Below are 115,343 nucleotides of genomic sequence, written 5' to 3'. Positions count from 1 at the left end.
CTGGTGCAGACCGGGCAGGCGCTCGCCTATCTGGTGTCGTCGGTGCTGTTCGGCGCCGCGTGGCAGCTGTGGGGCCCGGACGCCGCGATCCGCTCCGCGGCGGCCCTGGCGGTGGTCGCGGTGATCGCCACGGTCTTTCTCCTCCGCGTACGGAAGGAGGCTCGGTGAAAGCGCGAGTGGGCATCGCCGTGGCGTCGGCGGTCGTGCTCGCCTCGGTGGCGGTCGGTTATGCCGCGTTGGCGAGGGATGACAGCGAGCTGACGGCGTACCAGGGAAGGTTTTCTCTCACGCCGGGGCCGAGCCTGCTCACCGTGACCGACCGGCACCTGGCCCTGGTCGACGCCGCCGACCCCGGCGGGCCACGCGGCGTGTCCCCCGTCGAATGCCTGCGCGCCTTCGCGGCCGCCGGCACCGGGGTCTGCCTGCGCCCCACCGACCCGTGGTCCAACGAGCTCGTCGTGCTCGACGCGGACCTGAAACCGGAGCGCGCCTTCGCGATCCCGGGCCAGCCGAACCGCGCGCGGGTCTCACCGTCGGGGCGAATGGTCGCGTGGACCACGTTCGTCGGCGGCGACTCGTACGCGACAGGCGGATTCTCCACGCGCACCGGCATCCTGGACACCACCACCGGCGCGACGGTGATGTCGCTGGAGAGCTTCGCGATCACGCGGGACGGCAAGCCTTATCGCAACGTGGACGTGAACTACTGGGGTGTCACGTTCGCGCGCGACGACAACACGTTCTACGCGACGCTGGGCACGGCCGGGGAGCGCTACCTGGTGCGCGGCGACTGGACGGCGCGGCGGGTGGTGACGCTGAAGGCGAACGTGGAGTGCCCGTCGCTGTCCCCGGACGGGACGCGGGTGGCCTTCAAGGAGGCGGTCGCCGGCGACCCGGCGCGCGGGTGGCGGCTGTCGGTGCTGGACCTGGCGACGATGCGGGTGACCGCGACCGCCGAGACCGCGAGCGTGGACGACCAGGCGGCGTGGCTGGACGACCGGACCCTGGCGTACACGTTGCGACAGGACGACGGCCGGCCGGACGTCCACGCCGTGCCCGCGAACGGGACCGGCGCCCCGCACCTGCTGGTGCCGGGCGCCGAATCACCGTCATCGTTGCGTTAGGTCCTGTCCCGCAGGCCCGGCACGTCGATCGTGATGATCTCGGTGTCGTCGGGCCTGCCCGGGATGCGGCCGTCGTTGCCGGGGAAGTTGTTGTCGTTGGCCACCAGGACCTTCTCGCCCCGCAACGGCAGCACGGTCTCCACCGACTGCAGCGGGAACGAGAAGAGCGGGCCGACGCCGTACTCCCCCGGCCGGGCCGGAAGGGACAGGCCCCTGGGGTCGGCGACGCGCATCAGGTCGACGACCTGTTCGCGCGGCAGGTAGCCGTCCGTGCCCACCTTGTCGAGGTCGGTCTCGATCAGGCGCTTGACGCGTGCCGCCGGGCCCATGCCGCCGTCCCGCTCGATCAGCAGGATGCGCCGGCCGTCGAGCACCGCGGCGTCGCCCACCGCCAGCGAGGCGTTCTCGTTGGCGAAGCTCCACGTACGCCCGGTGTACCGGCCGGCGCGGACGTCGAACTCGTAGACCACCCGGCGGCGCTGGTCAGGGTCGGCGACGCGGGCGCCTTCCAGGATCGGGTAGAGCGTCCAGCCGTTGCGGCTCACCGCCATCGCCTCGAAGCCCTTGCTGGCGGGCAGGGTCGCCGCCTCCCCCGGTGCCAGGAACGGCGACTGCGGCGACTTGGTGCCGTCGGGCAGCGGGATCGGCGCCTGCAGCACCTTGCCGGTGGCGTCGGTGCGCAGCAGGAACGGCCCGAACTCCTCGCCGAACCACAGGTCTCCGCGCGCGTCCCGCTGCAGCGACTCGAGGTCGAAGTCGGCGCCGGTCAGCAGCCGGTCGGCGGTGTTCTGGTTGACGATCGGGAACGGGACCTTCCGGTCCGGGTCGCGGAGGCTGAGGTAGCCGTTCACCGCGATCGTGTGCCTGCGGTGGTCGGGCGTGATGTCGTACGCCCGGAGCAGGAAGTCCGCCGAGTTGTCCTTGGTACCGAAACCGTTGTCCGGCATGGCGAGCAGCCGCTTGCCGGAGTGGTCGTCAGCGGTCCGCGGGATGATCGCCGAGAAGCCGGGGATGGGCTGGCCCGGGAACGGCGGGGTGATGCCGTTGACCGTGGCCGGCGGCAGCAGTGTGCCGGAGACCGGTCCGGGCTGCCACGCCGTGGCCGACAGGATCGCGCGGCCCGTCAGAGAGACTTCAGGCTTGATGTGTACGGCGAACGTGTAGAGCCGGGTGATCTGGGTGGCGCTGCCGTTGTCGTCGGAGATCAGGTGCACGATCCGGCGGCCGTCGGGCAGCGTCCGTCCCAGCGCGGCGCCCTCGATGTTGTCCAGCAGCGGGTTGGGCTGGGGCTGCTTTGCGGTGGCGCCGGCCGACGGGCAGTTCACGATGTCGGCGAGCAGCTGCTTGCCCAGCCAGGCCCGCGGGTCGGTGAGCGTGCTCAACGAGGCGACGTCCGTGACATCCGCCGCGCCGAGCGTGGAGATCTGGTAGAGCCGGACGGTGTTGCCCACCCCGGCGGTGAACCCGCGCTCGATCGCGATGAGCGTGTCACCGCCGAGGGACAGCAGCTCGACCAGGCCCAGGCCCGGATCGGTCTGATAGGCGTACTGAGCGACCGGGCGAGGGAAGGATCCCTCGTACCGGATGATCCGATTCCCTGAAACGTCGCCGGAGAGCGCGCCCTCCATGCCGGCGTACAGGACCTTGTGGTCGGGGCTGGCCGCGAACGCCTCGAAGGTCTGGTTGACCTGGGCTTCCCCGGCCGGGGTGACCTGGAAGCGGGCCGGCACCGGCAGCGAGCCGATCTCCCGGCCGTCGGACAACCGGAAGCGCCGGATCGACGGCTCCCGCTCCGAGGTGGAAAGAACGTTCTTCCCCCCGCGCTCGACGACCAGGCCCTCGCCGTCGAAGTCCGCCCCCGTGTACGGGGTGCCGTCCGGCCTGGTCAGCAGGGTCACGCCGGTCACCGACGGGCGCTTGAGCGTGAGGTCGTAGACCCGGGCCGGGGTGGTGCCGATGTTGTCCACCAGCGCCAGGGCCCGGTCGTTGCCGGTCGGCGCGATGGCGGACAGGCCGGCGACCGGCGTCCCCTCGAACATGGCCTTGTCGAGCGCGTCCGAGAAGCCGCGCAACGACACGTCCGGTGAGCAGCTGAGGTCGACGGCCGCCGCCTGGAACGGTACGACCGGCACCAGCAGCATCGCCGGCGCGAGCAGTTTGCCTAGCAACGGATCTCCTTATCGGTTACGGAAAATCAGGGCGTCGCCGACGGCCCGCCCGGCGCCGCCGCTCGGCATGGTGACCAAGGCGCCGCGTACGGCCGTCGCGGTGGAGCCGCCGTCGTCGAGGTTGATCGCGTCCGGCAGGCTCAGCGCGGCGGTGACGGACGCGGTGAGCGTACGAATCATGATCGTCAGCTTTGGCTATCCATATGGACACACGGTTACGGCCGGGGTGACCGGAGGGTGGACAGCGGGCGCGACGAGCCGCCATTATGCCGGGCGTGGCAAAGGACACTTTGGATAAATTGACCTGGCCGCCGTCGAAACCGGACGGTGTGTCCCTGATCGAGCTGGTCACGGCGCTGCAGTTCCTGGCGACCGACGAGGACCGGGCGAAGGGCGTCGCCGAGACCAAGTGGGACGCCGACACCCCCGGGTCACTGCAGGTGATCAAGTCCGGCGTGACCAGCATGACCAAGTGGTGGCTCAAGCGGGCCGGCGCGGCCGGCGGCGCGGCGGGCCTGCTCGCGGCGGTCGGCGGCGTGATCATCGGGTCGGTCAAGCCGTTCCGCGACTCGCTCGGCGAACCCATGGCGGTCGCCCTGGTCGCGGCCGGCGCGGTGATCATCTCGGCGACGGTGCTGGCACTGGCACACTTCGTCACCGGCGACCTGCGGGCCCGCTCGTACGCGACGGCCGCCCGCACCGCGGCCCGCGCCGAGGTGGCCAGGGCCTATCTCACCGGGCCGACCACGCCGGCGGAGACACCGGCCGGGTTGCAGGCGGAGCTGATCGCCGCGTTCGGCGCCTTCGACGAGGTCTACGTCAAGGTCAAAGGTGAGCAGGGCTGGCTGGAGGCCATCGGTGTGCGGCGCGGGGCCGAAGGCTTCCAGCTGCGCCTGAAGGACGGCGACTGGAAGCCTCTGGGTGAGGTGGAGCAGTACACGACCACCAGGGTCTGAGCGCTGACCTAAGGTTTGCGGGCGACGGCCGCGTACATGGAGACCTCGGCGGCCGGCGGGGGTGTTTCCTCGGCATGCCACTCGGCCAGCGGAACCACCCCGGGCTCGGCCAGCTCGAGGCCGTCGAAGAACCGGGCGAACTCGGCCCGGCTGCGCAGCCGCCCGGCGCCGTGCTTGCCGGAGGCGAACATGGCGACCGTCTCCGGCGGCAGCCAGTCGCCGGTGGCGTGGGACATGACCAGCCAGCTGCCCGCCGGCAGGGCGGCGACCAGGCGGCCGACCACGCCGTAGGGGTCCTCGTCGTCCTCCACGAAGTGCAGAACCGCGAGCAGCATCAGCGCGACGGGCCGGGTGAGGTCCAGGGTGTCGGCGAGCTCGTCGCTGCGCAGGATGCGCTCGGGGTCACGGACGTCGGCGTCGAGGTAGGTCGTCCGGCCTTCGTCCGAGCTGGTCAGCAACGCCCGGGCGTGGGCGAGCACCAGCGGGTCGTTGTCCACATAGACGATCCGCGACTCCGGTGCGAGGGCCTGCGCGACCTCGTGCGTGTTGTTGGCGGTGGGCAGGCCGGTGCCGATGTCCAGGAACTGCCGGACGCCGAGGCCGGCGAGGTGGGTGACGGTGCGCTGCAGCAGGCGGCGATTCTGCACCACGGCGGTACGGATGCCGGGGAACCGCGCCGCGATCTCGTCACCGGACTGCCGATCGGCGGCAAAGTTGTCCTTGCCGCCCAGCCAGTAGTCGTAGCGCCGAGCCGGATGCGGCACGGACGTGTCGATCTTGGACCAGTCCGCGGAGTCCGTCTGCATCGCGCCATCGTAGACGCCGGATCATGCCGAAAGAAGAGCCAGGATCAAGGGAGCTGCAGGGTGCCGTTGGTGCTGTCCCGGGACAGCTCACGGGACAACGCGACTGCCGCCGTATGGACGCGGGCGATCCCCGCGGCCGGCACGATCCGGGTGCCGGAGGAGGCGGGTCGCGACCGTGGGGCATCCGGGCATCAGCCGCAGGACGCCTCAATGATGACGCGAGAACCCCATATTCTGCCGTTTGGTTCTCATACTCAGTTGGCGCTTCGTACTCTGATGGTCGAACCGTTTGCGTTAGGAGCGACGATGGATGAAGAACGCTTGATAGAGGGACGCCTGGTAAAGATTACAAGGCAGAAGCGGCAAGTGGTTCGGATCCGCGCGGCGAAAGACGCAGGGAAGTTGTGGGAGTACATATTCGAGTTCGCGACCCGGGACGAACATATATCGCGGTCCGACATCAGGCAGCATGCAACCGTTGCTGAACTTGTAGATTGGCTAAGATCTCGCGGCGCCAACCAGATTGAAGATCTGACGGATGTTCAGCTACTGTCCACCCCACCCGACACCAAGTGGTTGAACAAAGCAACAGAAACGGTTGACGGCGCCATAGACGAACTTATCCAATCATTCCTTACGAACCCGCACCTACATCGAGTTGAACACTCGCTTCACCTGCATCTATACGAGCTGCTTGCCCGAGAAGAGGTTTTTCAGGGGCTTCATCCCATTGGCGGCACGGGCCATAAAACGCAACTGATACACAAGGAGTGGCCGGAAACCCGGCCTCGCCCAGACAAGGGCGGTCGCGGGAACTTCGACTTCGCGATCTTGGCGCCCGAACAGCTTGCCGAAGCAAGGTTGGACCAATTTACGGGCGGCCATATTGAAGCCGCGATAGTAATCGAAATTGGCCTGAACTACAACTATAACCACCTCGCGGGGGATCACGTGAAGCTGTCCGAGAGCGCCACGAAAGCCGGCTATCTGGTTGATCTTCGCCGGATTGGGCGGCGGGACAAAATGAGCGAGGATTTGATCTGCAGCCTATCGGACGGAATAAAGGGCGCATTTGCGTACGTTCCTAACGGTGGAACCGCGGTCATCAAACGCGTCGCAGAATCTAAAGTGACCCCCTATTAGCTTCGAAAAGCACTCCCGGCCCCTGAGGTCGCTGGCCTTACAGAAGTACTGGCGAAGCAGGGCGCTGGTAGTCCCGTTGGTCCGCAGCCAAGGGATCGACTGACCCTGTGCCATCCGGGAACGGCCTGAGCCGGCGCGGCTAGCGGCGGCGGCAGAAGAGGGCGTCGGGGGTGCGGGACGAGCCGAGACGGCCGGTGTACGCGATCCCGGCCGCGTACTCGTCGTCGGCGCACTGGCCCTTGTACCGGCCGTACGCGTAATCGCCGCCCGGACCACCGACCGGCCGGTTGTCGCCGCGGTCGAACCAGACCGTGCGGCCCGCACCCGCGAGGGCGCCGGAGGCGCACAGCGCGCTGGACATCGCCGCCCCGCGCACCGCGTAGCCCACCAGGAACGCCCCGGCCGGGCACTGCAGCTTGGTGTAACCGGACGCCCAGTCGTCCGTCACGTATCGCTCGTCGGTCACCACGGTGGACGACGACCAGGGAGGGCCGGCGGAGGTGCAGAGGCCCCGGTTGCCGGTGTGGCTGAGGCCGATCAGGAGCTGGTCGTCGGGGCAGGCCGCCTTGCGCGCGCCCGGATCCCAGTCCCCGGTGTGCCGGGAGGCGATGAAGTCGCCGTGGTCGGGGCTCAGCATCGACCAGCGGGTGACCGGGTCGATGTGTCCGGTGCGGCCGGGCGTTTCCACCAGGCGCCGCCAGTCGGCCGCCCGCCAGTCGTCGGCGACCGAGGTGCGCGCGCCGGCGCTGTCCCAGAAGAGCAGGCCCCAGCCGTTGTTGCCGGTCCAGCTGACCGCCGGCCAGTACGCGAAGTCGGCGTCCGCCTGGATGAGGAAGTCGGCGAAGTTGCCGAACCAGGCCCGCTCCTTCGAACCCGCCGGGGCGTTGCGGTCGATGCCGAACTCGCTGATCCACACCGGCGCGGTGAAGTGCCGGCCAGGCGTCGAGGAGACGTAGAAGGCGTCCCGCTGCAGAACGTCGGAGAGCTCCGTACGCGTGAGGTCTCGGTAGCGCGGGTCGCTGGTCTCTCCCGTGCCGGTCGCGCCGCTGTGGTTGGGGCCGGTGTAGTCGTAGAAGTGGGCGGAGTAGACCAGCTTGCCGGACGTCGTGAGCGTGTGGGAGAGCGTGCGCACCGGCCTGAGGGTGGGGCGCTCGTGCGGGAACCCGTCCACCGGGATGCCGGTCCAGTTGATGCCCTCGACGATGATGAGCAGGTCGGGGTTCGCTTCGCGGAGGATGCGGTCGCCGAGGCGCTGGGATGCGGCGAACCAGTCGTGGTCGTCGCCGAGGCCCCAGTTCGGGTCGTCCCAGACGGTTCGGCGTACCTCGTTGTAGAGGTCCGCGCCGACCACCCGCGGGTTGTCCCGGTACCGCCGGGCCATGGTGAGCCAGGTCTCCTCCCACGCGGCCGTGGTCTGGGAGGTGTTCCACCGCTCGTTGCCGTCGACGCCGCAGCACCAGCGGGTGGTGTTGGTGTGGTTGTTCAGGATCACGGCGAGCCCGGCGCCGGTCAGCGCGGTGACCACCCGGTCGTAGACGGCGAGCGGGGTCAGGCCGCGCATCGACGGGTTGGCCGCCACCGCCGTGTCGGTGACCGGCTGCTGGTCGTGCACCATCTCGCTGGAGAACGGCAGCCGCACACTGTTCGCGGCGAGCTCTCCGATGCCGGCGACGATCTCCTCCAGGGGCGCCCGGTCCAGGCCGAGCGGGATGCGCCCGGAGTCCTCCCCGGCGTGGTGCCCGGTCCCTGTCGAGGTGCCGCTCGCACCGTGCCAGTTGACCGACCTCAGCTTGAACCGCTCTCCGTCCGCGTCGACGATGTAGCGCCCGCGCGTGCTGAGCGGAGCGGTCCAGTCGGACATGGGCGCCGCGGGCGCGGGCAGCAGCGTCAGAAGCACGGGGAGGAGCATGTGGACAGTCAATTCTTGGACACTTCCTCCGCCGTGATTGATCTATGGTCTTGAATCGATCAGATGGATAGGGTGCGAGCACTTCTATCGATCGTCATCATTCTTCTACTCGTCGGCGGCTGTTCGGGCAAGCCCGGCGAAACTGGTCCCGAGCTGCGCAAGATCGTCTATCTGACCGCCTTCGGCGCCGCCGGGCGCGACGCCTTCGCCTGGATCGCCCAGGAGAAGGGCTACTTCCGCGAGGCCGGCCTGGACGTTGAGATCCAGCTCGGCGCGGCGACCGGGGAAAACCTGAAGACACTCGCCGCGGGCCGCGTCCAGTTCGCCGACAACGATCTGATCGGCGGCACCATCCTGGCCGGCAAGGGCACGTTCACCGGCTTCCGGGCGATCGCCGCGATCCATCAGGAGACCCTGGTGTCGATCGTCGCTCCCCAGGACGGCCCGGTGCGCAAGCCCGGCGATCTCTCCGGCAGGACGCTCGGCGCGGCCACCGGGTCGGTCAATCAACTTCTCTTTCCCGCGTACGCCAGGAAGGCCGGCTTCGATGCCGCAACGGTCAAGTGGGTGAACGCCTCGCCGCAACAGGTGCCCGCGCTCCTGGCGGCCGGGCGGGTCGACGCCCTGAGCACGTTCCTGATCGGGCGGCCGGGCATCGAGAAGGCGGCCGGCAAGCCGATGACCGTGCTGCCCTACAGCGACGTCCTGCCCGAGCTCTTCGGCAACGCGATCATCACCAGCACCGCGACGATCGCCGAGGATCCGGACCTGGTCCGCCGCTTCCGGGATGCCGCCCTCGAGGGTCTGCAGTACACCCTGGAGCATCCGGACGAGGCCGCCGCGCTGCTGCACCGGAAGAACCCGGCGAGCGCCGCCGCCGCCGCGAAGGGCGAGATCACGCTGATGACCCCGTACACGAAACCGGCCGCCGGCAAACCGCTCGGCGCGATCGACCGCGCGCGGGTGACCACCGCGATCGCCGTGCTCGTCGAGACCGGGTTGATCCCGCCGGGCCTGACCGCCGACAAGGTGGTCGAGTTCCCGCTGACGCCGCAATGACGTACGCCTTCGGGAACGCCGACGCCGAGGCGGCGAACCGGCATCGCCACCTGGCGGCGATGTTCGACGACTTCTCCACCGCCCGGATCGCGGGGCTCGGCGGCGTCACGAACAAGCGGTGTCTCGAGCTCGGCGCCGGCGGCGGCAGCATGGCCGCGCGGCTGGCGGCACTGGGCGGCGAGGTGCTCGCCACCGACCTCGACGTGCGGCACCTGCCACGGGACGGCGGGTTCGGCGTCCTCGAGCACGACCTGCAACGCGAGCCGCTCCCGCCCGGGCCGTGGGATCTCATCCACGCCCGCCTGCTGCTGCTCCACCTGCCCGACCGCGAGGCGGTGCTGAAACGGCTGGCCGCGGCCCTGGCGCCGGGCGGGGTGCTGCTCATCGAGGACTTCTACTCGACCATCCGCATGGGTGTGCTGCGCGCGCCGACCCCGGCCGACGCCGCCGTCTACAACGCCTACCACGACACCCTGGTCGACCGGGTGCTGCCGGCCCGCGGCAACGACGGGACCTGGGCCGGCCGGGCGCACGCCGCGATGCTCGACGCCGGCCTCACCGGCGTCACCACCGAGGTGCACGCGCGGTCCTGGCCGGGCGGCTCCCCCGGCGCCCTGTTGCAGGCCGCCAACATCGTGCAGCAGCGGCCCGCCTTCCGCGACGCCGGCATGTCCGACGCCGACATCGATCGCGTGCTGGCGCTGATGAACGACCCGGAAATGGTCATCCGCGCGCACCTGCTCTATTCGACGGCTGGGTTTGCGTGAGCCGCACCGGATTTCTCGCCCCCGTGGTGACAGCGACCGGGGCGATCGCGTTGTGGTGGTGGCTGACCGACGCCCTCGACATCCGGCCGTTCTTCCTGCCGTCGCCCCCGGACATCGTGACGGCGTTCCGGCAACAGCCCCGCTACCTGGTGGCCGAGCTGGGCCACACGGTCGCGTCGACGCTGCTCGGGTTCGGGCTGGCGGCCGCGGCCGGGGTGCTGATCGCGATCGGGCTGACCTCGTCCGGCCTGATCCAGCGGGCGACCCTGCCGCTGCTGGTCGCGGTCAACGCCGTACCCAAGGTCGCCATCGCTCCCCTGCTGGTCGTCTGGCTCGGTTTCGGCCTCCAGCCAAAGATCGTGCTGGTCGTGCTCATCTCGTTCTTCCCGATCGTGCTCTCCGCGTCGGCCGGCCTGACCTCGCTGCCGATCGAGCTCACCGAGCTGTCCCGGTCGATGGCCGCTTCCCGGTGGCAGGCGTACGCCCGGTTCCGGCTCCCGTGGGCACTGCCGCAAATCTTCGTCGGGCTGAAGGTCGGCGCCACGCTGGCCGTGATCGGCGCGGTGGTGGCCGAGATCAGCAGTCCGCAGAACGGCCTGGGCGCGGTGATCGCCCTGTCCAGCGCCAACGCGGACACTCCCCTGGCCTTCGCCGCGGTCCTGCTGCTCGCCCTGCTCAGCATCACGCTCTTCTACACCGTGGTGGCGGTCGAACGCCTCGCCCTGCCCTGGGCCCGAGCCGTCACGGGCTGATTCTTTGAAGCACGCCCGGGCCCCTGCGCCGATCAGAAGACCCGGGCGGCCGTTCAGGTCACCCTCGGCCTCGCCTCAGCCGATGGCGAAGCTCGGGTGCGGCGGCTGGTTGTACGCCGTGTTCTGCCAGGCGACCGCCTCGCGGTACATCCGGTCCTGCATCAGCGACGGCCGGGAGATGCTGGTCGAGTCGGTCGTCGAGTAGATGCGCAGCTTCGTGTTGTCGCTGGTCGGCCAGATGGCCTCCTCGCGCCAGTCGCCGAGGATGTCCGCCTGAAGCGACGGCGTCGCCTTGGTGCCGTTGTTGGAGTGCACGCCACTCGCGGTCAGCAGCCGGGTGTCGCCGCCGGTCCCGTACTTGTCGATGTGTGTGCCGTCGAGCAGCTCCCGCTGGCCGTCGCCGTCCCACCAGATGACGAAGTTCGCCGAGCCCGGCTTGCGCCCGATGTTCCCGCCGCCGGTGTTGAACAGCCCGCTGACCGCCGACGACCACGACTCGGCGCCCGGGCTGCCCGCGTAGATGTCGGCCGACACGCCGCGCCCGTTGTCACAGCCGCAGGACGCGTTCGACCAGATGATCGATCCGGTACGCGCGTCCGCCATCCACGCCGCCAGCTTCGTCGTCGACTCGTCGACCTTGAAGACCTCCAGCCCCGCGCGGCCGGGGATGAGGTCACCGACGTGGTAGGCGTCGCCGTGCCCCTGCCCGTTCACCCACAGCCCGTTGCCGTTGTCGTCGACGGCCATGGCGCCGTACAGGATCTCGTCCCGCCCGTCGGCGTCCACGTCGGCGATCGAGAGCTGGTGGTTGCCTTGTCCCGTCCACGCCGAGCCGTTCGTCGACGAGCTGCTGTCGAAGGTCCAGCGCCGGGTCAGCGCCCCGTTCCGGAAGTCCCACGCCGCGATGACGCTGCGCGTGTAGTACCCGCGGGCCATGATGATGCTCGGGTACGAGCCGGTGACGTACGCGGTGCCGGCCAGGAACCGGTCGACCCGGTTGCCGTAGCTGTCCCCCCACGACGACACGGTTCCGCGGGCCGGCACGTAGTTCTCGGTGTCCAGCGCCCGGCCGGTCTGCCCGCTGAACACGGTGAGGAACTCCGGCCCGGTCAGGATGTAGCCGGACGAGTTCCGGTAGTCCGCCGACGACGACCCGATCACGGTCCCACCGCCGTCCTTCGTACCGTCGGCGGTCTTCATCGCCACCTCGGACTTGCCGTCCCCGTCGTAGTCGTACACCTGGAACTGGGTGTAGTGGGCGCCGGCCCGGATGTTCCGGCCCAGGTCGATGCGCCACAGCCGGGTGCCGTTCAGCTCATACGCGTCGATGAAGACGTTGCCGGTGTAGCCGGACTGCGAGTTGTCCTTGGCGTTGGACGGATCCCACTTGAGGACGATCTCCCACTGCCCGTCGCCGTCCAGGTCACCGACGCTCGCGTCGTTGGCCGAGTAGGTGTACGCGACGCCGTCCGGGGTGGTGCCGCCCGCCGGGATCTGGATCGGCACGTCCTGGCTGGTGGCGAACGTTTGCACGGGGTCACCGGCGGCCAGCGTCCCGACACCGCTGCCGACGGTGTAGGTGGCGCCGGCCGGGGCGCCCACGTCGGTGAAGTTGGTGACGCCGCTCGTGGCGATCCTGGCGCCGTCCCGGTAGACGGCGTAGGTGGCCGCGTCGCCGGTGAGCTGACGCCAGGACAGGAAGTTGCCCTTCGGCGTCCGCATGGCGATCAGGCCGCGGTCGAGCTTCTCGGTGACGCCGGGGTTCGCGACGGGTACGGAGGACTGTTCGGCGGCGTGCGCCTGTGCGGCGACCGCGCCGCCGGCGACCACGAGGAGGACGCTCGCAGCCGCCAGGGTCTTGGCTCGGTTCATCGGTACCGTCCACGGGAGTCGGGAAAGCGCTTACCTTGGCGGACACGCTAAGCAGCGCATCAACCGAAGTCAATGGGAGCGCTCCCAATTTCTCCTCTGGACGCGGTTTTCAGCCGCCCGCCGACGAAGCCTCCTCGATCGCCCGGCGCAGGGCCGGTCCGATCGGTCCACTGAGCGCGGTGAGCTCCCGGAGCCGGCGCTTGTTGGCCCGGCGGCGCTGCCGATCGAGCACGATCTTGAGGTCTCCCGCGGCGACGATGGCCACCAGCGCCGCATCGGCCGGGTCGACCCGGTCGATCGGCTTCTTCAGGGCGCCGGTGACGCGGCCGATCAGCTCCTTGCGGACGCGCGGGTCGCGGACGGTCACCCGTGTCGCCGGGAAGAGCCCCAGGATCTTGTAGGGCTCGAGGCGGACCCAGCCGCCGTCACCGAGCTGCCGGCGCGTCTCCCTGATGAGGTGACGCTGCCGGCGGCCGACCCAGACCTGCCACTTGCGCGGGCGCGAGGCGGCGATCTCCTCGAGCAAGGGCAGCAGAACCGGATCGTGGCACGGGTGCCGGGTCACGACGGCGCGACCGCGCTCGTCGGCGAGATGGCCGGTGACATAGAGGTCGGCGAGGGCGGCGGCGCGGAGCAGGGCGCCGAGGTGGGAGCCGATGGCAACCCTGCCCTTGTCGGGGTTGTAGGCCAGCAGGAACATGCGCTGCGCGAGACGGGCGGGCACTTCCATGTCACTGTCCTTCCGAGTCGTTCGAGTCGTTCGAGTCGTTCGAGTCTTCCGGGTCGTCCGAGTCGCCCGGGTCGTTCGAGCCTTCCGGGACGTCCGAGGTGGCGGGGGGCCTCCCGGGACCTCGGATCCGGCCGACCCCGCCGGGGAGCCGGCCGGCGTCGGCGAGGGCCCTGCGCAGCAGGTACTCGATGTGGGCGTTGGTGCTGCGAAGCTCATCCCCGGCCCAGCGTGCGAGCGCGTCGTGCACGGCCGGATCGAGCCGGAGAAGGAGCTTCTTCCGTTCGGTAGCCATGTGCCTAGGAGTAGAGGGTGCCCGCGTTGACCACGGGCTGGGCGTCCCGGTCGCCGCAGAGGACCACCAGCAGGTTGCTGACCATCGCGGCCTTGCGCTCCTCGTCCAGGTCGACGACGTGGTTCTCGGCGAGGCGGAGCAGCGCCATCTCCACCATGCCCACCGCACCCTCGACGATGCGGGCCCGGGCCGCCACGATCGCGTTCGCCTGCTGCCGGCGGAGCATGGCATGAGCGATCTCGGGCGAGTAGGCGAGGCGGGTCAGCCGGGACTCGATGATCTTCACTCCGGCGGCGGCGACGCGTACGCCGATCTCCTCGGACAACCGGGCGGTGATCTCGTCGGCGTTGTCGCGCAGGGACATCAGGGTGGTGTCGTGGGAGTCGTAGGAGTAGCTGTTGGCGATGTGCCGGACGGCGGTCTCGGTCTGGATGGCGACGAACTCGATGAAGTCGTCGACCTCGAAGACGGCACGGGCGGTGTCCTCGACCTGCCAGACGACCACGGCGGCGATCTCGATGGGGTTGCCGTCGGCGTCGTTGACCTTGAGCACATCGGTCTCGTGGTTGCGGATCCGGGTGGAGACACGGCGCCTGGCGGTGAGCGGGTTGACCCAGCGCAGCCCGTCGGTGCGGACGGTGCCGATGTAGCGGCCGAGGAGCTGAAGGACTCGGGCCTCGCCGGGCGCGACGGGGGTGAGACCGGCCAGGGCGAGCAGGCCGGCCAGCCCGAGCAGGACGCTGAACCCGACGAGGCTGAGGATGACCGCGTCGTCCTGCTGCTGCACGCCGGCGATGAACGTCGCGATGCCGACGATGATCACCAGGACGGCCGCAGCGAGGACCGGCCAGCCCGAAGCGCCTCGGGCGATGCGCTCGCGCACCTGCGGGGCGGGCAGATCGAGGTGTTCCGTCATGGAGGACTCCTTCACCGTGATGATGTCATCAGACTATCAAAGTGATATCACTTTTCCAAGCGGCGATCGGCGACGGGGAGCAGGGTCGTGGAGCAGGGGACCTAGGTCAGTGGTGCCACTGGATCATCGCGGCGGTGGCGTCGTCACGGAGCTCGCCCGCCTCGTACGAGATGATCGCATGGACCAGGCGGCGCATCAGCTCGGCGGCGGAGTACCCCCGCTCCATCGCGTCGAGGACGAACTCGGACAGCCGCTCGGGCCCGAAGAGGGCGCCGCTCGCGTCCCGCGCCTCGGTGATGCCGTCCGTGTAGAGCACCAGGGTGTCCCCCGGCTCGAGCTGCTGCTCGACGACCTGCGGCGGGCGGTTGATCATCGCGCCGAGACCGAGCGGGAGGGCGTTGGGAGCGGGCAGCGCGGGCGAGCGACGGCCACCGCGCAGCAGCAGCTCGGCCGGATGCCCGGCGCTGATCCGCTGGTAACGGCCGGTCGCGGTGTCCAGCTCGGCGAGGAGCGCGGTGACGAACTTGCCGGGGTGCCGGGCGCGGATCCACTTGTCGATCGAGCGGTAGGTGTCGGCGAGGCCCAGCCCGGAGCGGCGGGCGTTGCGGTAGGTGTTGAGGCTCAGCGTGGTGAGCGAGCTGGCGTCGATGCCGTGGCCGACCGTGTCGAAGAGGCCGACGTGCAGGATGTCGCCGTTGGCCGCGTAGTCGAAGGCGTCGCCGCCGACGTCGTAGCAGGGCTCCAGGACCGCGGTCACCACGGTGCCGTCGACCGCGCAGGTGAGCGGCGGCAACTGGTTCCAGATGATCTCGGCGGCCAGCTGCATCGGCAGCCGGCGGCGGGTGCGTTCGACCGCGTCGCCGTAGAAGCGGCGGCTGGCGATCAGCTCGGCCACCAGCGCGGCGATCGTCTCCAGGTCGTGCCGGGCCTCGTCCGACGGGTACGCCTTGACGCCCAGCTCGAGCACGCCCAGCCGTTCGGCGCCGTGCAGCAGCGGCAGCCAGAGCCGCCCGCCCTCGGGGTCGTCGAGCCACGACTCGGTCGCGGTGGTGAAGCAGTGGCCGGCCGGGGTGTCCAGCACCGGTCTCGGCTCGGCGGCCTCCGGCGTGGTGCCCTGCAGCGGGCAGAGGTCGAGCTGGCCGTAGTCGATCAGCAGGACGCCCGCGGTCTCGGCGCCCAGCAGCGGCGCGGCATGCATCAGCACCGCGGGGAGGTCTTCGGCGCGGCCGCGGTGCCGTAGATCCAAAAGCCGGCGTACGGCCTCCATCGGAGCATGCATCCACCCCATCATCGACCACTCGAGGCCCGGGAGCCATCCGGCGCGCGAATCAGTGCAGCTCGGACGTATGCAAATAATCTGCAAACGTCAATGGGTTCACAACAATGTCGGGCTGTGCTTTTCTGTGCGTGGGAGCGTTCCCACTATCAGAGAGCACGCAGCGGATCCGCCTTCGACCGCAGGTCGCGGGCCACCGCAACGCGCAGCATCGCATTCCACCGTGCCCTGCGCGAAATTGCGTTCCTCTCCCCAATTGAAGGAGTGGTGAGTCATGTCCGGCCGCATTCCACGGCTTCTGAAGTATGTCTCCGTCCTGGCGGTGCCCGTCCTCATCGCCGGTGGTGCGGCCGGTGCCGCACACGGCCAGGGGACCACCGGCGCGCAGCCCTTCGGCGTCCTCGACCAGGTCGGCTGGAGCACCCAGAACGGCGGCACCACCGGCGGCGGCAGCGCCTCGGCCACCACCGTCACCAGCGCCTCCGCCCTGACCAGCGCGCTCGGCTCGACGAGTGCCGCGGTCATCCGCGTCTCCGGCACCATCTCCTGCTCCGGCATGCTGCGGGTGCGGTCGAACAAGACCATCGTCGGCAACTCCGGGGCGACGATCGCGGGCTGCGGCCTCAACGTCAACGGCGACCGTAACGTCATCATCCGGAACCTGAACTTCCGGAACTGGAACGACGACGCGATCAACGTGCAGGAGTCGGCCACCAACATCTGGATCGACCACAACTCGTTCAGCAACGGCTACGACGGCGCCGTGGACGTCAAGCGCGGCTCCGACTTCGTCACGGTGTCGTGGAACCGGGTCTTCAGCCACGACAAGTCGATGCTGCTGGGCCACAGTGACGACAACGGCAGCCAGGACCGTGGCCACCTGCGCGTCACGTACCACCACAACTATTTCGACGGCTCCACCCAGCGCCACCCCCGCGTGCGCTTCGGCAACCCGGTGCACGTCTACAACAACTACTACCGCAGCAACAGCGGCTACGGCGTCGCCTCCACCGAAGGCGCCGGCGTCCTCGTCGAGGCCAACTCCTTCGAAGGTGTCAGCGACCCGTTCCACCTCGGCGAGGGCGACTCCGGCCCGGGCACGCTGGTCGCCCGCAACAACCTGCTGGTCAACTCCGGCAGCGGCCAGACCGGCGGCAGCGTCGCCTCGATCCCCTACTCCTACACCCCGGACGCGGCGTCGAACGTGAAGTCGCTGGTCACCGCGAACGCGGGCGCGGGCAAGATTTCGATCTGACGCCCGTACCCGAGAAGAGCCCGTACCCGAGAAGAACAGCCGCCGCCCGGGATTCCCACACCGGGCGGCGGCCTCCTGCCCGGCCGGCGTCGGCTGTTCCCGTCCAGCTCCCGAAAGGGACCACGAACCTGAGAGATCTCTGAGAACATCGTCGCCATGTTCCGCCTCTACTCGCTGTTCGTGCTCCTCGACATCGTGCTGCTCGTGGTCGCCCTGATCGACTGCCTCTCGGCCGACGAGCACGCCATCCGCGCCCTGCCCCGCGTGGTTTGGGTGTTCCTGATCCTGCTGTTCTCGCCGATCGGCGCGATCGCCTGGTTCGTGGCCGGGCGGCCGCCCCGCGCCGTCCGGATGAGCAACGGCGAGAGGTGGCGGCCTGGCTCCGGCTTCCCGGAGGACGAGCGGCCGAGGCGCGGGCAGTCGCTCGCCCCCGACGACGACCCGGAGTTCCTGCGCAACCTGGCCGGGTCGCTCAAGGACGACGAGGCGATGATGAAGAAGTGGGAGGCCGACCTCAAGCGCCGCGAGGACGAGCTGCGGAAGCGCCAGGCGTCGGACGACTGACAGCTACCGCTGGAGGGACTTGTCGACGCCGGCGAGGATCGCCTCCAGCGTCTCGGGCGTGGTGGCGAAGTTGATCCGGGCGTAGGTGCTCTCGGCGCCGAAGTCGAGGCCCGGGCTGAGCTGGACGCGGCCGGTGCGCAGGATGTGCCCGGCCGGGTCGCCGGCGATCGGGGTGCCGGCGAAATCGATCCAGCTCAGGTAGGTCGCCTCCGGGACGTGGTGGGTCAGCCCGCGGGTGGTCGCCCAGGCGGCGACCCGGTCCCGGTTGGCGCGCAGCAGCGTCATCAGGTCGTCGTGCCAGCCGCCCGCCTCGGTCCACGCCGCCGCGGTGGCCACGCGACCGAGGATGTCCGGCGTACCGAAGAAGTCGAGTGGCGCCGCGGCCAGACGCTCCGCGACCGCGTCCGAACCGAGGTGGGCGATCGCGCAGCGGAGCCCGGCGATGTTGAAGGCCTTCGTGGCCGAGGTGGCGGTCACGGTCCGGCCCGCCATGCCCGGCAGCGAGGCGAACGGGATGTGCCGGTGCGGCGCGTACACCAGGTCGGCGTGGATCTCGTCGGCCAGCACCGTCAGGTCGTGCCCGGCGGCCAGGGCGGCCAGTGCCTCGAGCTCGGCGGCGCGGAAGACGCGGCCGGTCGGATTCTGCGGGTTCACCACGACCAGCAGCTTCGCGGCGGCCGCTTCTGCCGCGTCGAAGGTCCAGCCGGACGGGCCCGAACGCATCCGGATCGGCACGACCACCCGCCCGGCGCGCCGGATCGACGCGAGGAACGGCGGATAGGCCGGCACATGCAGCGCCACGCCGTCGCCTGGTTCCGTGGTCAGCTCGATCATGATCTGCAGGATCTGGAGAAGATCACTCAGGACACGGGTACGCCCGGGGCGCGGCGCCCAGCCGTACCGGTCGCGCATCCGCCCCTCGAACGCCTCGACCACCGCGTCGTCCGGCCGGAGCGGATAGCCGAGGTCCTGCCGGGCGAGAACAGCGCCGACGCGGTCGAGGATCGGCGGCGCCACCCCGAGATCCATGTCCGCGACCCAGGCGGGCAGCACGTCCGGCTCGACGTCGCGCCACTTGGCCCCGAGCCCGTCCCGCAGCCGCTCGGGCGGACCGGGCGTGCCGGCCACGATCAGGTCGCGCAGCACCTCCATCTGGCCGTGGTGCTGGGCCAGTTCCTCGTAGACGTGCAGCAGCGCGGCGCCCTGGTCGAGCTCGCGGTCCGGCCCGTCGAAGCCGGCCGGCGGGCGCGCGGCCAGCGGCGCCCGCGGACGGGCGGCGTGCACGTCGGCGTGGAAGGCGGCCCGGACCTTCGCGCAACGCTCGAGCAGCGGCGCGACCGGCCCGGACGCGGTGAACTCGGCCGCCCTGTCGCGCTCGACCGGACGCCCGGCGACCAGGCCGCCGGCCCACGCCTCGACCACACCCAGGCAGTGGGTGAGCAGGGCGTAGGGCGAGTTGCCGCCGGACCGCGCGTTGGCACGCTCGTCCCCGAGGGTGGCAACGATGCCGATCATGCCGTCGAGCGCGCGCCCGGCGAAGTAGAGGTAGTCGTCCCGGTCGAGCATGGTGACCTCCGGTTACCGGTTTGACTGGTAACCGCAGTGTGCCGGGCAATCGAGTTACCGGTCAAGGGGGTAACATCGGGGCATGTTCGTGAGCGGCAACCTCGCCCTGGATCTCGCCGGCACCCTGAAGTGGCGGCGGGACACCCCCGAGGAGACGCTGGATTCGCCGGACGATCTCGACGACTGGCTGGTCCGGGCCGGGGTGCTGGACACGCCGCCCGGGGCGGACCCGGCCGATCTGACCTCCGCCCGGCGGCTGCGCGAGGCGGCGTACGCGCTGGTGCTGGCCCACACCGGCGGCCGGCCGCTCCCGCCGGACGCACTCGCCACGGTCAACGAGTACGCCGCCGTGGCCCCCGTCCGCCTCGCCCTGACCGCGGACGGCCTGCGCCGCACCGGCCCGGTCGGCGCCGCGCTCTCCGACGTCGCCCGTTCCCTGCTGACCCTGCTGAGCGAGACCGGCACGACGGTCAAGGAGTGCGCCAAGCCGGCGTGCACGCGGCTCTATGTGGACCGTTCCCGAGGCGCCCGCCGCACCTGGTGCGGCATGCAGGAGTGCGGCAGCCAGGCCAAGATGGCGGCGTACCGGGCCCGCCGCCGCGCCTGACCGGTATTGCCGGGGTGTTTCAGAGCCGGCCGCGGCGGACGGCCTCCATGCCCATCCGGAAGCACGAACCGTCTGCCGACACGAACGGCCGCTCGACGAGATCCCCTACAGTCATCGCCTGCCGTCTGCCCTGCGCGAACGGCCGCCCGGAGCGGCGCCGCGGCATCTAGCGTGGAGCGATGACCGTAGGGGATCTCGTCGAGCGGCTGGCCGGGTGGATCGAACGGCTGATGCCGGCCGGGGAGCGGCGGGACCGGCTCGCCGTCGAGGTGCGGGAGCGGTTCGGCGGGAGCCCGGACGCGGTGACCGCGGGCGTGTGCCGCGAGATCGAACAGGTCGCGTGGGAGCACAGCCGGCACCTGCTGCTGGTCTTCGAGCCGGACGGGACCGAGCCCGCCGACGAGGAGAGCAAAGGCTGGCCGCCGACCGACCCGGACGAGGTGCGGGCGCGGGCCGCCGGCGTCGGTGAGGCGCGGCGGCTGGACGGCGGCGCCTGCCTGATCCGGGTCGACGGACTCGACGCGATCGGGCCGGCCCGGCCGTTCCTGGAAGCCGCGTTCACGCTGGCCGACGGGGCCGAGCGCATCCTGCTCGACCTGCGCGGCAACGGCGGCGGGGATCCGGCCACGGTCGCCCTGATCGCCGGGCGGCTGCTCGGGGACGAGGCCGAGCAGCTGTCCGACGTGGTCTACCGGGATCGGCGGCGGCAGTGGTGGACCCCCGACCTGGCACCCGGGACCGCCCTCACCCAGCCCGTCGCTGTTCTCGTGGGCGAGGGGACGTTCTCCTCGGGGAAGCGCTCGCCTACCACCTGCAGGCGCGCGGGAGGGTCACCGTCGTCGGTGAACGGACTCCGGGCGCGGCCGACCACATCACGCCGGTCCGGCTCGGGCCGTCGGTGCTCGGGCTGCTGCCGGAGGCGTACGTGGTGGACTCACGCACCGGGACCAACTGGGAAGGCCGCGGTGTCGTCCCGGACGTCTCCTGTCCGGCCGGCGAAGCCGTGGCCGCCGCGCTCGAACTCCGGCTCCGCCGCCGACCCGCGGGACCGCGCCGGTGATGCCGGAAGCGGCGGCGCTGGTCGCCGAGCCGGGGCCGGTCTTCCCCCTGCTGTCCGTGATCGGGACGCAGCGGAGGGACTGTCCAAAGTCATCCACAGGTCTGGCGGCCGGGCGAGTCCCCTGAGAAACTGCCATCGATCCGACGGGGGCGTCATGGGGGGTCGATGGCAACCGAGGCCGTGCTGTGGGTGCGCCGCATCGTCGTGCCGGTGGTCGCGGTCCTCGCGGCCACGAGCAGCGTCGCGATCCGGTTCACCGGTGACGATTCTCGCGCGCGATCGGCCGTCGCCCCCGTACCGTCCCGGTCTGTGACGCCGGCGCCGCCTCTGCCGTCCTTCTCGCCACCACAGTCGCCGCCGGCCTCGTCACCCGTTCCCCTCACGCCCGTCGCCACCCCGGAAACCGCATCAGCATCCACCTCGAAGCGTCCCGACGCCGGCGGACTCCCTCCCGGCGCCCGGACGCGGGAGAGCGCGTCGATGGACGAGATGCTCCGCCGGGACCAGCCACCGCCCGAGGGGGTCGCGGAGCAGCTCGAGTTCTTCGTCGGCGGCGGGCCGGAATGCGCGCCGAACCAGGGACCCGGCGAGCTCGTGGTGGCCGCGCCCGAGGTCGTGACCATCCCGAGCGCGCCGCTGTTCTGCCTGTTCGGATTCCACGGTGACTTCGCGGTGACCCTGGAGTTCACGACGCCGGCCGGGGCCGTCATCACCAAGATTCTGCCGCCCGGGTGGGACGCCACGACCGAGCCGGTCTTCCCGTTCCCGCCCGGCGGTCCCGAGGGCCGCTACGCCGTCGAGGCCAGCCAGGGGAAGGATCACGCCCGCAGCACGTTCGTCACCCGGCGCACCGACCACCCCACGATGGCGATCGCTCCCCTGCGCGCCGCCGCCGGGTCGACCATCGACGTCTTCTTCGGCGGCCTTCCCCCCGGCACGACCACCGACGTGCACCTGTACGCCTGCGCCGGTTCGGCAGGCCGCCGGGGCAACCACTTCTACCAGGCCACCCACACGGTCACGGCGAACGCAGCCGGCGAGGCGCGGCTCGCCCTGCAAACGAGCCGGTCCACTCCGGCCACCTGCTACGTCCTGGGCAGCCTGGAGATCTTCGACCCGAAGAGCCTCCCGGGCGGCGGCCAGCCGACGTACCTGCCGTTCGCCATCTACGAGACCAAGCCATGATGGCCTCCTCCCGGCGCCGGCTCGTCATGCGCGTGATCGTGATCCTCATCGCCGCGGCCGGCGTGACCGGCTTCGCCGGAGACAACGCGCGGCAGCAGCGACCGGCAAGACCCGGTTCAGCGGCGCTAAACGGCGACCCCGGTCGGCTGACACTGGCGCAGACCGCGGTTACGCTGCCAGTTCATCGATGAAAGCAGGGGTCATGAACGACATCGATGCCGCCGAGGAGTGGCTCGACTCTTGGGTGTCGCAGGTGAACGCGCAGGCCGAGAGGAGCGTCGAGCTCTCCCGTCGAGTGGCTTCCCTGACCGGCACGGCGGAGAGTCGTGACGGCACGATCCGGATCACGGTCGGCGCGGCGGGCCAGATGGAAAAGCTCGACCTGGCTGATGGCGTCAAAGACCTGTCCGGCAGACAGTTGTCCCGGGAGATTCTTTCCGTGATGAGAGCCGCTCAAGCCGATTTGTCGGGCAGAGCCGCCGAGGAGGTACGAGCCACCGTCGGCGAGGACTCTGAGACCGGGCGGGCCGTCATCAACTCCTTCGACACCAGGTTCCCTTCACCGGACGAGAGGGAGGATCTGCGATGAGTCAGGGCTTTCAGATCTCCGCGAGCGACCTTCTCCGGCAAAGCGCCGCGGTCGGCGAAGCCTCGGACCAGATGCGGCGGGCGCGGTCGGCGGTCCGTGAGGTCTCCATCGATACCCAGGCGTACGGGCAGCTCTGCCAGTTCCTGCCCGGCCTTCTCAGTCCTCTCTTCGTCAGTGCGTCGGACGCGATGAACGACGCTACCGAGGCGCTGGAGGAGACGGCGCTGAAGTTGCGCGGCGTCGCAGCAGCAATGGAGCAGAGTGATGCTCAAGCCGCCGGCGAAGTGAACCGCGCCGCAGGCCCCGGCCTCAGCCTGCCGTTGTGACCGACAATCCACTGGTCGCCGATGCGCACAGTTCGACGACCTGGTACACCGGCTTGGGCCTGGTGGAGGACGCCGCACAGATCAGCAGTGGCATCAATGACAACAGCTGGGTGGACACCTCGCTCGGCGGCGTCGGCGGCGCGCTGGACGTTTTGGGCCTGGTGATCGACCCGTTGGGCTCACTGGTGGCGTGGGGCGTCGGCTGGCTGATGGAACACGTCAAGCCCCTGAAGGACGCCCTCGACTGGCTCGCGGGCAATCCGGATGAAGTCGCCGCCCATTCGGCGACATGGCGAAATGTCTCCGCGGCTGTCACCGAGAGCCAGCAACAGTACCTTTCATCGGTTCGCAGCCAGACCGCGGCGTGGCTGGGCGACTCCGGCGAGGCTTACCGGAATCATGCCGGCGCGCAGGCGGACGCCATCGGCGGCATCGCCACGGCGGCCGGAGCGATCTCACACGCGGTCGAGGGCGCCGGCCTCCTCGTCGGACTCGTCCGCGGCATCGTCCGTGACCTGATCGCCCAGTTCGTCGCAACGCTTGCTGCCCGGTTGCCCCAGTGGCTGGCTGAGGCCGGCCTCACGCTGGGTATAGCGACGCCGGTGGTGATCGGACAGGTAGCCACCCTCGTGGCCAAGTGGGTCGACAAGATCCAGCACTTCATCCGCGGCCTCCTGAACAGTCTCCGTCGGCTCAATGGCAAGCTCGACGAGCTCACCGGTGCGCTCGACGCCATCAAGCAGGCCCTCCGCCGGATGAGCCGGTCCCACCCGATGTCCGGCGCGCCCGAAACGCCGGCTGCTCCGGTCTTCTTCAGCAAGAGTCCGGTGCGCAGCAACCAAGATGTCCTGGACAACGGCCCGGGCACTCCGATGACGCTGGACAACGTCCGTGACATCGCCGGTCGGATGGATGTCGATCTCAATGATGTCGACGTCGTGATCATCAGTGATCCCGAGGAGATCCGGTACCTCGATCACATGGACGCCGGCGCGTACACGCCGTCCGAGATGAGCGGAGCACAGATCCGCCTCGGCCCGGCAAGCTTCGCCGATGACGAGACGCTGGCCGCTACGATCGCTCACGAACACACCCATGTGCAGCAACAACGTGCGGGTGAACACCTGCATCGGCCGCTGAAGGAACTCGAGGATCGGGCCTACGACAGTGAGGTGCCTGCCCTCGAACGGTATAGAAACGGTCGTGATGACAGCAGCTAAGCAGTTTCGGGTCAATGAGGTGTTCGACATCGCCGCCCGGGGCGGGCTTGTCGCGGTCGGAATGGTCGTCGGAGGCGAGCTCGCCGGGCTGCCGCACCTGCGGGACGAGGCCACCGGGCGACCGGTCCGAGTACTGGGCGTCGATCACCCCACGCCCCGGACACAGCGCACCGGCGAGACCATCCTGGTGGTCGACCGGGCCGACGCCGAGGTCGTGGCCGTCGGCCGGGTCTGGGTCGTCTCACCCGCCGATTGACGACGGAAGGGCGGGGCCCCCACGAAGGAGACCCCGCCCGGCGTACCGAGAGAACTAACCCACCACGTACGCCTTGACCACCGTGATCGACGCGGTGTTGCCCGCGCCGTCGATGGTGTGGACGCGCAAGGACACGGCGCCGGAGGCCGGGTTGGTGACCTTGATGACGCGGTCGTCGCCGGCGCCGGTCACCCGGGCCGGCTGCCAGCTGCGGCCATCGTCGGTGGAGAACTCGGCCGTGAACTGGCGGTTCGGCTTGGCCGTCGAACCCTTGGGCCGCTCCACCGTCGCCGGCACGTTGAACGCGCCCGCCGGTGCCGAGTTGGTCTCGTCCAGCTTGGGGCTGAACCTGACCGTGGACAGCGGCAGGCGGTACTCCTCGCCGGTGTCCGAGGTGAAGGTCCACGAGGCGCTGACCGCGGTGGACAGGCGGTGCGGAGTGCCGCGCGAGGCGGACATCTCCAGGCGGTACGGCGCCGCGCCGGCCGGGACCTCGAATTCGCCGTAGTCGCCGGCGTTCTCGCCGATCAGCGTGTTGCCCGAGTAGAGCGCGGTCCGGGCCTCGTCGTACTGCGACCAGCCCAGGTGACCGGAACCCTCGCTGAACAGCGGCACCCCGGCGACGATGACGTCGCCGTACCGGACCGCGGTGTCCACGTCACCGTTCACCGACGGCGCGAACACCGCACGGTTCCAGTCCTGCTTGTAGACCTGACCGGCCTTGAGCTTGGCGTCCGGCGCGGACGAGCCGCTGAGGAACTCGGGGAACTCACCCGGGTCCGGCTGGTAGTCCTGCTCGAAGTCGGCCGACCAGCTCGTCGGGCCGTCCGTGTTCAGCCACTCGGTGCGCTGGAACGGCGTGCGGAACGGCAGGCCCGCGGCCCAGCCGCCGATGTCGCCCAGGTTCGGCCAGTTGATCTTGACGCCGATCACGCCCTCGCCGGCTGCCTCCTGGTTGTAGTTGGTCTTGACCTGCGCCAGCGTGCTCGGATCGATGGTCTTGACGTACCCGTTGTAGAACGAGCCCTTGCGCAGCCACGAGGCCTCGTACGTGTACGGGCTGTTCAGGAAGCCGCCCTCGGCGTCCGCCTTGGCGAAGACCGAGTTGATCGACGCGGTGAACTGGTCCACCTTGCCACTGCCGCCGATCTGCGCGGTGAACGTGTCACCGGGCGTACCGGACAGCGCCGACGCGCCGGAGCTGAAGTTCTCGCCGGACCAGTCCGCGTTGACGCCGACCAGCGCCTGGGACGCGTCCCTGCGCGGCGGCGTGACGACCACCGGCTTGCCGCGCCGGGCGTCCAGCTTGATCGTGTCCGGGCCGTCGACCACGAGCTTCGGCTGGACCAGGAAGCTCAGGTCCTCCGGGCCCCAGATCCAGCTGAACAGGCCGTACTCACCCTTGGGCAGGCGGATCTTGGCGTCGGCGTCGCCGCCGAACATGTCGTACGCCCTGCCGTCGGCGAGCGAGGTGAGCACCGTCAGGTAGTCGGTCGCGCCCTCGCCGTCCCGGCCGATGTGCGAGAACGTGACGTCGTAGCTCTCCACCTCGCGGTTGACCGCGACCGGCGTCTCCACCTTGACGTCGCCGCCGGTGGCGACCACGCGTCCGGTGAGGAAGCCGTCCGATCCGTCGCCCCGGGTGTCCGCGGTGACGGTGGTCGCGGCGGTCCCGCCGGCCGGCACGGTCACGCTGGTCGCGCCGAGCTCGAAGGTCCCGGTGTCGCCCTGGAGGGTGAGCGCCAGGGTGACCGGCGCCGTGCCGCCGTTGCGGTACGTGATGGTCTTGGTGATCGGGGCGTCGTCGTCGTGCGGCCACTGCTGGAGGCCGAAGCTGACGCTGCCCTCGTCCACCGACACCGCCTGGTGCACGACCCGGGCCACGTCGACCCGACCGGCGCCCTGCTCGAAGACACTCGCGCCCTCGGTCGGCTTGGCCGCACCCATCAGCAGGGTCTTGCGCTGCTTCGGGGACCAGCCGGGGTGCTGCTGGGTGACGATCGCGGCCGCGCCCGCCACGTGCGGGGTGGCCATCGAGGTGCCGCTGAGGGCGACGTAGCCGTCGGCGGCCGGGGTGCCGATGAAGCCGTTCGCGGCCTGGGCGGCCACGATCTCCACGCCGGGCGCGGTGATGTCCGGCTTGATCGCGTCGTCGCCGACCCGCGGGCCGCGGCTGGAGAAGTCCGCGATCTTGTCCTCGCGGTCGACGGCGCCGACGGTGAGCGCCGAGTCCGCGCTGCCCGGGGAGCCGACCGTGTGGTCGCCGAAGTAGCCGTCGTTACCGGCCGCGATCACGAACAGCGAGCCGTGCGCCGCGGTCAGGTCCTCGACGGCCTGCTCCAGCGGGTCGATGCCCGGGGCGTCGCCGCCACCGAGGCTCATGTTGACGATCGGTGCGGCCTGCGCTCCCCACTCCATGCCGGCCAGGATCGCCGACTCCTCGCACCACTCGACCTCGCACACCTTGCCGATGGCGAGCTTCGCGCCCGGGGCGACACCCTTGTACTTGCCGCCCGACTTGGCGCCGCTGCCGGCGATGATCGAGGCGACGTGGGTGCCGTGGCCGACGTTGTCGTCCGCGGTCGGCAGGCTGGTGAAGTTCTCCTGCGCCACGATCTTCCCGGCGAAGTCCGGGTGGGTGGCGTCGATGCCGGTGTCCAGGATGGCGACGGTGACGCCGGTGCCGTCCAGGCCCTCGGCCCAGGCGGCCGGCGCGCCGATCTGGGGCACGCTGACGTCGAGGTTGATCTTGCGCTTGCCGTCCAGGTAGATCCGCTCGACGTTCTTGTCCTGGCGCATCGAGACCCACGAGTCGCCACGGTCCGCCAGCGGCACGTCCACGGCCAGCGCGCCCACCTCGGTGAGGTCACGGGTGACGCGGGCGGTGGTCGCGGTGGCCGGCTTTCTCTTGCTGTTCTTCGGGTACGCGAGCAGCAGCGGAAGGACGGCGTCGCCGGTGTAGCCGAAGTCCTCGAGCGCGGTCAGGTCGAACAGCCGCTGGTCGATCTTCTTGGCCTCGAGCAGGGGCAGCGCATCGGTCGGGATCACGTACCGGTGACCCTCGGAGACGCGGCCGACGAATCTGATCTTCTCGCGGCCGGGCGCGCGCTGCACGCTGACCCCGCCCCTGTCGCTGAAGGTGACGCGGTCGCCGGTGATCAGCGTGACGCTGGTCGCCGTCCCGTCCGCGACCTTCCGCGCTGCCGCCTGGGCCGCCGTGGGAGCGACCGCGCTGAGCGCAGCGAACGTCCCCACGGCTACCAGTGCGGCGGAAAGTCTTCTCAGGCGCATACCTCTGTGCCTCCCCGTCGGCCGGGTCCCCTTCACCTGGCACATAGATGCCGGTAACTCTCCCACAGGAGGTCAACACTCCCCTGTAGACGACGGAGTTCGTGCACATGCGGGAAAGTGGCGGAACTACTGCAACGAAACGGCCAAGTGCCCGTTCAGGACCTTCCCGAGCGTGTCCTCGATGCTGTCGATCCGCCGCGTCGCCTGCGCCGGGGTGGCGCCGTGCAGCTCGATCTCGATCGCGTGGATGATGCCGCCGGCACTGACCACGATGTCCGGTGCGAAGAGGATCCCGCGGTCCCGCAGCAGGCCGGCGGTCGACGGGCCGTCGAGCTGGTTGTTGGCCGGTCCGGCGATCGCAGCGCAGCGCAGGACGGGGACGGTGGCCGGGGTGAGCAGCCCGCCGAGCGCGGCCGGGACGAGCACGTCGACCTCGGCGGTCAGGCACTCGTCCGGGCTGGTCCAGGTGGCGCCGTGCGCTTCGGCGACCGTACGCAGAGCCGGGTTGATGTCGCTGACCAGGAGCTTGGCATGCAGCTCGGCGAGCATGCGGACCAGGTGGGCGCCGACGTGGCCGAGGCCGAGCACCGCGAAGCTGCGCCCCGCGAGGTCGGCCGACCCGAACCGGTGCGCGCACACCGCGCGCAGGGCGGCGACGACACCCGCGGCGGTGCCCTCGGACGGGTCGCCACTCTTGTCCGTCCGGCAGAAGACGTGCGGCGTGCGTTCCGCGATCACGTCCATGTCGGCCGGCCCGGTGCCGACGTCCGGGCCGGTGGCGTACGCGCCGTTCAGGCCGGCGATGACGTCCCCGGTGTCGAGCAGCGCGTCCCGCCTCTCCCCCGCGTCGAGGATCCGGCCGGCCGGCAGCGCGACGACCGTCTTGCCGCCGCCGTGCGGAAGGCCGGCCAGGGCACTCTTGGCGGTCATCGCCGTCGACAGCCGCAGCGCGTCGGCCAGCCCGTCCCGCCAGCCGGCGTAGCCCTTCATCCGGCATCCGCCGATGGCCTGGCCCCGGGACGTCGAGTGCACGGCGACGATGATCGGGAATCCGGAGCGGCGGCCTCGCTCGATGACAATTCGTTCGTGGTTCATGCCGCGACGTTAAGCATTCACCGGGCCTGTGCGGCAGATCACCGAACGAAATTCGGCTGTCATGCCAGAATTGTGGCCGTGGACGAACTTGATGCGGCCATCGTCCGTGAGCTGCAGGCAGATGCGCGGCAGACGAACCGGGACCTCGCCCGCACGGTCGGCATCGCACCGTCCACCTGCCTGGAGCGGGTCCGGCTGCTGCGCGAGCGCGGCGTGATCGGCGGCTACCACGCGGAGATCGACCTGGCCGCCCTCAACCGGCACGTGCAGGCCCTGCTGAACGTGCAGGTCCGGCCGCTGAGCCGGGACGTGATCGACGGCTTCAAGGCGTACGTGACCGGCCTGCCCGAGGTGCTCGAGGTGTTCGTGGTGGCCGGCGGCGACGACTTCCTGGTGCACGTCGCCGTCCCGTCGGTGGACAGCCTGCACGGCTTCCTGATGGACAGGTTCAGCAAGCGCAGGGAGATAGTCGGATTCCGCAGCTCGGTGATCTACCAGCACGCCCGCAACCCCGTGATCGCGCCGCTGTGATGGTGACGTTCGAGCTCGCCGTGCAGGACACGCACGGCCTCGCGGTGGCCGCCCGGCTCGGGGCGGACCGGATCGAGCTCTGCTCGGCACTCCCCCTGGGCGGCGTCACGCCGTCGCTGGGGCTGATCGCGGCCGCCGCCGCCGGGCCTGAGGTCCACGTGCTGGTCCGGCCGAGGGCCGGCGGCTTCGAGTACGACGCGGACGAGGTCGCCCTGACGGTCCACGACGTGCGCCATGCCGTGGCCGCCGGGGCGGCCGGGGTCGTGGTGGGTGGCCTGCGCGCCGGCCGGATCGACCGTGACCTGGTCGCACGGGTGGTCGACGCGGCCGGTGCGGCGGCGGTGACGTTCCACCGGGCGTTCGACGCGCTCCCCGACCCCGCCGCGGCCCTCGACGAGCTGGTGTCGCTCGGCGTCGGGCGGATCCTGACCTCGGGCTGCCCGTCCACCGTCGCCGACGGGCTGTCCGGCCTGACGGCGCTGGTCGACGCCGCCGCGGGACGGATCGAGATCATGGCCGGCGGCGGGGTGCGGCCCGACCTGGTGGATTCGCTGGTGGCGACCGGGGTCCAGGCGATCCACGCGTCCGCGAAGGGCGCGGTGGCCGACGCCACCGGGCTGTTCCTGGGCAGCGCGGCCGACGGGACCGCCACCCGGGACACCACCGACGAGGCCGAGGCGGCCCGGCTCCTCGCGGCCCTGCGCTCGGCCACGACCCGGATCTGACGGGGTCATCGGGCGGGCTCGGCGATCCGGGCGCTCTCCGCGGTGGCGAGCCCGCACGGGCGCGGGATGAGCAGGCCCCCACGGTGGTCATGTACGGCTGCCAGCGCCGTGGTGTACCGGCGCTTCATTCAGATGCCGGACTGGACGCGTGCCTGCCTGATGGCCCGCGCCAGCTCCTCGTCTGTCAGCTCGACACCGGCGGCGCGCAACACCCACCGGACGTCACCGGACCCGGCGGGCCGCCGTGCGGACAACCAGCCGACCGTCTGCCCGGCCCGGCACACCGGCACGCGCAGCAGGGTGGTCGCGGCGATCCGCTCCCGGGCCAGATCGAGCAGGCCGCGGTTGCCCGGCCACCGCAGCGTCAGGTGCGGCCCCTCGAGCCCGACCAGGGTCAGCTCGGCGCGGCCGGCGTCCCAGTCGGCGCGTTCGACCCGGTCCCATCCCAGCCGGCGCCACGGCTCGAACTCCCACCGGAAACCCTGGTGGTACACCGCGTTCCGGGTCGCCACGACATACCGGTTGGTGGCGGTGTCACGCCCGCCGGCCAGCGCCCGCTCGCCTCTCGGCAGCACCGGGCACGAGGAACCGGCATCCATGCGGGATCGGCGTCGTTCGGTCGAGTCGCTCATGGCGCCACGGTGCTCCGCGGCGGGTGCCGTGCGCGTCCCCCGGCCATGGTCATTCGCGGCTACCGCGACCGCGGTATCCGGCCCGCCGCGGATACCACGCGGACACGACGCGGGCCGCAAGCTAGGCGTACGGGACCGGGCGCAGCTCGTCGTCATCGCGTACCAGAGTGGTCTGATCCGCCCCGGCGACCTGCCGCCGGCGCGCTGAGGCCGCGAAGCCCCTACTACTGACGCGGTATCCGCGGATGCCTGCGCTGGTAGGACGACCTCGCGGGCGATCCACGGCAGGCTGAGGAGCATGACGAACAGCATCCAGTACGCGGTCCTGCTCTCCGTGCTGTCCGCGGCCGGGTACGCGGCCGCCGCCGTGGTGCAGGAACAGCTCGCCGCCGGCGGTCGCCGCAGCGCGCCACGCTGGCTGCTGACACTGGTGCTCACCGGTGCGGGCGCCGGCCTTCACGTGATCGCGCTGGGGTACGGCACGGTCGGCGTGGTTCAGGCGCTCGGTGCGCTCACGCTGCTGTTCGCGCTGCCGATCGCCGCCGTCCGTACCCGGAGCAGGGTGACCCCGGAGGCCTGGCGGGACGCCGGGCTGACCGTGGCCGGCCTCGCCGGGATCCTGGCGCTGACCGCCGTACCGGACGAGCCCGCCGTCCTCACGGTCGCCGAGGGGTGGTGGCTGACGACGATCACCCTTGCCGGAGTGGCTGTGCTCGCGAGCGTCGCGCGGTCGAGTTCGTCGCCGCCGGCCCGCAGCCTGCTCCTGGCGGCCGCTTCGGGTACGGCGTTCGGCGTCGCCTCGGTGATGATCAAGACTCAGGCGGCCGGTCTCTCGGTGCCGGCGCTGGCCCCGATAGCCCTCTTCGCGGGCGGGGGCCTCGTGCTGAGCCAGCTCTCGTACCGGGGCGGGGGCCTCGCGGCGCCCCTGGCGATGGTCAGCGTCGCGAACCCGGTGGTGGCCACGACGGTCGGGATGCTGATGCTCGGCGAGGGCTTCCGGTTCGGCGTCGCGGGTACGGTGCTCGCCCTGGTGGCCGCGGCGTGCGTCACCCTCGGCGTGATCGGGCTCGCCACGCGCACCGCGACCCCGGCCCGGGTGACGGCGCCGCCGGTGCGGGATCAGCGGCCTCAGCTCGTGGCGGCGTGAGCCAGCTCGGTCAGCGCGGAACGCGCCTCGGCCGACAGACCGGATTCACGGACGGCGGCGAGCGCGAGTTCCGTCCGGTCGGCGATCAGCTCGGCGGCCATGCGGTCGGCGCCGGTCTCCCGGATCACGGCGCGCAGGCCGGCGGCACCCTCGTCATCCAGGGCGGGGTTGCCGTGCAGGGCCGCAATCGTGCGCCGCTGCGCCGGGCCGGCGTGCCGCCAGGCCAGGGACATCAGTATGGAGCGCCTCCCGGGCAGCGGTCGATCACCGAGAAGGTCGCCCAGCTCCTCGCGGAGGTGGCAGGCCTCGCCCATCAGGGCGCCGAAGGCCGAGCAGAACGCCAGCGCCGACCGTGGCGCCCCGGCCAGCGCCGCACCGATCTGCAGCGGCCGCTGCACGGTGTGGGACGCGGTCCTCAGCCGGGTGACCTTCCACGCCCGGTCCTCCTCGGCCGACGGCGCGGACGGGTCGATGGCGAGGTACTGGCCGGCGATGGCCTCGGTGCGCATCGCCGTCAGGAACGGCCGGGCGGCGGGGCCGATGCCGGCCGACTCGATCAGCTCCTGGGACCAGACCAGGCAGAGGTCGCCGAACAAGATGGCGCCCGCCGCGCCGACACGGGGCACGATCGACGGGCCGCCGCGGAAGTGGATGAGGGTGAACGCGTGGAACAGTTCCAGCCCCGCCGCCACCTGGACCACCTGGGGTGCGAGCGGATCCCCTCCGCCGGCCAGGGCGCCCGCCGCGCAGAACAGCGACCGGGTCCGCCGGCCGTCCCGGACGACCTCGGCGATCACGTCGGCGGGCAGCGGCCGGAACTCCTCGGTGCCGGGCAGCGTGCGGCCGGCCAGGAAGTCGTCCAGCACCTCGCCCACCCGGGCGCGGACCGCACCGGGCCACGAGAGGACGGCGAGGTCAGCCATGCCGGCTCGCGTACCGGCCGAGCGCGCTGAGCGGGAAGACGATCCGGTACAGGTGGTGGTTGATGTAGAGGTCGCCGGGGGAACCGGTGCCCGTGTAGTGCGGCTCGTCCCAGCCGCCGTCGGGCCGCTGGTGCCCGGTCAGCCAGTCGGCGGCCCGGCCCATCGCCTCGGCGCCCGCGTCACCGGCCAGCAGCCCGATCAGGCCCCACGCGGTCTGCGACGGGGTCGCCGGGCCACGGCCGATGTACGACCGGTCGCGGTAGGAGCGCGGGTCCTCGCCCCAGCCACCGTCCGGTTGCTGGCAGGCGGTCAGCCAGGCGACGCCGCGGGCGATCGCCTCGTCGATCCGGTCGGCGCGGGCACCGTCCACACCCGTGCGGGCGGCGGCCAGGGCGGGCAGGGCGGCGCCCGTACCGTACACATGATTGACGCCCCACCGGCCGAACCAGGAACCGTCCTCCTCCTGGTTGCGCAGCAACCAGTCGGCGCCGCGCCGGACCGCCGAGGTCCCGCCCGCGCCGCCCTGGCTGAGCGCCTCGATCACGTGCGCGGTGACGTCGGCCGAGGGCGGGTCGGTCGTCACGCCGAGGCCGGACGTCAGCCGCCCCGGCCACCTGCTGGTGTTGTCCGCGTCGAAGGCGCCCCAGCCGCCGTCCGCCGACTGCATGGCGATCAGCCACTCGCATCCGCGGCGGACCGCGGCGTCCACCCGGCGCGCGTTGCCGGTGGTGCGTGCCCGCAGCAGCGCCAGCACGGCCTCGGCGGTGTCGTCGGTGTCCGGGTAGACGTCGTTGTCGAACTCGAACGACCAGCCGCCGGCCCGGCCGTACGGACGTCGCACGGCCCAGTCCCCCGTTCGCCGGACCTCCTCCGCCAGGATCCAGTCGGCGGCCGCCCCGACCGCCGGGTGGTCGCCGGCCAGCCCGGCGTCGGTGAGCGCGACGACCGAGAGGACGGTGTCCCGGACCGGCGACTGGCAGGCCTCCACCCACCGCCCCTCGTCGCCTCGCACGGTGAACCGTTCGAGGCCGGCCAGGCCGCGGTCGGCGGCGGGGTGCCCGGCGAGCCGGAGCGCCAGGATCGAGTAGACCCACGGCGGCCGCATGCCGCCCCAGGAGCCGTCCGCCTCCTGCCGGTCGACGATCCAGGTGAGGCAGCGGCGCAGGGCGAGCCGCCGGAGCGGACCGTTGCGCGGGGCCTTCGACGCCGGGACGGGCGGAGCGCCGAGCTCGGCAAGGTCGAACGGCAGCGGGTGCGCCGGGCGGTGCGCGCGGACCACGGCCAGCGGCACGATGGTCTGCCGCGCCCAGCATGCCCAGTCGTAGATGCTGAACGGCGCCCACCGCGGCAGCAGGATCAGCTCGGGCGGCAGCGACGGCAGCGTGTCCCAGCTCCACAGGCCCACCATGGCCAGCCAGACGCGGGTGAGGACCCGGGTGCGTTGCGGGCCGCCGTTGGCGCTGATCCAGGAGGCGGCGCGCGCCAGGTGGGGCGCGTCCGGCTGATCGCCGGCGAGGCGCAGCGCCACGTACGCCTCGACGCCGGCGGACAGGTCCGGCGGGCCGTCGTGGAAGGTCGCCCAGGTGCCGTCGGGGCGCTGCCGGGAGCGGATCCAGGCGGCGGTGGCGGCGGTCTCCTCCGGCGTACGGATCCCGAGCATCTCGCGGAGCAGCAGGTCCTCGGCGTCCATCGTCACGTTGGTCTCGAGCAGGCCGCGCCACCAGCCGGCCGGGTCCTGCCGCGCGACCAGGTGGTCGCGGGCACGTCCCAGCACCTCGAGAACGGACACCCGCGAGGTGACCAGCTCCGTCATGATCGTCAAGCTAATCCAAAACGGACAAATGACGTGCCATTCGGTCACGGTCCGGCGTGTCCGGTTTATTCGCGCCACTTTCACCTGAATTCCCGGCAACCGCGTAGTATCGATGATCGTCCATGTCTGGCGCTCGCCGAGCACAGGGGGATCCCTTGCCGAGACCACGGCTGTTCCTGGCCGCCGCACTGAGCCTCGCGACCACCGCGGCCACGCTCGTGGTCAGCGGCGGCGCGGCCCAGGCCAACGAGTACTACAACAGCATCGAGTCCGCCGCCGCCGCCAACGTCGACTGGATGAGCCGGGTGCCCGGCGACACCAGCCTGGCCCGGCTGTCGGTGCCGGGCACGCACGACAGCCTGGCGCTGTGCGGGTACTCCGGTGACAGCGGCGACACGTGCGACCCGCTGACCACGAGCCTCACCAAGACACAGGAGAACCACGGCTACAGCGCGGGGACGCTGACCACCCAGTTCACCGCAGGCATCCGGGCGCTCGACATCCGCGTACGCGTCGACTCCGGTGATGCCGGGGTCAGTTTCACCGTCCACCACGGCACCTACTACCAGTGGGCCAACTTCGCCGACGTGCTGACCAAGACCCGGGACTTCCTCGCCGCGCACCCGCGCGAGACGATCCTGCTGCACCTCAAGGCCGAGTGCACCGGCGAGACCGGCTCCTGCGACGACGCCGGCGGCTACGGCAACGACGAGTGGCGCCTCAAGACGCTGCGGTCGTACCTGGAGGGCAAGGCCTACACGGGCGAGGGCGACGAGTCCCGCCCGGCCACCGACTGGAGCAGCCTCTTCTGGACGCCGTCGGTCACCGGCACCAGCCAGGCCGACATCCCCACGCTGGGTGAGACGCGCGGCAAGATCGTCCTGCTGGGTTTCCGCGGTGTGCAGGGCGGGATCTACTCCGGGTACGGGCTGAGGCAGCCCTACCCCGGCGGCGGATCCAACGGCGAGTACGTGCAGGACGACTACCAGGTCGATCAGATCGACGACATCGACGACAAGTGGGAGAAGGTCCGCACCCACCTGCGGAAGACCAACGGCGTGTGGGATCTGCACCGGCCGGGCGAGCGGGAACACGTCTACGAGCCGGACGCGATGTACATCAACTACACCAGCGGCTCGGGTTCCGGCGCGCATCCGTTCACGGTGGCCGGCGGCTCCCCCACCGCCAACGGCGTCAACGAGTTCCTCATCCAGTGCCTGCACGACACCGACGGCCGCTGCCCCGAGTTCTACCCGGACCGGGACGACAACTTCGGCGGCGAGCCGTCGATGACCCGCACCGGCGTGGTGATGATGGACTTCCCCGGCGGCGGGCTGATCGACGACATCGTGGAGCGCAACACGACCGGGCCGGACCCGGTGGACGACAACGGCGGCGTCGGCGACCCGATGGAACAACACGCCGGCGGTGACGACGGCGGCACCCGTCCCGGCGCTTCCGGCGACTGCCGGCCCGACGGCCTCGCGACCACGGCCGGCGTGTCCGTGCCGTACTGCAAGATCTATCAGAGCGACGGCCGGGAGTGGCTCGGCCAGGGTCGTCCGCGCCGGGTCGTGGCCTACTTCAACGGCGGGCGTACGGGCGCCGACGGCACCCCGCACTACCTGGTGAAGAACATTCCGTGGTCGAAAGTCACGCACCTCAACTACGCGTTCGCGGGCGTGGTGGACAACCAGATCACCGTCGACGGTTCGGCCACCCGGACGGAATGGCCCGGTCAGACCGGCGCGGAGATGGACACGTCCCTGCCGTACCGCGGGCATTTCAATCTTCTGACCAAGTACAAACGCCTTCATCCGCGTGTCAAAACGCTCATCTCGGTGGGTGGCTGGGCCGGGTCGGGCGGCTTCTACGCGATGACCACCAACACCGACGGCAGCGTCAACCAGGGCGGGATCGACACGTTCGCCGGGTCGGCGGTGACCTTCCTGCGCACGTACGGCTTCGACGGTGTCGACATCGACTTCGAATATCCGACCGTGCTGGACGACACCGGCAACCCGGCCGACTGGGGCACCGCCAACCCGCGCCGCCGTGGCCTGCCCGCCGGTTACACCGCGCTGATGAAGACGCTGCGGGACTCCCTCAACCGGGCGTCGGCGGCCGACAACAAGTACTACCAGCTCACCTCGGCCTCGTCGGCGTCCGGCTACCTGGTGCGCGGCATGGCCAACCAGACGGCGCTGGACTACCAGGACTTCACCAACCTGATGGCGTACGACTACCACGGCACCTGGAACGACGTGGTGGGCCCGAACGCCGCCCTGGCCGACGACGGCCGTGACCCGGAGCTCGCCGACCAGTACTCGACCCCCGAGTACGGCGGCATCGGCTACTTCAACACGACCTGGGCCCTCAAATACATGCGCGGCGCGTTGCAGGCGGGCCGGGTCAACATCGGCATCCCGTACTACACGCGCGGCTGGAAGAACGTCACCGGCGGTACGAACGGCATGTGGGGCAGTTCGTCGAGGACCGGATGCGAGCCCGGCACCGGCATCCGCCGCCCGTGCGGCGACGGCGCGGTCGGCATCGACAACATCTGGCACGACGACACCTCGAACGGCGGCGAGCTCGGCTCCGGCACGAACCCGCTGTGGCATGCGAAGAACCTCGAGAGCAACATCCTTCCGAGGTACGCCCCCGCGGTCGGCCTGACACCGGACAGCGATCCCGCCGACCGCCTGTCCGGCACGTACACCCGTTTCTGGGACAACGCGACGAAGACGTCCTGGCTGTGGAACAACACCAAGAGGGTCTTCCTGTCCACCGAGGACGAACAGGGCGTCGACGCGATCACCGACTTCGTCCGCTCGTCCGGCGCGGGTGGCGTGATGATGTGGGAGCTCGGCGGCGACTACGCCTGCCCCGCCACGGTGGACGCCCAGCACCCGTGCGGCATGGGTTACACGCTGACCACCCGCATCAACGAGAAGCTGGGCAACGCCGGCGCGTACTCGACGGACCTGCGAGCCGGCAGCACCGGAACCGCACCGGCGGTCACCGCGAACATCAGCGTGGACCTGGTCGACTACCCGACCCAGACAGCCAACCTGTGGCCCCTCACCCCCACGCTCCGGATCACCAACAACACCGGCCGCACGCTGGGCGGCGGCAAGGATTCGGTGCTGTCGTTCGACCTGCCCGCCTCGACGTCCCCGCTGGTCAAGGACGTCAACTGGCAGACCGACGGCCAGTGGCGCCTCACCCCCGGCTCCACCTTCCACCGGGTGAGCACCACGCTCGACTACTGCCAGATCATCCCCGCGGGCCGCACCCTGGACCTGCCGATCATCTACTTCCTCCCGGTGACCGGCCCGGTGAACACCAGCCTGTCGCTCGGCGGCACGGCCTACGCCCCCGCAACCGACAACCTGAAGGGCCTGGGCAGAGCAACCCCGCCCACCGGCGGCTGCAACGCCCCGAACTGGGACGCGGCAAAGGTCTACGACCCGTCGACCCAGACCGTCGAGCAGACCACGGTCAAGTACAACGGCAAGGTCTGGCACGCCAAGTGGTGGACCCAGAACAACATCCCCGGCACGGGCGCCGACGCCGACCACGAGCCCTGGAAGCTCATCGGCCCGGCCAGCTGACGACCCGCCCCACGACCCGTCCCACGGCCCCATCGACGGCAACGTCGGTGGGGCCGCCACCCCGGCCGTCTTCGCGCTGGCAAGCCCCAACGCGAGTGGTAGGACCAGGCAAGAGTGGTAAGGGGCGGCGGCATTGATGCCGAAATACCGCCACCAGCTACCACGCCGAAGGAAAGTGGTAGCCCAGACCGCCATCCGACGCCCAATTACCGCCAGGAGCTACCCCTGAGCCAAGCGCAAGCGGCGGCAGCGAGGGCGAGCGGTCACCCCGCCGCCTGGCAACCCCAGCGAAACCCCACGCTCAGCCCAAGCGGCGACAACGAGCAAGCCTCCGGCGCCGCCCGGCAACCCAGCGCAAGCATGCCCCCGCTCGCTGTCATCGGAGCTCGGCGGCCAGGCAGACGCGCAGGTAGGCGTCCACCCAGGCGGACACGGCCGGGTCGCCCGGATCCGGGCCCAGCAGCGCCGCAAACGACTCCACCCCCGCGCCCGCGCGGCGCATTCCCAGCGTGGTCAGACGGCCGCCCACCGATCGGAGACGGTCGCCCACCGTGGCCGGCGCATGCCGCAGGCCCCGGTGCGCCACCTCGGCGAGCAGCGTGACCGCCTCGTCCAGTGCGCTTCCGAGCGGATCGTCCTGCGAGGCGGGGCGGGCGGCCGGGTCGGCGGCCCGGGCGGCCGGCGCCAGGTCGGGCACCACCACGCCGTCCGGCATCGCGAAGCCGAGCGGATCGATCAGGACACCCCCGCCGGCGCGGCGAACCGTCCCCGAGACGAACCGGACGTCGCCGTCCAGCGCCGCGGCCATGCTGTCCAACCGGCCCGGCACGCACGCCGCATGCGTCGCCGAGATCGTCGCCGGGACGCCGGCCGCGTCCTCGATCACCGCGTCCAGCCGCTGATCGCCCGGCGCGTAGCTCACCGACCGCACCGCCGTCACCGGGATCACCCGCACCAGCTCGGCCTGCACGCGCGCGCGGATCGGCCGGGGTGGCAGCGCGTCCAGCTCCGCGGCCAGGGCGGTCAGGTCGTCCGCGATCAGTGACGGCGGCAGATGCTGCCAGGCTCCGCGCGACGCCATCGCCTCGGTCCGGCTGAGTCGCCGCGCGCCGAGCCGCACCGCCCGGCTCGCGCTGCGCGCCGCCGACTCGGTCACGACCGTCCCGGACGCGAGCATCCCGACGGTCACGCCCGCGATGCGCCGCGCGGCCAGCTGTGGTCCGGCTTCCTCCGTCTGGTACGCCCGCCGCAACACCAGCACGGCCGCACTGTCCGCATGCGCCAGGAACAGGTCCACCACCCGCTCGTCGCCGACCGCCGAGACCCGCGCCCCGAGCCCGTCCAGCCTCGCCCGCCGCAACGGGGTCTCGGCCGCCTCCTCCGTCCCCAGCACCTGGGATCGCAGCTCCGAGCCGCCGCCGGTCACCGCCCGGTGCCGCGCGAACAGTTCCGCGACGTGATCGGCGAGGAACTCCGGCCGGTAGCGTGCGCCGCGCTGCCGGTAGGCCTCGAGCTGACCGGCCAGGTCGTCCACGGCGAGCAGCGGCCACCGCATCCGCGCGGCGTCGAGCTCACGGCGTACCGAAGCGATCTCGCCTGCCTGCCCCGCACCCAGATGGACCGCGCCCTCCCGCAGCACCACCGCGGCCAGCGCAACCGCCGCCTCCAGCCCGGGCCCGCCGGCGGGCGCCGCGCCACCACCCACCTGAACCCGGACGTCCGCCTGCCCCGGCGCCTGCTCGTCGGCCACCCGGAACGCCCACACGGCCAGCGCGATCACATCGTCGCGCACCCCGGCGACCGCGTCGGACCGGGCAAAACCCAGATCCCAGGGTACGAGGAACCGCACGGTCGCCGTGGGCAACTCCACGCTGGGCACCGGATCCGCGGGCCGTCCCCGGCGCACCCGGGCGACATATCCGGTCCCCGCGAGACGCCTGGCGGCCGCGACCATCCGTTCGCCGATCCGAGCCACCAGTTCCTCGTCGGTGAACTGCCCCGGCGACCACCCGCTGCCGCCACGACCCGTCGCGTCCGGTCCCGGTGTTCGCGCGGGCCTGGCTGCCGCCGGTCGACCGGCGGCATCGCCACGCGCCGGCTCGTTCTGGGACGCACCGTCTTCCGCGGTTCGCCCGGTGACTTCCTCAGCTTGCCCGGTCCCTTCCTCAGCTCGCCCGGTCCCTTCCTCAGCTTGCCCGGTCCCTTCCTCAGCTCGCCCGGTCCCTTCCTCAGCTTGCCCGGTCCCTTCCTCAGCTCGCCCGGTGCCTTCCTCAGCTTGCGCGGTCCCTTCCTCAGCTCGCGCGGTCCCTTGCTCAGCTCGCGCGGTCCCTTGCTCAGCTCGTGCGGTCCCTTCCTCGGCCCGCGCGGTCCTGGCGTGCTGGTAGGCCAGCACCAGCCCGACAATGTGCCGGCAAACGCCCGGGGCACCGCACCCGCACGAGCCCTTGTCCAGCCCGCCGACCGGCAGCATCGTGGCAACCCCGTCCGGGAAGGACGCCCGCACCGTGCCGTCGTCGTCCTCGGCCAGCTCCGGCCGGGCGCGTTCGAGCTCGCGCCCGGCCCGCTTGACCAGCCCGCGGTTGGTGAGCTCGGCCAGGGTGGCGTCGGTGAGCGCCAGCAGATCCGCCCTCATCGCCCCACCAGCCCGGCGCCGCTCACGGTCGGCTCACCCGGCATCATCGCCCCACCAGCCCGGCAACGAACGCCACCAGCTCCCCCAGCGTCATCGCCCCACCTGCTCGGCCACGAACGCCGCCAGCTCGCCCGGCGTCATCGCCCCCACGGACGCGCCGACGTCGGCGAGGCTCTGCGCCATGTCCCGGTCGAAGCTCGGGTTGGCCTGCTCGTCGAGCGCCGCCAGCCCCAGCACCCTGGTCCCCTGGTCGACCATCTCGCGCACCGTCCGGATCAGGTCCGACCGCGAGCCGCCCTCATAGAAGTCGCTGATCAGCGCCACGATCGTCCGCCCCGGCCGCTCGATCAGCGACGCGCCGTACCGGACCGCCCGCGCGATGTCCGTGCCGCCGCCGAGCTGCACCTTCATCAGGAGTTCGACCGGGTCGTCCACCTCGCTGGTCAGGTCGACGACCTCGGTGTCAAAGGCGATCAGATGGGTACGAACGCCCGGCAGCCCCCACAGGCACGCCGCGGTCACCGCCGAGTGGATCACCGAGTCGACCATCGAGCCGGACTGGTCGACGAGCAGGATGACCTGCCATTGTTCGACGTGACGCCGGGTGCGCGAGAAGAAGTGCGGCGTCTCGATGTAGAGCCGCCGCTCCTCCGGCCGGTAGTGCCCGAGGTTGGCCCGCAGCGTCCGGGTGATGTCGAAGTCGCGGGCCTGCTTCCACCGGCTGGGCCGCCGCGCCCGCGCCCCGGTGAACGCCGCCCGCACCTCGGTGGCCATCTTCGCCAGCAGGTCCCGGACGACCGCCTCGACGATCCGCCGGGCCAGCCGAAGTACCTCCGGGTTCATCAGATGCTTGGTCTGCAGCACGGCCCGCAGCAGCGAAGGGTTGGGCTCGATCGTCTCCAGCACGGCCGGATCGGTCACGATGTCGTTGATCTCGTAGCGTTCGACCGCGTCCCGCTGCAGCCTTTCGATGGTCTCCCGCGGGAACAGCCGGTTGATGTCGTGGAGCCAGTCCACCGTGGTCAGCAGCGACGGCCCGTCCCCGCCTTCTCGTCCCGTGGTCGCGGCGCCCTGTCGCACATCCCGCCGGTCATGGTCTTCATCGCGCCCGTAGAGCCAGTCCAGCGCCGCATCCCGAGCCGCACCGTCCGCACCCAGCGGACCCATGGCCGACGCTGGCTTCCCCAGCACCAGCCGCCACCGTTCCAGACCCGGATCAGTCACGCCCGACCCTCCGTCTCGGTGCTCAACCCCGCACCCTCCACGCCCACGATCGCCACACCTCTAACCAGCCCCGCGATCCCCGTGCCCGTGACCAGCCCCACGCTCGACAACAACTCGTCGACGCGCTCGTCGAGCCGCATCCCAGCCGCCACCACCGAAGGGTCGACGGCGCTCCGCAGCAGGCTCCGCCCGGTCCCGCCGAGCCCGCGCCTGGCGAGCAACCGCCCCGCGATCGTCTCCCGTTCCCGCGGCGGGAAGAACTCGAACGCCTGCCGCAAAGCGGGCAACGCAACGAGGAAGTCCTCCGTCCCCATCCCCGACAGCAGATCGTCGAGCAGCGCGACAACCTCCTCGTCGTGCAGGACTTCTTCCCGCGCCACCGCGAACAGCCCGGCCAGCCAGTCCCCGGCCGTCGCCGCCACGAAGGCGCCGCGCACAGCCCGAACCGCATCAACACCCACGGGCTCAAAGGGATCGGGAACAGCCGCGCCCGTCACGCCGGAGCCGGGGCCCGACGCGGGCAAGGCGGAGGTTACGAGGTCGGCGAGTGCCCATCGGAGGCCGAAGGCGGCGCCGCGCAGATCAGGCGGGGCGGCCGGGTCGGCGCTGACCCGAGAGGCCGTCTCGACAGCGCCGTGCAGATCGAGCGAGAGGGCCCGCCCGGCATGGCGGAGGGCGTCGCGGCAGGCGGCCAGCGCCGCTATCCGGCCCAGGTCGGCCGGTGCCGCGCCGCCGTGCGCGCCTTCGGCCAGCCAGAGGATGCGACGGACCGCTGCGGTCACCACGCGCCCGAGGACGGCGCTGTGGATGGTGCCGAAGACGCGGTCGTGCCGCCACATCGTCAGGACCACGGCCAGCATGCGGCCGACCGGGCTCAGGTCGGGCGCGGCGGCGACGCCGGCGTCGATGTCGGCGAGGGCCCGGTCGGACACTTCGGTCACGCCGGCCAGGGCGGCGTCGAACAGCACCGCGGCCAGGGCGTCGACGTCCCGGCCGGCCAGGACGGCCCGCTCGGCGAGGGCGGCCGCGCAGGCGTCGGCCAGGGTCGCGCCGTGGGCGCCGGCCTCGATCACGGCGGTGAGGCGGCCGGGGTCGGGGCGCAGGGCCCAGCGTTCGCGCAGCGCCGGGTCCAGGCCCACCGACGGCCCGGCGGTGCGGGAGAAGCCGGGCACTCCGAGCACCCGCACCCGGTGCAGGATCACGCTGCGCGAGCGGTCGCCGGGGCGGGTGAGGTCCAGGTCGAGGTCGCCGGCACCGTCGAGGCCGGCGCGGGCGAGTTCGGCGTCGAGGTCGTGGACCAGGGGCGGCGCGGGCGTGCCGGGGTGCAGGCGCCCGACGCGGTTCCCGCTGAGCGCGGCGACCATCTCGACGACGACCGGGTGGCTGCCGGCTCGCAGGGTGCCCCGGGAGGACCACGGCAGGGGTACGTCCAACGCCTCGTTGACCAGGGCCGAAGCCAGGCCGTCAAGGACGTCGGCCCGAGCCGGGGAGGCGTGGCCGCGAACCATGGCGAGCCCGTCGGCGGTGGCCCGGGCGGCGATCAGGTCGGCGGTGGACACGGGTTGTTTCCGGTTCCGCAGGCGGCCGGCCACCGAGGTGACGAGGTGTCGCGCCGCCGCGGACGGCCCGGACTCCCACAGTTCCTGGTAGTACCCGGGCGACGGCATCCCGGACTGGTAACCGTCGAACGCGTCGAGGCGCCGGAACGAGTACGGCACCAGGTAGCTGCCGCCCAGCGCGCCCTCGGGCAGCCGTGGCGCCGCCGGCCACTCCGTGTCCCCGGTCGCGGCGAGGGTCACCAGGGCCGGCCGGTGGAAGCCGCCCGTCACCACGACGACCGGCCGGTCCCCGGCGGAGGCGGCCGCGGCTCGCACCCAGGACGCCATGTACGCCTCGCGTGCGGTGTCCGACTCCCCCGCCGCGGCTTCTCCGCGTACCAGGTCGAAGTAGGTGGCCAGCCGCTCGGCCAGCCCGTCCGTGGGTGCGATCTCGAACAGGTGGTCCCACAGCGCGTCCACGTTGTCGACGCCGAAGCCGCGGCACAGCCGTTCCATGACGTCGGCGTAGCGCAGCTCGGCGTCCGCGTACCGGTTGCTGCGTCCGGCGAAGGCGGGGTGCCAGGCGGGCAGGTCGATGAAGCGCAGTTCCGCGCCCACTGCCCGGCCCCGGGTGAGAGCAACCCATTCGGGCGAGTAGTCGCAGAACGGCGCCCAGGAGCCGTGCCGCCGCTCGTCGTCGCGGTAGCTGGTGAACACGGCGACCGGAAGCTGGTGCCCGAGGAGCAGTTCGCCGATCCGTTCGTTGAGGTCGGCGGGGCCCTCGATCAGCACGTACGCGGGCCGCAGCTCGTCGATGGTGTCGGCGACCAGCCGCGCGCACGCGGGACTGTGGTGGCGGACGCCGATGAACGTGACCGGCACGGTTCAGCCCGGGAGCAGGTGCCGGGCCCGGCGCAGTTCCTGCCACTGCCCGCCGGTGCGCCAGTCGACCTGCTGGGCCAGGTAGCGGCGGAGTTTCGCCAGGTCCTCGGGGCTGTCCTTGGCGGCCGTGCCGGCCAGGCAGGCGACCACGTCCTCGGCGTTGCCGGACTCGCCGCGCAGGAACCAGCCGCGCAGCCCGACGGCGTGCGCCACCGACACCGCCTCGGCCGTGCTCATCACCGAGGACAGCCGTTCCATCGTGTCGCCCCGCGCGGTCTCCCCGCCGCGCAGCTCGCGGAACGTGGTGACCAGCACCTCGAGGACGTCCCGCCGCGGCTCGGCGGTGACCCCGGAGCGCCGCAGCAGCTTCCCGGCCTCGTCGGCCACGAGTGTGAGTTCGGTGTCGAAGTCGGCGATCGGGAACACCGTCTCGAAGTTGAACCGCCGCTTCAGGGCGGAGCTCATGTCGTTGACGCCGCGGTCGCGGGTGTTCGCGGTGGCGATGACGGTGAAGCCGTCCCGGGCGAAGACCATCGACTCCGGCCCGGTCAGTTCGGGGATGGCCAGCATCCGGTCGGAGAGCGGGGACAGCAGGCAGTCCTGCACCTCCAGCGGGCAGCGGGTGATCTCCTCGAAGCGCACGGCCCGCCCCTCGGCCATGCCGCGCAGCAGCGGCGCGGGAACCAGCGAGCGGGTGGACGGCCCGTCGGCGACCAGCAGCGCGTAGTTCCACGAGTAGCGGATCTGGTCCTCGGTGGTGGCCGCGCCGCCCTGGATGGTGAGTGTGGAGTCGCCGCTGACCGCCGCCGCGAGCAACTCGGAGAGCAGCGATTTCGCGGTGCCCGGGTCGCCGACCAGCATCAGCCCGCGGCTGGTGGCGAGCGTGATGAGCGCCCGGTCGATGAGCGACGGGTCGCCGACGAACTTGCGGCTGACGCCGAGCCGGTCGTCGCCGATGACGAACCGGCGGGCGGCCTGCACGCTGAGCACCCAGCCGGGCGGCCGCGCGGCGGTGTCGTCGGCCCGCAGCCGCGCCAGTTCGTCGGCGTAGCGGACCTCGGCCGGTGGCCGCTGCACCTGATCGGCGGGTGCGGTGACCTCGAGCTCTTTCACTTGGTGGCCTCCGTGAGATGGCGGATGACGTCGGAGAGGGTGACGGCGTCGAGGTCGCCGGGCAGGGAGACCTGCTGGACGGCGTAGCCCGCGAGCGACACGACCACCGAGGGTTTTCCGGACAGCTCGAACACGACCCTGTCCCGGTCCAGCCGCCAGCCGCGGTACTCCAGACCCTGGGCGGCGTCGGGCGACAGGGCGACGCCCTCGAAGCGGAGGAGCCGACCGGCCGCGGTCTCGTCCGCCGTGGGTGTGAAGGTCTGCCGCCCCAGCTGCGGGAACGGTTGCAGGATCTCGTAATCGGCGAACACCTCGACCCAGTCGGGCAGGCTCCCGCCGAGTTCCAGCGGGTGCGCGATGCCGATGACGGCGTCGTCGGCCAGCCCGGTCTCGTCGTCCGCCACCGTGGCGAGGCTGCGGTCCTCCGCCACCCGGACCGCGCCGGCCAGCACGCCCGAGGAGTCGTAGACGCCCCAGACCAGGCGGCGGCTGATGTGCCGGAGCAGCGGGTGCTCGACGAAGTACCGGCGGAACTCGGCACCGGTCCACCGGCGGCGTTTCATCATGGCCCGTTCCAGCCGGCGCAGCTGCTCGGTGGCGACCGTGCGGACCTCTTTCTTCAACGTCGTGAACGCCTGGTGGGCGGCCGGCGCGAGCTCGGCGTCGTCCTTCGAGCCCGGTTTGGGCAGGGCTTTGAGATGCCGGCCGTCGGCGCCCATCACGTACGGCCGGAGCTGCTCGTCGAACCCGACGGTGAACTGCCGCGGCCCGTAGTCGAGCGTCATGCCGCCGTCGGTGCCCAGGCCGAAGTCGGGCACCAGCCGGTCGGCGAGTTGCTCGGCGGTCAGCCCGAGCCCGGTCGCCACCTCGTCCATCTTCTCCGTGGCGGCCGACTTGAGCCCCTTGAACGTGGCCCGCCGGGAGATCCGGCTCAGATACAGAAGAGCGACGTCGGATCCGATGGCGGCCAGCACGGACACGCCGGTGACCGCACGGGCGTGGTTGCCCTGCCCCGGCCACCACAGGATCAGCGGGGTGAGCCGGCGTACCGTCTCGTCGTCGCCGAGCAGGCCGAGGGCGTCGAGCGCCCAGTTGTCCTTGCTGTTGCCGCCGGAGCCGTCCCAGAGCAGGAACAGGCTCCACGCGAACTCGGCGAGGCTCGCCGGGTCGAGGTCGGCGGCGACGGTCTCCACGCCGATGTACGGGTCGTCGAGCCGGGAGATGGCAAGCATCTGGACCAGCGCTCCGATCGCGTCGTCGGGCAGGATGCCGCCGCCGCGCGTCCTCACCCGTGGCAGCGACCCGGCCGCCGCCCATGCCGGGACCGGGGGCATCCGGGCCGGCAGCAGGGCCGCGCGGTCGGTGCCGAGCAGCGTCTCGATCGCCGCCGCGGCCACCTCGCCGTATCCGGCCGCCGCGGTCCGCACCGCCCCGCTCTGGCCGTGGTCGTGCAACGTGAGCAGTGCCTTCTCGGCCTGGCGCCGGGCGGTGCCGGGCTTCTGCAGCGCGGCCGGGACGAGCGCCCGGGCGGCTGCCGCCGGGTGCCGCGCGAGCCAGGCCTGCGCGAGGCCGCGGAGCGTCTTGCGGGTCAGTGCCTCGGCCATGGCCACGGCCAGATCCGGCGACGAGAACGGGAGCACCAGGAAGCCGAGCTCATCCGGCCGGCGACGGGCGGCGTGCAGCAGGGGCGGCAGGGCGTCCTGCTCGAACCGGGCGCCGGCCGCGCGCAGCACGCCGGCGGCATCCCAGCGCGGGTCCGGGCGCCAGTCCGCGAGCAACGGCCGGAAGATCTCCTCGGGCCCGTGCAGGAAAAGCTCGACCTGGTAGTGCCAGGTCGTCGGACCGTCCCGGAAGTTACCGGCGGCCCTCTCCCACGAGTCCATCGCCCAGTAGGTCGGGCGTGGCTCCCCCAGCCATTCCGCTCGCTCGCCGGCGCCCCACTCGACGGTGACCGGGTCGGCGCACTCCAGCCCGGTGACCACCACCGGCCTGGCGGATCCGCGGTCGCGCCACGGCGGGCCGGCCAGCAGCGGCGGCACCGCGGAGGTCACGCGGTCACCTCCGTCAGGTCGCGGATGACCTCCGAGACGGCGATCCGGTCGAGCGAGCTCAACGGCAGGCGGCCGTCCTTGCGGTACCAGCTGTCGCTGCCGTCGGACAGGAAGATCTCCTCGAGTTTCTGCTCGGGGAAGATGTCGATGGCGCCGATCGCGATGCCCGGGTCGAGGGAGATGACCACCGCCCGGTTCGTGGCCAGGCTCAGCTCGATGTAGCCCTGGTGGCCGCCGTCCTGCGGCTCCTCACGTTTCCAGCCACGGCGTTCCAGTCCGATCACCCGGCCGGTCGGCACGGTGATGCCCTCGAAACGGGTCAGCCGGCCGGCCGCGGCCTCCGCCGGGGTCAGCGCGAACGTCGGCCTGCCGAGCTGCGGGAACGGCTGCAGGATCTCGTAGTCGGCGAACACCTCGGCCCAGTCGGGCAGGGCAGCGTCGAGCTCGAGCGGATGCGCGACCCCGACGATCGCGTCGTCGGCGAGCGCGGTCTCGTCGTCCTCCACTGTGGAGAAGGTGCGGTCCTCGGCCACCCGGACCGCGCCGATCAGCGTCCCGGACGCGTCGTAGACGCCCCAGACCAGGCGACGGACGATGTGCCACACCAGCGGGTGCTCGACGAACAGCCGCCGGAAGTCGCCGCCGCTCCACCGCCGCCCGGTCACCATGGCTCGTTCCAGGCGGCGCAGCTGGTCGGCCGCGACCGTGCGCACGTCCTTCTTCAGGGCGGCGAACGCCTTGAAGGCGGCCGGCGCGAGCTCGGCGTCGTCCTTCAAACCCGGTTTGGGCAGGGCTTTGAGGTGTTTCCCGCTGCTGTCCACGACGTACGGCCGGAGCTGCTCATCGAAGCCAACGGTGAACTGCCGTGGCCCGTAGCCGAGGCGCATGCTGCCGTCGGCGGCCAGCCCGAAGTCGGGCACCAGCCGGTCGGCCAACTGCTCGCCGGTGAGGCCCAGCGCAGCGGCGACCTCGTCCATCTTCTCGCCCGCGGTCGTCTTGAGGCCCCGGAACTTGGCCCGCTGCGCGATGCCGTGCAGGTGCATCAGGGCGACGTCGGTGCCGATCTCGGCCAGCACGTTCACGCCGGTGACCGCCTTGGCGTGGCCGGCCTCCCCGGGCCAGGCCAAGATCAGCGGGGTGAGCCGGCGAACCGTCTCGTCGTCGCCGAGCAGGCCGAGCGCGTCCAGGACCCAGCCCTCCTTGGAGTTGGCCCCGAAGTTCTGCCAGCGCTGGAAGAGCCCCCAGGCGAACTCCGCCAGGCTCGCCGCCCGGAGATCGGCCGCGACGGTCGCCACACCGGCGTAGGGCTCGCCCAGCCGGGACATGGCCAGCATCTGGACCAGGTTGGTGACCGCTTCGGCGGGCAGCACCCCCGATCCGTCGGCCAGCAGCACCGGCGGCAACAGGCCGGGCACCGCCCACGCGGGCACCGGCGGCATCTTGGCCGGGAGCAGCGCCGCCGGGTCGGTCGCCAGCAGCGTGTCGATCGCGGTGGCGGCCTCGGCGCCGTAGCCGGCCGCGGCGGACCGGATCGCCTCGGTGTGACCGTTGCCGTGCAGCGCGAACAGTGCCCCCTCGGCCTGGCGCCGGGCCACACCCGGCTTCTGCAGGGCGGCCGGAACCAGCGCCCGGGCGGCGGCCGCGGGATGGCGCAGCAACCACTCGAGGGCGGTGCCACGAACCGTCTTGAGCCGCGCCAGCCAGTCGGCCATGAGCAGCACGACCTCGACCGACTCGAACGGGAGCAGGAGCCGCGCCGCGTCCGAGGGGGCGCGCCTCGCGGTGTCGAGCGACACGGGCAGCGCGGCGAGCTCGAAGCGGCCGGCGGCGAGCCGCAGGTAGCTTCCGGCGTTCCAGGTGTCGGTGATCCGCCGCCAGGCGGCGACGACCGGCTGGGCGACCTGGTCGGGCGCTTCCGCGAGGAAGTAGGGGGCGTCGTTCCAGCGTGACTGCCCGGCGAGGATCCGCCGGCCCACGGCCTCCCAGGAGCCGCCGTGGCTGTTGTAGCGGTCGACGTGCGTCTGCCGCCAGGACTCGCGTTCGCCGTCGAGCCAGGCCATCGCCGGTGGGTCGGTGCACTCCAGCCCGGCGATCACGACCGGCTTCGCGGCTTTGGGGCGGTTGCGCCACGGCGGGTCGGCGAGCAGCGGCGGCACCGCCTCGACGGGCGCCTCCGCGACCGCGCCGGCCTCGTCGACGATCGCCTCGACCCGGCTTGCGGCGGCCGGGCTCAGTTGTGGCATGACCTGCTCGAGCAGTTCGGGGTGGGCGAGCACGTGCGCGCGGAGCAGATCGGCGACGGTACGGTTGCCGGCCCCCTCGGCCAGCAGTCGCATGGCCCGCACGGGATAGCGGGCGGCCGCGTCGGTCAGCGCGGGCGCGACGAACCTCTGGTCGGCCCGCTCGATCAGGCCGCCCATCACGTCGTCGCCGGGCAGGGCCGCGAGCACGGCGAGGATGCGCCGCTTGGCGTCGGAGTCGGCGTAGTCCTCGGCGAGCCAGCCGAACATCGCCGGCGCGATGTCGGAGCCGAGCGGGTCGGCCAGCGTCGTCGGCATGGCGAGCGAGCCGACGACCGGCCAGAAGGTCACGTCCGGCGCCAGGGCGTCGAGCTGCGCCCGGGTGGAGACGGCCGCGAGCAGGAACGTGGCGAGGTAGGAGTCGTGGCCGGCGCTCGCCGAGGCGACGTCCTCAGCCACCCACTCGTGCTGCGTCGGCAGGAGGACCGAGGTGGCCGCGCGGGCGTAGGCGTGCCCGGCCCGATGCGGCGTGAGCGCGGCGACGACCTCGGCGTACTCCTCGTCGGTGGCGGACGCGAGGGCGTGCCGCACCCGGAAGGCGATCAGCATCGGGCTGTCGATCTGGTAGCTCTGCCGGGTGTCGCCGGGCCGGAGTTCCCGGGCGGTCGGCACTTTCTCGTCGGAGACCACGATGCTCATCGCGCGCACCGCCGCCTCGGCGGCGAACCGCAGGCCGTGCTGGGCGATCCAGTGGTCGGCGAAGGCGGCGGCCCTCTCGCGGTGCCGCCAGGGGAGCGTGGCGGCGACCGCCCGCGCGGCGCAGGACGCCACGTCCTCCTCCGCCGACCGGAAACTCGCCGACATCTCCTTGACCGCGGCCCCGGCCTTGGGGTCCGGCACGAACCGCCCGACCCCGCTGCCACCGCGCCGCGCCCACCGATACCGATGCCACGCCGCCGGAAACACGAACGCATCCTCATCATTGAGGGGTGGTGAGACAGGCACAACGACAGGAGTAGTAAGTGGTGTGGGGGAAGCCGAGGCGGCGGTCGTCTCGGCGTACCCCTTGCGGGTCTTCTCGGCGATCAGCTTGGTCTCGTGGGCGGAGGCCGCGGCGGTGTCATCGAAGGTCTTGACCTTGGTCTGGCCGCTGGTGCCGACCCGGCCGAACCGCACGGTGACCTCGGAACCGTCCTGCCAGATCTCCCAGAATTTCGCCGAGCTGCCCTCGATGAACTCGAAACTGCGCATGCCCCACCCGTCGTCAGCACGAACACGATCACACCGGTGCCGAACGGAGACCGTCGGCAACAGCAGGGCGAACGTTAGCGTTCGGGTGTGACAGAAATCGGCCCGGGCCCTCCGGCGCCGACGGCTGAGCCGGCAGCCGGAGGACCCGGGCCTGAGGGTGTTCTAGTCGGCGATCCAGATGCCGTAGTCACGGGTGGCCGTGCCGAAGTCCTGGAAGCCCAGGATGGTGTTGTTGCCGACGTAGGTGTAGCAGTTGATGCCCTTGGCGATGGCGCCGCCGCCGGCCGAGCCGGAGTAGACCGGGCCGCCGCTGTCGCCGCCGCGGACCGCGGCCTGGCCGTCGACCTGACGGGCCTCGACCGCGTCGCCCGGGTCGGTGTTGAACTTCTCGACCCGCAGGTTGCAGACCGGGCCGCCGATGTCACGGGCCGACGAGCCGCCGGACTGGCACAGGTACTCGCCGGCGAACACCCAGTCCCAGCCGTCGACGTTGATGACCGCGTTGCTGTCCAGGCCGCCGACGTACATCTGGTTGTCGACCGAGCCGGTGGCGACCAGCCCGAGGTCGTGGGTCGAGTTGTCGCCGGTGAAGGTGCCGATGACCTCGCCGACGCCGTCGCGGACCTGGTTGCCGTTGTCGCCGCAGTGGCCGGCGAGCAGCAGGAACTGCTGGTTGGCGCTGTTCTTGACGGCGAAGCCACTGGTGCAGCGGGCGTTGCCGATGATCGCGTCGGCGCCACCGATCCACGGCGCCCAGTCGTCCCGGCGGCTGGTCGCCACCTTGGCGCCGGTCACCTCGACGGACACCGGAACGTCGGCCTTCGGGGCGCTCTTGAGGGTCGACGCGGACGCGACGCTCAGCACCACCTTGCTGCCGTCGACCGCGTACTTGACCCGGACGCCGGGGTGAGCCGAGCGCAGCGTGGCGCCGGCGGCGCGCAGTTCGGCCAGCGAGTGGGCAGCCGATCGGACCTCGATGGTGGCGTTCGCCGCCGCGGCCCGGGCGACCTTGGCCATGGTCGCGGGCAGGGCGCCCTTCCACCAGAGCACCACGTGGTCGTCCGCGAGCTCGATGCCGGCGTACCCGGCGTAGGTGCCGCGCTCGATCTCGTTGCGGATCGCGCTTGCCGCCTTCTGCAGCGGGATCTGCTTCTGGTATCTCTCCGGGAACTGGAAGGTCTGCGCTGTCCGGTCGGGGCCGGCCGGCGCGGCACCGGCCGGAGACCCGGTCATGACCAGCGCGATCGCACCGGCGATGCCGAGGGTGGCGGCGAGGCGTCTCTTCATGCGACTGCCTTTCGATGATCCTGCGGGGGATGGCCCTCAGCTGACCATCGGATCGTGGCCTGGACCAGGCACAGGACCGGCATAACCGGACCTGCCGGTGCGCTGGAGCACCCAGCCGACCATGCGGGCGCGGGCGGCGACCACGGTCCGGCCGGGCTCGTCCTGCTGGAGCCGTTCCAGGGCGAACAGCCGGACCAGCTCGTGGAACTGATAGCGCTCTCCCGCGGTACATAACAGGCCGAAGTCGACCAGTTCCTCCAGCGCGGCCGCGGTCGGCGCGTCCGGCAGATCGGCGGTGACCGCGGCGAGGCTCACGCCGAAGTCGGCCGGGGCGAGCAGGGAGCTGCGGCGGAAGACCAGGGCCGCGGCCGGTGTCAGCTGACCGTACGAGACGGCGAAGGCGGCCCGGACGCCCTGGTCGCCGGCGGTGAGCGTGCTCAGCCGCGTACCCAGGTCGCGTAGTTGACCCACCATCCTCGCCACGCTCCAGGACGGGCGGCTGGCCAGCCGGTTGCCGGCGATGCGCAGGGCGAGCGGGAGGTGGCCGCACAGCCCGGCGAGTTCCGCGGTCGCGGCCGGCTCGGCGATGGCGCGTGGCCCGACGATGCTCCGCAGCAGCGCGCGCCCGGCCGGGTGGGTGAGGATGCCCAGGGCCAGCCGCTCGACCGCCTCCATACCGGCGAGCGGGCGACGGCTGGTGACCAGCACGAACGACCCGGCGCCGGCGGGCAGCAGCGGGCGGACCTGGCGTTCGTCGGCGGCGTTGTCGAGCACGACGACGAGGCGCCGGTCGTGGGTGAGGGTCCGGTAGAGCGCGACGCGGGCGGCCCGGGTGGGCGGGAGCTGCTCGTCGGGGACGCCGAGCGAGCGCAGGAAGCGGCCGAGGACGACGGCCGGGTCGAGCGGTTTCAGCGTGCCGCCCAGCATGTCGGCGAAGAGCTGCCCGTCGGGGAAGCCGCTGCGGACGCGGTGCCCGGCGCCGATCGCGAGGCTGGTCTTGCCGATGCCGGCCAGGCTGTGCAGGACGACGACGGCGGGGCCGGGACGCCGGAACGCGATGCCCGGCGAGGCGAGGGAGGCGAGCCGGGCGAGTTCGCCGTCGCGGCCGGTGAGGTCGTTGATCGCCGGCGGCAGCTCACCGGGCGGGGCCGCGTCGATGTCGCATCGGCCCCGGGCGGTGGTGAGGGCGAGGAAGTCGGCACGTTCGGCGCCGGCCAGGAGCAGGGCGTCGGCGAGCAGCGCGGCGGTCCGCGGCCGCGGCGCCCGGCCACGGCCGCGTTCCAGCTCACGGATGCCGCGGACGCTCAGGCCGGAGACGTCCGCCAGCCGCTCCTGGGTGAGCCCGCGCAGCCGGCGAAGCGCTCCCAGCCGACCGGCGAACTCGTCCATGAACATCGATGATATTGAATACCGAGTGGACTGCAACCAATCCGCAGGCGTCGATGTCTTCCGTCACCAGCTGGTGCCGCAGCCCAGCCCCGACTTGTAGCCGACCGGCAGCTCGCCGTGGGCGATCTTGTCGGAGTACTCCCAGAACACCTCCGGCCAGTCGCCCTCGGCGTTCATGTCGTTGAGCACCTTCCAGTCGTGGCTGCTCTTGAGCGCATCGGCGGCCTTGTCCATCGCCGGCTTGTCGCCGGCCTTCTTCGCCCGGTCCCACTCGGCGATCCAGCGGCAGCCGACCTCGGAGGTGACCCGCGCGCCGAACTGGTACGGGTCGTTGGTGCCCTCGTACTTCACCTTCTTCGGGTCGAACCCGGGCGGCAACGGGATGTCGGCGAGGATCTTGGCGGCCGCGTCCTGGGCCTTGTCCGGCGTCACGATCTCCGGCGGCAGCGCCGCCAGCCACGTCTTCACGTCGACCCGCTTCACGTTGGTGAGCAGCTCGTCGTAGGCCGCCCGGTTCGCGACGAGCTGGCCGCGCAGCTCCACAAAGACGCCGTCCCGCGGCTCCAGCATGGTCGCGAAGTCGGTGGCGGTGTACCGGACGGTCTTGCCCTTCCAGCCGTCGACGACGGCCGGTTCCGGCTTGCTGACCGCGTCCCGGTCCTTGCGGTAGCCCTGGTACTGCCCCGCCGGGTACCAGTTCATCTCCAGGATCTGCTTGCCCTTGCCGAAGGCCATCGTGCCGGTGTGGTCGGCGAAGCCGTACGCGTGGGTGACCTTCCAGCCCTCCGCGTCGACGATCAGCCGGGGCGCCTCCTCGGCCAGCTTCTGCCAGGCGGCCGGGGTCATGGCCGGCGCCTGCTTCTGCTCGGGCACCGCCGCGCCGGGCGGCACGATCGCCCGCGTCTGCGACGGCTGCGAGCGGAACACCAGCGACACCGCGACGGCGATGACGAGCACTGCCGCGGCGGCCAGCGTGAACGCCGCGCGGCGGAACACGGCCCGGCGCGGTTGGGGCTCGGACATGATCTCCTCCAGGAGATGCTGCTCCGCCCCGGCGAGGCTCTCCGCGATCTCCGGACGGTAGGGGTCCGCGTCATGGATCTTCCGGTCGAACCGCTCGTCGGTCATCGTGCCTCCTTCGGGACGGGAACGGTCAGGACACCCAGTTCATGTCCGGACCGATCCGGATCGTCACCGGTCAGTTCGCGCAGCCGGGCCCGAGCCCGGGAGAGACGGGTACGCACGGCGCTCGGGCTCACGTTCAGCACACTCGCCACCTCCCGGGGCTCCAGCCCCTCCCACGCGGTGAGCATCAGCACCTCCCGGTCGGGTTCGCTGAGCCGGGCCAGCGCCTGGCGCACCGCGAGCCGCTCCGGCACCTCGGTGCCCGGGTCGGCCGCGAACACCGTGGTCAGCCGCTGCCGCAGCCGTTCGCCCAGCCGGTCCCGGCGGACGCCGCCGCGGTGGAAGTTGGCCAGCACGCGCCGCGCGACGCCGTACAGCCAGAGCCGCACCTCGGGATCGGGCGGCAGCTCACGCAGGCGCCGCCAGGCGATCAGGAACGTCTCGCCCACCACGTCCGCCGCGTCGTCGGGTTGTTCGACCCGGCGCAGGGCGTACGCGAGCAGCAACGGAAAGTTGTCCGCGTACAGCCGGCGGAAGCGCTTCTCGTCCTCGGTCGCAGAGCTCACGTGAATCCCATGTCCGGCAGAGGGCTCATCGTGACAGCAGGAATCACCTTCCGCGACATGCGGGCGTTCACCTCTCGACACGCGTGATCGAAAAGATCCATCGGTGCGAAAAGATCATGTCGCCCTGTCCCGGGCAACCGGGCTCGGCGGCTCCGCGCTGATCGCCGCGGGTGGCCTCGGCGCCGGCGCGCTCCCGGTCGGCATCCCGTTCTTCGCCGGTGGCACCAACGCGCAGGCAGGCCTGGTAGCCGTCTACTGCGGGCTGGCGCTGCTCGTCGCGGGCTGGTGGTGGTACGGCCGGGTCGCACCGGACGACCCGTGGCGCACGCTCGCGTTGTGGAGCGCCCCGCTGCTGTTCACCCCGCCGCTGTTCAGCCGGGACGTCTACAGCTACCTGGCCCAGGGGCAGATGGTCGACGCCGGGATCGACGTCTACCAGCACGGACCGGCGGTCCTCGGCGGGTTGATCGCCGAGCAGATCCCGGCGATCTGGCAGCACACCCCCAGCCCGTACGGCCCGGCGTTCCTGATCGTCAGCGAGTTGATCGCCCCGCCGCTGAGCTCCCACCTGCTGCTCGGCGTGGTCGCGATGCGGCTGGTCGCGATCGGCGGGCTGGCGCTGCTCGCGGTGGCGATCCGCACGCTCGCCCCGGCCGCCGGGGTCGGTCCCCGGGCCGCCGCCTGGCTGGTCGTGCTCAACCCGCTGACGCTGATCCACTTCGTCGGCGGCGCGCACAACGACGCGCTGATGGTCGGCCTGCTCGCCGTGGGCCTGGCCGCCGCGGTCCGGCGCCGGCCGGTCGTGGCGACGGTCCTGGTCGTGGCGGCGGCGCTGGTGAAGGCGCCGGCGGTGCTGGGGCTCGTCGCGGTCGCCGTCATCTGGGCCTCTCAGCTGGACGGGCGCGGGCGGCGGATGCGTGCCGCGGCCACGGTGGTGGGCACGGCAGGTGCGGCGACCGCGCTGATCACGGCGGCGGCGGGCACCGGGTACGGCTGGCTGGGCACGCTGAGCACTCCCGTCTCGCCGGAGAACTGGTCGCTGACCAGCGGACTCGGCCGGCTGACCGGGCACCTCGGGTTCTGGCGCTGGGCGGGAGTGCTGACCGTCCTGGTGGTGGCGGCGGTCGTGTGGACGTACCGGGCGAAGCTGGGTCCGGTCCAGGGTCTGGGCATCGTGCTGACCGCGGCGGTGGTGTTCGGACCGGCGCTGCGCCCCTGGTACCTGCTCTGGGGGCTGGCGCCGCTCGCCGCCTCCGTCGTCGATCAGGGCGCGCGTCGCGTACTCGCGGTGGTGGGTGTGGTCCTGGCCCTTGTCGTCCTGCCGGACGGTTACCCGCCCGACCAGGACCGGATCCTGCTGGCTGCGGCGGGCGCGCTGATCGGTCTCACGACCTTTGCCGCGGTACGCCTGACAGCGGCGCTGCCGGACCTGCGTCCGGCGCGGGAGACCCGGTGACGAATCGCCGCCAGTGGGCGCTGGTGATCGGCGCGTCCGCCGCGGTCGGGGTCTTCCTGGTCACGATGCCGACCTTCCGGCACTTCTTCGACCTCGGCGTCTACCGCGGGGCCGTGCAGTCGTGGCTGCTGCACGACGGCGACCTGTACCAGTACCGCTACCAGGGCACCGAGTACGGCTTCACCTACCCGCCGTTCGCCGCGATCGTCTTCGCGCCGCTGGCCTGGACCTCGTGGCCGGTGGCGGTGGCGGCCGGGCTGGTCGTCAACGCGGCCATGATCGGCCTGCTGATGCGCTGGTACGTGCTGCCCGTCCTGCGGTCCCGCGGCTGGACGGCGTGGTGCCTCGTACCCCTGACGTTCCTTGCCTTCCTGGTCTTCGAACCGTCCCGCGACACGTTCAGCTACGGCCAGATCAACCTGGTGCTGCTCGTCCTGGTCTGCGCCGACCTGCGCAACCTGGAGAACGGCCGAGGGCCTGGCCCGTGGACCGGGTGGGGCATCGGCCTGGCCGCGGCGATCAAGCTGACGCCCGCGGTGTTCATCGGCTACCTGATCATCCGCCGGCAGTACCGGGCCGCGGCCACCGCGATCGGGACGGCGGCCGGGGCGACCCTGATCACGCTCCTGGTGGCCCCCGGCGAGTCCCGGACCTTCTGGACGCGGGCGTTGTGGGACACGCAACGGGTCGGCCGGACCGAGTACGTGTCCAACCAGTCGCTGCACGGGGTGATCGCACGGCTCCAGGCGCCCGAGACGTTCTGGCCGGCGGCGGTCGCGGTCGTCCTCGCGTACTGGTGGTGGACGGCCCGCAACGCCGACCACCGCACCGGTTTCGCCCTGACCGGGATCGTCGCCTGCCTGATCAGCCCGATCACCTGGGTGCACCACCTGGTGTGGCTGCTGCCGGCGCTGTTCCTGCTGCTGGAACGCTCCCTCGACCGTCCACGCCGGATGATCGCGCTGGGCGGTGCGACCGTGCTGCTCTGCAGCAGCCTGGTCTGGCTGTGGTGGGACAAGCCGTACGGCTGGCTGTCCTTCCCCGGCAGCAACGCCTACGTCTGGGTCACCCTCGGCCTGATGATCGCGCTGGTCCGGGTCGCCGCCGGCCGGGACCGGGCCTCACTTGTCGAAACCGCCTAGGACGTCGCGGAGGCGGCTGGTCGCCTCGCTCTCCCCGCCGGCCACCGCACCCGCCGAACCGGCCAGCGCCTCCCCCATCTCGGCCGTGGTGCGCAGCGTCCGCTGCATGCGGTCCTCCCACACGGTCCGGCAGTTGGCCAGCGACGCCGACGACACCCAGCCGGGGTGGTTCCGCGCGGCCACGTCGCTGAGGTGGAACAGCGAGGTCGCCCTCCGGCCCGCGGCGTCGGCCAGGGTGCCCAGGTCGTCGCCCGCCTGATCGATGTGCTCGGTCCGCATCTCGATGCCCATGACGCCCTCCTACCAGTCGTGCCGGGCCTACCAGTTCTGCCGGGGCCGGGCGGCGACCACTCGCTGGTCGCCCTCGACGACCTCCGTGGTCGGGAGCCGCCCGTCCAGGCTGGCATCGAGCCGGGAGGCGGTGTGCTGCGTGTAGTGGATGTCGCCGTCCGGGGTCACCGACGTGACGACCGCGGCGTGATGCACCTTGCCCTCTTCGATCGGGCCGTTCGGCGCCGCCTGTTCGAAGTAGATGATGTCGCCGGGTTGCACCTCGGAAAGCGGAATCTCCCCACCGCCGGCCGCGACGAACAGGTCGCGCTGCCTCTCGCTGTTGTACCAGGCCGGCGAGGCCGTGTGGGTGTCGACGAGCGGGATGCCGGTGTGCGCTCCGTCGGTCCAGTTGTGACCCAGGGGATTGCGCGCGTCGACGGGATCGGCCCTCTCCTCGAGACCCCCGTTCAGCAGGGCATGCGACACGAAGTTGGCGCAGTTGTTGCCGTAGATGTCGATGTCGGGGTTGAACGCGTTCTCCTTGGCCCACCGGATGGACTCGATCCGGTTGTAGCCACCGTCGCCCTCCAGCCGGCGTTTGACGTCCTCGGGGAGCCCCTGGAGGTCGTAGAGCTCGACCGGCACCGCCTTCTCGAACGCCGACCGGTCCTCCTCCGACAGGGAGTTCCACCAGGCCGCGACGGTGGCCGGGTCCTGACCGACCGGCAGCGCCTCGACCATCAGGTCGACCTGGGACGCCGACGCCTCACCCTGGACATCGTCGATCGCGGCGTCCCGGTCCTCATTGGTCACCGCGTCGGCAAGCTTGTCCAGCTGATCGCGCGCCTGCACGTCGATGCGGGCGGCGGAGTCGACCGCCTCCCGGATCAGGCGGTCCGCGTCGCCCGGGACGTTCGGAGGACCCGCCCAGCCCGGGGGCACCACGACCCCGCCACCGGCGTCGACGCTCAGGCCGTTGCCGGTCGCGAAATCCACCGCGGCCTGGAGGGAGCGCTGAACGGGGCCGACCGCATCGGCCAGCCCGTACAGGATCGAGACGACGCCGTGCATCGTGCCCGCCGCCGTCTGGTACGAGGTCGACAGGGTGTCCAGCCGGGCGCCGGCCCCGGCGCCCACCTCGTCGGTCCAGTGCTCGTCGACCTTGCTCCGGCCGCGCTCCAGGATGGCCGCCGCGGCATCCTCCGACTCGCGGGCCAGGCCGAGCCAGGTGTCGGCGGCCCGCTCCCAGTCGCCCGGGACGGCCGTCATCAGGTCGGTGAACGTGACTGCCATACGCCGACCATAAGTACAGGTCAGGGGCAACGGCCGAGTGCTGGCCGGAAGCGGACGGTACAGCCTGCTGCACCACGCGACTCCAGCGTGCGGGATCGATCGGCCGAGGGTTCGGCGGGAGGCTTCTGGAGCCCGCAGCAGACACCAGGAGGAACCCATGAAGGCCGTCGTCGTCACCCTCGCCACCGCACTCGCGCTCACCGGCGCGCCGCTCTCCCCCGCCTCGGCCACCACCACGCCGCCGCCGCGGGACGCCGTGCAGAAGGTGCTTGACGGGCTGGTCCGCGAGGACGGGTTCCCGGGGGCGCTCGCCTCGGTGCGGCAGGCCGACGGCCGGACCCGCAACCTCACCAGCGGCGTCGGCGACCTGCGGACCGGCGCCCGGGTGCCGGTCGACGGCAAGGTGCGGATCGCCAGCAACACCAAGATGTTCACCGCGGTCGTGGTGCTCCAGCTGGTCGGCGAGGGCAAGGTGGCCTTGGACGAGCCGGTCGAGACGTACCTGCCCGGGCTGGTCCGCGGCGCCGGTGACGGCCGGACCATCACGGTCCGCCAGCTGCTCCAGCACACCAGCGGGCTGCCCGACTACGACGACGTGATGATCACGGACTACTTCGCGATCCAGCACCGCTACTACGAGCCGCGGGAGATGCTGGACGCCGCGCTGGCCCGGACCGACGCCCCCGAGCACGGCACCTGGAACTACAGCAACACCAACTACATCCTCGCCGGGCTGCTCGTGCAGAAGGTGACCGGCCGCCCGATCAGCGAGGAGATCACCGACCGCATCATCAAGCCGCTCGGCCTGCGTGACACATACTGGCCCGGCGTCGGCGACCAGGAGATCCGCGGCGCCCACCCGCACGGCTACCACGTGGCTCAGCCGGGCGACGAGTGGACCGACGTCACCACGATGGACCCGTCGATGGGCTGGGCGGCCGGCCAGCTGATCGCCAGCCCGAGTGACCTCAACCGCTTCCTCACCGCGCTGATCAAGGGTCGCCTGCTCGCGCCCGCCCAGCTGCGGGAGATGCAGACGACGGTCGACGCGCCCGAATACGACACGAGCGGCACCGCGAAGTACGGCCTCGGCATCGCCACCTTCGACCTCAGCTGCGGCGGTGTCGCGTGGCAGCACGGCGGCAACGCCCCGGGCTACACCACCGTCGACGCGGTCACCACCACCGGCAAGTCCGCGACCATCGCGGTGACCGCCCTGCCCACCGCGCTTCCCCAGGTCGAGCACCTCGAGAACGCCCTGGACACCGCCCTCTGCAAGTAGGCCCTGGTCGCTACCGTCATCGCCGCCCGCGCCCGGGGGTAGATTCTTCCACCGGCTGTCATCAGACCGGGCCGGTGGGGGCGTTTGGTACACGTGACATTCGAGGATTTCGTGTCCGCCCGGCTGGGCAGCCTGGTGCGGTATGCCACCGTGGTCACCTGGGATCCGCACCTGGCTGAGGATATCACTCAGAACGTGCTGGTCCGGGCGCACTCACGGTGGTCGCGCATCGGCGGTCTGGACGCGCCGGAGCTGTACCTGAAGCGCATGATCGTCAACGAGTTCCTGTCCTGGCGGCGGCGCCGTGCCGCCCGGTCGGTGCCGCTCGCCGGCGACACGCTCGCGGGGCTCATGCCGCCCGTGCCCGATCTGACCGCGCCGCGCGACGAACGGGACGCGATGCTCCGGCTGATCGCCACCCTGCCGCCGCGGCAACGGGCGGTCATCGCGCTGCGCTTCTACGAGGACCTGTCGACGGAACAGATCGCCGAGACCCTCGGCTGCCGGGCCGTCACCGTCCGCACCCACCTCTCGCGCGCGCTGGCCAGCCTGCAGCAGGCCGTGCCCGCCGCCCTCGCCGACCTCAGGAAGCAGCCATGATGATCGAGGAACTGATCCGGGAGGCGCAGGGCAGCCAGGCGGATCGCGCCCTGCCGGTCGAGCGGATCCGCTCAGGGCTCGCCGCACGCATCGCCCGGGCCCGGCGCCGCCGCCAGATCGGGCTGGGAGCCGGCGCCGGGCTGCTCGCGGCCGCGGTCGCCACGGCGATCGTCATCCCGACGGTCCTGGTCGACCGCGACCGCCACCAGCCGGCGCCGGCCCTGCCGGCGGCGCCGACGGCGCTGGAAGGACCGATGGGATACCAGCCGGCCTGGCTGCCGGACGGCTTCACGGAGAACGCGCGCTCCGGCTTCAGCCCCGTCGGACGCGGCTCGCCCGGAGTCTCCCGGGAATGGAATCGCCCGGGCGTTCCACGGTCCACGTCCATCCCCATGCTGTCGCTCGGCGTCACCATGGATGCCGGCACCGAGCGCGGCGGCCGGGACCCGGAGGAGAAGGTCGACATCAAGGGTGTGGAGGGCAGCTTCCGCACCTTCTTCCCGGACAAGAGCGGGCTGACGCTCTCCTGGTCGCCCGACGGGCGCGTCAGGTTGAGTCTCCAGACCTACAAGGCCGGTCTCGGCAAGGAGGACCTGCTCCGGATCGCCGAGTCGATGGTCCCCTCGCCGGACACGTACACGACACCGCTGCGGTTCCGGACGCTGCCGAGCGGCTGGCGGGTGAACCGGACCGAGGTCGAGGGCCCGACGCCGAAAGCCTGGAAGGCGACGGTCTGGCTGCAGAACCCCGCGGGCCGGATGAAGGACACCGCGGTACGCATCGAGGTGGGCACCACGACACCCGTGCCGGACGGCGGGACCGAACTCGCCGTCGGGGGACACCCGGCCCGGACTCGCCTGATGAGTCCCGGCGGATCACCGCCGTACCGCCTCATGGTGGTCGAGCTCGACGGCGGCCGGATGGTGTCGCTGATCGCCAACGGCGACGCCATGGACGTGGACCTGCTGAGCTCGATCGCCGAGAACACCGTGGTCACGGGGGCCGGGGTGGACTGGCTGGGCACCCGCTGAGGTGAACGGAAAGGGAGAGGTCACCGCCCGGCGACCTCTCCCTTTCACCTACGTGCCGTCAGTCCTTCGGCGGAGCCGGGAGGGTGTGCCCGGTGAAGGTCACCGGCCCGGACGTTGCCGCCTTCGACTTGCCCGCGGGCGGCGTGGTCGCCGGGTCACGCCAGAAGACGCGGGTGGCGTCGTTCGGGTTGCGCCAGACGATCAGCCAGCTCTGGCCCGAGCCGTTGCGCACCGGCGTGACGGTCGGGTCGCTCGCCGCCGGGTCGGAGTTCTCGCTCACCCGGTTCCACTGGCCCCACGTGCCGGAGCCCGCGGAGGTCTCGAACGCCGCGTAGATCTCGTTGTCCGTACCCCGGGCGACGAGCGCGGTGCGGCCCAGCACCGGGTCCAGGATGGCGGCCGGGGCGCCCACGAAGGTGAAGGTGCCCCCGACGGTCTCCCAGTCCGCCGGCCAGGAGCCGTCGGTGTTCTGGATCTTCGTCTGGATCGTGCCGTCCGCGGCGTGCACGACCGCCCGCAGCCGGGGTCCGGGGTAGGCGACCACGGCCGGCCGGTCGGTCACGTTGTTGCCGCCGAGGTTCACCCAGGCGCCCATCGTGCCGTCGTTGGCGTACAGCACCGTACGGACCGCACCCGAGGTGTCCCGGGCGAACAACTGCTGGCCCTGCGCGACCGGCACCGCCGTGACCGGGCCGACCAGGTCCTGGTCACCCAGGTTGCGCCAGTACGAGGTCGTGCCGGTGACCACCCGGTGGTGCCACAGCGCCCCGTCCGAGTCCACCGCGAGGTTGATCGTGGTGCCGGTGGACAGCGTGATCTGCGTCGGCGACGACACCATCGACCCGCCGAAACCGCCCCACGGGTTGAAGTCGGCGCCACCGGCGGTCTTCTGGCTGGCCGTCCAGTAGTCGCCGGTCGTGCGCAACGCGGTCACCTGGAACCGGCCGTCGGTGTAGACGCTCGCGCCCGTCTGCCCGGTGAACGAGCCGTCCGCCGCCGCCGTGCTCCACTGCACCGACCCGGTGCCGAAGAAGTCCACGTTCGTCTGGTGGCCCAGGCGGATCACGCCGATGTTGTCCACGTACGAGTACTCGAGCGCACCGACCGTCGCACCCGCGGCCGGCGGCGTCTGGAACACCGTGGTCGCGGCGTACTGGGCGATCGGCAGCGGGGTGATCGGCTCGGCGAACCAGCCCTGCAGGTCGACGACCAGCCGGACCGTACCGGTGCTGACGCTGCGTACCCGGATCTTGCCGTCGGTGCCAGGCTTGATGATCGCCATGCCACCGCGCTGCTTGTCCGCGTTCCAGGTGGACACCGAACTGCCCGGCTCGGTGTTGCCCACGCCCCACGACTTGAAGTAGCCGCTCTCGGTCGGGGCGGCAGCCGTGAAGTTCAGGGCCACGCCGGCGATGCCCTTGATCGGCAGCCCGTTGGTGCCGCCCACCGCGACGTCGATCGAGCCGTTGGCCGGCAGGGTGGTGTCGATCAGCCGGCGGGCGATCGGCCGCAGCCCCGCGCCCGTGGCGTTGGTGTTGGTGAAGTAGCCGAGCAGCCGCACCAGCACGTTGATGGCCGCGGTGCTGTGGTTGACGATGTTCGCCCGGCCGTCCGCCGCGATCCGGATCATCGCGCCGGAGGACGTCGTGCCGACCGCGAACTCGAGGCTGCTGCTGTGCCCCGTACCCCCGGTCGGCGCGGTCTCCACCCAACCGGCCTGAGTGGCGCTGCCGACCTGAAGGTCGACGAAGACCGCCGTCGACCCGGCGGGCACGATGCCGCCGAGCAGGTTGACCGTCCGGCTGCCGCCCGCCGGGATCGTCCCGGCCGGCGTGCCGACACCGCCACCGGTGCTCACCAGCGTCGGGTTCGAGGGCACCGGCACGAAGCCGCCCGGCCCGCTGGCCGCCCTGACGTTGGTGAAGTAGCCGAGCACGTCGACGAGGACGTTGACGTTGCCGGCCGAGTTGTACAGGTTGAGCTTGCCGTTCGCACCGACCTCGACGACGGCCGAGTTGGAGATCTGCTCGCCCGTGACGACGTTGATCGTCCCCACGCCCGGACGAGCCGACTCGTCACCCTTCCAGAGCGTGAGCCACGTGTTGGCCGTCGGCGCCTTGGCCGTGATGTCGACCATCACCGCCTTCACGTTGGTGGTCGGGACCGCGCCGACGCCGGTCACCTGGAACAGCGTGGTGCTCGCGGGCCCGCGAACCCCCTTGGTGGTGCCGACCCCGTTGGCGGTGTCCAGCACCCGTACGTCCGTGCCGTTGATGGGCACATAGTCCCCACCCTGCCCGGCCGCGTCGGCCAGGGCCGGCTGCGCTGCGGGCAGCGCGACCACCGTCCCCACCGCGACGACCAAGCCCAATAGACCCCGGCTGACCAGCTGCCAAGGCATACGCCTACTCATAGACGCTTCCTCCCCCGTTTTCACAATGCTTTTTTATGACGTGAATCAGTCGAAATTCACGAGTTCAGGTTGCGGAGGCACGAATTCTCCGGCGAAGATTCGACGGATTCCGTCCTTTACCTTAGTGCGATCGGAATCGTCCATGGAAAGCTGAAGAACGAGGTTTCGATCCGCGAGGTTGAGAGCCTGGCGCGCCGCATCCGTATAGCTGATCTCCACGGCGGAATCGGACCAGACGACACGCTCGATGCCGCCGTAGTGGGTGTCGTGATCGGCCGTGACGGTGCAGTACGAGCGTCCACCCACTCCCTCTTCGCCGTAGATGCCGCCGACGGTGCGCTGGATCTCGATGCCCTCTGCTCCTTCGTCCAACTCACGGAACAGGGCGAGCGAGTAGAAATCGCCATGACGCGACGTTTCCTCCTCCTGTAGCTGCTCGACCGTCAACTCCATGTCACGACCTCTCACTTCTTGGGCCAAATTCCGCTCGGGCCATGATAGATAATGTCGGCGCCCATGTCGTCCATGAACTCCTTCATGACGTTCTGGCAGCGGCCGCACGGATCCTTGTTGCCTGAGAGGTGGAGTACGTCACCCTCGTCGATCGTCACGTCACCGAGCAGATTGAAGTACGGGTCGTTCGGGATGTCGTGCTTGGACGGCAGACCGAGCATGCGCATCAGGCGGGCCTCGGTGTTGGTCACTGCCTGCTGGTTCCACCCGCCCTTGACGCTCTTCTCCTCCGGCGTCATGTTGCCGCTCCACAGACTGCCGGAGACCTTGGAGTTGCCGTCCTTGTCGACCAGGTCGTACGTCAGCCGGTGGGCCGTGTCCTTCGGAGCGGTGTAGCTTCTCGGGTCACCGCCACCGCCGACCTTGCAGCTGTCGTTGTGGACGAGTACACCGGCATCGCCGGCTTCGACGTAGTAGGTGTGAAGCCCGTCGACCGTGAGGTTGTAGACCGTCGTCTGCTCGGTCCACGGCCTTGTGCTGTGGACGGTCGCCTGGCGATGATCCGCGGTCTCGAAGCGATAATCGGCACCCAGGTTCTTGGCGGGAACCCAGGTCCGGAGATCGGTCACCCAGAACGGATGGTCCTCGGTGGCCACGATCTTGCTCTGCCCAGCGCCGGTGTCGATGGTGATCTCGACCAGATGCTTCTCGCCGGTACCGACGATGACATCCGTGACGAGGCGGTTCTCCGTCCGTCCCGTCGTCGGGTCCGTCGCCACGACCGCCTCGCCGATGCGGACGAGACTGATCTCCTTGGTGGTTCCATCAGCCATCCGCACGCCGGTATCGGCGGTGAAGCTGTTGCATCGGCTACCGCCGCCGGAGCGGCCGAAGCCGCCGGTGAGGGCGCCGATACCGGCGCTGGTCGCCACGCTCGCGAGATTGACCTTGCCGGTGGTCGCGAACTGCTCGACGCCGTCGCTGACCGCACCGTCGACCGCACCCTCCAGCAACCGGCCGCCGACCTTGCCGCCGAAGCTGCCCAGCTTGCCGACCACGGCGCCGGCGACCTTACCGCCGATCGCGCCCGCACCCGCGCCGAGCAGGCCGGTGGCACCGCCGATCGCAGCCGACTTGAAGGCGTCGCCGAAGCTGTGGATGTTGCCCTGAGCCGCGTCCTTGGCCAGGTTGATCAGCGCAGCGGCACCCACCATGCAGGCGACCGCGCCGACACCGGCGGTGGCCGCCGTGCAGGCGAGGCCGGCCGCGATGCCGCCGACGACCGCCAGGCCCTCGATGATCGCGTCCTGGTGTTCCTGGACGAACTGCCCGACCGCGTCTGCCGCCTTGGAGACGTTCTCCACCACCGCGCCGACGGACGCGACGGCCTTGTCGTACAGGTTGGCCGCGAACTTCGTCGGGTCCGTGACCGCCTGAACTGTCATCGCGACGAGTGCCGGTGCGAGTTTCGCCGCGCTCTGAATGACCTTTCCGGCCATCTTGATCAGCGGCTTGGCGGCGGCCATCAACGCCGGGATCGGCGTGTACTTGATCGCCGCCTTGACGGCGGCATGCGCCCTGGCGGTGACCGCCTTCTTCACCTCTACCAGACGTTTGGCTGCCGCCCGCGCCTGCTGTCTCGCCCAATCCTTGAAGTTGCCGCTCTTGAGGGCGCGGTAGCCCTCCTTGACCTTGTTCACCACCCGGTCCAGGCCGGTCTTGTGGTAAATCGCCACCGCGGTGTTCTTGATCGCGGAGCCGACCCACTTCACCGCGCTGACCGTGTAGTTCCAGGCCGTGGTGGCTACGGATTTGACGGTGTTCCAGCCGGACGAGATCGCGCTGCCGATCTTCTTCCAGTTCGGCCAGTGTCCGTCCGGGTCGTTGTAGTCGAGGGGCGCGCCCGCTCCGTAGCCGTAGCGGTTGGCGAGGATGGAGTCGCCACGCGAGTAGTTGACGCCGTCCCGGGCGTTGAACGTCCCGCTGTCCGGGTTGTACCAGCGGGCACCCATGTTGACCTGGTCGGTGTCCGGGTCGGCATAGTCGCCTTGGAAGCCGAGGTTGCCGGTGTCGCCGTCAGTGGCGAGCACCTTGCCCCACGGATCGTAGGAGGTGGACGACGCGGGCTTGACCGAGCCACCCTGAGCCGGGTCGAGCACGGCGATGACGTCGCCGTGAACGTCGGAGATCGCGAGCTGGGCCTTCTGGCCCCGGCCCACCGCCAGCAACTCGTTACCGGCGCCGCGGGAGTAGGTCTCCGAGCCGTCGGACACCGGGTCGTCCGCGTTGCCGCCGTAGGTCCACCTGATGCCGTTACGAGTGGCAACGCGGTCGGTGGCGTCGTACGTGTAGTTTTTTCCGGCGCCCGTGACCATCCGGTCGAAGGCGTCGAAGGCGTACTGATCGGTGAGCCCGGAACTCGTCCGCGTCCGCAGGGTGCCACGCGCGGAGTACGTATAGGTGTAGTCCCCGTCGGACAGCAACCGGTTGCGCTCGTCATAGGTCGCCGTCTTCGGACCGGCGCGGACCCGGTTGCCGGAATCGTCCCACTCGTAGTCGACCTTGCCCGCGCCGCTGGTCCACGACGTCAGCCGGCCGGCCTTGTCGTAGGCGTACGTGTTCTGCCCGGAACCCGCCGTGCCCGTGGTGTTCTTGCTGGTGACGTGGCCGTTGAGGTCGAATCCGTAGGCGATCGACGAGATCGTCTGGCCGGACGCGTTCTTGACCGTGTCGCTGGCCACCCGGCCGAAGTCGTCATATCCGAAAGCGCGCGTGGAAACCGCGCCGTACGCGACCGTCGAGAGCATCCCGGCGTTGTCGTAACCGATCTTCTGGACGACGCCGGTGAGGGCGTCCTTGACCGTGTCCAGTCGTCCTCTGTCGTAGCCGAAGACCGCGGTGCCGGCCGCGTCCGTCCGAGAGGTCCGGTTACCGTCCCCGTCGTAGACGAACGAGGCGTTGCCGGACGGGCCCGAAGCGCTGAGCAACTGGCTGCGGTCGTTGTAGCCGAAGCTGTCCGAACCGCCCGGCGTGCTGGTCGAGGTCAACCGGCCCGCGATGTCGTAACCGAGCGTTCGCGCGGCCGTGGCCGCCTCCGCGCCCGTGCCGGTCTCGCTGGTCAGGTTTCCCGCGGAGTCGTAGCCGCGGGCGCGAGTGATGCCGCCGGGAGCCGTCAGGCGGACCGGCTGAGCGCTCTTGCCGTACGCCACCGACCAGGTCCGGTCCGCGGCCGACGGGTGCGCCGCCGTGGCCGGATCGATGGTGGACTCGGCCAGGCCCAGACTGTTGACGGTGTAGACGGTCGAGTTGCCCCGGCCGTCGGTGTACCGGCTGCGGTTGCCGGCAGCGTCGTACCCCCACGAGGTGGTGATCGACTTGGTGTCGGTGACCGGCTCGACCTGGCTGGTCAACCGGTCGGCCGCGTCCCAGGTATAGGTCGTCCTGGTCTGGTACGGGTCGGTCGAACTGATCAGGTTGCCCGACGGGTCGTACTCGTAGGACGTCGACCGCAGCGTGTCGCCGGCGGCGTTCAGGTTGGCGTCGCTGACGCGGTTTCCGAAGAGGTCGTAGCCGACTCGGGTCGTGCGGCCCTTGCCGTCGGTGGCCCGGACCTGCCGGCCCGTGAAGTCGTAGCCGAACTGGGTGACCACGCCGTGCGGCGAGGTGCTCTTGGTGACCTGGCCCTGACCGTCGAAGGTGTTCTGCGTCGTGGCGCCGCTGGGACTCCTGGTCGAGACCACGTTGCCGGCGTCGTCGTACGTGATCCGGGCGGTGAAGTTGTCGAGCACCGGATAGCGCTCGATCTGGGTGGTGCTGACGACCCGGTCGAGATCGTCATAGGTCGACTCGGTCCGCGACCCGGTCGGCCCCACCACGGAGAGGACCTCACCCGTCCGCGTGTAGGTGTACCGGGTGAGCGCACGCTCGTCGCTGGTCCGGCCCGCCGTGTCCTGCACCGAGACCCGGTTCATCTGGTCGTACGTGAACCGGGTCGAGCCACCGTCCGGATCGATCGTCTCGATGACGTTGCCGATGGCGTCGTACCGGGTCTCGGTGACCGGGATGACCGTTTCGCTGGCGCCGGGCGCCGTGTAGCTGGGGGCGATCCCCTTCACCACCCGGCCGGCCTTGTCGTACTCGGCCCTGGAGATGTTGCCCAGCGGGTCCAGTGTCGCGACCTGCTCGCCGAAGACGTTGTAACCCACCTTGGCGGTCGGGCGGACGGTCGTCGCCGCCTGGCCGTTGCTCTCCGCCTGTACCGGCGCGCCGATGCTGGTTGTCGTCCGCCCGAGCTCGTCGGTGACGAAGGTGCTGGTGTACGAATCCGGGTTGGCGCCCGAGACGTTGCCGCGCGGCTCCGTGGTCGAGGTCTGGAATCCGCGGGTGTCGTACTTGTTGGTGGTGACCTGAGTCTTACCGCCGGCGCCGGTGACCGTCTGCCTGGTCATCTTGTTGCCGTCGTCGTAGACGTAGCTGACCTGCTCGGTCTCCGCGGCCACCAGCCACGGCACGTTCGACGAGCTTCCGGACCGGGTGGTCGTGACGACGTTGCCGTTGGGGTCGTAGGAGAACGTCGTGACCCGCTGGGCGTTGCCGGGGCTGGTCGTGGTCTTGGTGATCTTGCCGACTCTGTCGACCTCGTTGACGACCGACTGACGGCCGTTGTTCAGGGTCTTCTTGATGGCGTTGCCGGCGCCGTCGTACTCGTTCTCCTCGACGATGTAGTCGCGGGCGCTGCCGTCCGGGTCGTGGAAGTTCTTCAGGATGATCCGCTGCAGCAGATCATCCTTGTAGTACTGGTACTCCAGCCGCCGGCCCATGGCGTCGGTGTCGCTCGCCATCCGCCCGGCGTAGTCGTACGAGTACTTGTGCGCGACGAGGTAGTCGCCGGTACCGGTGGCGGGAGCGCCCTGCGGGTCGCTCCGCCAGTCACGGACGCGAATCTCGGCGATCTTGTTCTGCGGGGTGTAGGCGTAGTCGATCCGGTTGCCGTTGGCGTCCTGCTCGGTGACCTTGTTGCCGAACCGGTCGTATCCGGCGGTGGTCTCGTTGCCGAGCGGGTCGACGATGCGGACCGGCCGGTTGTACTCGTCGAACTCGGTCAGTGTGGTGCGTGACGGATCGCCGCCGATCAGGTCGGAGACCGTCGTGCCGGTGACATTGCCGTCGGCGTCATAGGTGGACACGGACTGCGACTGGTGACGCACCCCGTTGACCACGTCCGTCGTGGCCGGGCCGATGACCGTGGTCATCCGGCCCTGGGCGTCGTACGAGTACGCCGTGGTGATGCCGGTCGGGAAGGTGTCGGAGGTCTGCTTCTCCGAGATCTTCCGGCCCAGCGCGTCGTACGTGTACTCGGTGACCAGGCCCATCGGGTCCGTCACCTTGGCCAGGTCGCCGTTCTGGTAGTAGGAGAACCGGGTGACCTTCTGACGGGCGTCGGTGGTGCTGAGGAGCAGGCCGGGAGGCGGGTTGCCACCGCCGGTCGCCGACTCGCCGCCCGTGGTGTAGGTGTGCTGGACGAAGCTGTTGTCCGGGTTGGTCTGGGTCAGCAGCTGGCCCGTGGAGTGGTAGGTGTACGAGGTCCGGTAGGTGTTGTCGGTCCTCGATGCGGACCGGGAGTCCCGGGTCTCGACGGCCAGGTCACGCTTCGGGTCGAAGTCGTCCGTGATGGTGGTCGAGTACGTGGTGTACGACGTGTAGCAGACCGCCGCCGTGCGGCAGGTCTTGCGGGAGTCGACGTTGCCCCGCTTGTCGTACGTCATCTCGACGGTGTCGCCGTTTTCGTTGGTGACCTTGCTCTGATAGCCCTGCGCGTTGTAGCTGAAGCTGCGGATGGCCATGCCCTCGAGCGGGTGCCGGACGAAGATCGGGCCGCCCGAGTCGTCGGGGATGACCGTGCAGAAGGCCGGGTCCTGCGGGTCGGGCTGGCTGCAGGTCTCGGTCGGCGGCTCGGTCGGCGGGGTGCTCGGCCGCGGCAGGTCCTCCTCCCGGGTCTCCAGGCCCAGAGGCGTTCCGGAGCGCAGCATGCGGCCGGCGATCGCGTCGTACTCGTACAGGTACGGGCGACCGGCCGGATCGTTGACCTGGATGCTGCGCCGCAGGTCGTCGTCGTCGCCGTAGACGGCGGGCTGGCCGAGCTTCCAGGTGCCGCCGTTGCCGTCGGTGTACTCCTTCACCCGGTCGGTGTCGGTGTCGTAGACGGTCTCCGAGGCGACCTTGCCGCTGGGCAGGATCACCTTGCTCAGCTGCTGGGCCGCGGGGCTGGCCATGGCCTTGTGCGCCTTGGCGGTGGCCTCGCTGATCGGGTGGTTGTAGATCGCCACCTCGTCGATCAGACCCTGGAAGTAACGCTGCGAGGTGGTGCCCCAGCCGGTCCAGGAGCCCGGTGTGGTGGCATACGCGGCGCCGATCTGGTTCTCGGTCAACAGGTTCGCGTCGACCGTGACGTTCGTCTGGTCGGCGACCTTGGTGCCGTCCAGGTAGAGCGTCTGGGTGCTGCCGTAGAGCGTCAGGACCGCGTGGTGCCAGACGTTGTTGTTGACCGTGGCCGTCGACTTGATCGGGTTGATCGCGCCGACCGCGAAGCTGCCGCGGAGCAGGCCGTCGGTGCCGGTGTAGAGGATCGGCACACCGGTGGTCGACGCGGTGCCGACCGCCTTGTCCTGGTAGCCGATCAGCGGGCCACCGGTCTGAGTCAGGCCGATCTTGAACCAGACCTCGACCGCGGCGTCGCGGCTCTTCTTCAACGTGCCCTTGGGCAGCGACACGTACGACGAGGTGCCGCTGAACGACGCCGACTTGTTGTCGGTGCCGGCCAGCGCGCCCTCCGCGCCGAGCGTCACGTTCTGGTACTTGCCGGCGTCCTTGCCCAGGTTGACGGGGACGTCGCTGGCCGCGCCGACGTTGCTGACCGGGGCGGTGCCCGTCGAGGTGTCGTTCAGCCGCCAGTACGACTCGGGCTTGGCGTCCTGCACGGCGGTCCGGTAGTGCGAGCCGGCCGCGTACTCGTACTGGGTGCACTTCTGATCCGGCGAGCACACCTTGGTGAGCAGATCGCCGGAGTACGTGTAGTCCCAGACCAGCGCCGTGCCGTTGAGCTTGTCGGTGGTCACCTTGCTGACGTGGTTGCCGGTCCAGGTGAAGGTCAGCGCCCGGCCCGCGGTGTTGGTCTGGCTGTTGGAGACCTGGACCTTGGCGAGCTTGTTGGTGTTCGGGTCGGGCGTGAAGACCAGCGACCGGGACGCGTTGTCGGTGATCTTCGACAGCCGGCCGCTGCCCAGGCTGAACGTGTACGTGGTGCCGCTCTTGTCGAGCAGGACCCAGCTGCTGGAGGTGGTGGTCAGCCGCGCGGTGCGGCCCGGGGGCGGGGCGTACGTGCCGTCCGGGTTCTTGCCGAACCGGACCGCCTGGCCGTCCTGATAGGTGATCACCACGTTGCCGGAACCGTCGTCGTCCGGCACGACCTTCATGTCGAACAGGGACGACCAGCCGGCACCGAACGCGGCGTCCAGCCGCGGGTCCAGGCTGTTGTAGGTACGGGCGACGGCCAGGGGCGGGCCGGTGTTGGCGACGGCGGCGTCCATCGCGGAGGTGCTCATGTTGCCGACCTGGGCGTCGAACTCCCGGCCCTTGTCGGCGTACGGCGCACCGGCGATCCTCGAGATCACGTCCGGCTGCGGCACCGAGGCGAGGATCGTCGAGTACGCCGAGACGACCTCGTTGGCGTTGTCCTTGACGGTGGTCCGCCACTGGTAGTTCTTGCCCCACAGCATCCGGCCGGCCGGCACCGTCCACGCCTGCTTGGCCTGGTAACCGGAGTTGGTGCAGGAGACCGGCTTGTTGTCGGCGTCGACGTCGCAGACCTCGAACTTGAACTGCAGGGTCTGCCCGGGAGGCGCGTCGGTGTCCACCGCGCGGGACCAGAGCAGCGGCTGCAGCGTCGGGGCCTGGTAACCGTTCGGCGGGTAGAGCTCCGCCACGACCGGCGGGATGTCGATGACGTGCAGCACGATGCGGGCGGGCGGCACCTGGAAGTCGGTGAAGACCGTGCCGCCGGTACGGACCATCGTGAAGTCGAGGAAGTACACCCCGGGCGGCAACGCCTTGATGGTGGCGTCCAGGGTGACCTTGCCGTTGCGCGCCACGTTGCCAGGCAGGTTGGCGGCACGCTGCTGGGTGACCGAGTTGCCGGTCTGCGCGTTGTACGCCCGGTAGGCCAGGTAGTAGGTGCTCGGCGTCCACGGGTCGGCCCCGGTGTTGGTGACCGTGACCTTGACCTTGCCGTCCTGGATCTGGGTGACGACCGGGTCCGGCACCGGGTTCGGGATGGCGTACTTCGCGTTGTACGGGCTGTGCGTCACGTAGAGCGTCGGCTTGTTGGCCGTGCCGGTGCCGCCGAACCGCTTCCACGCGCCGTTGTCCGAGGTGGACGCGCGGAGCGACAGACCGTAGTTCGGCTGGCCGTTCGCCCAGCCCTGCACCAGGTTGCGACCGGCGTTACCGAGATCGATGAACTCGGCCGCGGGCGGGCAGGGTGACGTGCTGGAACCGGTCGGGATGAAACCGTGGGCGAAGGAGGCCGACGCCAGCGAGCCGCCGACGGAGGGTCCCGGGTAGCTGCCGCTCCCGCTAGCCGACCAATCCTGAGTGACCGGGTGCACGTTGATCGGGCGGGCACGGCAGGACGGGCCGTCGTAGTTGATCAGGCTGAGGCCGGCGCCGAGGATCGTGTGGTTGGCGAGGTCGTCGCTGATCGAGTCGAACTTGACGTAGGAGGCGGCGTTCTTGCCGTCGAGGCGCCCGACCAGCAGCTCGCTGCCGCCGGCCGTCTTCTCGGAGCCCCACACGTACATGGCGCCGTTGCCCGCGCCGGCCTCGACCGGCGGGCCGACGCTCGGATCGATCACGATCGGGAAGACGCGCTCGGGGGCGGAGACCCACTTCGCGTCCACGGTGATCCGCAGCGTCCGGCCACCGTCGCGCAGCGCGTAACCGACCGCGTCGGAGCGGACCGGGTCGGTGGCCGAGTCCTCCATCCAGCCGGCGGGCACCACGGCGCGGACCTTGCCGGCCGCGTCGACGAGCTCGATCTGCCGACCGGCCAGGCGGGCGGTCAGGCCGGTGAGGCGCATCGGGAAGTCGAACACGCGCGGCGCGTCGGCCGAGCGCAGGACGATGGTCTCCTTGGCGCCGCCCGGCTGGGCCTGCAGCTTGAGGTCGGTGCCGGGCAGCGCGCCCGGGTAGAGGATCGCGTCGCCGTCCACCCGGCCGGCCACGGCGGACGCGCCGCTCAGGCCGTACGCGAAGACGTGACCGGCGTCCAGCGTGAGCTTGACCAGGTCGGCGGCGTTCGCGCGCGGGGCCAGCCGGACGTCCACCGCGTCGGCGGAGTTCTTCCACCCGGCGCCGTCCGCGGTCAGGTCGCTGTCGATCGGCGCCCAGGTGCCGTCGGCCCGCCGGAAGTTGATCGGGCTGTCGGAGAACTCGGTGGTCTGCGTGCCGTCGGCGTTGTCGTACGTCCGCTCGTTGGCGTTGCGCGGCGCCTGCGCCCGGCTGGTCTTCCGGTCGAAGCCGGCGGCCTTGCGCGCCGGGCCAGCGGCGACGGTGGCCTCGTTCTTCGGCGCGACCGGCGCACCCTTCACCTTGTGCAGCGGGTAACGCCCGCGCTCGGTGCCGGGAATGGTCCGGTTGCCGTTCTTGCCGGTGAGGTTGCCGCCCGAAGCGGCGTTGCCCCAGCGCTGCGACGGCTTGGCCGTGGCCTTGTGCGCCGAGGACCTCAGCTTGTCGCGCTCCGCCGTCGGCACCGTGGTGATGCCGGAGCCGCCCAGGTTGAGCGCGAGCACGAACGCCAGCACGGCGGCGATGGCCACCCGCGACGTGTGCCGCCAGAGCCCCTTGCGGGGTCGCCACCAATAGGTTTGCGGACCGTGCGGCCGAGCTGCCGCCAGAGTGGAAAAGACACGATTTGCGGCACGCTTCAGTGAAGAAGGCGTGCGCCATCGACCGACCTGCATTGAGTCCGCCCCCGTGATGGACCTAGTTCCAAAGTCGCCGATGACACCTTTTCAGTCGGGTTGTCGACCGTCAAGAAGAGAAATGTTTCGATGTCAGAATCAGCCGAACGGCTAGCTTGTCCTTTGTGGACGGCTTCTGAGCAGGGCCGCGACCGAGCGGTGCCGTTGGAACGGAAATTCGAAGAGGCGGGCGAAAAGCCACGCAGTGATCAGCGACACGCCACCGGCGACGACCGTGGTCATCGCGAAGGCTTCCAGGCTGTGCCCGAGCCGGGGCTTCACCACGGTCAGATAGATCGCCACGACGATCGGGAGATGAATCAGGTAGAGGCTGTAGGAGAACGAGCCCAGCCACACCAGCGGCCGGGTGCTCAGGAACCGGACCAGCGGCGCCGGGCGGGCCGTGGCCAGGGCCACCACGAGCATCGCCAGCGCCGGGGTGACCGCCAGGTCGAGCCAGAAGTAGTGGCGGACCACCCAGGCGCCGCCACGGATCGCCATCAGCGCGGCGACCGGGGCGGCCGCCGCCATGGACAGCCAGAACCAGGGCAACCGGCGTACCCGGTCATCCGCCCGGAGGATCCCCGCCGCCGCGACCCCCGCGGCGAACACCGGGAGCAGTTGCCAGGCCAGGTGCCGGTCGGCGAACCAGGGCGGGTCGAGGATCAAGCCGGCCACCACCACCGGCACCGACGCGCAGAGCAGCATCGTCCACACGCCGGCCCGCCGGGTGATCAGCAGGAGCAGCGGGAAGGTCAGATACAGCAGCGCCTCGACGCTGATCGACCAGAACGCGCCGTTCGGCGTCGGCGCCGGGACGACGTCCTGCAGCAACAGGCCGAAGACGACGACGGATCTCGTGTTCGGCGGGGCGGAGTGCGGCATCTTCACCACGGTCAGCGTGATGATCAGGCTGAAGACCAGGGCCGCCCAGTACGCGGGCAGGATCCGCCAGGCCCGCCGCTTCAGGAACCGCCGGACGCCGCCGAGCCGCCACCCGTTCCCGGCCGCCGACAGTGCCAGCGAGAAACCGGACAGCACCAGGAAGAAGATCACCGCGAACCGGCCCATGCCGAGCCAGTGCAGCCAGGACGGGCCGAGGGTCCGCGGGAAGCCCTTGAAGGTGTACGCCCAGCAGTGGAAGAGCAGCACGTAGAGCGCGCACAGGCCACGCAGCCCGTCCAGGCCGGCCACGCGCACCGGGGCGGCGGAGCGGACCGGGACTCGGTCCGGGGCTCGGACCGGCGCGGGGCGCAACAGGACGGCTTCGCTCACACCCCTTGTTCACGCACGGCAAGCAAGAAAGGTTCGGTCAGTAGCCGAGCGACTTCGCGGCGACGTCGCGCAGGCTCCGCGCGGTGCGGGCGGGCAGGTAGAGCCGGGGCGCGTCCCGGGGCGACCGGTTCAGGAACATCCCGTACAGGATGGCGGCGTCCAGGTAGATGGCCTGGCTGGTCGGGTGCTTGCCGTCCTTGACGATCAGCGAGGTGGTGCCCTGCCGGGCGACCACGGTCTCGAAGCCGTCGCTGACCGGCGCGAGCACCACCGGCAGGGGCATCGCCTTGGCGATCCGCTCGTAGTTGGCGTTGATCGCCGCCACGTTCGCCCGCCGCGAGGCGAACGGCTTCGGGTTCACCAGCGCCCAGTTCTTGAAGAGGATCACCCGGCCGCCGGGCTTGAGAGATCTGGCCAGGGCCGGAGCGTACGTGTTGAGCAGCGTGCGCCGCACCCGGCCGGGGTCGGTGGCCACCAGGACGCTGAACTCCTGCAGCAGGATGAAGTCGTACCGCCGGCCCTGGGTCAGCGGCCGCCGGGACAGGCCGATGTCCCAGCTCTTCTGCAGGTTGCTGCCGTACCGGATGGCCTTGGTGACCCGGACCGTCACGCCGCGCTCGCGGGCCATCCGGCGAACCACGTCCGGGGTGTCCTCGCCGGTGATCGTGCGCGTGCCGATCAGGCTGTTGCCGACGAACAGCACGTCCACGGCGGCGGTCTCGGCGGCGGCGCCACGGCCGGAACCGCTGGCCACCAGCCCGGTCACGGCGACCGCGCCGACCAGCATCAGGGTGAGGACTTTTCGGAACACACCGCCATGGTGAGGTGCGCCCGCCACTGTCCGACTCATCCGGTCGGCCGGTATATACCCCCGTTGGGGATGGTTTCGTGCACCCCATCACAACTCACCGTGACGCTACGGTGACGCGGCCCGGATGCCCCGATGTCACGGTTCCCGCAGGTCGGCCACTCCGGCCGTCCCGAACCTCAGGGGGAAGAACCCATGCGGACACGTACCCGAATCATCGTCCCGGCGGTCGCGACCATGCTGGCGCTGCTGGCCGCCGGACCGTCGGCCGCGGCGCTGGTCGACGACGACCGAGCCCTCGACGCGGCCGGCAACGGCGTCGCCGACTGCGACGGCGGCGTCCAGGAGCAGAGCCTGGCCCGGCTGAACGACCTCCCGGTCCCGCTGGCCGAGAACGGCGGCCCGGTGGGGGTGCCCGGCAGCTTCGTGAACTTCATGACCCCGGGCAACGACACCGACCAGATCCTGGTCACCTACTCGGCCGAGGGCCGCCTGCAGGGCCAGTCCGGCAGCATCGTGGCACCGGTCGACTTCCTGCGGGTCGTGGTCACCCTGGACGGCGCGCTGATGCCGCCGGCCAACGACCTGGCCTTCAGCACCGACGCCGGGCAGGGCGACAGCACCCAGGTCTGCAAACGGGTCGGCCCGGGCAACCACACCGTCCGGGTCTTCTACGAGCTCGTCGACCAGGGCGCCGCCAACGTGCTCACGGGCACTCTCGACGATCAGCTCCTGCACGTCGAGATCGCCGACTGACACCGGCCGGTGTTGTAGCGTCACCGCATGTCGTCCGGCCTGGCCGGGTCGATCGGTGCCGAGCTGGTGCGCGGCGTCTTCCGGGAGTCCACCGTCGACGCCGGCGCGCAGCGCGAGGCCGGCCAGGACCGGACCGCGACCATCGACGGGCTCGGCAGGCCGCAGCTGCCCGAGGAGGCGCTGCCGCTGTTCCCGGGCGGGCGGGTGGTCGTCACCCTGATGGACGGACACGTCGAGCTGCGGCCGCCGGCATGAGCGCGCCGCCGGTTCGGGTGGCGGCGCTCCGGCACCGCGTACGCCATGATGTGGATCTTGAATTGCCCGCGGGAAAGCTGGTGCCGGCGGGGCGGGCGGGAACGCTGGCCGTGGTGGCCACACACGACCAGCGCGTCATCGACGTCGCCCACCGCGTGATCCCGATAGTTTCCGGAAGTTGTTGACACGTTGCCGCGATCGGTCGAATACTCGGTCCAGGCATCGCTTGATGTCGATCTCTGAGTCGCCTCTCCACCGGGGCACACGTCAACCGGAGGTCCACCTATGCGCGTCCGCTCCCTCGTCGCCGCCTGTGCGGCGGCCGTCCTCGCCGCCACGACCCTTCTACCCGGCGCCGCCCTCGCGGCCGTCACCACCAACCAGACAGGCACCAACAACGGCTACTTCTACTCGTTCTGGACCGACAGCCAGGGCACCGTCTCCATGGAGCTCGGATCGGGCGGGAACTACAGCACCAGCTGGCGTAACACCGGCAACTTCGTGGCCGGCAAGGGCTGGAGCCAAGGCACCGGCCGCAGCGTCTCGTACTCCGGAAGTTTCAACCCTTCGGGCAACGCCTACCTGACGCTGTACGGCTGGACCCACAACCCGCTGATCGAGTACTACATCGTCGACAACTGGGGCACCTACCGGCCGACCGGCACCTTCATGGGCACGGTGTCCAGCGACGGCGGAACCTACGACATCTACCGCACCCAGCGGGTGAACGCGCCGTCCATCGAGGGCGACAACAAGACCTTCTACCAGTACTGGAGCGTCCGCCAGCAGAAGCGCACCGGCGGCACCATCACGGCCGGTACGCACTTCAGCGCCTGGGCCGGCAAGGGCATGAACCTCGGCAACCACGACTACCAGATCCTGGCCACCGAGGGCTACCAGAGCAGCGGAAACTCGAACATCACCATCGGCGGCAGCGGGGGCGGGGGCGGCGGTGGAGGCGGCGGGGGCGGCAGCAGCTGCACCGCGACCCTGTCGGCCGGCCAGCAGTGGAGCGACCGCTACAACCTGAACGTCGCGGTCACCGGCTCCACCAACTGGACCGTCACCATGAACATCCCCGCGCCCGCCAAGGTGATCAGCACCTGGAACACCGCACCGAGCTGGGACTCCAGCGGCCAGGTGATGACCGCGCGCCCGAACGGCAGCGGCAACAACTTCGGCGTCACGGTCCAGCACAACGGCAACTACACCTGGCCCTCCGTCTCCTGTCAGGGCTGACCGGTGTGCGATCTTTGAGCCATGTCGGGACTTGAGGTTGAACGGGTCGGTGCGCATCTCTTCGTCGGTCGCAATGAGCGCGGCGCGGAGGTGCGCATCGGCTCGGACGAGAGTGAGGGCGTGTTCTCGCCGGGTGAGCTGCTGCAACTCGCGGTCGCGTCGTGCACGACGGTGACCGTCGAGGACATGGTGGTGCGCCGGTCCGGGCCGGACGCGAAGGTCGACGCCACCGTGACCCGGGACCGCGCGCCGGGCACCCACGAGTACCAGCGGCTCTCCGTCACCCTCGACGTCGACCTCGACGGGCTCGACGAGGCCGCGCGCGAGCGGGTCGTGAAGGCGCTTCGCATCGCCGTCGAGCGGGAGTGCACGATCAGCCGCACCGTCCAGCTGGGCGCTCCGGTGGATCTCGAGATCGTGACGTCCGACGGGCGTGCGCGGGCTTCGTAACATCGACGACCATGGACTACTCGCTCGCGCTGATGATCGGTTTCGCGGCCTGCTACGCCGGTGCTGTCTCGCTCGTCGCCCTGGTTCCGCGGCGGGGGTTCCAGCGGGCCGTCCCCGGCGCCGCGGGGGTGGTGGCCGGGGTGGCGCTGAGCTTCGTGCTGATGTTGCTGCTCGCCCGCGTGCACGTCGCGCTCACCGCGGTCGTGGTGCTGTTGTTCACCGGCGCGGTGGCCTATCTGGTGCTGCTCCGCGACCTCGGCAGGCGGACGGCGATGTGGACCGCCGCGGGCGCGGCCGTGCTGATCGGGGCGTGCTTCCTGTTCGTCTCGTACCTCGCCGTGCTGGCCTTCATCGGTGCCGCCGGGATCTACCTGCTGCTGCGCCTGTTCCTGCGCACCCGGCCGGCCCTGCTGGTGATGGGCGGCACCCTGGGCGGTCTGCTCGGCGCGTCGGCGGTGGTGTTCGCGGTGGCACTCGCCAGCATGTGAGAGACGGCCGCTAGCATGGCCGCGACCGGACGGTTACGGCGAAACGAGGCAATATGCGGTGGTTCCGGCGAGGGCCGGGTCGGCAGCCGGTGCAGCACGACACGGGCGTCCGGGACGCGCTGCTGAATGACGTCCGCACCCAGTTCGGCGGCGCCGTCATGATGCGGTTCGCCGACCAGGCCGAGACCGTGTCCCGGATGCTGGCCGGTGACGACGGGCTCGCCGTGGCGGCCGAGGTGCTGCGCCAGTCGGCGGACGCCGCGCACGCCGAGCTGTCCGGTCAGGTCACCCAGCTGCATCAGCGCACCGGCTACTGGTACGCCGTGGACCGCCGCAACTACCGGCCGCTGCTGCGGGACGCCGCGGCCCACCTGCGCTGGCCGATGTTCGAGCTGCGGAGCGGTTTCCATCCGTACGCCCAGATCGCCGGCGCCGTGGCGGTGATCGACGCCGGCGCCAAGCGGCTCACCAAGGTCTCCGACGCGGCGCCCGTGCTGGATCACCTCTTCGAACTGCTCGACCTGACGGCGGCGGGCTGGGAGTTCTTCGGCGTGCCGGTGGATACCGACGCCGCCGCCCTGGCCGGTCGCCTGATCGCCGCCTCGCGCGCCCTGCACGACGCGATGGGTGACCCGCCGCCGATCGCCCTGCCGATCCGCGAGCTGATGCGCCGCAACAACACCCTCCAGGTGTACGAGCCGGGCTCCGGCCGTCCGCTCGGCACCTTCAACCCGGGCCAGCAGATGCGCGAGGTCCTGCTCACCTGAGCCGGCCGGCTCACCCGAGTCAGTACCGGATCAGACTGTCCGACGGGGTCTCGCCGATCTTCGTGCGGACGTCGACGACCGTGTAGGTGACCTCGCCGTTGGCCTCCTCGCGGTAGGCCTGGGAGAACCGGTGCCAGCCCTTGAGGTCCCGCTCCTCGGTCTTGGAGTACAGCATCCGGTAGATCTCGCCCCACCTGCTCTGGTCGTTGCCCAGGCCAGGGTGGGTGAGGTTGGCGGTGATCCGGTCCAGCACCCGCTGCTCCGCCTCCTGTTTCGTGGCGGCCGCGGGGAAGGTGGTCCCGATGACGTGCTTGTCCAGCACGGCCTCGGCCTCCTTCAGCGAGATGTCCCGGGCGTGCTTGATGTCGTCGGCGTGCTCCTGCTCGCCGGCCCTGATCCGCTCGGAGATCTCCTCGGACACCTTGAGGAACACCGGCTTGCCGTCCTCCTCCTTCGCGGTCCGGTACCGGCCGGGCGGAAGGTAGACGCACTCGCTGTCACCCTCGTCGTGCTTCTGCTTCCAGGTGGGCGTGCTCGCCCACGCGCCGGGCGAGGTGAAGGCGGTGCCCATCTCGAACTGCGGCGCCCGGTACGAGCCGTCCGGCATCGACGTCGCGCCGGTCACGAAGGTGCTGCCGGGACGCATCGCCTGGATGTCGTCGAACGTGCCGGCGCCCGGCTCGGCGAGGGTGTGCACGACCCGGCCCCGCAGCAGCCCGGCCACCGCGCGGTTCCCGGCGGTCTGCTGCAGCCGCAACAACGCCGCCTCGCGCGGGCGCACCGGTTCCGCGGTCGCGACCCGCTCCGGGATCAGCTCGTCGATGCGATGGGCTCGGTGGCGCATGGTCACGAAGTCTGCGCCCGAGACCCGGGGAGGACAAGACATCAGTCAGTGTGCGGACTTGATCCGCCGGGTGATCGTCCCCAGGCCGTGCGTGTCCTGTTCCGGTCGTCGGAGCGGGGGCGTTCATCCGGTAGCGGTGATATGAAGGCGAGATGCTCACAGATGCCGATCCCTTCACCGATCTCGACGCGTACACCGGACTGCCCCGGGTGGGTGGACTGTGGCTGGCACCGGACGGGCGCCGGTTGGTCGTCGGGGTGTCCACACCGGACCGGAAGAACACCCGCTACGTGACGTCGCTCTGGGAGGTCGACCCCGAGGGGCAGCGGCCGGCCCGCCGGCTGACCAGGAGCAGCGAGGGTGAGTCGGCCGTGGCGTTCACACCCGGCGGTGACCTGCTCTTCGCGTCGACGCGGCCCGATCCGGACGCGGCCGAGGGCGAGGAGCCGCGGCCCGCGATCTGGGTCCAGCCCGCCGGGGGCGGCGACGCGCGGGTGCTTCTCACCCCACCCCAGGGGGTACGGGGGCTGCTGGTCAGCGCCTCGGGAACGGTGCTGCTCGGCTCGGACCTGATGCCCTCGGCTGCCGACGCGGCGGCGGACGCCGAGATCCGCAAGCAGCGCAAGGAGGGCGGGATCTCGGCGATCCTGCACGCCGAGTACCCGCCGAGGCACTGGGACCAGGACCTCGGCCCGGACCGTACCCGCCTGCTCGTCACCGGCGACGACGCCGACCTGCGCGACCTGACCGGGCACGTCGGGCGGGCGCTGGAGGACGGTACCGAGTGGGACATCAGCCCCGACGGCCGCACCGTGGTGAGTTCCTGGGCGAGCGGCGAGGCCGGTGACCGGCGGGTGGCGCTGGTGGCGATCGACGTGGAGACCGGCGAACGGCGGACCCTGGCCGAGGACCCCGACCTGACGTTCGAGGCGGCACGGTTCTCGCCGGACGGCACCTCGGTGGCGACCATGGTCTGGACCCGGGCCACCCCGGAACGGTCGATGACCTGCTGGATCGGCGTCGTCCCGCTGGACGGCGGCGAGGTGCGGCACCTGACCCGGGAATGGGACCGGTGGCCGCATCTGGGCGAGTGGACGCCGGACGGCGCGGCGCTGATCGTCGCCGCCGACGACCACGGGCGATCGCCGCTGTGGCGGGTCGACGTGGCCACCGGCGAGGTCACCCGGCTCACCACCGACGACGCGGCGTACACGGACGTGCGGATCGCACCGGACGGGCGGTGGGCGTACGCGCTGCGCTCCTCCGTGGGCAGCGCACCCGCACCGGTCCGGGTTGCCCTCACCGGCTCGTCCGTGGGCAGCGTCCTCCCCGGCGGGGCCGAGGGCAGCGCCCTTTCCGGCGGGGCCGAGGGCAGCCTCCTTTCCGGCGGGGCCGAGGGCAGCCTCCTTCCCGGCGGGGCCGAGGGCAGCCTCCTTCCCGGCGGGGCCGAGGGCAGCCTCCTTTCCGGCGGGGCCGTGGTCGAGCCGCTGCTCGGTCCCGCCACGGCGCCCGAGCTGCCCGGCCGGCTGACCGAGGTCACCGCGACCGCCGAGGACGGCACCCCGCTGCGCGCCTGGCTGGCCCTGCCGCACCACGCCGGCGCCGACTCGCCCGTGCCCCTGCTGCTGTGGATCCACGGCGGCCCGCGCCACTCGTGGAACTCCTGGTCCTGGCGGTGGAACCCGTGGATCGCGGTGGCACAGGGCTACGCCGTGCTGCTGCCCGACCCGGCCCTGTCCACCGGATACGGCTACCACTTCATGGAGCGGGCCTGGGGCTCGTGGGGCGGCACGCCGTACACGGACCTGATGACGATCACCGACGCGGCCGAGGACCGCGACGACATCGACGCCACCCGCACCGCGGCGATGGGCGGCTCGTTCGGCGGTTACATGGCCAACTGGATCGCCGGGCACACCGACCGCTTCGCGGCGATCGTCACCCACGCGTCGCTGTGGGCGCTGGACCAGTTCGCGGCCACGACCGACACGTCCGACCTGTGGGCGCGGGAGATGTCCGGAGACATGACCGGCGCCAACTCGCCGCACCGGTTCGTCGACGAGATCCGTACGCCGATGCTGATCATCCACGGCGACCGCGACTACCGGGTGCCGATCGGCGAGGCCCTGCGGCTGTGGTGGGACCTGCAGTCCCGCTCGACCGAGCCCGGGCCGCACCGCTTCCTCTACTTCCCCGACGAGAACCACTGGATCCTCAAGCCCGGCAACGCCAAGGCCTGGTACGAGACCGTGCTCGCCTTCGTGGCCCACCACGTCCGCGGCGAGAAGTGGGAGGCGCCGGAGATCCTCGGCTGATCCGCCGGCCTTCGGAGAACGAACGTTCTTTTCCAGAGAAGGAACGTTCGTTCTCTCAGGAGCCGGTCGCGCCGGAGTCGTACGCTGGCCCGATGAACGTCGCACTGGCACGGATCGTCGCGGCGGCCGCGGGCGTCCTCACGGGCGCTGCGGTCGCGCGCGAGCTGGATAAGTCACCCGCGGATCGGGATTGGCACGGAGACGTCGGCGGCGTGCCGTACGACTTCCGGGCGCCGACCGCGGACACCGTCAAGCAGAAGCTCTGGGATCCGGACAACCCGAAACTGGTCGGGCCGCCGGTCTTCGGGGTGGGCTGGAGCGTCAACTTCGCCCGGCTGGCCGCCCTGGCCGACCCGCCCGGCCCGCCGGCGCCGCCGCCCACCGACACGCCGCCGCCGGGCGCCACTTTCACTCCGCCACCCACCGACACGCCGCCGGCACCGGCCACACCCCCGCCGCCGGCGTCCACCACGACACCGCCCGACCTGGACGCGCCCGCCGCCCCGGCACCGGCCACACCCCCGCCGCCGGCGTCCACCACGACACCGCCCGACCTGGACGCGCCCGCCGCCCCGGCACCGGCCACACCCCCGCCGCCGGCGTCCACCACGACACCGCCGGATCTGGACGCGCCGGCCGCGCCGGCGCCGGCCCCGACCATCACTCCGCCGGATCTGGGCGCGCCGACGGCGACCGACAACCCGCCGGACATCGAGACCCCGCCGGACGCGGTGGACCCGCCGGACACGACGCCCGCCACGCCGCGTGAGAAACCGCCGGCTGTCACTCCTCAGAGTGACGAATCCTCGAGCACCGACCGTCCGAGGTCCACCGAGGACTGACCGGATCCACTTCACCGAGAACCGCCGGGTCGCCAGTGACCCGGCGGTTCTTTTTCATTTCCTAGAGGAAATGCAGGAATTCCGCATTTCCCGGCCATCACTGCGGAGAGGCTCGTTCTGTTGTAAAGTCACGGCACGGTTCGTGTTATCGGGCGGTTGACGCGAACCATCGCGAGCGATCGTCAAAAGTGGGGATCGGCCACCATTTAACGACCATTCTCGATCGGGACTCAAGGATGATCAATCGAACCGTCACCTTCGCCAGGCAGAACGCGCCCGAGTCGCTGCGGGTCGCCGCCCGTCGCGCCCAGCTCGAGGCCCGCAACGTCCGCCTTCGATTCGCCGTGCAGGTCACGACCCGCTCCGCGTTCGACAACATCTATCACTGCGCGGCGCGCAAGACCGCCAGCCAGTGGATCAAGGCGTTGTTCGGCGACCCGATCGTCTACCGCCACTCCGGACTGCTGCCGTACGTTCCGAGGTACTACAAGTGGCAACATCCGGAACCGCCGCCGCGCGGGCGTGTCGCGCTCTCGATGTTCCTGTCGTACCAGAAATTCGAGACCGTTCCCAAGCCGGACACCTGGCGCGCATTCTTCGTCTATCGCGATCCACGCGACATGGTCGTATCGAACTATTTCTCGACGCTGAAAACGCACGGCCCGATGGGCGACATCCCGGAATTGCGCCGGCAACTCGCCGGCAAGCCGGAAAAGGACGGCCTGATCCACCTGATCGGCCACCTGAACAAGAAGGGCACTTTCCGGGCGCTGCGCTCCTGGGCGACCGCCGCCGAGGACGAGCGCATCGCGCTGTTCCGCTACGAGGACCCGACCGGGGCACGGCAGGCCGAGGAGTTGGACCGCCTGCTGCGGCACTGCGGCATCGTCGTCCCGCCGGATGATCTGACGACGCTGCGCGACCGGTACAGCTTCGACCGGATGCGCGGCAACCAGGCGGTCTCGCACTATCGCAAGGGCGCCGCCGGCGACTGGCAGAACCACTTCGACGACGACATCTACCAGGCGTTCGCGACAGCGACCGGCAACCTGATCGAGCTCCTCGGCTACCCGGCGCGGCATCAGGTGCCGACCCCACGCCAGGGCAGCTGAGAAAGCGCCGACCGGAGGCAAGCGGCGCGGGGTGCTGCGCGCGGGGTGCGGCGCGCGGGATGCTGCGCGCGGGATGCTGCGCGCGGGATGCTGCGCGCGGGATGCTGCGCGCGGGGTGCGCAAGGTGCGGCGCCCGGGATGCGGCCCGCGCAAGGTGCGGCGTGCGGATCGAGCATGGCGAGGGCGAGCGGCCCCACGGGCAGACGTAATGGCGGCGACGACAGGTCGGCCACGCGGCGCACCACGTCGGCGAAGTGGCTCGGCAGGCTGCCCATGCCGCTGGTGGCGAGCGCCCGGACCCCGTCCCTCATTCCACTGACCAAGGGCTGGTAATCCTCGACCGGGTGCGCCGAAGCCGGGCGTTGTCCCCGTACGCGGTCGCGAACGGCCCGAGCCGCAGGATGGTCACCTTGACCCCGCATTGGCCGGCCTCCACCGCCAGGGACTCGGCGAGACCTTCCAGCGCGTATTTGCTCGCGGTGTAGGCGCTGAAACCGGGCATCGCCACGGTCCCGGACACCGAGGGTGAAAGACGGCCTACGCCACGTCGGGTCGCGTCATCAGCGGCGCCCGCAGGTGCAAAGCCAGGTCGGGCTTGGTCAGCGGCACGATGCTCCAGGTCGCGGTCGCCGTGTCGCCGTCGACCACCAGCCGCACCCAGTGCGGGGTGGTGATGACGAAGATCTGGGCGACGAACGTGTCGCCCTGCCAGGCGCCGGACGCGACGACCGGCCGGCCGAGCGGCGCGCTCTCCCGCCACTCGCCGTGGCCGGCCTCGAGACCGCGGATCGGCCCGAGAGCGCGGATCGACTCGAGAGCGCGGATCGGCCCCAGACCGCGGATCGGCCCGAGACTCAGCCGCCATCCGCCGACGACCGGTTCGACCAGCACCGGGGAACCCGCGGGCAGCGCCGAGTCCGGTGCGTCGACGATCGTCGCCGTCGCGGAGCGCCCCGGCTCGGCCGAACCCGTCACCAGCGGGAACGACAGCCGCCGCAGCCGCTCGGCGAGGATCTCGTCGTCCCGCTCGCTGCCCGGGTGGCCGATGCCGGGTGCCAGGCGGTTCCAGACCGCGTCCGGCATGGACGACGGCAGCGTGTCGTGGCTGGTCACGGCGACGACGAGGTCGAGCGACGGGATGACCACGCAGCTCTGGCCGAAGGCGCCGAAGGCGTAGAAGCCGTTCTCCGCGATCCAGAACTGGTAGCCGTAGCCGCGCGCCGAGTCGTCCTCGGCCGGCGGGACGTCGGAGTGTGCCCGGGTGGCCAGGTCGACCCACTCCCGCGGGATCAGCTGCCGGTCGCCCCATCGTCCGCCGCGCAGCAGCAGCTCACCGAAGGCGGCGACGGCCTCGGTCGTGAGGTGCAGGCCGTGGAAACCGAACGCCTTGCCGCTCGCCACCCGGTCCCACTCGGCGTGGTCGATGCCCATCGGCCGGAAGAGGCGTTCGTCGAGCAGGTCCGGCAGGTCTCGGCCGCTGACCCTCTCGACCATCCGGGCCAGGAGGAACGTGGTCGCGTTGTCGTAGACGAACTGTCTACCCTCGGTCTGCGGGAACGGCACCCGCAGAAAGCCCTTGACCAGGTCGCCCGGTTCCCGCTCCCACGCCTCGTAGAGGCTGTCCTCGCCGTGCCCGACGGTCATCGACAGCAGGTGGTGCACCGTGATGCGGCGGCCCTGTTCCGAGACGTCGTCCGGCACGTGGTCGGGCAGCACGTCGACCACCCGGTCGTCGAGCGCGAGCAGCCCGTCCGAGATCACCAGCCCGGCCGCCATCGCGGTGAAGGACTTGGTCATCGAGTAGAGCAGCGTGGGGCGGCCGGCCGAGTACGGCGTCCACCAGCCCTCGGCGACGACGTGCCCGTGGCGTACGACCATGACCGAGTGGCCCTCGACCGCCCGTTCCTCGAACCAGTCCAGCAGCGCGCCGATGGACCGGCTCGAGATCCCCTGGGCGGCCGGTGACGAACGCGGCAACAGCACGTCCGTCACCGACCCGGGTGAAGTCACCGACCCGGGCGGAGTCACCGGCCCAGGTGGAGTTGTCGGCCCAGGTGGAGTCATCGGCCGGGGCGGAAGTCGGCAAGGGAGGCCCACGTGGGGACCGAGGGCGCGTACCGCAGCGGCATGCGCGCCTCGGCCGGCGTCCGGTCGCCCTTGCGCTGGTTGCAACCGCCACAGGCGGCCACGGTGTTGAGCCAGCTGTTGCCGCCGCCTCGCGAGCGGGGCAGCACGTGGTCGATGGTGGTCGCGGTCCGCCCGCAGTACGCGCACCGCCGCCTGTCCCGGCCGAGCACCCCGGCCCGGGACCAGGACGGCCCGCGGCTGTGCCGCCAGCGCGTCACCACGTAGCTGACCAGCCGGACGACGGTGGGCACCGGCCACACGCCGATCAGCCGGTCGGGCCGGGCCTCGTGGACCTCGGCGACCTCCCGGACGAGCATGCGCACGGCGTGCCGGACACTGACCCGGTGCAGCGGGCCGAGGTCGGCGTTGAGGACAAGCACGTCGCTCACCCCGCGTCTCCTTTCACCGTCGAGCGGTTGACCGGGTTCGAACCGGCGACCTCCACCTTGGCAAGGTGGCGCTCTACCAACTGAGCCACAACCGCAGCAAATCCACTGTGGATCCCACCGATGAGGTGGTGATCTCTACGGTAGGAACCCCAGCCCGAGCGGGCAACGGATTAACGTGTGCCCATGACCTTCCCCGATCTTGTGGCCGAGACGCTGGGCTTCTCCCTGGGACGCGCGCACCACTTCACCATCGCCCCGGACGGTTCGCGGGTGCTGTTCCTGCGGTCGAACGGCGGCACGGACCGCGTACACCATCTCTGGTCCTTCGATCCTGGGACCCGGACCGAGCACCTGCTGGTGGACGGGGCGGCGCTCGGCGCGGGCCCGGAGGCTCCGCTCTCCGAGCAGGAGCGGGCGCGGCGGGAGCGGACGCGGGATCGCTCGGCCGGGATCGGTTCCTACGGCACGGACGCGGGCGTACGCACGGCCGTCTTCACCGTGGCGGGTCGCCTGTACGCGGCCGACGTGACGTCCGGCGAGGTCACCGACCTGGGCGCGCAGGAGCCCGCCGCCGAGGCGCGCCTCGACCCGACCGGCCGGACCGTCGCGTACGTCTGCGAAGGCGTCCTGCGCGCGGTCGGCCGCGGCGGCAAGGACGACCGGGTGCTGGCCGCCCCGGACGGCCCGGAGGTCACGTGGGGCCTGCCGGAGCACGAGGCGGCCGAGTCGATGGGCCGCTTCGCCGGTTTCTGGTGGGCGCCGGACGGCACCGCGGTGCTGGCCGCCCGGGTGGACAACTCGCCGGTGCGGGTCTGGCACATCGCCGACCCGGGTCACCCGGAGAAGCCGCCGGTCACGTTGCGCTATCCGGCGGCGGGCACCCCGAACGCCGACGTCGGCCTGCACCTGCTCGGCCTGGACGGCACCCGCGTCGAGGTGAGCTGGGACCGGGCGGAGTTCGAGTACGTGACCCGGGCGCTCTGGGACGCGACCGGCCCGCTGGTGGTCGTGCAGAACCGCCGGCAGACCGTGATGCGGGTGCTGACGGTGGATCCGGCGACCGGCGCGACGACCGTGCTGCGCGAGGACACCGACCCGAGGTGGACCACGATCGTCGACGGCGTGCCGGCGCGTACCGGGTCGGGGGCGCTGGTCTGGACGGTGGACGACGGCGACACCCGGCGGCTGAGCGTGGACGGCGAGCCGGTGACGCCGCCCGGCCTGCAGATGGAGGAGGTGCTGTCGGTCGACGGTGACACGGTGCTGTTCGCGGGGCGGGAGGAGCCGACCGAGCGGCATCTCTGGACCTGGTCGGCCGCCGACGGCCCGGTCCGGGTGACCACGGCGCCGGGGATCCACGCGGGCAGCCGCGCCGGTGGGGTCACCGTGATCACGTCGCTCGACCTGGACGACGCGCGGGTCACCGTGAACGGTCACGCCCTGCGCAGCGTGGCCGCCGAGTCGCCGGTCCGGCCACGGCCGCGGATCGTCGCGCTCGGTGAGCGGGGAGTGCGCACGGCGGTGCTCTTCCCGACCGGGCACGTGCCGGGTTCGGCGTCGCTGCCGGTGCTGATGGACCCGTACGGCGGGACGGCGGCGCAGAAGGTCGAGCACTCCCGCCACCGCTACTGGGGGTCGCAGTGGTTCGCCGACCAGGGCTTCGCGGTGGTGGTGGCGGACGGCCGCGGCACACCCGGTCGCGGGCCGCGCTGGGAGCGGGGCCGGGGTGACGACCACGCCGGACCGCGCCTGGAGGACCAGGTGGACGCCCTGCACGCGGCCGCCGAGCGGTTCGGCGACCTGGATCTGACCAGGGTCGGCATCCGCGGCTGGTCGGCGGGCGGCTACCTGGCCGCGCTGGCGGTGCTGCGCCGCCCGGACGTGTTCCACGCCGGTGTCGCCGGCGCCCCGGTCACCGACCAGCTGCTCTACAGCTCGCACTGGCAGGAGCGGGTGCTCGGCCTCCCGGCGGAGAACCCGGAGCGGTACGCGCACGGCTCGCTGATCGCCGACGCGCCGAACCTGCGCCGCCCGCTGCTGCTGGTGCACGGGATGGTCGACGACAACGTGCTGCCCGTGCACACGATGAGGCTCTCCGCGGCCCTGCTCGCGGCGGGCCGCCCGCACACGGTCCTGCCGCTGCCCGGCGCCTCGCACATGGGCGGTTACACGAAGAACCTGTGGGCCTTCGAGCTGGACTTCCTGCGCAGGTCGCTCAGCCTCCCGGCCGGCGACTGAGAGCGAAGGCTAGAACAGGGCCGGCTTGCTGCCCTTCATGAGTTCGAAGTGCATGTAGTCGTGCACGCTGCTGCACCCGAGCCAGTTCAGGTTGCCGGCGTTCGTGCCGGACAGCCCGCCGACCAGCATCGGCTGCAGGTTGAGGAACCCGTTGGCGGCGACCGAGCCGACCGTACCCTCGGTTGCCGCCTTGGGCCGTTTGCCCGACGCCGGGTTGGCGAGACGCCACACCTTGGCCAGGCGGACCAGCGTCGCGGCCGCCGCTTTCTGCGCGTCGGTCGCGGCCACCTCGCCGAACGCGGCGGTCAGCACCGCGTCCACGGGCGGCGCCGCTCCCTTCCCGGTGCGCAGCACCGTGCTCAGGGCGTCCGCGCCGGTGTCGTCGAGGTTCTTGAGCTTCTCCGCGGCGCGTACCCCGTCGGCGATCTGCCGGACCCGGGCGGTGAACCGGGCCGGCTCGCTCATCACGGCGACGTAGTCGGCGCTGGCCTGGTGCAGGGTCGCCGCGACCTTCTGCACCCCGGCCGCGTCGAGGCCGTCGTCCTCCTGCGTGGCAGGGTCGACGCCGGTGGCGTCCTTGACGGCGTCCAGCCCGCCCTTCTTGCCGATGTTGGGGTTCATCGGGGCGTTGAGGTCGATGGCGAAGCCGAAGCTGTGCTCGCTGAGGGCAAGCGGGTTGTTGCGGTTGGGCCGGATCCAGAAACCGCCGGGCTTGCCCATGCCGGCCTTGACGGCTTCCACGTCGACGCCGGGCTGGGATGTGATCCAGGTGCTCGCGGCGTCGAGCGCGGCCTGCATGTCGGGGTGCACCAGGCTGCCCTTCACGCCGAGCAGCTCGGAGCGGACCATCTTGTCGTAGAAGGCGTTGGCCCGGCCGATCGCGGCGTCCGGACCGACCTCGAGCGCGCCGAAGGTGGCCAGGATGGTCCGGCGCACGTGGGACCAGCCGCCCTCGCAGTTGTTGGTGATCTGCTTGCTGACCGACGGCTCCTCGGCCGCCGCGGCCGCCGCGTTGCCGATCGGGGCGTCCGGGGCGGTGACCGCGCCGGTGGTCTTGTCCGCGGCGCCCAGCTGCGGGATGAGCGCGTCGAGCAGCCCGTTGACCACCTCGAGGCGCTGCGCCTGGCTGAGCCGGGCGAGCAGCGCGACGGTGTCCTTCGAGTAGAGCTCGGTGTAGAGGCCGGCCAGCGGGTCGGTGTCCTTGTGCTTGGGCGCGGTGGCCCTCGGCTTCTTCCGGTTGACCTGGGCGGTGATCACGCCGAAGAGGCCGGCGGCCGCGGGCGTGCCGACGATGTCGTGCGCGGCCTTCGCGACGCTCGAGGTCAGCGAACTCAGTTCCTCGGGCGTGACCGCGACCGGCGCGGCGGCCTTCTTGGCGAGCTGCACGACGGCCTGGTTTCCGGCGGTGCGCTGGAGGTCGACGACGCGGTCGAGCGCGGATCTCTGCCGGCCCGGGATGAGCGTGGGCGGCACGGTGGTGGCGCGCTGCGCCGGGGGCCGGGCGGTCGTGGCGGGACGCTTGACCGGGGTGGCGTGCTCACGCGCCTTCATCAGATCATTGTCTCCGCCTTTCCCAGGCCGAGGAGGCAGAAGTCGATGCCCCCATGGACACATTCCCTACATCAGCCATAGGCTTTGTAGGTGACTGAATTCCTGTGGTACATCCCGAACCAGGTCGACCCCGGCCACCGCGGCGACACCGTGGTCGAGGGTCACAACAGCCTGGACACCCTGACCACCCAGGCGCACGCGCTGGAGGAGCACGGCTGGGGCGGCGCGCTGCTCGGCACCGGCTGGGGCCGGCCCGACACGTTCACCGTCGCGACCGCACTGGCCGCGCGCACCACGACGTTCCAGCCGCTGATCGCGGTCCGCCCCGGTTACTGGCGCCCGGCCAACTTCGCGGCCGCGGCGGCCACCCTCGACCACCTCTCCGGCGGGCGGGTGCTGGTCAACATCGTCTCCGGCAAGGACACTCTGGCCGCGTACGGCGACAGCGAGGGCGACCAGAGCCAGCGGTACGCCCGCACCGGGGAGTTCCTCCGGCTGGTCCGCCGCCTGTGGACCGAGGAGGACATCACCTTCACCGGCGAGCACTTCGAGGTCACCGGGTCCACCCTCGCCCAGCGGCCGGTGGTCCGCGGCGAGCGGCGGCACCCGACGCTGTACTTCGGTGGCGCGTCCGAGGCGGCCGAGCGGGTGGCCGCCACCGAGGCGGACGTGCAGCTCTTCTGGGGCGAGCCGCTGGACGGCGTCCGTGAGCGCATCGAGCGCCTGGAGGAGCTGAGTTCCCGGCTCGGCCGCGAGCACCGGCCGCTGGAGTTCGGCCTGCGGATCACCACCCTGGTCCGGGACACCACCGAGCAGGCATGGGCCGATGCCGGGGCCAAGGTCGCGCGGATGGCCGCCGCCGGCAGCCGTGACCCCTTGAGAGTCCCGGCCGTCGGCCAGCAGCGCCTGCTCGACCTGGCCGCCCGCGGCGACGTGCTGGACGACAACCTCTACACCGCGCCCGGCCGCTACGGCGGTGGCGGCGCGGGCACGACGTGGCTGGTCGGCTCGCCCGATGACGTGGCCAAGTCGCTGCGCCGCTACCAGGAGCTGGGGATCACCCACTTCGTGCTCTCGGACACGCCCTACCTCGAGGAGATCAGGCGCCAGGGCGAGCAGCTCCTGCCGCTGTTGCGTGGCTGACCACCGCGGGGATGTCGGCCAGTTCGGCCTCGGTCGCGGTGACCGCCGGGCGCAGCGTGGCGCCCAGCTCTCCGAGCAGCGCGTTCAGGTGGCCGGCCGCGGCGTCCGCCTGCGGCTGGACGCCGGCCGTGATCACCGGCACGGCGGTCTTGCCGGCCAGGGCGTTCGCCGGCAGCTGGTCGAGCAGGACCTTCAGGATCCCGGTGTACGAGCCCTTGTACGTCGGCGTGGCCACCACGAGCAGCGTCGCGTCGTGCAGGGCCTGGACGGCGGCCGCGGTGGCCGGGTCGCCCGGGGTGAGCAGGCCTGCGCCGAGCTCGCCGACGTCGATCACGCTCGGCGGGGTGTCGGACAGCGCCTCGCCGACCGCCACGGCCAGCGTGAGCGTGCGCGAGCCGGGACGCGGATTTCCAGAGAGCACGAGCGTCGTCACATCGATCTCCTTCAACAGACGGTATAACCTATTAAGCCGGTAGGTGTTATAGGTTACCAGCATGAGCACACCGACCGTCCACCGACGTACCTTGCTGGCAGGCCTCCTCGGCGTCACGACGCTCGGCCTGGCCGGGTGCGGCGACGCGGCCGCGCACGAGCTGGCCGCCGCAGCCCCGCTGCCGTCCACCGTCCCACCGGACACCGAACTCTCGATCGCGATCCACCCGACGCAGGTCGCGCTGCAGGCGTCCGGCGAGATCGGCAAGCTGCCGTTCCAGGTCACCGACTGGCCCAACCTCGCGGCCGGTCCCGACATCATCCAGGGTTTCCGGGCCCGCTCGATCGACCTGGCCTCCAACGCCGGCATCCCGCCCATCCAGGCCGCGGCGATCAACGTCCGGACCCGGATCGTCGGGGTCCAGACCAAACAGAAACCCCTCTACACGTACGCGACAGCGCCCGGCTCCGGGATCACGGCGATCACCGACCTGCGTGGCAAGAAGATCGGCTTCTCGCAGGGGCAGGCGCAGGGCGTCGTGGTGCTCCGCACGCTCAAGGAGCAGGGCCTGACGCCCCAGGACGTGCGGCTGGTCGCCCTGCCCAGCACCAAGTTCCTGGTCGGGCTGCAGAGCAGGCAGATCGATGTGGCGCCGCTGGGCGAGCCGGTCCTGACCAAATACCTCAGCGAGTACGCCAAGGACGGCGCGCAGGGCATCCCGATGACCGCCATCGACTATTTGACCATTCTGTGGGCGCCCGCCGAGGTGCTGTCCGACGCCGCCAAGGTGGCGGCGATCCGCGCGTTCATCCCGTTCTGGGCCCGCTCCGAGGTCTGGCAGTACGAGAACGGGCCGGCCTGGATCGACGCCTACTACGTCAAGGACCAGAAGGTGACCGCGGCCGACGGCAGGCGCATCGAGGCCGTCCAGGACAAGCCGGTCTTCCCGGCGAGCTGGGACAAGGCCGTCGCCTGGCAGAAGGAGTCCGCCGACCTGCTGGTCGAGGGCGGCTTCATCAAGCCGATCACCGCCGAGGACCTGTTCGACCGCCGGTTCGAGAAGATCGCGTCGGAGTCCGTGCCGGCCGAGTTCCGGGAGTGACGATGTTGACCAGCACGATCAGCAGCACGATCAGCCGCACCGCTCCCCCACCCGTCGCCCACGGCCACGTCCGCCGGCGCCGGCTCGGACCGGGCAGACCCATCCCGTACGGCCGGGCCGTCGGCCCGTTGCTGCTCGTCACGATCTGGGCGGTCGCCTCGGCCACCGGCGTGCTCGACCCGCGGATGCTCTCCGCGCCGTGGACCATCGTCGGCACCACCGGCGACCTGATCGCCTCCGGCGACCTCCAGACCCACATCCTGGCCTCGCTGCAGCGCGCCGCGCTGGGCTTCCTGATCGGCGGCACCGTCGGCACCGTGCTGGCGATCGTCGCCGGGATCAGCCGGATCGGCGAGGCGCTCATCGACGGCCCGATCCAGATCAAGCGGGCGATCCCGACCATCGGCCTGATCCCGCTGCTCATCCTGTGGCTGGGCATCGGCGAGACGTTCAAGGTCGTGATCATCGCCCTGGCCGCGGCGATCTACATGTACGTCCAGGTCTTCGCCGGCCTCACCGGCATCGACCACCGCTACGTGGAACTGGCCGAGGTGCAGAACTACACCCGCTGGGAGTTCCTGCGGCACGTCGTCTTCCCCGGCGCGCTGCCCGGCTTCTTCGTCGGGCTGCGCCTGTCGGTGACGTTCTCCTGGCTGATCCTGATCACCGTGGAGCAGATCAACGCGCTCAGCGGCGTCGGCTACATGATGTCGCAGGCCCAGCTGTACGCCCAGACCGATGTGATCGTCGTCGGCCTGCTGGTCTACGGCGTCTTCGGGTTCGCGTCCGACACTCTGCTCCGCCTGCTCGAACGGAGGGTGCTGTCATGGCGCCGCACGCTGACCAGCTGACATCCGCGGTAGAGATCCGGGGCTTGAGCCGGCGCTTCGGCGAGCACGTGGTGCTCGACGCGCTCGACCTGAGCATCACCGACGGCGAGTTCGTGGCGCTGCTCGGGCGCAGCGGCTCGGGCAAGAGCACGATGCTGCGCGCGCTGGCCGGGCTGGACTACGACGTCACCGGCGACGGCGAGCTGCGCATCCCCGACCGGGTGTCGGTGGTCTTCCAGGACTCGCGGCTACTCCCCTGGCGGCGGGTCCTGGACAACGTCATCCTCGGCAATCGGGCTGCTGACGGGCGTACCCGTGGCATTGAAGCCCTGGCCGAGGTCGGTCTCAGCGGGCGCGAACGCGCCTGGCCCAACCAGCTGTCCGGCGGCGAGCAGCAACGCGTGGCACTGGCCCGGTCGCTGGTCGGCGAGCCGCAGTTGCTGCTGGCCGACGAACCGTTCGGCGCCCTGGACGCGCTCACCCGGCTCAAGATGCACGAGCTGCTGCGCGACCTCTGCCGCCGGCACCGGCCCGCGGTGCTGCTGGTCACCCACGACGTCGACGAGGCGATCAAGCTGGCCGACCGCATCGTGGTGCTGGACGCCGGCCGCATCGCCCTGGACGTCCGCCCGACCCAGCCCGACATCCGCGACGTGCTGCTGCGTGCCCTGGGAGTGACGGCATGACCTCTTTTTCGAGAAGGCTGCATCTGAACGCGTTCCTGATGACGGTCGGTCACCACGAGGCGGCGTGGCGGTTGCCGGAGAGCGACCCGTTCGCGCACGTCGACGTCAACCACTACATCAACCTGGCGCGCATCGCCGAGCGCGGCAAGCTCGACTCGCTGTTCCTGGCCGACAGCCCGGTGCTCTGGAACAGCATCGGCCGCCGCCCCGCCGGTGGGCTGGAACCGACCGTGCTGCTCACCGCCCTGGCCGGCGCCACCGAGCACATCGGGCTGATCGCCACCGCCTCGACCACCTACAACGAGCCGTACAACCTGGCCCGCCGGTTCGCCTCGCTGGACCACATCAGCGGCGGCCGGGCCGGCTGGAACGTGGTCACCACCGCCGGGGTGGACGCCGCTCGCAACTTCAACCTGGACGAGCTGCCCGCCCACCGCGACCGGTACGAGCGCGCCGCCGAGTTCGTCGACGTGGCCCGCAAGCTCTGGGACAGCTGGGAGGACGACGCGCCGCTGGGCGACAAGGCGTCCGGCGTCTGGGGCGACGACAGCAAGGTGCATCCGCCCGGTCACGCCGGCCGGTACTTCCAGGTCGCCGGGGCGCTCAACGTCCCGCGCTCGCCGCAGGGCCACCCGCTGCTGGTCCAGGCCGGTTCGTCGGCCGACGGCAAGGAGCTGGCCGCCCGGTACGCCGACGCGGTCTTCACCGCCCAGCAGACCCTCGAGGAGGCGCAGACGTTCTACGCCGACCTCAAGCGCCGCGCCCTCGCCGAGGGGCGCGACCCCGACACCGTGAAGATCCTGCCCGGCATCGTCCCCGCGATCGGATCCACCGAGCGGGAGGCGCTCGCCCTGGAGGAGGAGCTGGACCATCTGATCAAACCGGAGTACGCGCTGGGCCAGCTCGCGCAGACGCTCAAGGTGGACCCCTCGGTGCTGAGCCTCGACCGGGAACTGCCGGCGGACCTGCCGGACGAGAACGAGATCGAGGGCGCCAAGAGCCGCTACACGCTGATCGTCGACCTGGCGCGGCGCGAGCGGCTGACCGTACGCCAGCTGATCGGCCGTCTCGGCGGCGGTCGGGGCCACCGCACGTTCGCCGGCACGCCGCCACAGGTCGCCGACGCGATCGAGCACTGGTTCGCCGGCGGCGCGGCGGACGGCTTCAACATCATGGCCCCGGTCCTGCCGTCCGGCCTCGAGATCTTCGTCGACGAGGTGGTGCCGATCCTGCGGGAACGCGGCCTCTTCCGCACCTCGTACGAGGGCCGGACCCTGCGGGATCACTACGGGCTGAGACGCCCGGTCCCGGCGGTGCGGTAGCGGCCCGGTGGGATGCCGTAGCTGCGGCGGAAGGCCGCGGCGAACGCGAACTCGGTGGAGTAGCCGACCCGGCGGGCGATCGCCGACAGCGGGTCGGTGGTCTCCCGCAGCAGGCGGGCGCCCGAGGTCAGCCGCCAGTCGATCAGGTACGCCATCGGGGGCGTGCCGACGGCGGCGGTGAAACGGCGGGTGAAGGCGGTGCGCGACATCCCGGCGACGTCGCTGAGCCGCTGCACGGTCCACTGCCGGTCCGGCCGGTCGTGGATCTCGTGCAGCGCCTCGGCGACGCCCGGCTCGGCGGTGTGGGCCAGGCCGCGCAGTTCGCCGCGCTCCTGCAGGTCGCGCAGGATGTGCACGATCATCAGGTCGACCAGCGCGGACCGGCCGGCGGCGGTGCCCGGCCCGGGTTCGGCGCAGTCGGCGCGGAGCAGGTCCACGACGGTCCGCAGCTGGGGCCGGCGGCCGTAGTCCGGGGTGAAGGCGATGACCCCGGGCAGGCGCCTCAGGAACGCCGGGATCCGGCCGCCCTCCACCGGGTAAGCGCCGCAGAGGAACTCGAAGTCGACCGGCCCGGCCGGCGCGACCACCTCGCCGATCGTGGCCAGTGGCAGCTCCGCCAGCGTGCATGGGGAGCGCGCGATGCCGTGCTCGACGCCGGCGGCCGTGAAGATGACGTCACCGGGCCGCACGGGCACCGGCTCGTCCGCCGAGGTGATCACCCAGCCCTCGCCGGCCTCCATCACGTGGAAGCCCAGCGCCGCGATCGACGGGAAGCGCAGCCCCGACGGTCCCGCCTCGGTGACCCGGCGGCCCTTCGCCCGGCTCGCCCGGACGCTGCTGATCGCGGTCGTGATCATGTCCATCGACGTCAAGGTTAGCCGCGCGCGTATGGATCCGGTCCGCCCGAGTATGGTCGCGCAGACTGCTCGGGTGATTCGGTGAAACCATGATCGACATCCTGGCCGCGAACGCGGAGAAGACCGAGCTGCGCGACCGGCCCACCGCGGAGAGCCTGGCGGCGGTGCGGGAGGCGGGCGCCTTCCGGCTGGCCGTCACGGGCGTCTCCGCCACCGAGGTCGCGGGCCTGCTCACGACGGTGGGCCGGGGCTGCGCGTCGACGGCGTGGATCGCCGGCACCTGCCTGGCCGCCAAGACCCTGGCCGCGCTGGCGTACCCCGAGGCGGTGCTCGCCGAGCTGTTCGCCGATCCGGACGCGCTGTTCTGCGGCTCGGGCGTGCCCGGCGGGACGGGCACGCGCGGGCCGGACGGCGTACGCCTCACCGGCCGCTGGCCGAACGTCTCCGGCTGCGAGGACGCCGCGTGGGGTGGTTTCGGCGCCCTCGTGGACGGGGTGTTCTCGCTGGTGCAGGTGCCGATGGCCGACCTCACCGTCGACCGCACCTGGCAGATGGCGGGCATGCGCGGCACCGGCAGCCACTCCGTGGTGGCCGACGACGTGCTCGTCCCCGCCGAGCGGATCGGCACCCTCCAGCTGCCGCCCAGCCCGCTGACCCTGCAGCTCTTCGGCCTCAGCGTGCTGGCGCCGGTGGTCGGCGCCACGTTCGCCGGGCTGGACGTGATGAACGCGGTGTTCGCCTCGGACCGCAAACCGTTCATGACCGCGTACACGAAAATGGGTGATTCGCCCGGCGCCCGGCACTGGCTCGCCGAGGCCACCACCCTGACCGAGCGGGCCGAGCGCACCATGCTGGCGATCGCCGCCGAGATCGACACCGGCGCGGAGCTGTCCGAGCGCGACGCGAGCCGCCTGCACCTGAACATGACCGAGGCGGGCCGGGACTGCCGGGCGGCGGTGGAGCTGCTGCTCGACCTGCACGGCGCGAGCGGCTTCCGGACGTCCAACCCGCTGCAGCGCATCTGGCGCGACGTGGCGGTGGGCGGCCGGCACCCGCACCTGAACACCTACCTGGCGATGGAGGGCTACGGCGAGGTGCTGGCCCGCAGCGGTCAGGGGACGTAGACCAGGGCCGCCCGGGTGATCTCGCCGTTGTCGGTGGTGACCGCGACCATCTCGCCCGGGTTCTCCTTGATCCAGGTGGCGAAGGCCTTCGGCTTCATCGGGCAGGTGCCGCCGTCCTCGGGCTTCTTGATGCAGACGTCGCCGTTGTCGTTCTGCCAGTTGAAGAACTTGGGCTCGTCGGCGACCGGGACGGTGACCTTGCGGTGGCTGTCCTGAGCGTCCCACTCGGCGTGACACTCGTCGTCGTCGGGCGCGCACACCCCGGTCTTGAAGTCGATCGGCTCCACGACGGCCGACTGGTTGTCCGCGTCGAACGAGTACATCTTCACGACGGTCTTCGTGCTGCCCTGGGTGACGTCGCCGAACGTGGGCGCGGACTTCTCCGGCGACGGCTTCGTCGATGGCTTCGACGGGGGCTCCGACGAGGGGGCGGCGCTGCTCGGCGCCGGGCCGCTGGGCCCCGCGCCCGGCTTGGAGGCGGTCCCGCAGCCACCGGCCACGAGCACGAAGGCGAGTACGACCAGCGCACGCTTCACAGCGTCAGAACCTCCACATTGGCGAACGCGACCTTGGTGTCGCCTTCCTGAATGTCGTCGTAGGGACCGAACTCGACCCGGCCGGCGGCCAGCGACGGCTCGTCGAGCGTGGTGCTCAGCTGCGCGATGCCGTCCACGTACACGGTGGCCTTCTGGTCCTGCACGGCGATCTCGATCCGGCGGGTGTGTCCCAGCTCGGCCGGCGGCAGGTTCTTCTTCGACTCACCGGAGACGGCGCCCTCGTCGTCCAGCCGGATCCGGACGTCCTTCGCGCAGACCAGCACCTGGTAACCGGCCTCCTCGACCTTCCGGAACCAGATGGACGCGCAGGCGCCGCTGGTGAGGACCGTCGCGTCCACGGTCACCGACTGGTCCCCGGCGAAGATGTCCGCCGGTCCCTTGCAGGCGAACCAGTTCGCGCCGCCGGTGGTCGCCTCCAGGCGGTCGTTGGTGAACTCGCAGCGGCCGCTGTCGTCCCGGGTGGGCGTCCACTGGCCGGGCCGGTCCAGCCGGTCGAAGATCGACGGCCCCTGGATCACCCGCTTGCGGGACGGTGTCGGCGACGGCTTACCGACCGGCTGCTGCTGCACCGCGGCCGGTGACGCGTTCAGAGCGCTCTGGATCCGCGGGACCACCGAGTGCGCGGCGAGCAGGCCGCCGCCGACCAGGGTCAGCGCGGCCACGGCGGCGAGCACGACCCGCCGGACGACCCGGCTGCCCGGCCTGGTCCGCCGGGCCGCCTCGGCCACCCGGAGCAGCTCGGGGCGCATGACCTGGGTCGCCTCGGCCTGGTCCACATCCAGCAGTAGATCGAGCAGCTCGTGCGCGGTGGGCCGCTCGCGCGGGTCCTTGGCCAGGGTGCGGGCGACCACCGGCTGGAGCGAGGCGGGCAGCCGGGACAGGTCCGGTGGCTGGGTCAGGATCCGCGCGGCGGTGGCCGCGGGCGAATCCGCCTGGAACGGGGTGCGGCCGGTCCCGGCGTACGCGACGACCGCACCCCAGGCGAAGACGTCGGCGGCCGGGCCCACCGGAGTGTGGTGGTCGGTGTCGAACCGCTCCGGCGCCATGTAGGCGACCGTGCCGACCATCTGGTCGGTGCGGGTGTGCTGGCTGGTCACCTCGAAGGCCCGGGCGATGCCGAAGTCGATCACCTTGGGCGTGCCCAGCGCGAAGAGCACGTTGGCCGGTTTCAGGTCGCGGTGGATGACCCCGGCGCCGTGGATCGCGGCCAGCGCGGTCGCCACGCCGACCGCCACGCTGTGCAGGTTCCCGGCGGTCAGCGGCCCCTGCTCGGCGATCACCTGGGACAGGCTGGGGCCGTCGACGTACTCGACGACCAGGTAGGGCGTCGGGTGGTCCGGGTCGGCGTCGAGCACCTCGGCCGTGCAGAACGGCGGGACCTGCCGGGCCCGGTTGACCTCGCTGCGGAACCGGCCACGGAACTCGGCCTCGGAGGCGTACTCCGGCCGGATGACCTTCACCGCGACCAGCCGCCCGTCGCCGCCGCGGCCCAGGAAGACGGCGCCCATGCCGCCCTGGCCGAGACGCCCGAGCAGGCGGTAGCCACCCAGCTCGACCGGGTCGCCCGGGCGCAGCGGATCAGTCACCCGCAGGACGATACATCGATCGCTCTGTTCGCTCTCAGAGGCGCAACAGAGTCACCGTCGTGGCAGTAGCCGGCCACTGCCCGTAGTCGCCCGGCAACGGCCCAGGAAAGCCACTGGCCCGATGTCCAGACAGGACATCGGGCCAAGCTGGCAACCGGCCAATGCAGTTGCGGCGCATGCCGACAATACTAGCCGATCGCGCCCCGCGAAACACCCGTCGCCGCAGCTCATCGGCAATTGGGGCATTGTCGCAGGACAACCCTCGTTTTCCGAGTGAGGAACCAGGAACTCGCATCGGCTCCGGCGCGCGACCACGGCGCTCGCAGGGTCGGCGGCGAGTGCCGATGAGCGCGGATCCTCGCCGTCGACCCGCCGGGACCGTCGGAGCGCATTCCGGCGGCGGCCAGCTGTTGCCCGGGCGCGTTGCGGAGCTTACGGTGGGAGCGCTCCCATCGACGTACGTGAAAGGATGCCCGTGTCTCCTCCCACCCGCCTGGCCGTCGTCGCGACCGTCCTCGCCTGCGCCGGGGCCCTGTTCACCACCGGGACAGCCTCGGCCGGCACGCTCACCGGCGACTTCTACCGCGAAGCCGACACCCCGGCCGCCCGCTGGGTCGCTGCCAACCCCGACGACTCCCGTACGGCCGCCATCCGCGACCGGATCGCGAACCAGCCCGCCTCGCACTGGTTGTCGAACTTCAACCTGGCCACCATCGAGGCAGAGGTCAGCTCGTACGTCGGTGCGGCCGCCACGGCCGGGAAACTGCCGGTGCTCACGCTGTACGGCATCCCCAACCGGGACTGCGGCGGCGCCAGCGCGGGCGGTGCGCCCGACCTGGCGGCGTACCAGAACTGGGTGAACCTGATCGCCCGCGGCCTGGCCGGGCGCAGCACCGTGATCATCCTCGAACCCGACTCGATCGCGCTCCTGACCTGCCTCAGCGCGAACGAGATCGCGGCGCGCAACCAGGCTCTGCACACGGCTGCCAGGACGCTGCGGGCGGCCGGCGGCAAGGTCTACCTGGACGCCGGGCACTCCAGCTGGAACAGCGCCTCCGAGCAGGCGAACCGGCTGGCCGCGGCCGGGATCGCCGACGCCGACGGCTTCTACAGCAACGTGTCCAACTTCAACTCGACCGCGAACGAGGCGGCGTTCGGCCGGAACCTCATCGCGGCGCTGAACAGCCGCGGCATCACCGGCAAACGGCAGGTCATCGACACCAGCCGCAACGGCGGGGCGGCCGGCGACTGGTGCGGTGACGACAACACCGACCGCCGCATCGGCCAGGCCCCGACCACCGCCACCGGCGACGCCGACATCGACGCGTACATCTGGGTGAAGCCGCCCGGCGAGGCCGACGGCTGCCGGTACGCGGCCGGGTCCTTCCAGCCCGACCTGGCCTTCAGCCTGGCCGGGTCGCCCTCCTCGCCGCCGGAGGAGTCCGGGTCGTGCGCCGCCACCTACCAGACCACCTCGGCCTGGAACGGCGGCTTCCAGGGCCAGGTCACGGTGACCGCCGGGAGCGCGGCCATCGCCGGCTGGCGGGTGACGTGGACGCTCACCGGCGGGCAGTCGATCGGCCAGGTGTGGGGCGGGCGCGCAACGACGTCCGGCACCACGGTCACGGTCGCCAACGAGTCGTGGAACGGGGCGCTGCGGCCCGGCGCGACGGCCCAGTTCGGGTTCGGGGCTACCGGACCGGTCAGCACGCCGGCCGTGACCTGCGTCAGCGCTTGAGGAACTGAGCCAGGGCGGCGTTGACGCCTCCGTGCAGCCCAGCGCCGCCCTCTGATCGGACTCACGGCACAGCGCCACCGCCTCCCGGCGCTGTGCCTCGGTCACCGCCGGCCGGTCGCCGACCGCGCACCTGACCGGAATCACCAGCCGGCGGCCATGCCGTCCTTGCGGGGGTCCGAGCCGCCCAGCAAGCGGCCGTCGCGGAGCTCGATGGCCTGGCCGCCGCCGAAGATGCCACGGTCGCGGTCCTCGATCACGGTCAGGCCGGACGCCCGCAGGCCGGCGCTGCGCGGCCAGAAACCCTCCTCCAGGCGTACGCCCCCGGGCTCGATCCGGAACCTCGGCCGGTCCAGCGCCTCCTGCGGGTCCAGGCCCTCGTCGACGACCGAGCACACGTACTGGGTGTGTGCCTGCGCCTGGATGAAGCCGCCCATGATCCCGAACGGCCCGCGCAACCGGCCCTGGTCGAGCAGCATGCCGGGCATCAGCGTGTGGTACGGCCGTTTGCCCGGCGTGACCTCGCCGGCCACCCCGAAGCCCTCCGCCCGGTTGTTCAGGACCACACCGGTGCCGGGGGCGACGATGCCCGAGCCGAAGTTCTCGTACAGGCTCTGGATGAACGACACCGCCATGCCGTCGGCGTCGACCGCGCAGAGGTAGACGGTGCCTCCCTGCGGCTCCCGCCCCAGGCGAGCGGTCTGCCGGGCGCGGGCGGCCAGGTGCTCCGGCGTCAGCAGGTGGGTCACATCGGCTTCGTCCCGCACGTACGCGAAAGCGTCCTCCAGGGCGAGCGCGACGGCCCGGACCTGATCGTCGAAGCCCGGCCGCTCGTGATCGGCGAGCAACGCGAGCGCTTCGAGCGCCACCACGCCCTGTGTCGGCGGCGGCAGTTCCAAGACCTCGATGCCGCGGTACGTGACGCGCAACGGATCCACCCAGCGTGGCCGGTACGACTCCAGATCACCCTCGGTGAGCCAGCTGGCCTCCGCGATCGCGGCCGCCACCCGCCCCCGGTAGAACGCGTCCGGCCCGCCCTCGGCGATCGCCCGCAGCGTGGCGCCGAGTTCCGGCAGCCGGTAGACCTCGCCGACGCCGGGCGCCGCCCCGAACTCGCCGGGCGCGTGAGCCGTGCCCCGCCAGTGGGCCGAGCAGTGGTATCCGGCGGCGACTCCCCGCTCGGCCAGGTCGATCGCCGGGCGCAGGCAGGCGTCCAGGCCGAGCCGCCCATACCGCTCGCTCAGCGCCGCCCACCCGGCGACCGCCCCCGGCACATCGACCGCCCGCGGACCTCGCGTCGGCACCGGCAGCGGTGTCGCATCCCGCGGCGCCGGCCCGGCCGCGTCCAGTCCCGTGGCGGCCGCACCGTCCCACACGATCGCGAAGGCGTCCCCGCCGATCCCGGTCGACATCGGCTCGGCGACGCAGCACACCGCGGCCGCCGCGATCGCCGCGTCGGCCGCCGAGCCACCGGCCCTGAGCATCTCCAGCCCGGCGAGCGTCGCGGGCACCTGACTGCTGGCAACCATGCCTTGCGCGGCGACGGCGGGCCCGCGCCCCGGCGAGAACCGAAACATGCACCCAGATAACCACTGGCCCCCGCCCACCTCAATCGCTCACGCTGTGACGGTGCGGACGATCCTTCAGGGTGGGACCGTGGTTCAGGTCGGCCGGCGTGCGGTGGGCCGGGCCGATGTGGTGATCGAGGACGGCCGGATCGCCGAGGTCGCCGACCACGCCGTGCCGGGCGGCGATGACAGTGTCGTCGACGTCTCCGGGCTCGTGGTGTGTCCGGGCTTCATCGACGCGCATGTCCACGCGGAGGGCGCGCTCTGGTCCGCGAGCTGCCTGGAGCCGGCGCTCGCGCAGGGCGTCACCACGGTGGTTCTGGGCCAGGACGGGTGCTCGTGGGCGCCCGTCAGCGCGGCCACCTGGGAACTTGCCCAGGACTACTTCGCCGCGATCAACGGGCGCCTGCCGGGGCCGCCCCGGGATCTGACCGTCGGGGAGCTGCTCGACGGCTTCGACCGCCGGGCGCAGAACGTCGCCTATCTGGTCCCGCACGGCAACCTGCGCTCCCTGGTCACCTCGTCGGCCGTTCCCCTGGAGCAGGACGAGCTGTCGCGGGCCGTCCGGCATCTGGAGGACGCCCTCGCCGACGGTGCCGTGGGGATGTCGACAGGCCTGGACTACATTCCCAGCCGGTACGGCGACGCGCGCGAGATAGCCGCGCTGTGCGAGCCTCTGCGGGCGGCGGATCTCGTCTACGCCTCCCATCTGCGCGCCGCCACCGCCGACATCGAGCGGGCGCTGGGGGAACTGGTGAGCGTCGGCGAGGAGTCGGGCGTTCGCGTCCACGCGTCCCACCTCAAAGGACAGTGGAATCTGATCCAACCGGTCCTGCACCGAGATGCCGCGCTGACCTACGACTCCTACCCGTACGTGGCCGCGTGCAGCCTGCTCGCCATGTACGTGCTCCCGGCACACCTCCAGGCGACGGATCGCGCAACGACCCTGCGGAACCTGCGGGAGGCCCGGCTGTCGTTCGACGCCGACCGCCTGTCCCGTTTGACGATCAGCAACGCTCCCGCCTTCCGGTCGCTGGAGGGCCTCACCGTCACCGCCGCGGCCGACCGGACCGGCACGCCGGTGGCCGACTTCGTCCTCCGGCTGCTGCGCGAATGCGAGCTCGAGGTCGCCGTGATCTCCGCCGGGCCGGCCGTGAGCAGCGAGGACATCAGGCGGATCGCCTCGGACGCCCGGCACTGCGGCGGCTCGGACGGCATCTATCTGGGCTCCCGGCCGCACCCGCGGGGTCATGCCGCCTTCACCGTGCTGCTCCGGATGTACCTGGACGACGGCGCCGGGTGGCTGGGCGCGGCGGAGCACCTGGCGACTCGCCCGGCGAGCATCTTCGCGCTGGCCGGCCGCGGCGACATCCGCGCCGGGTATGCCGCCGACCTGGCCGTGTTCGACGAGGCCGCGATCGCGTCCGCGGCCACCTTCGACCAGCCGGCGGTCCTCTCCGGCGGGCTGCGCCTGGCCTATGTCAACGGCGAGGTCGCCTGGTCGTCCGGCTCGTGGACCGGGTCGAACTCCGGCCGGGCCCTGCGGCATTGAAGTATCTTGACCGACCGTGCGACTCAGCGATCTCATTCTGCGACTCGGTCATCGGCGATGGTTCGCCCTCGGGGGCCGTCTGTTGATGCCGCTCGACCGGCGGCTGATCCGGCTCACCCGCGGACGGTTCTCGGTGGTCGGGTGGCGGACGGCGCCGCCGACCCTGCTGCTGACGACGCGCGGGCGGCGCAGCGGGCTGCCCCGCGAACGGCCGGTCCTGTACGCGCGTGACGGTGACGCGTACCTGGTGATCGGCTCGAACTGGGGCCAGGACCACCACCCGGCGTGGTCCGCCAACCTGTTGGACGAGCCCGCCGCGACCGTGACCGTCGCGGGCGTGACGACCGCGGTGCGGGCCACGTTCCTGACCGGCGCGGAACGGGACCGGGTGTGGCCGCTGCTGCTGCGGGTCTGGCCCGCCTACCGCTCGTACGACGAGCGTGCCGGCCGTACGCTGCGCATCTTCCAGCTATTGCCCATTACTGGCAATAGCCGGTAAGTTGCAGTAAGGCCGATGGTCCTTACTGCGGGGGGTGGACGTGAGCGGACTTTTGCCGGAGCGCGGGCCGCAGCGGGTGCTCGCCGCCTCCAACTTCGTCTACACCGTGGGCAGCGGGCTCTACCTGACCGCCGGGGTGCTGTTCTTCACCGAGGCGGTGCGTCTGCCCGCCGGGCAGGTCGGGCTCGGGCTGGGCATCGCGGGCGTGGCGGCGCTGGCCGTCGGCGTCGCGGCCGGGCATCTCGCCGACCGGGTCGGCGCCCGCGGGGTGTACGTCGGCACCCTGCTCGCCCAGGCCGTCGCCACGGCGGCGTTCGTGCTGGCCGACTCGTTCTGGCTCTTCGTGGTGGCGGTCAGCGCGGCGACCGGGGCGAAGGCGGCCGGGCTGGCGGCGCGCAGTCCACTGATCCGGGAGTTCGGCGGGGACCGGCCGCAACGGTTCCGGGCGTATCTGCGGTCGGTCACCAACGTCGGCGTCTCGCTGGGGGCGCTCCTCGCCGGGTGGACCGTGCAGGAAGGCACCGTTTCCGCGTACCAGATCATGGTTGTGGGAAATGCCGTGGCCTTCGCCGCGGCCGCGGCGATCGTCTTCCTGCTGCCACCGGTGCCGCCGCTCCCCGCCACCGGCGCGCCGCGGTGGCTCGCCCTGCGGGACCGGCCCTACCTGCTGCTCACCGCGCTCGACGGGGTGATGGCGATCCAGTTCAAGGTGCTGACCGTGGCGATCCCGCTGTGGCTGGTGCGGTCCACGGCGGCGCCGCGCTGGCTGGTCGCCGGGACGATGCTGGTGAGCACGGTGATCGTGGTGGCGTTCCAGGTGCCGGCCAGCCGGTCGATCACCTCCCCCGCCGCGGGCGGCCGGGCCTACCGCCGGGCCGGGCTGGCATTCCTGGTCTCGTGCGGGCTGGTCGCGACGGCGGCCGGGGTGCCGTCCTGGGCGGCGACGACCCTCCTGCTGGGCGCGGTGGTCGTGCACACGGTCGGCGAGATGTGGCACGCGGGCGGCGGGTTCGAGGTGTCGTTCGCGCTGGCGCCGCAGCACGCCACCGGGCAGTACCTGGGCGTCTTCGGGCTGGGCATGGGCCTGGCCGAGGCGTTCGGGCCGGCGCTGCTGATCGGGCTGTGCATCGGGTGGGGGCGGCCGGGCTGGTTCGCGGTCGGCGCGATGTTCCTGCTCACCGGGCTGGCCACCCCGGCGGCGGTCCGCTGGGCGACGGCCCGCGCCCCGGCGCCGGTCACTCTTCAGGCCTCCAGCCTGGCCTGACGGGTCGCGGACGTCCGGTAACCTACGGCGCTGTGATGATGCGGGTGTTGTTCACGGTTGCCTTCGCGCTGGCCATTCTCGTCTCGGTGAGCCTGCACGAGGCGGGGCACCTGCTCAGCGCGAAGCGGTTCGGGATGCGGGTCACCCAGTACTTCGTCGGGTACGGGCCGACGATCTTCTCGTGGCGTCGCGGCGGAACCGAGTACGGCCTCAAGGCCATCCCGCTCGGCGGATTCTGCAAGATCGTCGGGATGACCCCGCACGACGACGACGTCGACCCGGCGGACCAGCACCGGGCGATGTGGAGGTTCCCGGTGTGGAAACGCACCGTCGTCATGGTCTCCGGCGTCATGGTGCAGTTCGCCCTGGCCGTCGTGACGCTCTGGTTCGCCGCCGCGTACGTCGGTGTGCCCAACCTCGACTACCCGCAGAACGAGGCCGACCTGGCCACACAGCCGGCCGCGATCACGATCGGCGCCTGTGTCACGCCGGACGCCGCCCGGGCCTGCACCCCCGCCGACCCGGTGGCGCCCGCCAAGGTGGCCGGGCTGCGCACCGGTGACGTGCTCACCGCCGTCAACGGGGTGCCGATCGCGAACTACGCCGACATGCTGCGCGTCGTCCGGCAGACCCGGCCCGGCCCGGCGGAGGTGGCCTACACCCGCGACGGGCAGCCCGCCGTGGCGCGCGCCGACCTGAGCGCGGTGCGGCGCCCGCCGCTGGACGACCCGGCCGGCCCGGTCGCCACCGTGGCCGCCCTGGGCGTCAGCCTGCACATCTCCGCCCCTCGTGAGGTGACCTTCGGCCCGGCCGGCGCCGTCGGGGCGACCGCGACCTACTCCGGCTGGATGGTCGGCCAGACCTACGAGTCGGCCAAGCGCATCCCGTCGAAGATTCCCGCCCTCTGGCACTCGATCACCGGTGCCGAGCGTGACCCGAACACGCCGATCAGCGTGGTCGGAGTCAGCCTGATCGGCGGGGAGGCGGCCTCGCTCGGCCTCTGGTCGACAGTGCTGATGATCTTCATCGGGCTGAACGTGTTCATGGGTTTCTTCAACCTGCTGCCGCTGCTGCCGCTCGACGGAGGGCACATCGCCATCGCCTGGTTCGAGCGGGCCCGTTCCTGGGCCGCCGCGCGGCTGGGCCGGCCCGACCCGGGCCGGGTGAACTATCTCAAGATGATGCCGATGACCTACACCGTGATCCTGATCGGCGGCGCCTTCACGCTGCTCACGCTGACGGCCGACATCGTCAACCCGATCACCATCCGGTAAGGGCCGGCTCGGTCAGGCGGCCCGGCCGTCCGGCTCCGGCTGCTGATCCCGGTAGAACCAGACGGTGGCGTGCGGCAGTTCCTCGGCGACCCGCGCGGCGAGGTGCCGGCCTTCCGCCTCGAGAGCCGCCTGCCCGGCCTCCTCGACCGGCCGGCTGTCGTACGGGTCCGCGATGTTGATCATCGACTCGTACCACCGGCGCCAGGCCCCGAGCCGGCCGGACAAGGCCGGGCTGAGCTGGAGGTCGTCCGGTTCGCACGGCAGAAAGACCTCGTCCCGCTCGCGCCGGATCCATAGCGGGGCGCACCCGTAGTCAGCCGTCACCTTGATCAGCACAGACGCAGGGTAGGCGGGACGCGCCCAGCACTAGTGACACCCGCGGGTCTAGCGGTCCGCTCCTACCCACCTTCCCAGCGGCAGCCGCAAACACCGACTACTCGACGTGCTCGCGGGCGTAGCGACGGCGACTGCGGTCGACCGGTCATCCAAGAAGGAGGGGCCTCAGCTGCCCAGATCGCAGCGGAGGCGCCGGAACGGCGCGGACGCCAGGCCCGCGACCATGGAGAACCGTCGCCGACCGTCAACGTGGCGGACTCAATGCAGTGCGCACTCATCTGCCGATGTGAGTGTGCTCGCGTGCCCCGTTGTCGGGAGTCATGAGCATCCGATCATATAAAAATAAAGCTTCGAGCCCGAGATCAAAGCTGTTAGCGTTTCCAACGTGACAGGAACGCTACTATTCATTATCGGCCCGCCTGCCGTCGGAAAGATGACCGTGGGAGAGCAGATCGCTGCTCGGACCGGCCTGCGGCTGTTCCACAACCACCTGGCGATCGAGCCTGTGCTGCGCTTCTTCCCCTTTGGTAGCCCGCCGTTCGGGCGGCTGGTCGACCGGTTTCGTTGTGACCTGATCGAGGAGGTCGCGGCCAGCGACCTGCCTGGACTGATCTTTACGTACGTATGGGCGTTCGACCTTCCGGAGGACGAGCGGGCAGTGGAGCAATTCGCGGAGCCGTTCAGGCGACGCGGAGGCCGAGTCCTCTATCTTGAGCTGGAGGCGAGCCAAGAGGAGCGGCTGCAGCGAAATCAGGGCGCATCACGTATTGCTGAAAAGCCGTCGAAGCGAGATGTCGCGTTTTCGCAGCGCAATTTGCTTGAACTGGACGAGCGGCATCGCCTCAGTTCGGAAGGCCAGTTCGACGATCGCACTGACTATCTTCGTGTCGATAACACCCGCACGGAACCTGCTGATGTAGCCGCCAGAGCCATTTTCCATTTCGGCATTCCGCTGCAGCTCGCCCAGGAAGGCGGCCGAGCGCACAGCTGAGTCGATCGAAGCAAATGCATTGCGCTGTATCACTCTCGTGCCGCAATCCGTGCATGGTGATCCGAGATGATGTTGACCGATCTACCAAGTGTCGGCGGTGTCCCAGGCGTTCTGGAATTCGTGCAGGCCGAGCTGTCACTCACGCAGAACGGTCAACAGCTCCAACTCGTCGGCCGCGTCGGGCGGCCCCCGACCACAAGCCGGCCCCGGGACCGGCCGATCGGATCGGCGCCGACATCTTCCGGCCGATCAGCCGACGTCTGATGTGGAGGGTCTCGACGCCCAAGCGTGCGATGTGTTCGGGTTCGCCGGCCTATAGGTTTCAGGCGTCGAAGGGAGCCTCATGGCGGTGGCTGATTCGAACATCGACCTCGGGAATACGGCCGGGTTATATTCGCAGATCGCCGGCGTTCTTGCCGCGTTCGCGTTCAGCGCATTGCTGGGCTATCTACGCCGACCGTCAGCCGAGGACGCGGCGACGAACACCCACCGCGACACCACGGTGGTCCTGTTCACTACGCTCGTCGCGCTGATCATCTGCGCCATCACCTACGGTCAGGTCGCCAGCGGCCCGGCCGACCAGGGATTGACATACTCCGGATTCTTTCTCCTCGGTCCGGTGTTCTGCCTCTCGATTCTCGGCATGTTCTATGCAATCGTCTTGGCCGCAGCGCCCTTCGCGCACCTCGGGCCGATGATCACCGCGGCGCGACTCGTGGCGACGGTGGTCGGCCCGGTGATCGCGATGTTCCTCGTCGGCGGCGCGGCCAACGATGTCGAGATCCGCCTCTGCTCCGGCCGCGGCAAGCAACCGTCCAAGGCCTGCCTCGACGCCGTGCCCGGCGAAGCGTTCCAGTTCGGCATCGTGATGAGTGCACTCCTGCTGGTGGGATCGGTTTACGTGCTCCTCGTGTCGCGGAAGGCCACCCGACAGAACCTATCGCGGACGCCGGGGCGCGTCGGCTGGCTCATCCTCGGCGCAGCGGCCTCCACCCCGCTGAGTGCTGTCTGGCTGGCCTCGCTCCCGTACGACTACCTGTTGCCGTCATGGTCGCTGCTCCTGGGACAGGCGATAACGTTCGCGGTGCTGGCGATGTATTCCTACGCAGCCGTCCACACCAGCCAGCCGGCCCAGTCATGAGGTAGCCAGCACCTTGGTGGCGTTGATCAAGCGCCTAGCCCGCAAGATCCGTGCGAAATCAGCAGAGGAGTAGGAGAAACACACCGGATCGACGACGTTCAGCTCGCACTCACCGTGTTTCTCGCAGTGGCCCTCCTTTCGGAACACGCGACAACGCGCTGCTACGCCGGTGGCAGCGCAACCTTCCATGCACGGCTCGTCCCAGCGTTGCGGGAGCGACCCATCGAGATCTGCCGGCGGACAGACTGGGGCAGCGAACCCTTAAGTCGGGCGCCTGCGGCCGTGTCCACCGTCCCGGCCGAAGCCGTTCTGGACCACCACCCGAGGGCCGGCCCCGGCGGTCGCTTCGCCGCAGGACAACCGCGACCGGAACCAGGCCATCTGGGAATGGGCCGGCAAGAACGGCTACCAGGTGTCCGGACGTGGCCGTATCCCGGCCGCGGCGGTGGAGGCATTCCACGCCACACGCTGACAAACACCGGGCAGCCGCCGCGGCCGACTGCCCCCGGTGAGGCTCCGCGCGGCACGCGGCACAACTCCTGCTTGCACCGGCCGGGACATTGAATTATGACCGGCCCGCAGGCAGTACTGGTCGTCGAATACCCCCTGCGAGCAGGCGTATTTGCATCGAGGCCGACCTATGCGGCGACCGTCGCCTGCTCACCCTGACCTCGGCGACTAGCAGCGGCTCGACCGCCACGTATGACAACGGTTCCGGCCGATCGAACCGGCCGAGCCACGCCGCAGGCAACGGCTGCGGCCGCATGAGTGGCGCCCTGCCGCCGGCGGGTGTGGCGAGTTCGGCGACCTCGCGCTGCTGCGTTGCGGTCAGCGCCCCGGTGTGCATGACATGCCGCAACCGTTCATGCGCGTCCCGCCGCGCGAGCAGCAGTGACGTCGGAGTCTGCGGGGTGCCCGACGACACCGCCGACGACTGCCTCGACCGTGTTCCTGATTGCCGGAGAGACACGGTATTCGGAGCCTGCGGTACTCGCGGCTGGCTGCTGGCCCGCCACGCGGACCGAGTGGCGCCCTCTCGTGCCGCCGACCATGCGCGGCGGCCGGCCGTGAGGCGTCAAGCGTTGTGACGCACGGTGGGTCGGCCCGACGCATCTGACAGGATGCGCGTACACCTGAAAAATGTTGCCCGCCCTGAACAGCGCTTCCGTCATGAAGGACACGCGAATGTCTCTGGTTCGCACATTCCGCGCCCTTTACCGGCATCGCAATCTCGTATTGCATGGCGGAATTACGGACGCACCGTTGCGTAGCGGAGTCCTCAGGGCCGCCTTCCCGCTCGTAACGGCGGTAATCAACCGCTGCGCACGCGCCCGAGCAGAGAACGGAATAGGGGCGCAGGCTCTCGCCTACATTTCAGGAATCGAGCTTGATGCATTTGAGCAAGATCCAACATCGCTCCGAACCGTGGCAGGGACTTAGAGCTGCTAACACGATCCGCTGAATCGATGTTGATCAGCGCGACGAGGTGAAGATCGGTCTCGTTCGGTCGGGTGTGAGCAAGCCGTGGATCGTCGATGATCAGTTGTGGCAGCTACTCGAGCCGTTGCTACCGCCCTGGCCGGCCAAGGCACCCGGTCCGCGGCCGGTTCCCGATCGGCAGTGCCTGCAAGGCATCTTGTACGTGCTGCACACCGGGATCGGGTGGGAAGACCTGCCGCAGGAACTCGGCTTCGGCTCGGGTATGACGTGCTGGCGGCGGATCAAACGCTGGACCGACGCCGGTGTGTTCGACGAACTGCACCGGATCCTGCTCGCGCAACTGAACGCGGCCAACGAACTGGACTGGTCGAGGGCGGTTGTCGACGGGAGCCACATCGACGCGAAAAGGGGGGTGCCGGCACAGGTCCGTCGCCGGTCAACCGCGGCAAGCCGGGTTCCAAGCATCATCTGATCTGCGACGGAAACGGCACCCCGATCTACGTGCTGACCTCGGGCGCTAACGTGCCGGACATCAGCCGCGCGATCGACCTGCTCGACGGCTACCCACCCATCACCGGACGTCGCGGCCGCCCGAGCCGCCGGTTCGATGTCCTGCTCGCCGACAAGGGCTACGACAGCGAAGCCTTCCGCCAAGCATGCCGCGAACGCGGCACTCAGCCGGTCATCCCGCGTCGCAAGACCAACCGGATCAAGGGCCTGGGCAAGCTGCGCTACGTCGTGAAACAGAGCATCGCGCTGCTGCACCAGTTCCGCCGGCTCGCCATCCGCTGGGAACGACGCCTGGACATCCACGACAGCCTGGTCAGCCTCGCCTGCGCCCTCAATTGCTGGCGCCGCTTGATCAAATCCCGCCAGCAGAGATCGTGTTAGCCTCGACCCTTCGTTAAGGGGTGTCCAAGGACTGGGCAGAAACGAAGAAGTGCCTTCTGATCAGGGAAAATAGGACTTGCTGAGGGTCCAAGTTTCCTGTCACGGAAGGCACTTGCAGGGTGCAGGT

Annotated in this window: 95 protein-coding genes and 1 tRNA gene (1 of these 96 running past the window's edge); 52 read left to right on the top strand and 44 right to left on the bottom strand. The window is 71.1% G+C overall.

Going from position 1 to position 115,343, the window contains the following annotated elements; genetic code table 11:
* Both QSK31_RS00480 and QSK31_RS00475 read left to right on the top strand, forming a co-directional pair.
* Positions 1-168: the 3' portion of an MFS transporter gene (locus tag QSK31_RS00480; RefSeq protein ID WP_285679878.1), read on the top strand. It extends 1,047 nt beyond the left edge of the window; 168 of the gene's 1,215 nt are visible here — the last part of the coding sequence; its start codon lies beyond the left edge, outside the window; it ends in the stop codon at positions 166-168.
* On the top strand, positions 165-1,124 hold the full coding sequence (locus QSK31_RS00475) for a TolB family protein (RefSeq protein ID WP_285679876.1): 960 nt from the start codon (positions 165-167) through the stop codon (positions 1,122-1,124). Before QSK31_RS00480 ends, QSK31_RS00475 begins: the two co-directional genes overlap by 4 nt.
* On the opposite strand, the gene QSK31_RS00470 is transcribed toward QSK31_RS00475, so the two are convergent.
* Both QSK31_RS00470 and QSK31_RS00465 read right to left on the bottom strand, forming a co-directional pair.
* Positions 1,121-3,292: an esterase-like activity of phytase family protein gene (locus QSK31_RS00470; RefSeq protein WP_285679874.1), complete on the bottom strand. Its 2,172-nt coding sequence runs from the start codon at positions 3,290-3,292 to the stop codon at positions 1,121-1,123. The genes QSK31_RS00475 and QSK31_RS00470 overlap by 4 nt on opposite strands.
* Positions 3,293-3,301: 9 nt before the next feature.
* The gene (locus tag QSK31_RS00465) at positions 3,302-3,472 is read right to left on the bottom strand and encodes a phosphodiester glycosidase family protein (RefSeq protein WP_285679872.1); all 171 of its coding nucleotides are present in this window, start codon (positions 3,470-3,472) and stop codon (positions 3,302-3,304) included.
* 95 nt (positions 3,473-3,567) lie between these two features.
* Here QSK31_RS00465 and QSK31_RS00460 point away from each other — a divergent pair, with 95 nt between their 5' ends.
* Positions 3,568-4,248, top strand: a complete 681-nt coding sequence (locus QSK31_RS00460; RefSeq protein ID WP_285679870.1) for a hypothetical protein — start codon at positions 3,568-3,570, stop codon at positions 4,246-4,248.
* An 8-nt stretch (positions 4,249-4,256) separates the two neighbouring features.
* Here QSK31_RS00460 and QSK31_RS00455 read toward each other — a convergent pair whose 3' ends face one another.
* Positions 4,257-5,054 carry an SAM-dependent methyltransferase gene (locus QSK31_RS00455; RefSeq protein WP_285679868.1) on the bottom strand — a complete coding sequence of 266 codons (798 nt, stop codon included), beginning with the start codon at positions 5,052-5,054 and terminating at the stop codon, positions 4,257-4,259.
* Positions 5,055-5,114: 60 nt separating this feature from the next.
* Between QSK31_RS00455 and QSK31_RS00450 the strand changes: the two genes are divergently transcribed.
* A complete protein-coding gene (locus tag QSK31_RS00450; protein WP_285679866.1) occupies positions 5,115-6,197 on the top strand; it encodes a hypothetical protein in 1,083 nt (360 codons plus the stop codon).
* Between the two features lie 139 nt (positions 6,198-6,336).
* Here the strand turns inward: QSK31_RS00450 and QSK31_RS00445 are convergent, their stop codons facing one another.
* On the bottom strand, positions 6,337-8,094 hold the full coding sequence (locus tag QSK31_RS00445; RefSeq protein WP_285679865.1) for a glycoside hydrolase family 5 protein: 1,758 nt from the start codon (positions 8,092-8,094) through the stop codon (positions 6,337-6,339).
* An 84-nt stretch (positions 8,095-8,178) separates the two neighbouring features.
* Here QSK31_RS00445 and QSK31_RS00440 point away from each other — a divergent pair, with 84 nt between their 5' ends.
* From QSK31_RS00440 to QSK31_RS00430, 3 genes are read left to right on the top strand one after another with little or no spacing between them, the layout of a single operon-like run.
* Positions 8,179-9,165 (top strand): ABC transporter substrate-binding protein, encoded by a 987-nt coding sequence (locus QSK31_RS00440; RefSeq protein WP_502872881.1) that lies wholly within the window; start codon positions 8,179-8,181, stop codon positions 9,163-9,165.
* Entirely contained in the window at positions 9,162-9,932 is a 771-nt protein-coding gene (locus tag QSK31_RS00435; RefSeq protein ID WP_285679863.1) for a class I SAM-dependent methyltransferase, read from the top strand. The genes QSK31_RS00440 and QSK31_RS00435 overlap by 4 nt, the downstream gene beginning before the upstream one ends.
* Positions 9,929-10,684 (top strand): ABC transporter permease, encoded by a 756-nt coding sequence (locus QSK31_RS00430; RefSeq protein ID WP_285679861.1) that lies wholly within the window; start codon positions 9,929-9,931, stop codon positions 10,682-10,684. Before QSK31_RS00435 ends, QSK31_RS00430 begins: the two co-directional genes overlap by 4 nt.
* Positions 10,685-10,759: 75 nt before the next feature.
* Here the strand turns inward: QSK31_RS00430 and QSK31_RS00425 are convergent, their stop codons facing one another.
* From QSK31_RS00425 to QSK31_RS00405, 5 genes are all read right to left on the bottom strand, one after another.
* Positions 10,760-12,556, bottom strand: coding sequence for a rhamnogalacturonan lyase (locus QSK31_RS00425; protein ID WP_285679859.1), 1,797 nt, complete (start codon positions 12,554-12,556; stop codon positions 10,760-10,762).
* 109 nt (positions 12,557-12,665) lie between these two features.
* Complete coding sequence (locus QSK31_RS00420; protein ID WP_285679858.1) at positions 12,666-13,286, bottom strand: GOLPH3/VPS74 family protein; 621 nt, start codon at positions 13,284-13,286, stop codon at positions 12,666-12,668.
* Position 13,287: 1 nt separating this feature from the next.
* Entirely contained in the window at positions 13,288-13,578 is a 291-nt protein-coding gene (locus QSK31_RS00415; RefSeq protein WP_285679856.1) for a type II toxin-antitoxin system antitoxin, read from the bottom strand.
* A gap of 4 nt (positions 13,579-13,582) precedes the next feature.
* Positions 13,583-14,494, bottom strand: a complete 912-nt coding sequence (locus QSK31_RS00410; RefSeq protein WP_285679855.1) for an SPFH domain-containing protein — start codon at positions 14,492-14,494, stop codon at positions 13,583-13,585.
* A gap of 106 nt (positions 14,495-14,600) precedes the next feature.
* Positions 14,601-15,773 (bottom strand): PP2C family protein-serine/threonine phosphatase, encoded by a 1,173-nt coding sequence (locus tag QSK31_RS00405; protein ID WP_285679853.1) that lies wholly within the window; start codon positions 15,771-15,773, stop codon positions 14,601-14,603.
* A gap of 271 nt (positions 15,774-16,044) precedes the next feature.
* On the opposite strand from QSK31_RS00405, the gene QSK31_RS00400 reads away from it, so the two are divergent.
* Both QSK31_RS00400 and QSK31_RS00395 read left to right on the top strand, forming a co-directional pair.
* Positions 16,045-17,025 carry a pectate lyase family protein gene (locus QSK31_RS00400; protein ID WP_285679852.1) on the top strand — a complete coding sequence of 327 codons (981 nt, stop codon included), beginning with the start codon at positions 16,045-16,047 and terminating at the stop codon, positions 17,023-17,025.
* Positions 17,026-17,181: 156 nt separating this feature from the next.
* The gene (locus QSK31_RS00395; RefSeq protein WP_285679850.1) at positions 17,182-17,589 is read left to right on the top strand and encodes a PLD nuclease N-terminal domain-containing protein; all 408 of its coding nucleotides are present in this window, start codon (positions 17,182-17,184) and stop codon (positions 17,587-17,589) included.
* A 3-nt stretch (positions 17,590-17,592) separates the two neighbouring features.
* On the opposite strand, the gene QSK31_RS00390 is transcribed toward QSK31_RS00395, so the two are convergent.
* Positions 17,593-19,155, bottom strand: coding sequence for an aminotransferase class I/II-fold pyridoxal phosphate-dependent enzyme (locus QSK31_RS00390; protein WP_285679848.1), 1,563 nt, complete (start codon positions 19,153-19,155; stop codon positions 17,593-17,595).
* Positions 19,156-19,237: 82 nt separating this feature from the next.
* On the opposite strand from QSK31_RS00390, the gene QSK31_RS00385 reads away from it, so the two are divergent.
* From QSK31_RS00385 to QSK31_RS00350, 8 genes are all read left to right on the top strand, one after another.
* Complete coding sequence (locus QSK31_RS00385) at positions 19,238-19,762, top strand: CGNR zinc finger domain-containing protein (RefSeq protein WP_285679847.1); 525 nt, start codon at positions 19,238-19,240, stop codon at positions 19,760-19,762.
* A gap of 179 nt (positions 19,763-19,941) precedes the next feature.
* On the top strand, positions 19,942-21,135 hold the full coding sequence (locus QSK31_RS00380) for a S41 family peptidase (RefSeq protein WP_285679846.1): 1,194 nt from the start codon (positions 19,942-19,944) through the stop codon (positions 21,133-21,135).
* 167 nt (positions 21,136-21,302) lie between these two features.
* On the top strand, positions 21,303-22,007 hold the full coding sequence (locus QSK31_RS00375) for a hypothetical protein (protein WP_285679845.1): 705 nt from the start codon (positions 21,303-21,305) through the stop codon (positions 22,005-22,007).
* Positions 22,004-22,198 carry a hypothetical protein gene (locus tag QSK31_RS00370; RefSeq protein ID WP_285679844.1) on the top strand — a complete coding sequence of 65 codons (195 nt, stop codon included), beginning with the start codon at positions 22,004-22,006 and terminating at the stop codon, positions 22,196-22,198. The genes QSK31_RS00375 and QSK31_RS00370 overlap by 4 nt, the downstream gene beginning before the upstream one ends.
* An 11-nt stretch (positions 22,199-22,209) precedes the next feature.
* Positions 22,210-22,596, top strand: a complete 387-nt coding sequence (locus QSK31_RS00365; RefSeq protein ID WP_285679843.1) for a YbaB/EbfC family nucleoid-associated protein — start codon at positions 22,210-22,212, stop codon at positions 22,594-22,596.
* Entirely contained in the window at positions 22,593-22,922 is a 330-nt protein-coding gene (locus QSK31_RS00360) for a hypothetical protein (RefSeq protein WP_285679842.1), read from the top strand. The genes QSK31_RS00365 and QSK31_RS00360 overlap by 4 nt, the downstream gene beginning before the upstream one ends.
* The gene (locus QSK31_RS00355; protein ID WP_285679840.1) at positions 22,919-24,142 is read left to right on the top strand and encodes a WXG100 family type VII secretion target; all 1,224 of its coding nucleotides are present in this window, start codon (positions 22,919-22,921) and stop codon (positions 24,140-24,142) included. Before QSK31_RS00360 ends, QSK31_RS00355 begins: the two co-directional genes overlap by 4 nt.
* On the top strand, positions 24,129-24,398 hold the full coding sequence (locus QSK31_RS00350) for a hypothetical protein (protein WP_285680444.1): 270 nt from the start codon (positions 24,129-24,131) through the stop codon (positions 24,396-24,398). The genes QSK31_RS00355 and QSK31_RS00350 overlap by 14 nt, the downstream gene beginning before the upstream one ends.
* A gap of 54 nt (positions 24,399-24,452) precedes the next feature.
* On the opposite strand, the gene QSK31_RS00345 is transcribed toward QSK31_RS00350, so the two are convergent.
* Together QSK31_RS00345 and QSK31_RS00340 are read right to left on the bottom strand one after the other, a co-directional pair.
* Positions 24,453-27,653: a S8 family peptidase gene (locus QSK31_RS00345; RefSeq protein ID WP_285679838.1), complete on the bottom strand. Its 3,201-nt coding sequence runs from the start codon at positions 27,651-27,653 to the stop codon at positions 24,453-24,455.
* 162 nt (positions 27,654-27,815) lie between these two features.
* A complete protein-coding gene (locus QSK31_RS00340) occupies positions 27,816-28,784 on the bottom strand; it encodes a Glu/Leu/Phe/Val dehydrogenase dimerization domain-containing protein (RefSeq protein WP_285679836.1) in 969 nt (322 codons plus the stop codon).
* A gap of 78 nt (positions 28,785-28,862) precedes the next feature.
* Here QSK31_RS00340 and QSK31_RS00335 point away from each other — a divergent pair, with 78 nt between their 5' ends.
* Both QSK31_RS00335 and QSK31_RS00330 read left to right on the top strand, forming a co-directional pair.
* A complete protein-coding gene (locus QSK31_RS00335; RefSeq protein WP_285679834.1) occupies positions 28,863-29,315 on the top strand; it encodes an Lrp/AsnC family transcriptional regulator in 453 nt (150 codons plus the stop codon).
* Positions 29,315-30,040: a copper homeostasis protein CutC gene (locus QSK31_RS00330; RefSeq protein ID WP_285679832.1), complete on the top strand. Its 726-nt coding sequence runs from the start codon at positions 29,315-29,317 to the stop codon at positions 30,038-30,040. Before QSK31_RS00335 ends, QSK31_RS00330 begins: the two co-directional genes overlap by 1 nt.
* Positions 30,041-30,168: 128 nt before the next feature.
* Here the strand turns inward: QSK31_RS00330 and QSK31_RS00325 are convergent, their stop codons facing one another.
* Positions 30,169-30,672: a hypothetical protein gene (locus QSK31_RS00325; RefSeq protein ID WP_285679830.1), complete on the bottom strand. Its 504-nt coding sequence runs from the start codon at positions 30,670-30,672 to the stop codon at positions 30,169-30,171.
* Positions 30,673-30,970: 298 nt separating this feature from the next.
* Here QSK31_RS00325 and QSK31_RS00320 point away from each other — a divergent pair, with 298 nt between their 5' ends.
* Complete coding sequence (locus QSK31_RS00320) at positions 30,971-31,819, top strand: DMT family transporter (RefSeq protein ID WP_285679828.1); 849 nt, start codon at positions 30,971-30,973, stop codon at positions 31,817-31,819.
* Here the strand turns inward: QSK31_RS00320 and QSK31_RS00315 are convergent.
* Positions 31,801-32,742, bottom strand: a complete 942-nt coding sequence (locus tag QSK31_RS00315; RefSeq protein WP_285679827.1) for a polyprenyl synthetase family protein — start codon at positions 32,740-32,742, stop codon at positions 31,801-31,803. The two genes, QSK31_RS00320 and QSK31_RS00315, sit on opposite strands and share 19 nt — an antisense overlap.
* A complete protein-coding gene (locus QSK31_RS00310; RefSeq protein WP_285679826.1) occupies positions 32,735-34,555 on the bottom strand; it encodes a terpene cyclase/mutase family protein in 1,821 nt (606 codons plus the stop codon). Before QSK31_RS00310 ends, QSK31_RS00315 begins: the two co-directional genes overlap by 8 nt.
* A gap of 155 nt (positions 34,556-34,710) precedes the next feature.
* Between QSK31_RS00310 and QSK31_RS00305 the strand changes: the two genes are divergently transcribed.
* Positions 34,711-38,172 carry a phosphatidylinositol-specific phospholipase C domain-containing protein gene (locus QSK31_RS00305; protein WP_285679823.1) on the top strand — a complete coding sequence of 1,154 codons (3,462 nt, stop codon included), beginning with the start codon at positions 34,711-34,713 and terminating at the stop codon, positions 38,170-38,172.
* A gap of 376 nt (positions 38,173-38,548) precedes the next feature.
* Here QSK31_RS00305 and QSK31_RS00300 read toward each other — a convergent pair whose 3' ends face one another.
* From QSK31_RS00300 to QSK31_RS00255, 10 genes are all read right to left on the bottom strand, one after another.
* Positions 38,549-40,804: a YehQ family protein gene (locus QSK31_RS00300; protein WP_285679822.1), complete on the bottom strand. Its 2,256-nt coding sequence runs from the start codon at positions 40,802-40,804 to the stop codon at positions 38,549-38,551.
* 90 nt (positions 40,805-40,894) lie between these two features.
* Positions 40,895-42,028 carry a VWA domain-containing protein gene (locus QSK31_RS00295; protein WP_285679821.1) on the bottom strand — a complete coding sequence of 378 codons (1,134 nt, stop codon included), beginning with the start codon at positions 42,026-42,028 and terminating at the stop codon, positions 40,895-40,897.
* Positions 42,025-44,448, bottom strand: coding sequence for a DUF5682 family protein (locus QSK31_RS00290; protein WP_285679819.1), 2,424 nt, complete (start codon positions 44,446-44,448; stop codon positions 42,025-42,027). The genes QSK31_RS00295 and QSK31_RS00290 overlap by 4 nt, the downstream gene beginning before the upstream one ends.
* 3 nt (positions 44,449-44,451) lie before the next feature.
* Positions 44,452-45,561 carry an ATP-binding protein gene (locus QSK31_RS00285; RefSeq protein WP_285679817.1) on the bottom strand — a complete coding sequence of 370 codons (1,110 nt, stop codon included), beginning with the start codon at positions 45,559-45,561 and terminating at the stop codon, positions 44,452-44,454.
* Positions 45,558-47,612 (bottom strand): DUF4132 domain-containing protein, encoded by a 2,055-nt coding sequence (locus QSK31_RS00280; protein WP_285679816.1) that lies wholly within the window; start codon positions 47,610-47,612, stop codon positions 45,558-45,560. Before QSK31_RS00280 ends, QSK31_RS00285 begins: the two co-directional genes overlap by 4 nt.
* Positions 47,609-51,103 carry a WGR and DUF4132 domain-containing protein gene (locus QSK31_RS00275; protein WP_285679814.1) on the bottom strand — a complete coding sequence of 1,165 codons (3,495 nt, stop codon included), beginning with the start codon at positions 51,101-51,103 and terminating at the stop codon, positions 47,609-47,611. The genes QSK31_RS00280 and QSK31_RS00275 overlap by 4 nt, the downstream gene beginning before the upstream one ends.
* Positions 51,104-51,265: 162 nt before the next feature.
* On the bottom strand, positions 51,266-52,390 hold the full coding sequence (locus QSK31_RS00270) for a chymotrypsin family serine protease (RefSeq protein ID WP_285679813.1): 1,125 nt from the start codon (positions 52,388-52,390) through the stop codon (positions 51,266-51,268).
* Between the two features lie 36 nt (positions 52,391-52,426).
* On the bottom strand, positions 52,427-53,779 hold the full coding sequence (locus QSK31_RS00265) for a helix-turn-helix domain-containing protein (RefSeq protein ID WP_285679812.1): 1,353 nt from the start codon (positions 53,777-53,779) through the stop codon (positions 52,427-52,429).
* 63 nt (positions 53,780-53,842) lie between these two features.
* Positions 53,843-54,907 carry a hypothetical protein gene (locus tag QSK31_RS00260; protein WP_285679810.1) on the bottom strand — a complete coding sequence of 355 codons (1,065 nt, stop codon included), beginning with the start codon at positions 54,905-54,907 and terminating at the stop codon, positions 53,843-53,845.
* Entirely contained in the window at positions 54,904-55,470 is a 567-nt protein-coding gene (locus QSK31_RS00255) for an RNA polymerase sigma factor (RefSeq protein WP_285679808.1), read from the bottom strand. The genes QSK31_RS00260 and QSK31_RS00255 overlap by 4 nt, the downstream gene beginning before the upstream one ends.
* Before the next feature lie 103 nt (positions 55,471-55,573).
* On the opposite strand from QSK31_RS00255, the gene mptB reads away from it, so the two are divergent.
* Positions 55,574-56,926, top strand: coding sequence for a polyprenol phosphomannose-dependent alpha 1,6 mannosyltransferase MptB (gene mptB / locus QSK31_RS00250; protein ID WP_285679806.1), 1,353 nt, complete (start codon positions 55,574-55,576; stop codon positions 56,924-56,926).
* Positions 56,923-58,068 (top strand): glycosyltransferase 87 family protein, encoded by a 1,146-nt coding sequence (locus QSK31_RS00245; RefSeq protein ID WP_285679805.1) that lies wholly within the window; start codon positions 56,923-56,925, stop codon positions 58,066-58,068. Before mptB ends, QSK31_RS00245 begins: the two co-directional genes overlap by 4 nt.
* Here QSK31_RS00245 and QSK31_RS00240 read toward each other — a convergent pair.
* Positions 58,048-58,359, bottom strand: coding sequence for a hypothetical protein (locus QSK31_RS00240; RefSeq protein ID WP_285679803.1), 312 nt, complete (start codon positions 58,357-58,359; stop codon positions 58,048-58,050). The two genes, QSK31_RS00245 and QSK31_RS00240, sit on opposite strands and share 21 nt — an antisense overlap.
* Before the next feature lie 27 nt (positions 58,360-58,386).
* On the bottom strand, positions 58,387-59,634 hold the full coding sequence (locus tag QSK31_RS00235; RefSeq protein ID WP_285679800.1) for an amidase domain-containing protein: 1,248 nt from the start codon (positions 59,632-59,634) through the stop codon (positions 58,387-58,389).
* A 157-nt stretch (positions 59,635-59,791) separates the two neighbouring features.
* On the opposite strand from QSK31_RS00235, the gene QSK31_RS00230 reads away from it, so the two are divergent.
* The 3 genes from QSK31_RS00230 (at position 59,792) to QSK31_RS00220 (ending at position 62,547) form a co-directional block, all read left to right on the top strand.
* A complete protein-coding gene (locus tag QSK31_RS00230; RefSeq protein WP_285679798.1) occupies positions 59,792-60,916 on the top strand; it encodes a serine hydrolase domain-containing protein in 1,125 nt (374 codons plus the stop codon).
* Between the two features lie 93 nt (positions 60,917-61,009).
* Positions 61,010-61,516, top strand: coding sequence for a SigE family RNA polymerase sigma factor (locus QSK31_RS00225; protein ID WP_285679797.1), 507 nt, complete (start codon positions 61,010-61,012; stop codon positions 61,514-61,516).
* Positions 61,513-62,547: a hypothetical protein gene (locus QSK31_RS00220; protein ID WP_285679796.1), complete on the top strand. Its 1,035-nt coding sequence runs from the start codon at positions 61,513-61,515 to the stop codon at positions 62,545-62,547. Before QSK31_RS00225 ends, QSK31_RS00220 begins: the two co-directional genes overlap by 4 nt.
* 58 nt (positions 62,548-62,605) lie before the next feature.
* Here the strand turns inward: QSK31_RS00220 and QSK31_RS00215 are convergent, their stop codons facing one another.
* From QSK31_RS00215 to QSK31_RS00195, 5 genes are all read right to left on the bottom strand, one after another.
* Entirely contained in the window at positions 62,606-64,912 is a 2,307-nt protein-coding gene (locus tag QSK31_RS00215; protein ID WP_285679795.1) for a DUF8189 domain-containing protein, read from the bottom strand.
* A gap of 93 nt (positions 64,913-65,005) precedes the next feature.
* A complete protein-coding gene (locus QSK31_RS00210) occupies positions 65,006-65,413 on the bottom strand; it encodes an Imm10 family immunity protein (RefSeq protein ID WP_285679793.1) in 408 nt (135 codons plus the stop codon).
* Positions 65,414-65,424: 11 nt separating this feature from the next.
* On the bottom strand, positions 65,425-75,285 hold the full coding sequence (locus QSK31_RS00205) for a LamG-like jellyroll fold domain-containing protein (protein ID WP_285679791.1): 9,861 nt from the start codon (positions 75,283-75,285) through the stop codon (positions 65,425-65,427).
* A 255-nt stretch (positions 75,286-75,540) separates the two neighbouring features.
* Entirely contained in the window at positions 75,541-76,704 is a 1,164-nt protein-coding gene (locus QSK31_RS00200) for an acyltransferase family protein (protein ID WP_285679789.1), read from the bottom strand.
* A gap of 37 nt (positions 76,705-76,741) precedes the next feature.
* Positions 76,742-77,515 (bottom strand): SGNH/GDSL hydrolase family protein, encoded by a 774-nt coding sequence (locus QSK31_RS00195; protein ID WP_285679787.1) that lies wholly within the window; start codon positions 77,513-77,515, stop codon positions 76,742-76,744.
* A 192-nt stretch (positions 77,516-77,707) separates the two neighbouring features.
* Between QSK31_RS00195 and QSK31_RS00190 the strand changes: the two genes are divergently transcribed.
* From QSK31_RS00190 to QSK31_RS00160, 7 genes are all read left to right on the top strand, one after another.
* Positions 77,708-78,268: a hypothetical protein gene (locus QSK31_RS00190; RefSeq protein ID WP_285679785.1), complete on the top strand. Its 561-nt coding sequence runs from the start codon at positions 77,708-77,710 to the stop codon at positions 78,266-78,268.
* 27 nt (positions 78,269-78,295) lie between these two features.
* The gene (locus QSK31_RS00185; RefSeq protein ID WP_285679783.1) at positions 78,296-78,523 is read left to right on the top strand and encodes a hypothetical protein; all 228 of its coding nucleotides are present in this window, start codon (positions 78,296-78,298) and stop codon (positions 78,521-78,523) included.
* A complete protein-coding gene (locus QSK31_RS00180; RefSeq protein ID WP_285679781.1) occupies positions 78,520-78,708 on the top strand; it encodes a hypothetical protein in 189 nt (62 codons plus the stop codon). The genes QSK31_RS00185 and QSK31_RS00180 overlap by 4 nt, the downstream gene beginning before the upstream one ends.
* Positions 78,709-78,808: 100 nt before the next feature.
* Complete coding sequence (locus QSK31_RS00175) at positions 78,809-79,762, top strand: glycoside hydrolase family 11 protein (RefSeq protein WP_285679780.1); 954 nt, start codon at positions 78,809-78,811, stop codon at positions 79,760-79,762.
* 21 nt (positions 79,763-79,783) lie between these two features.
* The gene (locus QSK31_RS00170; protein WP_285679777.1) at positions 79,784-80,212 is read left to right on the top strand and encodes an OsmC family protein; all 429 of its coding nucleotides are present in this window, start codon (positions 79,784-79,786) and stop codon (positions 80,210-80,212) included.
* Between the two features lie 11 nt (positions 80,213-80,223).
* Positions 80,224-80,700, top strand: coding sequence for a hypothetical protein (locus QSK31_RS00165; protein ID WP_285679775.1), 477 nt, complete (start codon positions 80,224-80,226; stop codon positions 80,698-80,700).
* A gap of 89 nt (positions 80,701-80,789) precedes the next feature.
* Complete coding sequence (locus QSK31_RS00160; protein WP_285679772.1) at positions 80,790-81,467, top strand: hypothetical protein; 678 nt, start codon at positions 80,790-80,792, stop codon at positions 81,465-81,467.
* A 19-nt stretch (positions 81,468-81,486) separates the two neighbouring features.
* Here the strand turns inward: QSK31_RS00160 and QSK31_RS00155 are convergent, their stop codons facing one another.
* Positions 81,487-82,311: a hypothetical protein gene (locus QSK31_RS00155; RefSeq protein ID WP_285679769.1), complete on the bottom strand. Its 825-nt coding sequence runs from the start codon at positions 82,309-82,311 to the stop codon at positions 81,487-81,489.
* A 152-nt stretch (positions 82,312-82,463) separates the two neighbouring features.
* Between QSK31_RS00155 and QSK31_RS00150 the strand changes: the two genes are divergently transcribed.
* The 3 genes from QSK31_RS00150 to QSK31_RS00140 all read left to right on the top strand — a co-directional run bounded on the left by QSK31_RS00150 (position 82,464) and on the right by QSK31_RS00140 (position 86,580).
* Positions 82,464-84,626 (top strand): S9 family peptidase, encoded by a 2,163-nt coding sequence (locus tag QSK31_RS00150; protein WP_285679767.1) that lies wholly within the window; start codon positions 82,464-82,466, stop codon positions 84,624-84,626.
* Between the two features lie 92 nt (positions 84,627-84,718).
* Positions 84,719-85,468, top strand: a complete 750-nt coding sequence (locus QSK31_RS00145) for a hypothetical protein (protein ID WP_285679765.1) — start codon at positions 84,719-84,721, stop codon at positions 85,466-85,468.
* Positions 85,469-85,704: 236 nt separating this feature from the next.
* Positions 85,705-86,580, top strand: coding sequence for a sulfotransferase domain-containing protein (locus tag QSK31_RS00140; protein ID WP_285680441.1), 876 nt, complete (start codon positions 85,705-85,707; stop codon positions 86,578-86,580).
* 307 nt (positions 86,581-86,887) lie between these two features.
* Here the strand turns inward: QSK31_RS00140 and QSK31_RS00135 are convergent, their stop codons facing one another.
* The 4 genes from QSK31_RS00135 to QSK31_RS00120 all read right to left on the bottom strand — a co-directional run bounded on the left by QSK31_RS00135 (position 86,888) and on the right by QSK31_RS00120 (position 89,191).
* A complete protein-coding gene (locus QSK31_RS00135; RefSeq protein WP_285679763.1) occupies positions 86,888-87,100 on the bottom strand; it encodes an SDR family NAD(P)-dependent oxidoreductase in 213 nt (70 codons plus the stop codon).
* A gap of 17 nt (positions 87,101-87,117) precedes the next feature.
* The gene (locus QSK31_RS00130) at positions 87,118-88,563 is read right to left on the bottom strand and encodes a serine hydrolase domain-containing protein (RefSeq protein ID WP_285679761.1); all 1,446 of its coding nucleotides are present in this window, start codon (positions 88,561-88,563) and stop codon (positions 87,118-87,120) included.
* A gap of 77 nt (positions 88,564-88,640) precedes the next feature.
* The gene (locus QSK31_RS00125) at positions 88,641-89,096 is read right to left on the bottom strand and encodes an HNH endonuclease (RefSeq protein ID WP_285679760.1); all 456 of its coding nucleotides are present in this window, start codon (positions 89,094-89,096) and stop codon (positions 88,641-88,643) included.
* 22 nt (positions 89,097-89,118) lie between these two features.
* Positions 89,119-89,191 (bottom strand) — tRNA-Gly (locus QSK31_RS00120).
* A gap of 88 nt (positions 89,192-89,279) precedes the next feature.
* Here QSK31_RS00120 and QSK31_RS00115 point away from each other — a divergent pair.
* Entirely contained in the window at positions 89,280-91,334 is a 2,055-nt protein-coding gene (locus QSK31_RS00115) for a S9 family peptidase (protein WP_285679758.1), read from the top strand.
* A gap of 9 nt (positions 91,335-91,343) precedes the next feature.
* Here the strand turns inward: QSK31_RS00115 and QSK31_RS00110 are convergent, their stop codons facing one another.
* Entirely contained in the window at positions 91,344-92,885 is a 1,542-nt protein-coding gene (locus QSK31_RS00110; RefSeq protein WP_285679756.1) for a M15 family metallopeptidase domain-containing protein, read from the bottom strand.
* 90 nt (positions 92,886-92,975) lie between these two features.
* Here QSK31_RS00110 and QSK31_RS00105 point away from each other — a divergent pair, with 90 nt between their 5' ends.
* Positions 92,976-94,028 carry an LLM class flavin-dependent oxidoreductase gene (locus tag QSK31_RS00105; protein WP_285679754.1) on the top strand — a complete coding sequence of 351 codons (1,053 nt, stop codon included), beginning with the start codon at positions 92,976-92,978 and terminating at the stop codon, positions 94,026-94,028.
* Here QSK31_RS00105 and QSK31_RS00100 read toward each other — a convergent pair.
* Positions 93,985-94,461 (bottom strand): NADPH-dependent FMN reductase, encoded by a 477-nt coding sequence (locus tag QSK31_RS00100; protein WP_285679750.1) that lies wholly within the window; start codon positions 94,459-94,461, stop codon positions 93,985-93,987. The two genes, QSK31_RS00105 and QSK31_RS00100, sit on opposite strands and share 44 nt — an antisense overlap.
* 61 nt (positions 94,462-94,522) lie before the next feature.
* Between QSK31_RS00100 and QSK31_RS00095 the strand changes: the two genes are divergently transcribed.
* From QSK31_RS00095 to QSK31_RS00080, 4 genes are read left to right on the top strand one after another with little or no spacing between them, the layout of a single operon-like run.
* The gene (locus tag QSK31_RS00095; RefSeq protein WP_285679748.1) at positions 94,523-95,563 is read left to right on the top strand and encodes an ABC transporter substrate-binding protein; all 1,041 of its coding nucleotides are present in this window, start codon (positions 94,523-94,525) and stop codon (positions 95,561-95,563) included.
* 2 nt (positions 95,564-95,565) lie between these two features.
* Complete coding sequence (locus QSK31_RS00090; RefSeq protein WP_285679745.1) at positions 95,566-96,414, top strand: ABC transporter permease; 849 nt, start codon at positions 95,566-95,568, stop codon at positions 96,412-96,414.
* Positions 96,390-97,079 (top strand): ABC transporter ATP-binding protein, encoded by a 690-nt coding sequence (locus QSK31_RS00085; protein WP_285679743.1) that lies wholly within the window; start codon positions 96,390-96,392, stop codon positions 97,077-97,079. The genes QSK31_RS00090 and QSK31_RS00085 overlap by 25 nt, the downstream gene beginning before the upstream one ends.
* Entirely contained in the window at positions 97,076-98,401 is a 1,326-nt protein-coding gene (locus QSK31_RS00080) for an LLM class flavin-dependent oxidoreductase (RefSeq protein ID WP_285679741.1), read from the top strand. Before QSK31_RS00085 ends, QSK31_RS00080 begins: the two co-directional genes overlap by 4 nt.
* Here QSK31_RS00080 and QSK31_RS00075 read toward each other — a convergent pair.
* Positions 98,365-99,264 (bottom strand): AraC family transcriptional regulator, encoded by a 900-nt coding sequence (locus tag QSK31_RS00075; RefSeq protein ID WP_285679740.1) that lies wholly within the window; start codon positions 99,262-99,264, stop codon positions 98,365-98,367. The genes QSK31_RS00080 and QSK31_RS00075 overlap by 37 nt on opposite strands.
* A gap of 83 nt (positions 99,265-99,347) precedes the next feature.
* On the opposite strand from QSK31_RS00075, the gene QSK31_RS00070 reads away from it, so the two are divergent.
* Positions 99,348-100,382: an acyl-CoA dehydrogenase family protein gene (locus QSK31_RS00070; RefSeq protein WP_285679738.1), complete on the top strand. Its 1,035-nt coding sequence runs from the start codon at positions 99,348-99,350 to the stop codon at positions 100,380-100,382.
* On the opposite strand, the gene QSK31_RS00065 is transcribed toward QSK31_RS00070, so the two are convergent.
* Both QSK31_RS00065 and QSK31_RS00060 read right to left on the bottom strand, forming a co-directional pair.
* Positions 100,370-100,918, bottom strand: a complete 549-nt coding sequence (locus tag QSK31_RS00065; protein WP_285679736.1) for a hypothetical protein — start codon at positions 100,916-100,918, stop codon at positions 100,370-100,372. The genes QSK31_RS00070 and QSK31_RS00065 overlap by 13 nt on opposite strands.
* Positions 100,915-102,525, bottom strand: coding sequence for a serine/threonine-protein kinase (locus tag QSK31_RS00060; RefSeq protein ID WP_285679734.1), 1,611 nt, complete (start codon positions 102,523-102,525; stop codon positions 100,915-100,917). Before QSK31_RS00060 ends, QSK31_RS00065 begins: the two co-directional genes overlap by 4 nt.
* Before the next feature lie 469 nt (positions 102,526-102,994).
* Between QSK31_RS00060 and QSK31_RS00055 the strand changes: the two genes are divergently transcribed.
* Positions 102,995-104,263 (top strand): glycoside hydrolase family 6 protein, encoded by a 1,269-nt coding sequence (locus QSK31_RS00055; RefSeq protein ID WP_502872880.1) that lies wholly within the window; start codon positions 102,995-102,997, stop codon positions 104,261-104,263.
* Between the two features lie 140 nt (positions 104,264-104,403).
* Here QSK31_RS00055 and QSK31_RS00050 read toward each other — a convergent pair whose 3' ends face one another.
* On the bottom strand, positions 104,404-105,789 hold the full coding sequence (locus QSK31_RS00050) for a gamma-glutamyltransferase family protein (RefSeq protein ID WP_285679729.1): 1,386 nt from the start codon (positions 105,787-105,789) through the stop codon (positions 104,404-104,406).
* Positions 105,790-105,889: 100 nt separating this feature from the next.
* On the opposite strand from QSK31_RS00050, the gene QSK31_RS00045 reads away from it, so the two are divergent.
* The 4 genes from QSK31_RS00045 (at position 105,890) to QSK31_RS00030 (ending at position 110,417) form a co-directional block, all read left to right on the top strand.
* Positions 105,890-107,380 carry an N-acyl-D-amino-acid deacylase family protein gene (locus QSK31_RS00045; RefSeq protein ID WP_285679727.1) on the top strand — a complete coding sequence of 497 codons (1,491 nt, stop codon included), beginning with the start codon at positions 105,890-105,892 and terminating at the stop codon, positions 107,378-107,380.
* An 85-nt stretch (positions 107,381-107,465) separates the two neighbouring features.
* Positions 107,466-107,879 (top strand): nitroreductase family deazaflavin-dependent oxidoreductase, encoded by a 414-nt coding sequence (locus tag QSK31_RS00040; RefSeq protein ID WP_285679725.1) that lies wholly within the window; start codon positions 107,466-107,468, stop codon positions 107,877-107,879.
* A gap of 40 nt (positions 107,880-107,919) precedes the next feature.
* On the top strand, positions 107,920-109,143 hold the full coding sequence (locus QSK31_RS00035) for an MFS transporter (RefSeq protein ID WP_285679723.1): 1,224 nt from the start codon (positions 107,920-107,922) through the stop codon (positions 109,141-109,143).
* A gap of 35 nt (positions 109,144-109,178) precedes the next feature.
* Positions 109,179-110,417 carry a M50 family metallopeptidase gene (locus QSK31_RS00030; RefSeq protein ID WP_285679722.1) on the top strand — a complete coding sequence of 413 codons (1,239 nt, stop codon included), beginning with the start codon at positions 109,179-109,181 and terminating at the stop codon, positions 110,415-110,417.
* A 12-nt stretch (positions 110,418-110,429) separates the two neighbouring features.
* On the opposite strand, the gene QSK31_RS00025 is transcribed toward QSK31_RS00030, so the two are convergent.
* A complete protein-coding gene (locus tag QSK31_RS00025) occupies positions 110,430-110,753 on the bottom strand; it encodes an immunity protein CdiI family protein (protein WP_285679721.1) in 324 nt (107 codons plus the stop codon).
* A 385-nt stretch (positions 110,754-111,138) separates the two neighbouring features.
* Between QSK31_RS00025 and QSK31_RS00020 the strand changes: the two genes are divergently transcribed.
* The 4 genes from QSK31_RS00020 (at position 111,139) to QSK31_RS00005 (ending at position 115,216) form a co-directional block, all read left to right on the top strand.
* Positions 111,139-111,744, top strand: a complete 606-nt coding sequence (locus QSK31_RS00020; RefSeq protein WP_285679719.1) for an ATP-binding protein — start codon at positions 111,139-111,141, stop codon at positions 111,742-111,744.
* A 343-nt stretch (positions 111,745-112,087) separates the two neighbouring features.
* Positions 112,088-112,885, top strand: a complete 798-nt coding sequence (locus QSK31_RS00015; RefSeq protein ID WP_285679717.1) for a hypothetical protein — start codon at positions 112,088-112,090, stop codon at positions 112,883-112,885.
* Between the two features lie 274 nt (positions 112,886-113,159).
* Positions 113,160-113,357 carry an Lsr2 family DNA-binding protein gene (locus QSK31_RS00010; protein ID WP_285680440.1) on the top strand — a complete coding sequence of 66 codons (198 nt, stop codon included), beginning with the start codon at positions 113,160-113,162 and terminating at the stop codon, positions 113,355-113,357.
* A gap of 1,041 nt (positions 113,358-114,398) precedes the next feature.
* Positions 114,399-115,216, top strand: a protein-coding gene (locus QSK31_RS00005) for an IS5 family transposase (RefSeq protein ID WP_285680439.1) whose coding sequence is annotated in 2 segments (ribosomal slippage) — positions 114,399-114,729 and positions 114,729-115,216 — 819 coding nt in all. Because the reading frame shifts where the segments join, the coding sequence is not laid out codon by codon here.
* Positions 115,217-115,343: the final 127 nt, after the last annotated feature.

This window comes from Actinoplanes sp. NBRC 103695 (assembly GCF_030269485.1).
Taxonomy (GTDB): domain Bacteria; phylum Actinomycetota; class Actinomycetes; order Mycobacteriales; family Micromonosporaceae; genus Actinoplanes.
This window is presented reverse-complemented; position numbering and strand designations above follow the sequence as displayed.

Excerpts from the sequence above, each read along its gene's own strand:
- QSK31_RS00040 (WP_285679725.1), top strand. The coding sequence starts at position 107,466 with ATGCCGCTCGACCGGCGGCTGATCCGGCTCACCCGCGGACGGTTCTCG.
- QSK31_RS00435 (WP_285679863.1), top strand. The coding sequence starts at position 9,162 with ATGACGTACGCCTTCGGGAACGCCGACGCCGAGGCGGCGAACCGGCAT.
- QSK31_RS00095 (WP_285679748.1), top strand. The coding sequence starts at position 94,523 with ATGAGCACACCGACCGTCCACCGACGTACCTTGCTGGCAGGCCTCCTC.
- QSK31_RS00090 (WP_285679745.1), top strand. The coding sequence starts at position 95,566 with ATGTTGACCAGCACGATCAGCAGCACGATCAGCCGCACCGCTCCCCCA.
- QSK31_RS00370 (WP_285679844.1), top strand. The coding sequence starts at position 22,004 with ATGATGGCCTCCTCCCGGCGCCGGCTCGTCATGCGCGTGATCGTGATC.
- QSK31_RS00330 (WP_285679832.1), top strand. The coding sequence starts at position 29,315 with ATGGTGACGTTCGAGCTCGCCGTGCAGGACACGCACGGCCTCGCGGTG.
- QSK31_RS00165 (WP_285679775.1), top strand. The coding sequence starts at position 80,224 with ATGGACTACTCGCTCGCGCTGATGATCGGTTTCGCGGCCTGCTACGCC.
- QSK31_RS00175 (WP_285679780.1), top strand. The coding sequence starts at position 78,809 with ATGCGCGTCCGCTCCCTCGTCGCCGCCTGTGCGGCGGCCGTCCTCGCC.
- QSK31_RS00185 (WP_285679783.1), top strand. The coding sequence starts at position 78,296 with ATGTCGTCCGGCCTGGCCGGGTCGATCGGTGCCGAGCTGGTGCGCGGC.
- QSK31_RS00390 (WP_285679848.1), bottom strand. The coding sequence starts at position 19,155 with ATGCTCGACCGGGACGACTACCTCTACTTCGCCGGGCGCGCGCTCGAC.
- QSK31_RS00070 (WP_285679738.1), top strand. The coding sequence starts at position 99,348 with ATGATCGACATCCTGGCCGCGAACGCGGAGAAGACCGAGCTGCGCGAC.
- QSK31_RS00315 (WP_285679827.1), bottom strand. The coding sequence starts at position 32,742 with ATGGCTGACCTCGCCGTCCTCTCGTGGCCCGGTGCGGTCCGCGCCCGG.
- QSK31_RS00270 (WP_285679813.1), bottom strand. The coding sequence starts at position 52,390 with ATGAAGAGACGCCTCGCCGCCACCCTCGGCATCGCCGGTGCGATCGCG.
- QSK31_RS00405 (WP_285679853.1), bottom strand. The coding sequence starts at position 15,773 with ATGCATGCTCCGATGGAGGCCGTACGCCGGCTTTTGGATCTACGGCAC.
- QSK31_RS00080 (WP_285679741.1), top strand. The coding sequence starts at position 97,076 with ATGACCTCTTTTTCGAGAAGGCTGCATCTGAACGCGTTCCTGATGACG.
- QSK31_RS00275 (WP_285679814.1), bottom strand. The coding sequence starts at position 51,103 with ATGCGCAGTTTCGAGTTCATCGAGGGCAGCTCGGCGAAATTCTGGGAG.
- QSK31_RS00055 (WP_502872880.1), top strand. The coding sequence starts at position 102,995 with ATGCCCGTGTCTCCTCCCACCCGCCTGGCCGTCGTCGCGACCGTCCTC.
- QSK31_RS00220 (WP_285679796.1), top strand. The coding sequence starts at position 61,513 with ATGATGATCGAGGAACTGATCCGGGAGGCGCAGGGCAGCCAGGCGGAT.
- QSK31_RS00260 (WP_285679810.1), bottom strand. The coding sequence starts at position 54,907 with ATGACCGACGAGCGGTTCGACCGGAAGATCCATGACGCGGACCCCTAC.
- QSK31_RS00115 (WP_285679758.1), top strand. The coding sequence starts at position 89,280 with ATGACCTTCCCCGATCTTGTGGCCGAGACGCTGGGCTTCTCCCTGGGA.
- QSK31_RS00150 (WP_285679767.1), top strand. The coding sequence starts at position 82,464 with ATGCTCACAGATGCCGATCCCTTCACCGATCTCGACGCGTACACCGGA.
- QSK31_RS00400 (WP_285679852.1), top strand. The coding sequence starts at position 16,045 with ATGTCCGGCCGCATTCCACGGCTTCTGAAGTATGTCTCCGTCCTGGCG.
- QSK31_RS00180 (WP_285679781.1), top strand. The coding sequence starts at position 78,520 with ATGAGCGCGCCGCCGGTTCGGGTGGCGGCGCTCCGGCACCGCGTACGC.
- QSK31_RS00075 (WP_285679740.1), bottom strand. The coding sequence starts at position 99,264 with ATGGACATGATCACGACCGCGATCAGCAGCGTCCGGGCGAGCCGGGCG.
- QSK31_RS00340 (WP_285679836.1), bottom strand. The coding sequence starts at position 28,784 with ATGAACCACGAACGAATTGTCATCGAGCGAGGCCGCCGCTCCGGATTC.
- QSK31_RS00170 (WP_285679777.1), top strand. The coding sequence starts at position 79,784 with ATGTCGGGACTTGAGGTTGAACGGGTCGGTGCGCATCTCTTCGTCGGT.
- QSK31_RS00050 (WP_285679729.1), bottom strand. The coding sequence starts at position 105,789 with ATGGTTGCCAGCAGTCAGGTGCCCGCGACGCTCGCCGGGCTGGAGATG.
- QSK31_RS00380 (WP_285679846.1), top strand. The coding sequence starts at position 19,942 with ATGACCGTAGGGGATCTCGTCGAGCGGCTGGCCGGGTGGATCGAACGG.
- QSK31_RS00425 (WP_285679859.1), bottom strand. The coding sequence starts at position 12,556 with ATGAACCGAGCCAAGACCCTGGCGGCTGCGAGCGTCCTCCTCGTGGTC.
- QSK31_RS00410 (WP_285679855.1), bottom strand. The coding sequence starts at position 14,494 with ATGACGGAACACCTCGATCTGCCCGCCCCGCAGGTGCGCGAGCGCATC.
- QSK31_RS00455 (WP_285679868.1), bottom strand. The coding sequence starts at position 5,054 with ATGCAGACGGACTCCGCGGACTGGTCCAAGATCGACACGTCCGTGCCG.
- QSK31_RS00360 (WP_285679842.1), top strand. The coding sequence starts at position 22,593 with ATGAGTCAGGGCTTTCAGATCTCCGCGAGCGACCTTCTCCGGCAAAGC.
- QSK31_RS00140 (WP_285680441.1), top strand. The coding sequence starts at position 85,705 with ATGATCAATCGAACCGTCACCTTCGCCAGGCAGAACGCGCCCGAGTCG.
- QSK31_RS00145 (WP_285679765.1), top strand. The coding sequence starts at position 84,719 with ATGAACGTCGCACTGGCACGGATCGTCGCGGCGGCCGCGGGCGTCCTC.
- QSK31_RS00230 (WP_285679798.1), top strand. The coding sequence starts at position 59,792 with ATGAAGGCCGTCGTCGTCACCCTCGCCACCGCACTCGCGCTCACCGGC.
- QSK31_RS00350 (WP_285680444.1), top strand. The coding sequence starts at position 24,129 with ATGACAGCAGCTAAGCAGTTTCGGGTCAATGAGGTGTTCGACATCGCC.
- QSK31_RS00320 (WP_285679828.1), top strand. The coding sequence starts at position 30,971 with ATGACGAACAGCATCCAGTACGCGGTCCTGCTCTCCGTGCTGTCCGCG.
- QSK31_RS00110 (WP_285679756.1), bottom strand. The coding sequence starts at position 92,885 with ATGAAGGCGCGTGAGCACGCCACCCCGGTCAAGCGTCCCGCCACGACC.
- QSK31_RS00300 (WP_285679822.1), bottom strand. The coding sequence starts at position 40,804 with ATGAGGGCGGATCTGCTGGCGCTCACCGACGCCACCCTGGCCGAGCTC.
- QSK31_RS00015 (WP_285679717.1), top strand. The coding sequence starts at position 112,088 with ATGGCGGTGGCTGATTCGAACATCGACCTCGGGAATACGGCCGGGTTA.
- QSK31_RS00265 (WP_285679812.1), bottom strand. The coding sequence starts at position 53,779 with ATGGACGAGTTCGCCGGTCGGCTGGGAGCGCTTCGCCGGCTGCGCGGG.
- QSK31_RS00240 (WP_285679803.1), bottom strand. The coding sequence starts at position 58,359 with ATGGGCATCGAGATGCGGACCGAGCACATCGATCAGGCGGGCGACGAC.
- QSK31_RS00420 (WP_285679858.1), bottom strand. The coding sequence starts at position 13,286 with ATGGAAGTGCCCGCCCGTCTCGCGCAGCGCATGTTCCTGCTGGCCTAC.
- QSK31_RS00190 (WP_285679785.1), top strand. The coding sequence starts at position 77,708 with ATGCGGACACGTACCCGAATCATCGTCCCGGCGGTCGCGACCATGCTG.
- QSK31_RS00325 (WP_285679830.1), bottom strand. The coding sequence starts at position 30,672 with ATGAGCGACTCGACCGAACGACGCCGATCCCGCATGGATGCCGGTTCC.
- QSK31_RS00085 (WP_285679743.1), top strand. The coding sequence starts at position 96,390 with ATGGCGCCGCACGCTGACCAGCTGACATCCGCGGTAGAGATCCGGGGC.
- QSK31_RS00385 (WP_285679847.1), top strand. The coding sequence starts at position 19,238 with ATGTTCGTGAGCGGCAACCTCGCCCTGGATCTCGCCGGCACCCTGAAG.
- QSK31_RS00395 (WP_285679850.1), top strand. The coding sequence starts at position 17,182 with ATGTTCCGCCTCTACTCGCTGTTCGTGCTCCTCGACATCGTGCTGCTC.
- QSK31_RS00375 (WP_285679845.1), top strand. The coding sequence starts at position 21,303 with ATGGACGAGATGCTCCGCCGGGACCAGCCACCGCCCGAGGGGGTCGCG.
- QSK31_RS00210 (WP_285679793.1), bottom strand. The coding sequence starts at position 65,413 with ATGGAGTTGACGGTCGAGCAGCTACAGGAGGAGGAAACGTCGCGTCAT.
- QSK31_RS00415 (WP_285679856.1), bottom strand. The coding sequence starts at position 13,578 with ATGGCTACCGAACGGAAGAAGCTCCTTCTCCGGCTCGATCCGGCCGTG.
- QSK31_RS00365 (WP_285679843.1), top strand. The coding sequence starts at position 22,210 with ATGAACGACATCGATGCCGCCGAGGAGTGGCTCGACTCTTGGGTGTCG.
- QSK31_RS00155 (WP_285679769.1), bottom strand. The coding sequence starts at position 82,311 with ATGCGCCACCGAGCCCATCGCATCGACGAGCTGATCCCGGAGCGGGTC.
- QSK31_RS00465 (WP_285679872.1), bottom strand. The coding sequence starts at position 3,472 with ATGATTCGTACGCTCACCGCGTCCGTCACCGCCGCGCTGAGCCTGCCG.
- QSK31_RS00235 (WP_285679800.1), bottom strand. The coding sequence starts at position 59,634 with ATGGCAGTCACGTTCACCGACCTGATGACGGCCGTCCCGGGCGACTGG.
- QSK31_RS00030 (WP_285679722.1), top strand. The coding sequence starts at position 109,179 with ATGATGCGGGTGTTGTTCACGGTTGCCTTCGCGCTGGCCATTCTCGTC.
- QSK31_RS00310 (WP_285679826.1), bottom strand. The coding sequence starts at position 34,555 with ATGACGGAGCTGGTCACCTCGCGGGTGTCCGTTCTCGAGGTGCTGGGA.